This is a genomic window from Algibacter sp. YIN40 (genome assembly GCF_057219435.1).
In genome coordinates this window covers 403,698-519,040 of sequence record NZ_JBXVVC010000003.1, presented here as the reverse complement: position 1 = coordinate 519,040, position 115,343 = coordinate 403,698, and the positions used below count along the sequence as shown (strand labels likewise).

The 115,343-nt window shown below is 31.6% G+C and carries 109 protein-coding genes (1 of these 109 only partly in view); 55 read left to right on the top strand and 54 right to left on the bottom strand.

The features are described 5' to 3' along the window. Positions 1-228: 228 nt before the first annotated feature. Positions 229-1,371 carry a DUF7486 family protein gene (locus AC2D6V_RS13225; protein ID WP_484648730.1) on the top strand — a complete coding sequence of 381 codons (1,143 nt, stop codon included), beginning with the start codon at positions 229-231 and terminating at the stop codon, positions 1,369-1,371. A gap of 628 nt (positions 1,372-1,999) precedes the next feature. Here the strand turns inward: AC2D6V_RS13225 and AC2D6V_RS13220 are convergent. Next, on the bottom strand, positions 2,000-2,308 hold the full coding sequence (locus AC2D6V_RS13220; protein WP_484648725.1) for a toxin-antitoxin system YwqK family antitoxin: 309 nt from the start codon (positions 2,306-2,308) through the stop codon (positions 2,000-2,002). 148 nt (positions 2,309-2,456) lie between these two features. On the opposite strand from AC2D6V_RS13220, the gene AC2D6V_RS13215 reads away from it, so the two are divergent. Genes AC2D6V_RS13215 through AC2D6V_RS13205 form a run of 3 tightly spaced genes read left to right on the top strand, consistent with a single transcriptional unit; the run spans position 2,457 to position 3,773 of the window. Next, entirely contained in the window at positions 2,457-2,993 is a 537-nt protein-coding gene (locus AC2D6V_RS13215) for a CIA30 family protein (protein ID WP_484648721.1), read from the top strand. A gap of 37 nt (positions 2,994-3,030) precedes the next feature. Next, complete coding sequence (locus tag AC2D6V_RS13210) at positions 3,031-3,396, top strand: DoxX family protein (RefSeq protein WP_484648718.1); 366 nt, start codon at positions 3,031-3,033, stop codon at positions 3,394-3,396. Positions 3,397-3,434: 38 nt separating this feature from the next. Next, positions 3,435-3,773, top strand: coding sequence for a DoxX family protein (locus AC2D6V_RS13205; RefSeq protein WP_484648716.1), 339 nt, complete (start codon positions 3,435-3,437; stop codon positions 3,771-3,773). Positions 3,774-4,046: 273 nt separating this feature from the next. On the opposite strand, the gene AC2D6V_RS13200 is transcribed toward AC2D6V_RS13205, so the two are convergent. From AC2D6V_RS13200 to AC2D6V_RS13185, 4 genes are all read right to left on the bottom strand, one after another. Beyond that, entirely contained in the window at positions 4,047-4,223 is a 177-nt protein-coding gene (locus AC2D6V_RS13200) for a hypothetical protein (protein WP_484648714.1), read from the bottom strand. 278 nt (positions 4,224-4,501) lie between these two features. Continuing rightward, positions 4,502-4,906 carry a DUF2452 domain-containing protein gene (locus AC2D6V_RS13195; RefSeq protein ID WP_484648710.1) on the bottom strand — a complete coding sequence of 135 codons (405 nt, stop codon included), beginning with the start codon at positions 4,904-4,906 and terminating at the stop codon, positions 4,502-4,504. Between the two features lie 3 nt (positions 4,907-4,909). After that, positions 4,910-5,074: a Lacal_2735 family protein gene (locus AC2D6V_RS13190; protein ID WP_484648707.1), complete on the bottom strand. Its 165-nt coding sequence runs from the start codon at positions 5,072-5,074 to the stop codon at positions 4,910-4,912. A gap of 108 nt (positions 5,075-5,182) precedes the next feature. Then, on the bottom strand, positions 5,183-5,743 hold the full coding sequence (locus AC2D6V_RS13185; protein WP_484648703.1) for a fasciclin domain-containing protein: 561 nt from the start codon (positions 5,741-5,743) through the stop codon (positions 5,183-5,185). Between the two features lie 1,158 nt (positions 5,744-6,901). On the opposite strand from AC2D6V_RS13185, the gene AC2D6V_RS13180 reads away from it, so the two are divergent. From AC2D6V_RS13180 to AC2D6V_RS13085, 20 genes are all read left to right on the top strand, one after another. Next, positions 6,902-7,477 carry a TetR/AcrR family transcriptional regulator gene (locus AC2D6V_RS13180; protein ID WP_484648701.1) on the top strand — a complete coding sequence of 192 codons (576 nt, stop codon included), beginning with the start codon at positions 6,902-6,904 and terminating at the stop codon, positions 7,475-7,477. A gap of 66 nt (positions 7,478-7,543) precedes the next feature. Next, positions 7,544-8,266, top strand: coding sequence for an SDR family oxidoreductase (locus AC2D6V_RS13175; RefSeq protein ID WP_484648697.1), 723 nt, complete (start codon positions 7,544-7,546; stop codon positions 8,264-8,266). A gap of 49 nt (positions 8,267-8,315) precedes the next feature. Continuing rightward, complete coding sequence (locus AC2D6V_RS13170; protein WP_484648694.1) at positions 8,316-9,020, top strand: SDR family oxidoreductase; 705 nt, start codon at positions 8,316-8,318, stop codon at positions 9,018-9,020. Position 9,021: 1 nt separating this feature from the next. Continuing rightward, entirely contained in the window at positions 9,022-9,582 is a 561-nt protein-coding gene (locus AC2D6V_RS13165; protein WP_484648687.1) for a nucleoside deaminase, read from the top strand. 3 nt (positions 9,583-9,585) lie between these two features. Next, on the top strand, positions 9,586-10,041 hold the full coding sequence (locus AC2D6V_RS13160; protein ID WP_484648682.1) for a RidA family protein: 456 nt from the start codon (positions 9,586-9,588) through the stop codon (positions 10,039-10,041). A gap of 5 nt (positions 10,042-10,046) precedes the next feature. Beyond that, positions 10,047-10,643 (top strand): NAD(P)H-dependent oxidoreductase, encoded by a 597-nt coding sequence (locus tag AC2D6V_RS13155; protein ID WP_484648677.1) that lies wholly within the window; start codon positions 10,047-10,049, stop codon positions 10,641-10,643. 91 nt (positions 10,644-10,734) lie between these two features. After that, the gene (locus AC2D6V_RS13150) at positions 10,735-11,640 is read left to right on the top strand and encodes an alpha/beta fold hydrolase (RefSeq protein WP_484648672.1); all 906 of its coding nucleotides are present in this window, start codon (positions 10,735-10,737) and stop codon (positions 11,638-11,640) included. Next, a complete protein-coding gene (locus tag AC2D6V_RS13145) occupies positions 11,637-12,215 on the top strand; it encodes an NAD(P)H-dependent oxidoreductase (protein ID WP_484648670.1) in 579 nt (192 codons plus the stop codon). The genes AC2D6V_RS13150 and AC2D6V_RS13145 overlap by 4 nt, the downstream gene beginning before the upstream one ends. A 39-nt stretch (positions 12,216-12,254) precedes the next feature. Then, a complete protein-coding gene (locus AC2D6V_RS13140; protein WP_484648668.1) occupies positions 12,255-12,545 on the top strand; it encodes a hypothetical protein in 291 nt (96 codons plus the stop codon). A 1,063-nt stretch (positions 12,546-13,608) separates the two neighbouring features. Then, on the top strand, positions 13,609-16,731 hold the full coding sequence (locus AC2D6V_RS13135; protein ID WP_484648666.1) for a DUF2339 domain-containing protein: 3,123 nt from the start codon (positions 13,609-13,611) through the stop codon (positions 16,729-16,731). Between the two features lie 1,210 nt (positions 16,732-17,941). Then, complete coding sequence (locus AC2D6V_RS13130; RefSeq protein WP_484648664.1) at positions 17,942-18,949, top strand: sensor histidine kinase; 1,008 nt, start codon at positions 17,942-17,944, stop codon at positions 18,947-18,949. Positions 18,950-18,959: 10 nt separating this feature from the next. Then, a complete protein-coding gene (locus tag AC2D6V_RS13125) occupies positions 18,960-19,676 on the top strand; it encodes a LytR/AlgR family response regulator transcription factor (RefSeq protein WP_484648662.1) in 717 nt (238 codons plus the stop codon). Positions 19,677-19,963: 287 nt separating this feature from the next. Beyond that, on the top strand, positions 19,964-22,423 hold the full coding sequence (locus AC2D6V_RS13120) for a TonB-dependent receptor (RefSeq protein ID WP_484648659.1): 2,460 nt from the start codon (positions 19,964-19,966) through the stop codon (positions 22,421-22,423). 11 nt (positions 22,424-22,434) lie between these two features. After that, entirely contained in the window at positions 22,435-23,274 is an 840-nt protein-coding gene (locus AC2D6V_RS13115; RefSeq protein WP_484648657.1) for a DUF4249 domain-containing protein, read from the top strand. 17 nt (positions 23,275-23,291) lie between these two features. Continuing rightward, entirely contained in the window at positions 23,292-24,131 is an 840-nt protein-coding gene (locus AC2D6V_RS13110; protein WP_484648656.1) for a hypothetical protein, read from the top strand. A 101-nt stretch (positions 24,132-24,232) separates the two neighbouring features. Continuing rightward, the gene (locus AC2D6V_RS13105) at positions 24,233-25,084 is read left to right on the top strand and encodes a GLPGLI family protein (protein ID WP_484648655.1); all 852 of its coding nucleotides are present in this window, start codon (positions 24,233-24,235) and stop codon (positions 25,082-25,084) included. 12 nt (positions 25,085-25,096) lie between these two features. Next, positions 25,097-27,802, top strand: a complete 2,706-nt coding sequence (locus AC2D6V_RS13100) for a carboxypeptidase-like regulatory domain-containing protein (RefSeq protein WP_484648654.1) — start codon at positions 25,097-25,099, stop codon at positions 27,800-27,802. A gap of 90 nt (positions 27,803-27,892) precedes the next feature. Next, positions 27,893-28,456, top strand: coding sequence for a DUF6515 family protein (locus tag AC2D6V_RS13095; RefSeq protein ID WP_484648653.1), 564 nt, complete (start codon positions 27,893-27,895; stop codon positions 28,454-28,456). Between the two features lie 90 nt (positions 28,457-28,546). Then, a complete protein-coding gene (locus AC2D6V_RS13090; protein WP_484648652.1) occupies positions 28,547-28,924 on the top strand; it encodes a hypothetical protein in 378 nt (125 codons plus the stop codon). Positions 28,925-28,937: 13 nt separating this feature from the next. After that, positions 28,938-30,599 (top strand): cadherin repeat domain-containing protein, encoded by a 1,662-nt coding sequence (locus AC2D6V_RS13085; protein ID WP_484648651.1) that lies wholly within the window; start codon positions 28,938-28,940, stop codon positions 30,597-30,599. Between the two features lie 1,290 nt (positions 30,600-31,889). Here the strand turns inward: AC2D6V_RS13085 and AC2D6V_RS13080 are convergent. Together AC2D6V_RS13080 and AC2D6V_RS13075 are read right to left on the bottom strand one after the other, a co-directional pair. Next, positions 31,890-32,270 carry a hypothetical protein gene (locus AC2D6V_RS13080; RefSeq protein WP_484648650.1) on the bottom strand — a complete coding sequence of 127 codons (381 nt, stop codon included), beginning with the start codon at positions 32,268-32,270 and terminating at the stop codon, positions 31,890-31,892. 22 nt (positions 32,271-32,292) lie between these two features. Continuing rightward, positions 32,293-34,398 carry an elongation factor G gene (locus tag AC2D6V_RS13075; RefSeq protein WP_484648649.1) on the bottom strand — a complete coding sequence of 702 codons (2,106 nt, stop codon included), beginning with the start codon at positions 34,396-34,398 and terminating at the stop codon, positions 32,293-32,295. 200 nt (positions 34,399-34,598) lie between these two features. Here AC2D6V_RS13075 and AC2D6V_RS13070 point away from each other — a divergent pair, with 200 nt between their 5' ends. The 4 genes from AC2D6V_RS13070 (at position 34,599) to AC2D6V_RS13055 (ending at position 37,748) form a co-directional block, all read left to right on the top strand. Beyond that, positions 34,599-35,210 carry a YqaA family protein gene (locus AC2D6V_RS13070; protein WP_484648648.1) on the top strand — a complete coding sequence of 204 codons (612 nt, stop codon included), beginning with the start codon at positions 34,599-34,601 and terminating at the stop codon, positions 35,208-35,210. A gap of 64 nt (positions 35,211-35,274) precedes the next feature. Then, entirely contained in the window at positions 35,275-35,562 is a 288-nt protein-coding gene (locus AC2D6V_RS13065) for a DUF3817 domain-containing protein (RefSeq protein WP_484648647.1), read from the top strand. Between the two features lies 1 nt (position 35,563). After that, on the top strand, positions 35,564-36,814 hold the full coding sequence (locus AC2D6V_RS13060; RefSeq protein ID WP_484648645.1) for a mechanosensitive ion channel family protein: 1,251 nt from the start codon (positions 35,564-35,566) through the stop codon (positions 36,812-36,814). A 145-nt stretch (positions 36,815-36,959) separates the two neighbouring features. Further along, positions 36,960-37,748, top strand: coding sequence for a hypothetical protein (locus tag AC2D6V_RS13055; protein ID WP_484648644.1), 789 nt, complete (start codon positions 36,960-36,962; stop codon positions 37,746-37,748). 83 nt (positions 37,749-37,831) lie between these two features. On the opposite strand, the gene leuB is transcribed toward AC2D6V_RS13055, so the two are convergent. The 4 genes from leuB to leuC form a co-directional block, all read right to left on the bottom strand. Then, the gene (leuB, locus tag AC2D6V_RS13050) at positions 37,832-38,890 is read right to left on the bottom strand and encodes a 3-isopropylmalate dehydrogenase (RefSeq protein ID WP_484648643.1); all 1,059 of its coding nucleotides are present in this window, start codon (positions 38,888-38,890) and stop codon (positions 37,832-37,834) included. 17 nt (positions 38,891-38,907) lie between these two features. Next, a complete protein-coding gene (locus AC2D6V_RS13045; RefSeq protein WP_484648642.1) occupies positions 38,908-40,428 on the bottom strand; it encodes an alpha-isopropylmalate synthase regulatory domain-containing protein in 1,521 nt (506 codons plus the stop codon). Positions 40,429-40,524: 96 nt separating this feature from the next. Further along, positions 40,525-41,124, bottom strand: a complete 600-nt coding sequence (gene leuD, locus AC2D6V_RS13040; protein ID WP_484648641.1) for a 3-isopropylmalate dehydratase small subunit — start codon at positions 41,122-41,124, stop codon at positions 40,525-40,527. Between the two features lie 19 nt (positions 41,125-41,143). Continuing rightward, complete coding sequence (gene leuC, locus AC2D6V_RS13035) at positions 41,144-42,550, bottom strand: 3-isopropylmalate dehydratase large subunit (protein WP_484648640.1); 1,407 nt, start codon at positions 42,548-42,550, stop codon at positions 41,144-41,146. A gap of 436 nt (positions 42,551-42,986) precedes the next feature. Between leuC and AC2D6V_RS13030 the strand changes: the two genes are divergently transcribed. Continuing rightward, entirely contained in the window at positions 42,987-43,403 is a 417-nt protein-coding gene (locus AC2D6V_RS13030) for a glyoxalase (protein ID WP_484648639.1), read from the top strand. Between the two features lie 5 nt (positions 43,404-43,408). On the opposite strand, the gene AC2D6V_RS13025 is transcribed toward AC2D6V_RS13030, so the two are convergent. After that, positions 43,409-44,089 (bottom strand): DUF2461 domain-containing protein, encoded by a 681-nt coding sequence (locus AC2D6V_RS13025; RefSeq protein WP_484648638.1) that lies wholly within the window; start codon positions 44,087-44,089, stop codon positions 43,409-43,411. Between the two features lie 74 nt (positions 44,090-44,163). Beyond that, positions 44,164-44,940 (bottom strand): tRNA pseudouridine synthase A, encoded by a 777-nt coding sequence (locus tag AC2D6V_RS13020; RefSeq protein WP_484648637.1) that lies wholly within the window; start codon positions 44,938-44,940, stop codon positions 44,164-44,166. 95 nt (positions 44,941-45,035) lie between these two features. Between AC2D6V_RS13020 and AC2D6V_RS13015 the strand changes: the two genes are divergently transcribed. Further along, a complete protein-coding gene (locus tag AC2D6V_RS13015) occupies positions 45,036-45,455 on the top strand; it encodes a hypothetical protein (protein WP_484648636.1) in 420 nt (139 codons plus the stop codon). Between the two features lie 86 nt (positions 45,456-45,541). Here AC2D6V_RS13015 and hisIE read toward each other — a convergent pair whose 3' ends face one another. The 18 genes from hisIE to AC2D6V_RS12925 all read right to left on the bottom strand — a co-directional run bounded on the left by hisIE (position 45,542) and on the right by AC2D6V_RS12925 (position 64,170). Continuing rightward, positions 45,542-46,135, bottom strand: coding sequence for a bifunctional phosphoribosyl-AMP cyclohydrolase/phosphoribosyl-ATP diphosphatase HisIE (gene hisIE / locus AC2D6V_RS13010; RefSeq protein ID WP_484648635.1), 594 nt, complete (start codon positions 46,133-46,135; stop codon positions 45,542-45,544). A 42-nt stretch (positions 46,136-46,177) separates the two neighbouring features. Further along, positions 46,178-46,933: an imidazole glycerol phosphate synthase subunit HisF gene (hisF, locus tag AC2D6V_RS13005; RefSeq protein WP_484648634.1), complete on the bottom strand. Its 756-nt coding sequence runs from the start codon at positions 46,931-46,933 to the stop codon at positions 46,178-46,180. After that, positions 46,933-47,667, bottom strand: coding sequence for a 1-(5-phosphoribosyl)-5-[(5-phosphoribosylamino)methylideneamino]imidazole-4-carboxamide isomerase (gene hisA, locus AC2D6V_RS13000; RefSeq protein ID WP_484648633.1), 735 nt, complete (start codon positions 47,665-47,667; stop codon positions 46,933-46,935). Before hisA ends, hisF begins: the two co-directional genes overlap by 1 nt. A 62-nt stretch (positions 47,668-47,729) precedes the next feature. Then, positions 47,730-48,311: an imidazole glycerol phosphate synthase subunit HisH gene (gene hisH / locus AC2D6V_RS12995; protein WP_484648632.1), complete on the bottom strand. Its 582-nt coding sequence runs from the start codon at positions 48,309-48,311 to the stop codon at positions 47,730-47,732. 51 nt (positions 48,312-48,362) lie between these two features. After that, on the bottom strand, positions 48,363-49,499 hold the full coding sequence (gene hisB, locus AC2D6V_RS12990) for a bifunctional histidinol-phosphatase/imidazoleglycerol-phosphate dehydratase HisB (protein WP_484648631.1): 1,137 nt from the start codon (positions 49,497-49,499) through the stop codon (positions 48,363-48,365). 84 nt (positions 49,500-49,583) lie between these two features. After that, the gene (hisC, locus tag AC2D6V_RS12985) at positions 49,584-50,621 is read right to left on the bottom strand and encodes a histidinol-phosphate transaminase (RefSeq protein WP_484648630.1); all 1,038 of its coding nucleotides are present in this window, start codon (positions 50,619-50,621) and stop codon (positions 49,584-49,586) included. Between the two features lie 88 nt (positions 50,622-50,709). Further along, the gene (hisD, locus tag AC2D6V_RS12980) at positions 50,710-51,996 is read right to left on the bottom strand and encodes a histidinol dehydrogenase (protein ID WP_484648629.1); all 1,287 of its coding nucleotides are present in this window, start codon (positions 51,994-51,996) and stop codon (positions 50,710-50,712) included. Between the two features lie 64 nt (positions 51,997-52,060). Next, positions 52,061-52,918 carry an ATP phosphoribosyltransferase gene (gene hisG / locus AC2D6V_RS12975; protein ID WP_484648628.1) on the bottom strand — a complete coding sequence of 286 codons (858 nt, stop codon included), beginning with the start codon at positions 52,916-52,918 and terminating at the stop codon, positions 52,061-52,063. Positions 52,919-53,237: 319 nt separating this feature from the next. Continuing rightward, complete coding sequence (locus AC2D6V_RS12970; RefSeq protein WP_484648627.1) at positions 53,238-54,053, bottom strand: prohibitin family protein; 816 nt, start codon at positions 54,051-54,053, stop codon at positions 53,238-53,240. 13 nt (positions 54,054-54,066) lie between these two features. Beyond that, positions 54,067-56,100, bottom strand: coding sequence for a VWA domain-containing protein (locus AC2D6V_RS12965; protein WP_484648626.1), 2,034 nt, complete (start codon positions 56,098-56,100; stop codon positions 54,067-54,069). A gap of 57 nt (positions 56,101-56,157) precedes the next feature. After that, complete coding sequence (gene fabG, locus AC2D6V_RS12960) at positions 56,158-56,904, bottom strand: 3-oxoacyl-[acyl-carrier-protein] reductase (RefSeq protein WP_484648625.1); 747 nt, start codon at positions 56,902-56,904, stop codon at positions 56,158-56,160. A 120-nt stretch (positions 56,905-57,024) separates the two neighbouring features. Beyond that, the gene (gene sucD / locus AC2D6V_RS12955; protein WP_484648624.1) at positions 57,025-57,897 is read right to left on the bottom strand and encodes a succinate--CoA ligase subunit alpha; all 873 of its coding nucleotides are present in this window, start codon (positions 57,895-57,897) and stop codon (positions 57,025-57,027) included. A gap of 66 nt (positions 57,898-57,963) precedes the next feature. Continuing rightward, entirely contained in the window at positions 57,964-58,902 is a 939-nt protein-coding gene (locus AC2D6V_RS12950; RefSeq protein WP_484648623.1) for a UDP-3-O-(3-hydroxymyristoyl)glucosamine N-acyltransferase, read from the bottom strand. 3 nt (positions 58,903-58,905) lie between these two features. Further along, the gene (gene efp, locus AC2D6V_RS12945; protein WP_484648622.1) at positions 58,906-59,472 is read right to left on the bottom strand and encodes an elongation factor P; all 567 of its coding nucleotides are present in this window, start codon (positions 59,470-59,472) and stop codon (positions 58,906-58,908) included. A gap of 79 nt (positions 59,473-59,551) precedes the next feature. After that, complete coding sequence (gene lpxA / locus AC2D6V_RS12940) at positions 59,552-60,337, bottom strand: acyl-ACP--UDP-N-acetylglucosamine O-acyltransferase (protein WP_484648621.1); 786 nt, start codon at positions 60,335-60,337, stop codon at positions 59,552-59,554. A gap of 46 nt (positions 60,338-60,383) precedes the next feature. After that, positions 60,384-61,790 (bottom strand): bifunctional UDP-3-O-[3-hydroxymyristoyl] N-acetylglucosamine deacetylase/3-hydroxyacyl-ACP dehydratase, encoded by a 1,407-nt coding sequence (locus AC2D6V_RS12935; RefSeq protein ID WP_484648620.1) that lies wholly within the window; start codon positions 61,788-61,790, stop codon positions 60,384-60,386. Beyond that, positions 61,777-62,805: a UDP-3-O-(3-hydroxymyristoyl)glucosamine N-acyltransferase gene (gene lpxD, locus AC2D6V_RS12930; protein WP_484648619.1), complete on the bottom strand. Its 1,029-nt coding sequence runs from the start codon at positions 62,803-62,805 to the stop codon at positions 61,777-61,779. The genes AC2D6V_RS12935 and lpxD overlap by 14 nt, the downstream gene beginning before the upstream one ends. 144 nt (positions 62,806-62,949) lie before the next feature. Beyond that, positions 62,950-64,170 carry an HD domain-containing protein gene (locus AC2D6V_RS12925; protein WP_484648618.1) on the bottom strand — a complete coding sequence of 407 codons (1,221 nt, stop codon included), beginning with the start codon at positions 64,168-64,170 and terminating at the stop codon, positions 62,950-62,952. A 94-nt stretch (positions 64,171-64,264) separates the two neighbouring features. On the opposite strand from AC2D6V_RS12925, the gene porX reads away from it, so the two are divergent. The 3 genes from porX to AC2D6V_RS12910 all read left to right on the top strand — a co-directional run bounded on the left by porX (position 64,265) and on the right by AC2D6V_RS12910 (position 67,128). Next, positions 64,265-65,812 (top strand): T9SS response regulator signal transducer PorX, encoded by a 1,548-nt coding sequence (gene porX, locus AC2D6V_RS12920; RefSeq protein ID WP_484648617.1) that lies wholly within the window; start codon positions 64,265-64,267, stop codon positions 65,810-65,812. A gap of 89 nt (positions 65,813-65,901) precedes the next feature. Continuing rightward, complete coding sequence (gene tsaE, locus AC2D6V_RS12915) at positions 65,902-66,351, top strand: tRNA (adenosine(37)-N6)-threonylcarbamoyltransferase complex ATPase subunit type 1 TsaE (RefSeq protein WP_484648616.1); 450 nt, start codon at positions 65,902-65,904, stop codon at positions 66,349-66,351. Positions 66,352-66,591: 240 nt separating this feature from the next. Further along, a complete protein-coding gene (locus AC2D6V_RS12910) occupies positions 66,592-67,128 on the top strand; it encodes a hypothetical protein (RefSeq protein WP_484648615.1) in 537 nt (178 codons plus the stop codon). On the opposite strand, the gene AC2D6V_RS12905 is transcribed toward AC2D6V_RS12910, so the two are convergent. Next, complete coding sequence (locus tag AC2D6V_RS12905) at positions 67,129-69,561, bottom strand: outer membrane beta-barrel protein (protein WP_484648614.1); 2,433 nt, start codon at positions 69,559-69,561, stop codon at positions 67,129-67,131. Positions 69,562-69,761: 200 nt separating this feature from the next. Between AC2D6V_RS12905 and AC2D6V_RS12900 the strand changes: the two genes are divergently transcribed. Beyond that, a complete protein-coding gene (locus tag AC2D6V_RS12900) occupies positions 69,762-70,961 on the top strand; it encodes an alanine dehydrogenase (RefSeq protein WP_484648613.1) in 1,200 nt (399 codons plus the stop codon). A 38-nt stretch (positions 70,962-70,999) separates the two neighbouring features. Further along, a complete protein-coding gene (locus AC2D6V_RS12895; protein WP_484648612.1) occupies positions 71,000-71,350 on the top strand; it encodes a hypothetical protein in 351 nt (116 codons plus the stop codon). A gap of 7 nt (positions 71,351-71,357) precedes the next feature. On the opposite strand, the gene AC2D6V_RS12890 is transcribed toward AC2D6V_RS12895, so the two are convergent. After that, the gene (locus AC2D6V_RS12890; protein ID WP_484648611.1) at positions 71,358-72,539 is read right to left on the bottom strand and encodes a proline dehydrogenase family protein; all 1,182 of its coding nucleotides are present in this window, start codon (positions 72,537-72,539) and stop codon (positions 71,358-71,360) included. Between the two features lie 95 nt (positions 72,540-72,634). Here AC2D6V_RS12890 and aroB point away from each other — a divergent pair, with 95 nt between their 5' ends. Both aroB and AC2D6V_RS12880 read left to right on the top strand, forming a co-directional pair. Next, on the top strand, positions 72,635-73,702 hold the full coding sequence (gene aroB, locus AC2D6V_RS12885; protein WP_484648610.1) for a 3-dehydroquinate synthase: 1,068 nt from the start codon (positions 72,635-72,637) through the stop codon (positions 73,700-73,702). Positions 73,703-73,776: 74 nt separating this feature from the next. Next, positions 73,777-74,064, top strand: a complete 288-nt coding sequence (locus AC2D6V_RS12880; protein WP_484648609.1) for a hypothetical protein — start codon at positions 73,777-73,779, stop codon at positions 74,062-74,064. Between the two features lie 45 nt (positions 74,065-74,109). Here the strand turns inward: AC2D6V_RS12880 and AC2D6V_RS12875 are convergent, their stop codons facing one another. Together AC2D6V_RS12875 and AC2D6V_RS12870 are read right to left on the bottom strand one after the other, a co-directional pair. Further along, positions 74,110-74,592 carry an Lrp/AsnC family transcriptional regulator gene (locus tag AC2D6V_RS12875; RefSeq protein ID WP_139002602.1) on the bottom strand — a complete coding sequence of 161 codons (483 nt, stop codon included), beginning with the start codon at positions 74,590-74,592 and terminating at the stop codon, positions 74,110-74,112. A 70-nt stretch (positions 74,593-74,662) separates the two neighbouring features. Next, positions 74,663-75,814: a M14 family zinc carboxypeptidase gene (locus AC2D6V_RS12870; protein ID WP_484648608.1), complete on the bottom strand. Its 1,152-nt coding sequence runs from the start codon at positions 75,812-75,814 to the stop codon at positions 74,663-74,665. Positions 75,815-76,095: 281 nt separating this feature from the next. Between AC2D6V_RS12870 and AC2D6V_RS12865 the strand changes: the two genes are divergently transcribed. Together AC2D6V_RS12865 and AC2D6V_RS12860 are read left to right on the top strand one after the other, a co-directional pair. Next, on the top strand, positions 76,096-76,458 hold the full coding sequence (locus AC2D6V_RS12865; RefSeq protein WP_484648607.1) for a helix-turn-helix domain-containing protein: 363 nt from the start codon (positions 76,096-76,098) through the stop codon (positions 76,456-76,458). A gap of 38 nt (positions 76,459-76,496) precedes the next feature. Beyond that, complete coding sequence (locus tag AC2D6V_RS12860; protein ID WP_484648606.1) at positions 76,497-76,865, top strand: DNA topoisomerase IV; 369 nt, start codon at positions 76,497-76,499, stop codon at positions 76,863-76,865. Here AC2D6V_RS12860 and AC2D6V_RS12855 read toward each other — a convergent pair. Next, positions 76,862-77,362 carry a hydrolase gene (locus tag AC2D6V_RS12855; RefSeq protein ID WP_484648605.1) on the bottom strand — a complete coding sequence of 167 codons (501 nt, stop codon included), beginning with the start codon at positions 77,360-77,362 and terminating at the stop codon, positions 76,862-76,864. The genes AC2D6V_RS12860 and AC2D6V_RS12855 overlap by 4 nt on opposite strands. A gap of 10 nt (positions 77,363-77,372) precedes the next feature. After that, complete coding sequence (locus AC2D6V_RS12850) at positions 77,373-78,134, bottom strand: MBL fold metallo-hydrolase (RefSeq protein WP_484648604.1); 762 nt, start codon at positions 78,132-78,134, stop codon at positions 77,373-77,375. A gap of 95 nt (positions 78,135-78,229) precedes the next feature. Here AC2D6V_RS12850 and AC2D6V_RS12845 point away from each other — a divergent pair, with 95 nt between their 5' ends. Beyond that, positions 78,230-79,705 carry a TonB-dependent receptor gene (locus AC2D6V_RS12845; RefSeq protein WP_484648603.1) on the top strand — a complete coding sequence of 492 codons (1,476 nt, stop codon included), beginning with the start codon at positions 78,230-78,232 and terminating at the stop codon, positions 79,703-79,705. Between the two features lie 50 nt (positions 79,706-79,755). Here AC2D6V_RS12845 and bcp read toward each other — a convergent pair whose 3' ends face one another. Then, complete coding sequence (gene bcp, locus AC2D6V_RS12840) at positions 79,756-80,208, bottom strand: thioredoxin-dependent thiol peroxidase (RefSeq protein ID WP_484648602.1); 453 nt, start codon at positions 80,206-80,208, stop codon at positions 79,756-79,758. A gap of 36 nt (positions 80,209-80,244) precedes the next feature. Here bcp and AC2D6V_RS12835 point away from each other — a divergent pair, with 36 nt between their 5' ends. After that, positions 80,245-80,907: an endonuclease III domain-containing protein gene (locus tag AC2D6V_RS12835; RefSeq protein ID WP_484648601.1), complete on the top strand. Its 663-nt coding sequence runs from the start codon at positions 80,245-80,247 to the stop codon at positions 80,905-80,907. A 22-nt stretch (positions 80,908-80,929) separates the two neighbouring features. On the opposite strand, the gene AC2D6V_RS12830 is transcribed toward AC2D6V_RS12835, so the two are convergent. Together AC2D6V_RS12830 and AC2D6V_RS12825 are read right to left on the bottom strand one after the other, a co-directional pair. Further along, positions 80,930-81,079, bottom strand: a complete 150-nt coding sequence (locus tag AC2D6V_RS12830) for a hypothetical protein (protein ID WP_484648600.1) — start codon at positions 81,077-81,079, stop codon at positions 80,930-80,932. Positions 81,080-81,135: 56 nt separating this feature from the next. Next, complete coding sequence (locus tag AC2D6V_RS12825; protein WP_484648599.1) at positions 81,136-81,720, bottom strand: RNA polymerase sigma factor; 585 nt, start codon at positions 81,718-81,720, stop codon at positions 81,136-81,138. A gap of 238 nt (positions 81,721-81,958) precedes the next feature. Here AC2D6V_RS12825 and uvrA point away from each other — a divergent pair, with 238 nt between their 5' ends. After that, positions 81,959-84,742, top strand: coding sequence for an excinuclease ABC subunit UvrA (gene uvrA / locus AC2D6V_RS12820; RefSeq protein WP_484648598.1), 2,784 nt, complete (start codon positions 81,959-81,961; stop codon positions 84,740-84,742). A gap of 15 nt (positions 84,743-84,757) precedes the next feature. Here uvrA and AC2D6V_RS12815 read toward each other — a convergent pair whose 3' ends face one another. Then, the gene (locus AC2D6V_RS12815) at positions 84,758-85,834 is read right to left on the bottom strand and encodes a DUF3667 domain-containing protein (RefSeq protein ID WP_484648597.1); all 1,077 of its coding nucleotides are present in this window, start codon (positions 85,832-85,834) and stop codon (positions 84,758-84,760) included. Positions 85,835-86,173: 339 nt separating this feature from the next. Here AC2D6V_RS12815 and AC2D6V_RS12810 point away from each other — a divergent pair, with 339 nt between their 5' ends. Together AC2D6V_RS12810 and AC2D6V_RS12805 are read left to right on the top strand one after the other, a co-directional pair. Beyond that, on the top strand, positions 86,174-86,884 hold the full coding sequence (locus AC2D6V_RS12810; protein WP_484648596.1) for a hypothetical protein: 711 nt from the start codon (positions 86,174-86,176) through the stop codon (positions 86,882-86,884). Positions 86,885-87,268: 384 nt separating this feature from the next. Then, positions 87,269-88,567, top strand: coding sequence for a hypothetical protein (locus AC2D6V_RS12805; protein WP_484648595.1), 1,299 nt, complete (start codon positions 87,269-87,271; stop codon positions 88,565-88,567). An 80-nt stretch (positions 88,568-88,647) separates the two neighbouring features. On the opposite strand, the gene AC2D6V_RS12800 is transcribed toward AC2D6V_RS12805, so the two are convergent. The 4 genes from AC2D6V_RS12800 to AC2D6V_RS12785 all read right to left on the bottom strand — a co-directional run bounded on the left by AC2D6V_RS12800 (position 88,648) and on the right by AC2D6V_RS12785 (position 94,148). Next, complete coding sequence (locus AC2D6V_RS12800; protein ID WP_484648594.1) at positions 88,648-90,102, bottom strand: oligosaccharide flippase family protein; 1,455 nt, start codon at positions 90,100-90,102, stop codon at positions 88,648-88,650. 1 nt (position 90,103) lies between these two features. Further along, the gene (locus AC2D6V_RS12795; protein ID WP_484648593.1) at positions 90,104-91,381 is read right to left on the bottom strand and encodes a glycosyltransferase; all 1,278 of its coding nucleotides are present in this window, start codon (positions 91,379-91,381) and stop codon (positions 90,104-90,106) included. After that, positions 91,374-93,809, bottom strand: a complete 2,436-nt coding sequence (locus tag AC2D6V_RS12790; RefSeq protein WP_484648592.1) for a hypothetical protein — start codon at positions 93,807-93,809, stop codon at positions 91,374-91,376. The genes AC2D6V_RS12795 and AC2D6V_RS12790 overlap by 8 nt, the downstream gene beginning before the upstream one ends. A gap of 78 nt (positions 93,810-93,887) precedes the next feature. After that, positions 93,888-94,148: a DUF4834 family protein gene (locus AC2D6V_RS12785; protein WP_484648591.1), complete on the bottom strand. Its 261-nt coding sequence runs from the start codon at positions 94,146-94,148 to the stop codon at positions 93,888-93,890. Between the two features lie 169 nt (positions 94,149-94,317). Between AC2D6V_RS12785 and AC2D6V_RS12780 the strand changes: the two genes are divergently transcribed. After that, positions 94,318-95,337 (top strand): transporter, encoded by a 1,020-nt coding sequence (locus tag AC2D6V_RS12780; RefSeq protein ID WP_484648590.1) that lies wholly within the window; start codon positions 94,318-94,320, stop codon positions 95,335-95,337. 24 nt (positions 95,338-95,361) lie between these two features. Next, a complete protein-coding gene (locus AC2D6V_RS12775) occupies positions 95,362-96,483 on the top strand; it encodes a GTP cyclohydrolase (RefSeq protein ID WP_484648589.1) in 1,122 nt (373 codons plus the stop codon). Positions 96,484-96,540: 57 nt separating this feature from the next. On the opposite strand, the gene capB is transcribed toward AC2D6V_RS12775, so the two are convergent. The 3 genes from capB to AC2D6V_RS12760 all read right to left on the bottom strand — a co-directional run bounded on the left by capB (position 96,541) and on the right by AC2D6V_RS12760 (position 101,249). Further along, the gene (gene capB, locus AC2D6V_RS12770) at positions 96,541-97,800 is read right to left on the bottom strand and encodes a cysteate-C-fatty acyltransferase (protein ID WP_484648588.1); all 1,260 of its coding nucleotides are present in this window, start codon (positions 97,798-97,800) and stop codon (positions 96,541-96,543) included. A 260-nt stretch (positions 97,801-98,060) separates the two neighbouring features. After that, on the bottom strand, positions 98,061-99,101 hold the full coding sequence (capA, locus tag AC2D6V_RS12765; protein ID WP_484648587.1) for a cysteate synthase: 1,041 nt from the start codon (positions 99,099-99,101) through the stop codon (positions 98,061-98,063). 78 nt (positions 99,102-99,179) lie between these two features. After that, a complete protein-coding gene (locus AC2D6V_RS12760) occupies positions 99,180-101,249 on the bottom strand; it encodes a S9 family peptidase (RefSeq protein ID WP_484648586.1) in 2,070 nt (689 codons plus the stop codon). 144 nt (positions 101,250-101,393) lie between these two features. On the opposite strand from AC2D6V_RS12760, the gene AC2D6V_RS12755 reads away from it, so the two are divergent. Further along, positions 101,394-101,714 carry a YbaB/EbfC family nucleoid-associated protein gene (locus AC2D6V_RS12755; protein WP_484648585.1) on the top strand — a complete coding sequence of 107 codons (321 nt, stop codon included), beginning with the start codon at positions 101,394-101,396 and terminating at the stop codon, positions 101,712-101,714. Positions 101,715-101,718: 4 nt separating this feature from the next. On the opposite strand, the gene AC2D6V_RS12750 is transcribed toward AC2D6V_RS12755, so the two are convergent. Then, positions 101,719-102,735, bottom strand: a complete 1,017-nt coding sequence (locus AC2D6V_RS12750) for a threonine aldolase family protein (RefSeq protein ID WP_484648584.1) — start codon at positions 102,733-102,735, stop codon at positions 101,719-101,721. Between the two features lie 92 nt (positions 102,736-102,827). On the opposite strand from AC2D6V_RS12750, the gene prfB reads away from it, so the two are divergent. The 4 genes from prfB to AC2D6V_RS12730 all read left to right on the top strand — a co-directional run bounded on the left by prfB (position 102,828) and on the right by AC2D6V_RS12730 (position 107,515). After that, positions 102,828-103,938, top strand: a protein-coding gene (prfB, locus tag AC2D6V_RS12745; protein WP_484648583.1) for a peptide chain release factor 2 whose coding sequence is annotated in 2 segments (ribosomal slippage) — positions 102,828-102,890 and positions 102,892-103,938 — 1,110 coding nt in all. Because the reading frame shifts where the segments join, the coding sequence is not laid out codon by codon here. An 85-nt stretch (positions 103,939-104,023) separates the two neighbouring features. Further along, positions 104,024-104,641 carry an HAD family hydrolase gene (locus AC2D6V_RS12740; protein ID WP_484648582.1) on the top strand — a complete coding sequence of 206 codons (618 nt, stop codon included), beginning with the start codon at positions 104,024-104,026 and terminating at the stop codon, positions 104,639-104,641. After that, complete coding sequence (gene arsC / locus AC2D6V_RS12735; RefSeq protein ID WP_484648581.1) at positions 104,641-104,982, top strand: arsenate reductase (glutaredoxin); 342 nt, start codon at positions 104,641-104,643, stop codon at positions 104,980-104,982. The genes AC2D6V_RS12740 and arsC overlap by 1 nt, the downstream gene beginning before the upstream one ends. Positions 104,983-105,067: 85 nt before the next feature. Further along, positions 105,068-107,515: a TonB-dependent receptor gene (locus AC2D6V_RS12730; protein ID WP_484648580.1), complete on the top strand. Its 2,448-nt coding sequence runs from the start codon at positions 105,068-105,070 to the stop codon at positions 107,513-107,515. Between the two features lie 78 nt (positions 107,516-107,593). Here the strand turns inward: AC2D6V_RS12730 and AC2D6V_RS12725 are convergent, their stop codons facing one another. Then, positions 107,594-107,767 (bottom strand): hypothetical protein, encoded by a 174-nt coding sequence (locus AC2D6V_RS12725; RefSeq protein WP_298238337.1) that lies wholly within the window; start codon positions 107,765-107,767, stop codon positions 107,594-107,596. A 93-nt stretch (positions 107,768-107,860) separates the two neighbouring features. Further along, positions 107,861-108,502, bottom strand: coding sequence for a peroxiredoxin (locus AC2D6V_RS12720; RefSeq protein WP_484648579.1), 642 nt, complete (start codon positions 108,500-108,502; stop codon positions 107,861-107,863). Between the two features lie 187 nt (positions 108,503-108,689). Here AC2D6V_RS12720 and fumC point away from each other — a divergent pair, with 187 nt between their 5' ends. Next, positions 108,690-110,087 carry a class II fumarate hydratase gene (fumC, locus tag AC2D6V_RS12715; protein ID WP_484648578.1) on the top strand — a complete coding sequence of 466 codons (1,398 nt, stop codon included), beginning with the start codon at positions 108,690-108,692 and terminating at the stop codon, positions 110,085-110,087. A gap of 148 nt (positions 110,088-110,235) precedes the next feature. Here the strand turns inward: fumC and AC2D6V_RS12710 are convergent, their stop codons facing one another. Beyond that, a complete protein-coding gene (locus tag AC2D6V_RS12710) occupies positions 110,236-110,811 on the bottom strand; it encodes a Crp/Fnr family transcriptional regulator (protein WP_484648577.1) in 576 nt (191 codons plus the stop codon). A 4-nt stretch (positions 110,812-110,815) separates the two neighbouring features. After that, on the bottom strand, positions 110,816-111,508 hold the full coding sequence (locus tag AC2D6V_RS12705) for an aspartate/glutamate racemase family protein (RefSeq protein WP_484648576.1): 693 nt from the start codon (positions 111,506-111,508) through the stop codon (positions 110,816-110,818). 55 nt (positions 111,509-111,563) lie between these two features. Between AC2D6V_RS12705 and hutI the strand changes: the two genes are divergently transcribed. Then, positions 111,564-112,802, top strand: a complete 1,239-nt coding sequence (hutI, locus tag AC2D6V_RS12700) for an imidazolonepropionase (RefSeq protein ID WP_484648575.1) — start codon at positions 111,564-111,566, stop codon at positions 112,800-112,802. Positions 112,803-112,856: 54 nt separating this feature from the next. Here hutI and AC2D6V_RS12695 read toward each other — a convergent pair whose 3' ends face one another. Next, the gene (locus AC2D6V_RS12695; RefSeq protein ID WP_484648574.1) at positions 112,857-113,741 is read right to left on the bottom strand and encodes a chromosome partitioning protein ParA; all 885 of its coding nucleotides are present in this window, start codon (positions 113,739-113,741) and stop codon (positions 112,857-112,859) included. A 117-nt stretch (positions 113,742-113,858) separates the two neighbouring features. Between AC2D6V_RS12695 and AC2D6V_RS12690 the strand changes: the two genes are divergently transcribed. After that, on the top strand, positions 113,859-114,869 hold the full coding sequence (locus AC2D6V_RS12690) for a formimidoylglutamase (protein WP_484648573.1): 1,011 nt from the start codon (positions 113,859-113,861) through the stop codon (positions 114,867-114,869). A gap of 65 nt (positions 114,870-114,934) precedes the next feature. Then, a protein-coding gene (locus AC2D6V_RS12685) for a bifunctional helix-turn-helix transcriptional regulator/GNAT family N-acetyltransferase (protein WP_484648572.1) crosses the window boundary here: on the top strand, positions 114,935-115,343 show its 5' end (the start). It continues 542 nt past the right edge of the window; the window shows 409 of its 951 coding nt (coding positions 1-409); its start codon is at positions 114,935-114,937; its stop codon lies beyond the right edge, outside the window.

Below are 115,343 nucleotides of genomic sequence, written 5' to 3'. Positions count from 1 at the left end.
GTAAAAGCGAAAGTAATTATCACAGTTTCTTCAAAAAATATATTCTAAAAAGTTTTTTCAACAATCTTAATGATATGGAATTTATGAGGTTTACAAATCCTTGTTTATCAGACAAACAAGGCTTGAATTTAATGTGTTAAGAATCAATATCCATCTAAATTTTCATGATTTATATCATGAAAAATTCAATCATCATTTTTTAATTTTAGATAATCAAAATTTTTAATTATGAAAACTTCAAACCATTCATTCATTAGATTTATGGGAAACAAATTATTTATTCTTGGATTTTTGTTTTTAGTAATGGCCTGTAAAGAAAAAACGAATAAAGTAGAAACAGAGGAAATTGTAAAAGTAAACCATATCTATTGGAATGTTAAAGCCGTTTATCCAGATGGAAAGAGCTTAGATGTTAAAGCCTTTGATAGTGAAGGACAATCTTACGATATAATGGCAATTCAAGACTCCGATCAAGAGATTTTCTTAGATGTAAAAGCTACACTAGGCGATGAGAAATTACCAGTTAAGATGATAGTGAGTAATGAGCAATTTGCTCCAGTTGCAGCAATAACTAATGAAGGAAACACGTATGACCTTAAAGCAATAACTGCAGAAGGAGAAAAACTGGATGTAAAAGGCATTAGAAGATTTGGAAATATTGTTATTATGAAAGCCATTACAGAAAAGGGAAAATATCTTGGAGTGAAAGCTATTTCTCCAGATGGACAACAGAATGATATTAAAGGTATAAAAATCAATAGAGGAGAAAGAGAGATGACATTAAAAGGTGTAAGTATCCATGCCCATGTTAAAGCAATGCACCCAGCTGCTAATGAGGATAAACTTAAAATGTTTAAGAAATCGCAAACGAATAAGAAAAGAATTGATAAAACCAATTTCGAAAGAATTAGCTGGAATTTAAAAGCGATAACTGCTGATGGCAATAACTTAGATGTTAAGGCTATTGATGACAAAGGCAATCAGTTTGATGTTAGTGCCACTCAAGATTCTAAACAACATAGTTTTATGAATATTAAGGCATTTGTAGAAAATTACGAACTAGCCGTTAAAATAATGGATAGTCCAGACGACTATGCACCTATCAAAGCTATTGGAAAAGATGGTACTATATACGATATTAAAGCATTAACTGAAGATAATGTACAACTAGATGTTAAAGGGGTTAGTCGTTCAGGAAGAATTATTAATGTGAAAGCCATCAATGAAAAGGGTGATTTTTATGATGTTAAAGCAATCGCTCCAGACGGAAAATCTAATCAAGTAAAAGGTATTAAGATTTTTGATAGAAAAGTAGAGATGAAAGTGCAGGGACATCCAGTATATGCTCATTTAAAAGCTATTATCCAATAAACTGCTTATTAGCATGAGTCTATAAAAACTTAAGCTTCCATTGGAAGCTTCAGTTTTTATGAGTAATAATTAGCAAATTAGTTATTTAGAAGTGATGGAATTAACACGAACTTATTTTATCGATTCCTTTTTGCTATGAGGCAAAAGATATTTGAGTAGAAACACAATAATTTACCAATGATAACATTTGTACTATAATGTTCTGCGTTATGTAACTTGAGCTTTGGTAAAAGCAGGGCAGAGCGTTAAGAAAAGGTCTGGTAGACCTTTTAGGTGAATGGGCCAGCTGGCGCCTTGGCAAAATCTTCAAATAACAATTATGCTTATAGTTTCCATTTATTTTGATTATCAATCATCCACAGGATAATCAATATTCAAAAGTCTGCAATGTTAATGAAATCGAGCTATTTCGCGAGATTCATGAACTCCATTAAAAAACAATATAAACCTTGTGAATAAACACTCTTTTTACGAAACGACGATAGGAGAGAAGTGGAATGTTTGTGGAATGCATATAAATTGTTAAACTATCTCGTATAAGTCATTGTATGAACAAGATTTCCTTTCATATCAAAATATTTCCATTCTCCAATTGGTTTTTTCCAATGTAAGTACTGACCTCTGGATTTTACATTCCCATTTTCATAAAAAATGTAACAGGTCCTTCTACACGATTTTGCTTATAGGTTCCTTCACATTCTTTAATGCCTTCAGGACTAAAATCAATCCACTTTCCATTACCAACACCATCGACATATTCTTGCTTAGTTTGATAGTTTCCATTGGCATATTTACCATAGAGAATTCCTGTAAATGGAGTGTTTGTTCCTATTTTATAATAAATAGATCCAAGTTTATAGGCATTTTGATAGGTGTCACTCATAGGCACCATTTCTTTGTCATTAGTAACTGTTTGGGCAGATGCTATATTATGCATAAAAGCAATAATAATAAAAGTAAATAAAGTTTTCCTATACAATATTTTAGTTTAAATAATTATAGCCAAATTAGAGTTAATTATTGTATCTTCTGTTAATTGTTTGTTATATTTGTTTAACAAATATAAATTATAATTAAACAATAATATGAAAGCTTTAATCATCTTATTATCTCTAAGTGTTATGTTTCAAGACAGTACATCTACTATTTTCGATTTTAAAATTGCAAAAAACACCTCTAATTGGTTCGTTGTAAACGATGGTGTTATGGGAGGATTATCTCAAGGAACACTTACAATTAACAATGCAGGAAACGGACTTTTTAAAGGTTATGTAACTACAGAGAATAATGGAGGCTTTTCATCAATTAGACATGGATTCAATAAAAAAGATATTTCAAAATTCGAGCATATCATTATAAAGATAAAAGGTGATGGTAAAGACTATCAATTCAGGATAAAAGAAAAGTCATCACAGCGCTATTCATATATATCAACTTTTAAGACTACTGGCGAATGGCAAACAATCAAAATATCATTAAACTCATTTTACCCTAGTTTTAGAGGTTATAATTTGGACAAACCTAATTATTCAGGTGCAGTAATGGAAGAAATAGCAATTTTAGTTGGCAATAAGAAGAAAGAAAAATTTTCACTTGAAATTGAAAATATAGGATTGGAATAGTTTAGTAATCTATCAATTAACCGAAAAAAATAAAATTATGAATTATATTACAATAGCATTACAATGCATTGTCGCCTTTAGCATACTTAATGTATGGCTTCTACAAAAGAACAAAAGTACTCAATGGCGTGGAGGTAATGCCACGACCATCATCGAGGAATTTAAAGTTTATGGGCTTCCGGTTTGGATGTGCTATGTTGTTGGCACCCTAAAAGTATTATTGGCTATTGGTCTTTTAGCAGCTATTTGGTATCCTGAACTTAAACAACCTTCAGCATTAGGTCTTGCCTTCCTATTACTAATTTCCATTGTAATGCATTTAAAAATTAAAGATCCATTAAAGAAGTCCTTTCCTGCTTTTTTATTCTTATTGATGAGTTTGTATATAGCCTTCCCGCTTTAAACAAATCGTATTCTAATAATTTCAGCTATATAAAATTTATGAACCTACTCACTTTTTTGACATTTATATCTGGAATTTCATTCCTATTTTTTGGTGTAGCTAGTTTCGCTTCGTCCCAAATGAAATCTGAGTTTAGACGATATGGTCTCAAGAACTCAAGAAAGCTAGTAGGTGCCTTGCAGTTATTGGGAGCTCTGGGTTTGCTCTTTGGTTCATTGTATTCTCCGTTGCTTCAAGCTATATCAGCATTAGGTCTTTCTATTTTAATGATATTAGGTTTTTTAGTCCGTATAAGGATTCGAGATTCCTTAATTAAATCTGCGCCTTCTTTAAGTTATGCTTTGCTTAATGTAATCATATTAATAATGTTGTGTTAACGGTTTTGAAGAATAGTAATATTTACTTTTTAAAAATTAAAGCAATTTTGCATATCGACTTATTATGACAACAAAAAGTTTCATAATGTTCTGCTTTATTGTAACCAGAACTTTGGTTAAAAGCGTTCTTAGACGACTAATAAAAATAATTTAAAACACAACACGAGTATATAATTCATTTATTACTCTCGTACTTAATTAATTTCATATTCTTTCGCAAGAATTAAATAAATAGAACATTATAAAAATGAATTAAAAGGAAATATTTTAATATTATTCAGCCGATTTTTTGGGCGGTTCAACTGAAGGAAAATTTACATTTAAATTTTTCTTCAGATTTGGATAGTTCTCTTCTTTTTGTTTCTGGTTTGAGTAGAAAATATTCCAAAATGTTAATGCAATATATGTAGCGAATATTATGCCACCTACTATAAGAAATGATATATTCATGATGTTCTTCTTTGTCTAATTGCTATTGCAAACAATAATATTGTACCTGGCCAGTGTGCAGAATATTGCGCCTCATCTGTCATACCCATAATTCCGAGTCCTACAGAGTATAACAAGCAAAGGAATGCTAAAATAACAGGATACCATTTTAAAATTATTTTTTTCATTTTCATTTTTTTAAATTATTTATTAAATACACAAAGTGTTTAAATATTCATATTAACTGTTAAATAAAAAGTTCTAATGCCTTACTATAAAGTCGTTTTCTTATATGGAATCTAAACTACTTTTTCCCATATTTGATCTGCGTTTAAATAGAAACTTCCAAGTGAATTGAAACTACATTCGTTTGGTGCGATAATGGACAAAAAATTATCGCCATTCTCACGCACGTATAAATGATAATGTTGACCAATAATAGGCTCAAAAGTGAATTTTGCATCGTGTATCAGTCTATTATCCTCAAACTCATGCATTAGCTGCTCATATTGTTCTTTGATTTCTTTAAATCTAGATTGAACTTTATTGTTTAGTTTATTAACGCTTCTATTTTTCCAAGCAACTGTATCTGTAGTTGTAATAACAGGAGCACCAACATTTGTTGCATAAGGCTTTAAATATGCGTCATACTTTTGCGTATCTGTGTTAAAAACTACATTATCTGGTTTCTTCTCGTCTCTCATTTTTTACTTTAGCTTCTCAAGTTTTTTCATAATCTCTTCAGCTTCATAAACTTTTTGGTCACTTAGTTTTCTGTTAGTGGTTGACAGACCATGTGCTTCTTTTGTTAGCTTTTGATATTGCTCGTACAACTTGTCTTTTTCTGATTTCTTTTTGAATAATCCGAACATAATATTAAGTTTTAAATGGTATTTCTATTAATAAAAATTTAGTATAAAGATACATAATGTTTGACTCTTAATAAATATTGTTAAACAATAAATCATCAAGCTAGTAGTTTATGGCATAACTACTGTATCAATAGCGTGTATAACTCCATTAGAAGCATCTACATCTGCTAAGACTACTGTTGATTTATTTCCTTTAGTATCTGTAAGTATAACATTAGCACCACTTAATGACGCTGTTAAAATTCCTCCTTGAACTGTTGTGATTTTAAATTCTCCATTATTAGCATTTATAGCTTTTACAACATCTGTAGCCATAAATTTTCCGGATACCACGTGGTAAGTAAGAATAGAAGTTAATGTTTCTTTGTTTTCTGCTTTAAGCAAAGATGCAACCGTACCTTCTGGAAGTTTTGCAAACGCATCATTTACAGGAGCAAAAACAGTGAAAGGCCCTTTACTATTAAGAGTTTCTACTAATTCGGCAGCCTTTACAGCAGCTACTAAAGTTGTAAAGTTTTCATTACCAGCCGCAATAGCAACAATTGTTTTGTCACCATTTAATACTTCAGTATTAATTGAAGAATTCTCTGTAAATGAGTTTGTACTGGTAAATGCTGTAAATACAAAAGCAATTCCAGCGATAATCGAAAGTGTGATAAATTTTTTCATAATATTAAAGTTTTTTTCAAAGATACTTTAGATCTCTGTTGCAAACTAATTATTTTGTTTAATATTTTGTTAAAAAACATAAACAATATTATTTGCACTTAAATATTTAATGAATAATTATTTGTGAATCCATTTATATAAGAGGACCTCATAAAATTTTGGTAAAACAAGAGGTGAGTGGAGCGTACATATTTTAGGGGTTTAGTAATAAAATTTCTTAATAGTTCGATATAATCAATAACCTCAAGGCAATCTTAACGAGTCACAATGTTTCCTAAAATATAGTGTAACGAACCGTAATTGTTTCCAAAATTATATGCAGTCTTGAATTTTTGTTTCTTTTGTTTCATGACAAAAGATATTAAAGAAACCTTTAGAAGTTCAAAATCATCAATTTCTATTTTACATAATATTAATAGTTACAATAAAAAGATTAAATAGTAACTAGAATATAGTAAGTGCTTAGAATTTTATTTTTAAAAATTTTAAGCTCTTACGGAAAGCCACGAGAATCGCGTAAAATTTTCTATAACGTATATTTCATCGAATACGCGAATTACAAATCAGGACGAAAAGCAAAGCTTTTTTTTGGCGCTGGCAAGCGATGGATAATTGTGTTTAAAATAAATTGCCAGAGCAATTTGATTTTATAAAACAATCGAGCGTCCCGATAGCTATCGGGAGGCAGTGGCAATTTTACATAACGACTAATTATAGTACAGAAATGGAATTCTGAAGTTTCTTGATAAATCGCGTATTTGAAAAAACTTGAACCATTGTACAGAATATTCAATTTAAAAGAGAAGTAAAATACTAATGTTTCAAGACCCAAGTACAAACGTTTGTTATGAAAACAACACATACTGGGATATTTTACATAATATTGAATTATAGCTATCTAATTGTATTATATATAATTTGTACTATAATGTACTTGCGTTATGTACAACATGGGCTTTGGTTAAAAGCGCATGTTAGCACTCAGGTTTCTAGAAAAATTTAACCTAAAATTTCTTTACTCAGTTAATGGAACACTCTTTTTCTGAAAGGGTGGAGGAGCGGAGGAAAATGTGTGTGGAATGACTTTTATATTAAATTTATTTTGGTAATTGAATAAAAAGATTACCTTTGTAGCCGACTGGTCTAATATTTAAAGTTATGAAGACAAAAACAATAGATAACATTTTAGCAATAGGAACGGATTTAATTCTTAAGAATGGCTACAATAATGTGGGCTTAAATAAGATTTTGGAAACTGCTAATATTCCAAAAGGATCATTTTACTATTACTTTAAGAGTAAGGAAGATTTCGGCATACAGGTAATTAAATTTTATTCTGAAAATTCATTAATCTTTTTAAAAAGTTATTTAACAGATGCATCAAAAAATCCGAAAGAAAGGATTATTACCTTTTTTGAAGATATGCAAAATGTATATGCTGATAAACATTTTAAAGAAGGTTGTCTATTAGGTAATTGTAGTCTTGAGTTGTCAGATATGTCTGAAGCATTTAGTAATTCGGTTGCAAACGAATTAAATAAGTGGCAAGATTGTTTTGAGTTATGTATTAAAGAAGGGCAGGATTCCAACACCATTAAAAAAGAAGAATCAGCAAAAGACATGAGCGATTTTATTCTTACAACTTGGGAAGGTTCTTTATTACGTATGAAATCCTCTAAGAACACTGATTCAATTTCAACGTTTATTAAATTTTTAAAGAAATACATTCTCTAAAAAAAATTTAATTCATAACTAGTAGACTGGTCTAATTTAAAATAATTTAATATTTAAACAAAACACATGAAAACATTAGAAAACAAAACAGTAGTAATTATTGGTGGAAGCCAAGGAATTGGCTTAGAAACGGCAAAAGAAGCCATCGAGAAAGGAGCAAATGTAACCATTGCAAGTCGTTCATTAGAAAAGCTAGAGAAAGCAAAAAACTATTTGAATGGAAATGTTGCTACCTATCAGTTAGATGGAAGTAAAGAACAAGATGTGAAAACATTCTTTGACAAATTCGATAAAGTAGATCACTTAGTAGTGTCATCTTCTGGTGGCTATGGAGGTTCTATTAAAGAATTAGATATGGATGCAGCAAAAGCATTATTTGATTCTAAACTTTGGGTACAAATGAATGCTGTTAAGCACGCAAGCCCTAAGATGGGTAAGGGCGATTCAATAACGTTATTTTCTGGAATTGTAAGCAAAAAAGCTATCGCAGGACAAATGCCTTACACAGGCGTTGGAGGAGCCGTTGAATCTTTAGGCAAGATGTTAGCTTTGGAATTGGCACCAACACGTGTAAATGTAATTACACCAGGATTTATCCATACCACAGCTTGGGATGCCTACATGCCAGATGAACAACAAAAAGAATTCTTTAATGGTTTTGCCGAAACATTACCAGTAAAACAAATTGGTGTCGCAAAAGACGTTACAAAAGGTGTACTTTTCTTTATGGAAAGTGATTATGTTACAGGAGCAGTCCTAGATATAGATGGAGGACAAAAATTAGTTTAATTAAATAGGGCAGAAGCTATGCTTCTGCTCATTTATAAAAATAGTTACAATGAAAATTAAAAATTCAAACGTATTAATTACCGGAGGAAGTTCAGGTATTGGGAAAGAAACAGCAAAACAATTTATTGCAAAAGGAGCAACAGTTGTCATAACTGGTAGAGATGAAACTAAGCTAAAACAGATAGCAAAAGAAATAGGTGCCATTCCACTTCTTTTCGATATTAGTGATTTAAAATCCATTCCACAAAAAGCTAAAGAAGCAATGTTCCTTTTAGGAGGTAGAATGGATGTATTAGTTAACAATGCAGGTATTGGTGTATTTCCAATTCTAGGAGACATTACTGAAGCTGATTTATTAAATGTCTATAACACCAATGTATTTGGTTTGGCCTTATTGACTCAAGAACTATTGCCAATGTTCAAAACACAACAATCAGGAAACATTATCAATATTGGGTCTACTGCGAGTTTAAAAGGTTTTGCAAGAGGTTCTGTATATGCAGCATCAAAATTTGCTGTAAGAGGCATGACGCAATCTTGGCAAGCCGAATTGAGACCAGATAATATTAGAGTCTCATTAATAAATCCAAGTGAGGTGACAACCGCATTTGCCGATAAAACAAGAGAAGAACGTCATGAAGAATCTAACAAGCTAGGAGCTGAAGACATTGCGCAAACAATTCTTTCTGTAGTCGAACTGCGAGACAAAGGTTTCGTTCCTGAAGTTACAGTTTGGGCAACAAATCCCTTTTAAAATGAAATGCATAGCACTATTTACTTTTCTTATTGTAATAAGTTCCTGTACTTCTAGCACTCAAAAACCTGAAAGCAAAAACAGTAAAACAACGACATATATGAATCAAGATGAAAACTTTATAAGAGACGCTATTGAAATGGCCAAGACATCGAAAGTAAAAGGGAATTTACCGTATGGATGCATTCTTGTCAATAAGGAAGGTAAAGTCGTCCTAAAAGGAGAAAACACTATTAATACAGATCATGATATGTTAGCGCATGCAGAAATAAACCTGCTTAGCGAAGCAAGTAAAATCTATAGCCATTCTGATTTGAATTCATTCACTATTTATACAAGTGATGAGCCTTGCCCTATGTGCGCTTCAGCTATATACTGGACTGGAGTAGGAAAACTGGTTTATGGATTAAGTAAATCAGAATACTATAACATTGTAGGCAGAGAAAATCCAAATTGGGTCTTTGAAATGTCAGCTAAGGAAGTTTTATCAAAAGGCGGAAGAAACGTAGAAGTAGTAGGGCCATTATTAGAGGATGAAGTTGCAACATTACATAAACAATGAACTATGAGTATCTACGATAAATTAAAGGCGCATAACCTTGAGCTTCCAAAGGTTTCTGTACCTGGCGGTAACTATGTTTCAGTTAATATTCGAGGAAACATTGCTTATGTAGCGATTCAATTTCCTATTGAAGGTAACTCATATTTATATCAAGGTAGATTGGGCAAAAGAATTACAACTTCCGAAGGTTATGAAGCAATGAAGTTAAGTGCTCTAAACGTAATCGCTCAAATTGAAGCAAAAGTTGGTTTTGATAATGTTATTGGGCTTAATCATATAGATGCTTATTTCCAAGCTGGTAAAAATTGGGACGAATCACCAGAAGTCGTTAACGGAGCTTCAGATTTATTTGTCAACATTCTAGGAGACAAAGGAATCCACTCAAGAGCCATATTTGGAGTAGAAACTTTACCGAGAAATTTTAGTGTTGGCCTTACTGCCAGCTTCACAATCAAATAAAAAAAATGAAAAATATACTTATAATTAATGCCCATAAAAAATGGGAAGGCATGTCAGAAGGTAAGTTGAATGAACGATTTCAAAATGAAATAACAACTTATTTTATAGAAAAAGAATTTGTAATTAAAATCACGAAAATTGAAGATGGTTACGATATAAACGAAGAAATAATAAAACATGAATGGGCAGATTTGGTTATTACACAAACACCAGTATTTTGGTTTAATACACCATGGATTCATAAGAAATATATTGAAGAGGTTTTTACAGCTGCTTGGGCACAACAAAGATTATTAATAAACGATGGTAGGCAAGTAGATGACCCAAACAAACAATACGGAACAGGTGGTTCATCTCAGGGTAAAAAATATATGTTATCTGCAACTTGGAATGCTCCTGAAGAGGCGTTTAATAATAAAGAGCAGTTTTTATTAGAAGGGAATTCGGCAGATGATGCCCTAATTAATGTCTCCAACAACTATAAATTTTGTGGATTTGAAATTATAGATGGTTTCTATTCTTACGATGTTGTTAAAAACCCTCAAATTGAGAAAGATGTTGCACGATTGACTGTGCAACTTGATGCATTAGTTGAAAATTAATTAAATATTTAAAAATATAGAATACAATTTGACAGTAACAAAGTTTTACTAGGTATCGTCTAGTTCTTTTAATCTTTAATCAAAATAGATAATGAAACATATTATATTTAAAATTCAGCTAATAACAATATTAGTATTTTGCTTTTGCCAAGGCTTTTCTCAAACTAAGGATACTTTAATAGATGTTGGTAAATACAAACTCAACTTTTCAATTATTGAAGGAAGTGGCACACCAATTCTTTTTGAATCGGGTAGTGGTAATGATGCAACTATATGGAAAGATATCATCCAACCTATTGCAGACATTACAGGCACAACAATTATTACGTATGATAGAGCTGGATTGGGAAAAAGTGAAATAAAGTCAACTAATGATAATCCAGAAGGGAATAACATTCTTAATAATGTTATTGGTTTAGAAGAAGGACTTAAATTGTTAGGATACGATAAAGACATCATTTTAGTAGCACATTCGTTAGGAGGGTTTTACTCAACTTTATTTGCTTCTAGAAATGAGCATAAAGTTAAGAGTGTTGTATTTATTGATGCATCATTAGCTTCTTTCTATACAGAAGATTTTGTTAGTAAGCTAAACGTAGTCATTTCAGAAAAATTTTTAAACAAACTAAAAGATGAGAAAATTGGTCTGTACTATGAAATCAAGAATATTAAAAATTCTCTAAAATTATTATCGCAAACAAACTTCCCATCTTCAATACCTGTTATAGATTTAATAGCTAGTAATCCGTATAATCCATTCAAAAATGAAGATGACAAGAAAAGATGGGTTGAAGGGCATCAGGATTTTGTAGATGCTCAATCTAATAGAGAGTTATTAATAATCAACAATGCAAATCATTATGCCTTTAAAGACAATCCCAATTTGGTGATTTATCATATTATAAAAGCATATTCAAATGAAATGGCAGAATCTAAAAGCAAAGAAATATTGCTTCGTACTTTAGATTTTTCATCAAAAATAAGTAACCAAAAATGAAAAATATAGTAATAATAAATGGTCATCCAGATAAAGAAAGTTTTAACTATGCTTTATCTGAAGCTTATAAGAATGGTGCAAATAAAACTGATGCTACCGTTACAGAAATTAATATTTCAGAACTAGATTTTAATCCCAATCTTCAGTTTGGATTCCGTAAAAGAACCGAGCTTGAACCAGATTTACTAGATGCTTTAGAAAAAATAAAAGCAGCAGAGCATATAGTCTGGGTTTTCCCCTTATGGTGGGCGAGCTATCCAGCCATCATGAAAGGTTTTATTGATAGAACGTTTTTGCCAGGTATAACTTTTGAGCTAGAAGAAGGAAGTCATGAACCTATTGGTTTATTAAAAGGGAAATCGGCTAATGTCTTCATAACTTCTGACACACCTGAATCATATGATAAAGAAGTGATGCAACAACCAGCGCTTCACCAATTTAAAACAGGAACTCTTGAATACTGTGGCGTAAGTCCTGTAAATGTGACTTATATCTCTACAATTTCCGATTCAAGTGTACAATTCCGTAAAGAATGGCTAAATAAGATCTGTAAATTAGGTGAAACATTGGCGTAATTTTTATTGTGCTGACTCATAAAACAATATTAAAAACATATGAAAGACGATAACAAATTAAAATTACTTAAGACCAGTTGGGAATTACATGATGAAGTAGAAACTGCGTACTTAAGTTATCAAGTAAGACAAGGTGATAGTGAATGGTTAGAGAAACAAAGATTTCTTCTTGCTGACATGGCGTTGCACCTGCTACAAACATCTATTGAACCTGGTGAACTAAAACTGGAAAGACTGCGTGACAACCTTCATGCTATTCTTACAATTTCCGATCAATTTTTGCCAAAGTCAGAGCTTAAAAAATCAACTGAAAAATTGTATGAAGAATAGGTGATTTTATTATTATGTAAAATAGAATCTCAATTTTTAGCTCGGCCTCATAAAATTTTGGTTAAAACAATAGGAGAAAAGAGCGTACATATTTTAGGGAGTTAGTAGTACATAAAGTAAAGAAGTCTAACTATAAATGGGATTTCAAAGCAATCTTAATCTATTCAAAAGTTTCCTAAAATATAGTGAATGAGCCGTTAATTGTTTCCAAAATTATATGCAGCCTTGAATTTTTGTTTCTTTTGTTTCAAGACAAAAGATATTAAAAACTTAAAAAAAAGACTATTTGAAATTCTACATAGAACAAGTGCATAGAAATTTATCTTTCTTAAATTTTATGCTCTTGTGGCAATCCACGAGAATCGTCTAAAATTTTTTATCACGTACATTTTGTCGTTTACGCGATTTTTAATAGAAGTAAAAATCTAGCTTTTATTGTGCGGCTGGCAAGCGGCTGGAAATTGCATATAAAATAAATTACAATAGTAATTTGATTTTATCAACGCAATATGCGGTTGACAGCGGACATTTGACATAACGGCAAATTATAGGACATGTGCTTTTTTAACTCTGCGAAGCAAACCGTTTCTAGTTTAATGCCCAAGTTCTGCACATTGTAATGGAAATATAAAGCTTCTGGGATATTTTACATAATATCATTATAGTTGACTAATGGTACACTTTGACTAAATAACCAACAATAGCATTTGTCCTATAATGTACCGCGTTATGTAACTTGAGCTTTGGTTACGTCATAAAAATAGAAGCTCTTGTAGATCTTTTATTTTTTGAGCGAGTTGGGGCGGTGGCAAAGTTGTTACTACAATTTCTTGAAAATATTTATTCTCAAAAGTTTCTTCTGCGATGTTAATGGAACACTTTTTATGCGACGACGTAGGAGGGAAGCATAATGTGTGTGGAATCGGAATTGATATAATATTCAATATTATTATTGAAATTATTGCAAAATTCAATTAATAAAAATTTTTTATAATTCCTCCCGACTAATTAATGTGTATATTACTCATCTCGGTTTGAGACATCTAACTAATTAGCAAGTAATATGGAAATTTTTCTTTTAATTGTTGTTCTTATTTTTTTAATCGTACAAAACTCCACAAATAGTAATAAACTTAAAAGTTTATTTCATGAGATAGATATTCTAAACGGGAAAATAAGTCGTCTGCATAATCTTTTGACTTCCAAGCAAGCTCCAAAATCCGTTAGTAGAGAAAGTGTTAAGGATGTCATAAAAGAATCAATTGTAACACCTCCTGTAGATCATAGAAAGAAGTCTCCTGCAATTAAAGAAGAAGTTGAAAAGAATGATGATATAATAACCTATCCTAAGGTCTCCAAATTGACTGAAAAAGATGTTAGTATCATTAAAAAAACATTTGAAACTGTTAAAGCTTCTAAAGATAATTTGACTTTGGCTAAACTTCGCGATAAAATGGTTTCTTTCTTAGAGGTAAATGAGATCAAAGAAAAAACAGACATTGAATTTATTAGTACCATATTAATGGATTATGACTATTATTGGCAAAAGAAACTATTGGCTACATCACCACCAATTATAACAGAGACTAAAGTCGAAATATCTGCTAAACCACTTAAAATTGTTACATCTGCAAAGACCATCATGACAGCGGCACCGACTAAAAAAGTAGAGCAAAAACCTACGCTATCTATTTGGGAACAATTCAAGCAAAGAAACCCTGATCTTGAAAAATTTATAGGGGAAAACCTAATTAACAAAATTGGTATTCTCATTTTGGTTTTGGGAGTCAGTTATTTTGTGAAATATGCAATAGATAAGAATTGGATTAATGAAATTGCACGTGTTGGAATTGGTATTTTAACAGGTAGTTTAATACAATTTATAGCTCATAAATTACGTCAAAAATATGCTCCGTTTAGTTCTGTACTCGTTGCTGGAGCGATTTCCATATTTTATTTTACTATAGCCCTAGCGTTTCATGAATATAAACTTTTTGAACAGGAAATAGCCTTTGCAATTATGATAGCTATAACAGCTTTTAGCTGTTATATTTCCTTGTCCTATAACCGAATGGAACTTGCTATATTATCTTTGATAGGTGGATTTTTAGTACCATTTATGCTAGGCCTAGGTAATGAAGATTATATTACTTTGTTTACATATATAGCGATTTTGGATATTGGAATATTAGCGTTAGCTTATTTTAAAAAATGGCAATTATTGCATGTTCTTGCATTTGTATTTTCAATTCTGTTGTTTGGTTCTTGGGTAATTATGGATATGAAAAGTAATGATCCTCATTACCTCGAATCTTTAATTTTTGGATTTGCTTTTTACTTAATTTTTATAGCCATAAGCATTATTAGCAATTTGCGATTAAAGGAAAATTTCTCAAAACCACAAATGGCAATGCTTATTACCAATAATTTTGTTTTTTATGGTATTGGCATGCTTATTTTAGCAGCTTATAAACCCGAATTCAATGGGCTTTTTACTCTCTTTTTAGCCTTGCTTAATATTAGTTACTCACTGCTTTTATATAAGATATCTGGTTTACTTAATAAAGGTATTTATGTACTTATTGGTTTAAGTCTAACCTTTATAACGCTAACAATTCCTGTTCAATTTACAGGAAATAGCATTACAGTATTTTGGGCTGCAGAAGCTGTTTTATTAATGTGGATGGCTCAAAAAACACAAATAAAAAGTTATCGCTTTGTAACAGGTATCGTTCAATTTTTAATGCTAGGTAGTTTATTAAATGATTGGCCAAGTTATTTTAGTACCAATGAACTATTATCGTTAGTATTGAATCCAATTTTCATTACTGGTCTATTAGTCGTTGCCTCTTTTGTTGCCGTTAGTTATTTGTTACGTAACGAAACTGAGAAGTTGTCAAAATTCGAACTAGTATTTGATCCAAAGAGCTATAGAACCATAGCGAATATTCTTGCCGTTATCATTGGATATTTTGTTGGACTATTCGAAGTAATATATCAATCGACCGCATATTTCAAATTCGATACGCTTTTATCCATAGGAGCGCAATATCATTTGTTATTTACAGTAATTCTCTGTTTTTTCTTGTTCAAGAGTTTAAGCTCAAGAAATACTAAAATCATTAATGTATTAGCCGTTATAAATATCTTAGCACTCGTCTTTGTTTTCTGGCCGCGTTATTTCACAACCAATGAAGTATTTCCGTTAGTATTGAATCCAATTTTCAGTACTGGTCTATTCGTCGTTGCCTCTTTTATTGCCTTTAGTTATTTGTTACGTAGCAAAACTCAGAAATTGTCAATATTCGGACTAGTATTTGATTCAAAGAGCTATAGAACCATAGCTAACATTCTTGCTGTTATCATTGGATATTTTGTTGGACTATTCGAAGTATTATATCAATCTTCTGAATCTTTCAACATATATACGCTCTTATCCATAGGAGTTCAATATCATTTGTTATTTACAGCGATTCTCTGTTTCTTATTGTTCAAGAGCTTAAGCTCAAGACATGCTAAAATCATTAATGTATTAGCCGTTGTAAACATCATAGCACTTGCCTTTATTTTCTTCGTAATGCCCTTTTCAGAATTTCGAGATAATATTACTAATAGTATGAATGTGCATATAGTTTATTACTTACATATACTTTCATTTGTATTCATTGGGTATTTTTGCTATTTGATTTATCAAACAAATAAAACACAAAAAGTATTTTCAATTTTCGACCATAAAATGACACCATGGATAGCCGCTTTTGTACTAGTATTTGTTGCGAGTACGGAAGTCGTGCTACAAGGATTACACGTTATGAATTTTTCTTTAGACTCAGCCCAGCTAAACGCTGATTATGGCACGACATATGAAAGAATAACTTCAGCAAAATTTAAAATAATAAAAACAGGACTTCCAATTTTATGGGGAATCTTAGCATTTTCCATATTAATATTGGGTATAAAAAAACAAATCAAAGTGTTACGAATCATTGCGCTGGCTTTGTTGGGGTTAACTATTGTAAAATTATTTGTCTATGATATTAGCAATGTTTCCGAAACAGGAAAAATTATTGCATTTATACTATTAGGCGTGCTCATTTTAGTTATTTCTTTTATTTACCAAAAAATTAAAATTTTGGTAGTTGATGATGATAAAAATAATCAAGATATTAATAATAGCCTACAATGAGAAGCGTTTTTTATTATGTAAAATAGAATCTCAATGTAAAATTTGACCTCATAAAGCTTTGGTCAAAACAATAGGAGAGAGGAGCGTAATATTTTAGGCTATACAAATGCAATTATCCTGTGGATGATTGAATTTGGATACAACACTTTACTAAATGATTGTTTCAAATCGTATTTAGCTAAAAATGTACTTTGGGTACATTTTATTAACGATAAATAGTCTAAAATATAGCGTAACAAGCCGTAATTGTTTCCAAAATTATATGCAGTCATGATTTTTTTGTTTCTTTTTTTATCAAGAAAAAAAGATAAGAATCAAAACTTAAGTAGTTCAAATGTTTAATTTCTATTTTACATAATATTAGTAGTTACAATAAAAAAAGATTAAATAGTAACGAGAATAGAATAAGTGCTTAGAATTTTATTTTTCTTAAAATTTATACTCTTGTGGCAAACTTACGAGAATCGTCTAAAATTTTTTATTACGTACATTTTATCAAATACGCGATTTTTAATATGAGCAAAAAGGTTAGCTTTTATTTTGGCGTTGGCAAGCGATGGATAATTGTGTGTAAAATAAATTGCCAGAGCAATTTGATTTTATAAAACAATCGAGCGCTTGGTAGCGGCTATTTTACATAACGGCTAATTATAGATACAAATGTTTTTAAACGCTGCGAAGCAAACCGCTTAATAGTTTAATGACCCAAGTTCCAATTATTCTTATGAAAACAAATGCTTCTGGGATATTTTACATAATACTACATTATAGCTATCATTTTTTTTATAAATAGAATATGTAGTACTAAACATCATAATTTCTCCAACGCGCCATCTGTGTTATAAATAGCTTCATCCACCGGATAAACCTATTTATAAAATGTACTATAATGTTCTGCGTTATGTAACTTTGCTTTGGTAAAAGCGAAGTTCTTTAACCCAATTTTCTTGGATTTTTTTCTTTCTAAAAGTTTCTTTAAAAATGTAATGGAATACTCTTTTTGCAGAAAGGGCAGAGGAGTGGAGGCAAAATGTGTATGGAATGGCCATGTTTATCTATAATTATTCCTTTTTCATATAGTAATTGCACTTGTTCATCTATCTTATTTTAACAATACTCTGGCAACTTATATATTTGAAAGTTTTGTAAAACTAATTCAATACCTCGGATAAAATAATTATGTAGATTTACAAAATAACTAGTATCAAATTTGGGAGAATTAATAAAAAATAGAAGACAATTTTCGATTCACATGTTTATATGGGCAATACTTTATTCAGTTGTCCTGTTTTTTGTGTATTCAGAAGGTAAAGAAATTACGCTTAAAATTTGTTTGAGAATTGCGTTTGGAGCAGTAATTTTTTATACGAACTATAGTTTATTAGTGCCGCATTTATTACTTAAGAAGAAGAAAATACTTTATCTATTATCTATTATCATTCTTTTAATAGTAGCCTATTTGATTATTTCAAATGTATTCAATTTTGACTTTTATAAGAATCAAAACCTTCTAGATAAACGGCCTTCAAAATTTATAATAATTATATTTTTCAATGCTGTAATAATTATTATAGGAACCGTAATTAGAGTATACGAACAATGGATAGAAAATGATAAGATTAAAACGGAAATTGAAATTCAAAAAAATAAAACAGAATTAGAAGCCCTCAAAAATCAACTAAACCCTCATTTTTTGTTTAACTCTTTAAATAGTATTTATTCGTTAACCGTTAAAAAATCTAATGATGCCCCAGAAGCTGTTATTATGCTTTCTGAATTAATGCGATATATGTTATATAAAGCTAACGACAGTAAAGTATTACTTAAAGACGAAATTCAATATATTGAAAATTATATTAAGCTTCAACGTATAAGAATAGCAAAAAACGAAAATGTAAAAACAAACATAAAAGGCATTATAACCTCTCAAAAAATTAGCCCTTTACTTTTTATATCCTATATCGAAAACGCTTTTAAATATGGGACAGATTTTAAAGGAAATACTGAGGTCGAAATAACTATTAGTATAGCGGATAGTGAATTACACTTTAAGTGTAGTAATATCATAGGGAATAAAGCTAAAGACAAGGAGAGTTTTGGTATAGGAATGCAAAACACCAAAAACCGTTTGGAGCTATTGTATCCTAATAAACATTGGTTAACCACAGTGGAAAAGGACAATAAATTTTGGGTTGATTTAAAATTGAAATTAGATTAAAATACAACAGATGAAATGTGTAATTATAGATGATGAACCATTGGCAGTAGATGTTTTAGAAACCTATGTCAATAAAATAGGAGGGATGGAAATTGTTGCAAAATGCAATAATCCATTAGAGGCGATTACAATATTAAATAAGCATCAGGTAGATTTGGTGTTTTTGGATATCGAAATGCCTAATTTAACAGGATTAGATTTGGTGAAAACAGTGGAGAACATTCCGCAATTTATCTTTACAACGGCTTATCCACAACACGCTTTAGAAGGTTTTGAATTAAATGCAACCGATTATTTGGTAAAACCTATTCCGTTTAAACGTTTTTTAAAAGCAGTATCTCGGGCCAAAGAACAGTGTGAGTTACTAAAACAGTCTGTTGAGCCACAAGTCCATATTTCTTCTGAAGAAAATAATAACGACTTTATTTTCGTAAAATCAGAATATGAAAATATTAAGGTTAATGTTCAAGATATAGAATATATTGAAGGCTTGAAAGATTATATAAAAATTCATCTTAAAGACCAAGTAAAAACCTTGTTAACGTTATCAAGTTTTAAGGCCATTTTAGAAAAACTACCTTCCAATTTTATTAGAACACACCGTTCTTATATCATTAATATTGATTGCATTAGGGCTTTGCAAAAATCGAATGTTGTTATTAGAGACATTCGTATTCCTATTGGAGAAACCTATAAAGAAGTCGTTCTAAAACGACTCGGCGTGTAAAATCTCTTTTAAATTTTTAAAACCCAGATTTCAAGAAATTAGGGTTAAAAAAGTATCGATACATATTCCTTGTTTGTCGATACTTTTTTTTTGTAGGTATATCTTTTTTTTCTCTGTTTTATGTTGCTCATACATTTGATATTAAATATGAACACAAAAAAAAACATTCATATCAAGCATTATTACTAATCTTTTACTGATTTTCTGTGACAGTAGTAAACAAACTGCATATCCTGTAAAATCCTATAACGGAACTAAACAATCAATAAATCTCTAAATTCAAGAATATGGACAGAAAAGTTTTAACTATATTTTTTATTATGTTTCTGTATTGCTCTACAACCAAGAGTTATGCAATTTACCTCAAGAGTAATGTATCCTCACATCTTTTAGAAAACAAATCTCAAAAGAACCCGATCACCATTAGTGGTGTTGTAAAAGACAAGGAAAGTGGTGAGACATTACCTTTTGCTAATGTTTTTGTGAAAGACACAAATATTGGCACAACAACCAATGAAGATGGCTTCTTTACACTATTCAATGTGCCATCAGAAACTTCAACTATACAGGTACAATATTTAGGTTATCAAATCGAGACCCTAGTTCTCAAACCAGAAATGGCAAAAGATAAAATAACAATACTTCTGAGACCTGATGCCAACCAACTAGATGAGGTTGTCATAAGTGCCGATTCAAGACAGCAAATCGTCAAAATGAATAAAAATGTAAGTCAGATATCATTGTCGCCCAAAAAGTTGGCATCCATACCAAACTTAGGAGAAAAAGATATTTTTAGGGCCTTACAATTACTTCCGGGTGTAAGCGGTACAAACGAATCGTCTGCTGGCCTTTATGTTCGTGGTGGTACGCCAGATCAAAACTTAGTTCTTTTAGACGGTTTTACGGTATATCACGTTGATCATTTTTATGGTTTTTTCAGTGCTTTTAATAGTGATGCTATAAAGGATATTCAGTTATTTAAAGGTGGGTTTCCTGCCGAGTATGGTGGCAGAATTTCAAGTGTAATGGATTTAACTGGTAAAACGGGAAATAGCAATAAGCTAAGTTTTTCTGGAGGTTTAAGCTTATTGAGTGCAAATGCAACTGTTGAGATTCCAATCGGTGAGAAAGCAAATCTTTTGATATCTGGTAGAAGGTCTTATACCGATATTCTTAAAAGCGGATTATACAATAGCATTTTTGATTTGTATAATGACTCTGAACAAACTAATGGTAATAATCTACCTAATTTCAATGGGTTTCAACAAAACCAAACACAACCTTCATTCTACTTTTATGATTTAAATGCAAAATTCAGTTACAAACCTTCCGATAAAGACATTATTTCAGTTTCAATGTATAATGGTGAAGATAATCTAGATAGTTCTAGGGAAAACCAAAATACTTTTGGCTCGGGCACAGATGAAGAAAGAACTATAAATGCTGACATTGATGATTTATTGAATTGGGGAAACTGGGGTTCTAGTGTTCGATGGGCAAGACAATGGAATGACAAACTGTACACAAATGTTGTGGGTGCTTATTCCAATTACTTTAGTCAGAGAAATAGGGTAAACGATATAACCATACAATTAGCAGACTCAACCAACACTAACAAAATTGGCTTGGTAGAAGATAATAATCTAAAAGATTATACGGTTAGAATACACAATGAGTATAAAATCAACTCAAAACATAGCTTGGAATTTGGTGGACAATTAACAAAGAATGAAGTTGATTATAACTACAGTCTTAACGATTCAACAACCGTAATAGATCAAAAAAATAAAGGGGTATTAAGTACAGTTTATTTACAGGATAAATGGAGTCCAAGCGAAAAATTAAATATAGTTGGTGGTATTCGAGCTACTCATTTTGATGTAACGGATGAACTCTATTTTGAACCTCGCGTTTCGGCATCATACCAACTTAATGACCAAATCAAACTCAAAGGAGCTTGGGGAAGATATTATCAATTTGTCAATAGGATTGTTCGTGAAGACGTAACTCAAGGAAGTAGAGACTTTTGGCTTTTGGCTAATGAAGATAATAGTCCAATCAGTTTCGCAGAGCATTTAATTATTGGTGCAAGCTATGAAATTGATGATTGGTTATTTGATGTTGAATATTTTGAAAAAGATATGTCAGGACTTACGGAATTTTCACTTCGTTTTCAGTCTGCACTAGGGGCAGACCCTAACGATCAATTGTTTTTTGAGGGTACAGGAATATCAAGAGGTGTTGATTTCTTAATCCAAAAAAAGGTAGGCAAATATACAGGCTGGTTGGGCTATACATTGAGCGAAGTAGTTCACACATTCCCAGACTTAAACAACAATCCATTTTATTCTTTAAACGATCAGCGCCACGAATTTAAACTTGTTAATGTACTCAAGGCAGGTCGTTGGGATTTAGGGGCAACTTGGGTTTACGGGAGCGGTAAACCTTATACAGCACCTAATGGCATATATACTATTACTCTTTTGGATGGAACAGAAACCGAATATGTAAGCGTAGGAGAAAAGAATGGTCCTAGGCTTGAACCATATCACCGCCTAGATTTGAGTGCTACTTATAACTTCAATCTTGGATCTGGTAAAGGAAGTATGGGATTATCCTTATTCAACTTTTACAACAGAACCAATACTTGGTATAAAGAGTTTGAAGTAGTGGATAGTGAGGTAATAGAAACAAATGTAAATTATATAGGTTTTACACCTAGCTTATTTTTTAACGTATCATTTTAAAATAAATAATAATGAAAACTTTCAATAAAATTATAGCTGTATTATGTATCATCATTATTTCATCTTGTGAAGATGTTCCGGATTTTGACTCAGAGGAAAGCGAACCAGTTGTAGAAGCCTTTATTTATGAAGGAGAATCTGTTGATGATATTTATTTAAAAAAAACAGTACCATTTAATAGTGGAAGCGATATTGAGCCAGAACTTATAAGTCACGCAATTATAACTATTACTAGTAATGGTCAAAATTTTGTTCTTTCACCATTTACAGACCAACCAGGAAGATATTTTTATGATGGTAACGATTTGTCTGTAAATATTGGGGACAACTATCAACTAACTTTTGAATATGAAGATAGAATAATATCTTCAACAACAACTATACCTAGCGAACCAGAAGGAGTGGATATATCGCCTGAGTCAATCGAAATACCGGAAATAAATTCGTTACTAGATTTAAGGGGTTTTAGAGAATCTTTTCAGCAAACTATTGATGTCATTTGGAACAACACCGAAAGTAGTTACTATTATTTGGTGATTGAAAACATTGAAGATAATCCTCAGTCTATAGACCCAACGGATGTTCTTGGTGGTTTGGGCATCAATTTTGAATTTACAACTTCACCTACCCAACAGAACATTTTAGAATTAAGACCTTTGATACACTATACACAATATGGTATGCACAAGGTTACAATTTATCACGTCAATGAAGAATATGCTTTACTCTATGAAACATCAAGCCAAGATTCAAGAGATTTAAATGAACCTTATTCAAACATAAATAATGGTTTAGGTATTTTTTCAGGATTTGCAAGTCAGGAAGTTTACTTTGAAGTGATTAAGCAATAAATAATTTAATCAATAAAATGAAGAAAATAATTCTAATAATAGGTATAGCATTTTTATCAAGTTCATGTAGTAAGAAATTATATAATGTTGAAAAGGCTGTAACTGTTCCTGTAATTGATGGAGATCAGACAGAATGGCCGGTCAATACAATTCGGTCCAACAACAATATAAATTATGCAATACAACAGGATGAAGATAATTTGTATTTAATGGTAAGTTCATTTGATGAGCAGGTTATGAAAAAAATTATGCTTTTAGGTATGACCTATTGGATTAATACAGACGGAAAGCATAGTAAAGACCAAGGTATTTCTTTCCCGGAAGGGATTATAAATTCAGACGCAATAAAACAAAAATTCGCAAGCCTCAAAAGTAACGGTGGTGGTTTTAGAGGAAGAAGAGGTATGGGCTCAATGCCCAATATTGATAAAAATATATTGCCAGATCAGTCTAAGTTATTAGAGAATTTTAAAGGTCAATCGGAGAATATCGGCCTAATAAATTTTAGTAGTCATGACGATGGGCAAATAATAAATTTCAATCGTAATACTTTAGATTTTAAGAGTTTGGGTATTGTGTTTGATACAAAATTGATACCTGGCCAATCATTTACATTTGAAATTGCGATTCCTAAAAGGCTTCTCAAAAAAAGTACAAAGGTTAAAAAAGATACTTGGGGAATAGGTATAGCAACTAATGATCCAAATTTAGAGCTCAACCTACCTGACAGTTCTAGATTGGATAAGATGCCTGCAAGATTTAAAAATAAATTAGGTGTAAGTGGTAAACTTGAAAAAATTAATGAATTAAAAGCTTTATTAAAACCTATTCAATTCTGGGTAGATGTTTCTGCATAAAAAAAATAAATGAATTACCATCTTCTATTAAAAATATATCTAGTATTCATTTGGAATCCTATTGAATTAAAGTAATATTTTATTAATTAAAATTATTAAAAATGAACTATTTAAAAAATATAATAACACTATTTGTACTCATATTTTCAGCATCAGTTTCTGCACAAAACACTAATGGTAAAGCCTATTACGTTGTGAAAAATACGATAAAAATGGACTTAGGAAATCGTCAAATTCCTGAGGCTCAAAAGGCAATGATACAAGAACGTATCAATAGTATGTCAACTAATAATTTTGTACTCTCTTTTAATAAGAATTCTTCTATATATGTTGAAGAAGAAAAGCTAGAACAAGACCAAGGCAATGGAATAATAGCTCAACGAATGGGAATGCTAAAAATGATACTTAATCAAGGGAATAATGGCAAACTTTACAAGAATACTATCGACAATACGTACAAAAATCAAGTAGACCTTTATGGGAAACTATTCCTAATTCAAGATTCACTTAAAACGATAGATTGGAAAATTACTGATGATATAAAAACGATTGGAAAGCATACCTGCTTTAAGGCTATTGCTATCATAAAAAATAGAGGATTGCCAACAAACTTTCGTCCAGGAGAGCAACAAACAGATGACTCGAGAGAAGACAGAAAAATAGCCGATGAAATGATAATAGTAACGGCTTGGTTTACCCTTGATATTCCTGTTTCTCAAGGACCTGCAATGTATTATGGTTTACCAGGGTTAATTCTAGAAGTAAATGCGGGAAATACTACAATTCTTTGCTCAAAAATCGAATTAAATAAAGAAGGAAAAACAGTTAATCCGCCTAAAAAAGGAAAAAAAATAAACCAAGAAAAGTATGATGAGCTTGTAAAGAAAAAGGCAAAAGAGATTCGAGAAAATTTTCAAAGAGGTAGAGGAGCCCTTGGTAGAAGAGGTAATTAAAAATAAGTTCAAATGAAAAAAATCTTATATATACTTTGTGTACTATTTTCTTTAAACTCTTTTTCGCAGGAGATTAATGTTTCAGGATCTATAAAAGATAGTATTGGTTCTCCTTTAGAATCTGCTAATGTGGTGGCGATAAATAGTGAAACAAAGAAATTAGCTTCATATTCGGTTGCTAACAATAAGGGCAGGTATCAGCTTTCGCTTGAAAAGAATGCTAATTATACTTTAAAGGTTAGTTTTTTAGGGTACAAAACCATTTCTGAGACTTTAGAAATAACCGAGCAATCTATAGACTTTGAAAAAAACTTTACACTTTACGAAGATAATAGCCAATTAGATGAAGTTCTTTTAACTTATGAAATGCCCATTACAGTTAAAGGTGATACCATTGTCTATAATGCCGATTCTTTTAAGAATGGAACAGAAAAAAAATTAGGCGATGTGCTTAAAAAATTGCCAGGAGTAGAAATTAATGATGATGGAGAAATTGAGGTTGAAGGTAAACGTGTACAGAAGCTAATGGTAGAAGGGAAAGATTTTTTCGACGGAGATTCTAAACTGGCTGTAGAAAACATCCCATCTAGTGCTATAGAAAAAGTGCAAGTGCTTAAAAATTATAATGAAGTCTCACAATTGCAAAGCGTTACAAATAATGACGATAGTATAGCTATTAATATTAAACTTAAAGAAGGAAAGAAGAATTTTTGGTTTGGTGATGTTACAGCTGGTGGTGGACCAGATGAACGATATTTGGTTCACCCAAAGCTGTTTTATTATAGCCCAGAAAAGAGTATTAATATAATAACAGACATCAATAATATTGGTGAAATACCTTTTACTCGTAGAGATTATTTTAAGTTTACAGGAGGTTTTAAAAATTTGTCAGGAGGAGGAACTACCTTAAATTTAACTCAAGATAATTTAGGCTTTTCATTACTTCAAAACAATATGGCAAATGAAATAGAAATTCAATTTGGAGCAGCAAATTTTAGCTATGCGCCAAGTAAAAGCCTTGATTTAAGTGGTTTCTTTATTTACTCTGGAACAAAAACAGATATAGAAGAATTAACAACAAGAGATTATATTTTAGATGATCTCACAGAGGAAACTACTACGAGTTCTATTCAAGATAATAAGTTAGGTCTTGGTAAAATAAGTGCATCATATAAACCGCATAGCAATTTTCAATTAGATTATGATGTGTTTTTAAAACTATCTGAACAAGAAGAAAGTAGCAACGTTTCGTCTACAACAGCAACTGTAAATAATACCATAAATGAGCTGCGAGAGGATAACCCTTTTTCTATTAACCAAAATGCAAATCTGTATTATACATTAAACGATAAAAATATTTTTTCAGCCGAAATACAACATTTATGGTCTAAAGAAAACCCTTTTTACAATGCCACATTTTTAGGTTTGGGTGAGAATCCAAGTATAGCAGAATTACCATTTTCAACAGTATTTCCTTATGATACAACACAAGAAGATTATAGATTAAATCAAAACAAAACAATTAATACCAATAAGTTTGATGTTAAAGTGAATTATTACAATGTGCTTAATAACAAAAGCAATTTAAACTTTGTTATTGGTGGAACTCATAGTAAGCAGAATTTTGATTCCTCTATATTTCAAACCTTGGATGATGGAAGTGTAAATGACCTTGCTGAAGACGAGTTTAATAATGATGTGACTTCAAATTTTTCTGATATATATGCAGGCGCAACATATAAATTTGTTACTGGAAAATTGACATTTGCACCAGGAATAAACCTTCATAGCTATACGTATAATAATGAACAACTCGGAGAAAAATATGAAGATACTCAAACGAAACTATTACCAAATTTTTATGCTAATCTGCAATTTAAAAAATCTGAAAGCTTACGATTTAACTATTCTAAAACCGTAGAATACCCTGACGTTAATACTGTAGCGCAAGGATATGTGTTTAATAATTATAATTCACTATTTCAAGGGAATAATGAGATTAAAAATGGTCTGTACGATACTTTTAATCTGAACTACAGTAGCTTTAGTTTGTTTAATTATACTAATGTATTGGCATCATTAAGTTATACAAAAATGAATGACCCAATAAAAAATAATCTTATCTATCAAGGCATAAACTCGGTATCTACACCTATTAATTCAACCTTAACAGACGAAAGTCTTAACGGTATATTTCGTTGGGATAAAACCATTGGTAAGTATAAAGTAGGCTTAAGTGCTTATGTGTCTTGGCTTAATAATTTTAATATGGTAGATCATGAAATAACCGAATCAGAATCATTAACACAGCGTTATAAAGCAAGTGTTTTAACAAATTTTAAAAAAGGCCCAAATTTTGAAGTTGGTTACCAACGTGCTATAAATAATTTTACAAATTCAAGTACTAAAAACATCTTTTATACAGACATGCCTTTTGCCAAGTTAGAGATGGTATTTTTTAAAGATTTTTCGTTTACATCAGATTATAGCTTCTATAATTATTCTGATGATCAGCAGATGCTAAACTCTTATTCTTTTTTAAATGCAAATCTCTATTATAGAAAAAAAGACAGTAAATGGGAATATAGATTAGGTTTAAAAAACATTTTGAATACCCAATCCATAAATCAAAACAATTATAACGAAGCTTTTTCCACCACATCAGAGTATTACGTACAACCGCGTTATGGTTTTTTAACTGTTAAATATAATTTGTAGTACCATTTTCTCTTTCAATTTACTGTAATATAAATCAACATTAGTAGACACATTTATTTTTTTTATCTATACATTTTAAAAATAACAAAAATGAAGTCAATTAAAATAGTAACAATAATGAGTATTCTAGGAATGCTTTTTATAACACAAACATCAAATGCCCAGAGAAGAGTAGTAGTAAAAACACCAAATAGAACAGTTATAAGAACAACAAGTCCTAGAGTGGTTTATAAAAGAAAAGCACCTGTTGTAAGAGCAGTAAGAACACTACCCGCTACAGCAGTTGTTGTAAAACGGAATGGGGTTAGATATCACTATTACAAAGGGCGTTATTACAGGTATAACAGAGGAAGATATGTTGTAGTAACAGCACCAAGAGGTGTAAGGGTAAAAGTTTTACCTGTTGGTTATCGAAAAATTGTCATTGCAGGAAGACCTTACTTTTATTTTGGAGGAGTTTATTATGTATCTGTTAGCAATGGTTATAAAGTGGTAGAAGCACCAGATAATATCATAGTTTATGAATTACCAGAGGAAGCAGAACAAATAGAAATAGATGGAAAAACATTTTATGAATATGATGCTAAATTGTATAAAGTCGTTACCACTCCAGATGGCAAAGGGTTTAAAGTTGTGGGTGATTTAGAAGAGTAACTCATTCAAAATAAAGAGAAATAAACCTATGTTTAATCGTCCGAATTTTGAAAACCAACTAGAAAAGAATAGACAATAAAAAATAGAAAAATGAAAGTATTAAAAAGTAGTATCGTAGTAATCGTAATGTTCGTTAGCACAATGTCTTTTGCACAAGACAGAGAACTTACAGAAGAACAAAAAGAGCAAGTTAAAGAACAGTTAGAAAAGTATTTTGAAAAATTAGACTTATCAGAAGAGCAGAAACCAATATTTGAAGAAATTACAAAAAAGTATGCACTTCAAATGAAAATTTTAAAAACTAGTGATCAGGGTAGGTTTGCCAAGTACAAAGAATATAAATCCATAGTAGGTTCAAAAAACAAAGAAATGAAAACATTGCTTTCTGCTGAACAATACAAGATATATAAAAAGACCCAAAAGGAAATACAAAAGAAGATGAAGGAAAAACGTAAAAATAGAAATTAAAAAAGCAAACAAAATGATTAAAACGATAAAATACAATTTGAGAAAATTAATACTGGATATGTTAACAGCACTGAATTCGAAAATAATATTAATAATAGGAACATTAGTTCTTTTATTAAGTTGCTCTGATGATGACGATAATTCTATAAATAACACAGCGCCTTTAATCGAAAATCAAACATTTTCAATAACTAATGACGCAGCCATAGGCACTTCGGTAGGAAAAGTTTTAGCTACTGACGAAGATAACGATGTTTTAAGCTACAGCATTACTGCGAGAAATGATGATAACATCTTTGCAATAGATAGTACAACAGGAATCATTACCGTTTCAGGAGCACTAAATCCAACCACAACATATACGTTAACTGTGCAAGTTAGTGATGGAGAAAGTAATACTGATGCTACTATTACTATTATCATTAACTTGGTTGAAACAACAGTTACTTTCCCGCAAGGGCCTTTTTCACTTTTTTATGATGGAACTCTAATTGGAGCTGACTATTGGTCAGAAACCCCAGAAATTCTTTCAGCATCATATGGTTTTGGAGATATTATTGGATTGCCTGGCACAGAAATCACTCAACAACTGGTTGAACAAGCAGGAGGCGCTTGGCTGTCCGATGTTAATTGTGCTGACGATAATACAGCATCCTTAACTTCTTCAGTAACGCAACAGCAATTAGCTAATGGATATATATTAAAAACTCCTTATCAGCAGTTTTTAAAAGACGGTGCTTTGGGTTTAGATGGTATGCCTATTGTGTTCAGTTGGCCTGTGTTAACCAATACAATAGATATAAATGATGTTCAAGTTACATTGAACACGGGAGAAGTGATTTCGCCAATGGCTATTGGTATGCTACCTAATTTTGAAAATAATGAACGTAACTGTATCGTAGTTTTTGGTGAATTTGGTAACCGACTGCCTAGTACAGACCCAGATGCACGTTTTTCTGTAAGAGTAGAAATCGTAACAGGTGACACGCCGTTAATGTTGGCTGGGCCAAATAACCAAATGGTAAGCGCTGTGGGGCTATCTTGGGAAACCACTACAAGCCCATACGACCCAAATAATGGACCAAGATTGGTGGGCGCTAAACTGAACCACGTAGGAACACAAGCAATTGGTGAAGGTGTTAGCAATCCTATTGTGAATATGCAATTGCCACAAAACGACGAATTTGATTTATATGGTGGTGGCGATTTCCGACTTCGTGTACTAACCTCAGGTGGTTTTTCACCAGATGGAGTTCGTGGAGTGCTACCTACAGATTATGAACGTTTTTTTAGAATTCATGCTACAGGTACAGACGGTTCAACAGTTTTAATCGAAGATGTCGGTGTGGATTACCAAGTTGAAGGTGGTACCCTAAAAATATTGGGCTTATCAGATTTAGGAAACGTAGCAGGCTTTAATGGCACAGTATATGGAGATTGCTATATGGAAGATAGAGACAATTACATAGACATTATTATTGAAGGTGATGAGGGTGCGGCAAGAAACATTATATTCGTAGAAATTCCAAGTTTAGAAGGTGGTTATGATGCTTTTTATAACCCAGGCGGACCAGGAACAACACCATTTTCAAACGTAAACTACACACAGCCAGGCCCAAGGGATTTAGAACCTGTAATTATGGCATTAGATAATCCGATGCGTGTAACAAACTAAAAATATTATTAATAACTGCACCTAATACAGTGTATAAACAATAGCGGTTTGAGTGAAAACTTAAACCGCTATTGCGTTTATTTAAGTATATTGCTTATCGAAAAGTAGTTGCTTAAATCCGCTACTGTTCATACACAAAAGCGTTTATGGCGAAGTTGAATTAACATATCAATTTAATATTTGAATTTATAAATGCAATTAATTGAATTTCTTATCAATAATTCTTTTCTATCTATTGATTTTTGAAATAGAAAAAAAGTGCTAAGATTACAAAGTAAGATTTAAGATAATAAAAAGCATAATTCTATAATATTATGTAAAATAGAACTTGTGTTTTTTACCCAGATAGAGCGATGGCAAAACGGCCTCATAAAACTTTGGCTAAAACAATAGGTGAATGAGCGTGAATATTTTAGAGGGTTAGCAATACACATTTTTTAAATATTAATAAATTTTAAAACGAGTTCTAAGCAATCTTAAAACGTTCTAATGTTTTCTAAAATATAGCGATTGAGCCGTATATTGTTTCCAAAGTTTTGTGCAGCCTTGATTTTTTTGTTTCTTTTTTTATCAAGAAAAAAAGATAATAATAAACCATTAATAGTCACAATTTCAAATTTTCACTTCTAAAGGTTCTTAAATAGCTCAAACCCAAAAAAGTTAAATAATTGCAGAATTAGAGCAAGTGTATAGAAATTATCTCGCAGAGTAATTTTATACTCTTGCGGAACGCTTTACGAGAATGTCGTAGAAAAAAATATTGCAGGATTATTATCGAATACGCGAATTTTGAATCATTCTAAAAGGCTAGCTTTTTTATGGCGGTGGCTATGCGGTTGGAAATTGTGTTTAGAAATAAACGCCAGAAGCGTTTAATTTATAAAAAGCAATCGAGCGCATAGGCAGCGGCAATTTTACATAATGGCTAATTATAGCTACAAACAGCAGAATGTTTCTTATTTAGTACTAAACTCAAGAGCCTAAAGTTTAATGACCCAAGTACTACAGTTTATTGTGTGTTCAAGACTTTATGGGATATTTTACATAATATTACATTATAGCTATCAAATGGCATAACAGCTAGATATAATCGAAATATGATATTTGTACTATAATTTATATTATGTCAAATAGAATATTTTGCTACCTCTTACCTGCTAAATAAACAATAATAAACTTTTAAAACGATACACCTGTACAGAACAATTGGTGTATTGTAATAAATTTAAACTAAAAAAGCCACCCCAAGTAATTAAGCGTAACTCTTAAATTAAACTCATCACTACTTACTTATAACCATTCTAGGAAATAATTCATCATTTCTTCTTTTAACTCATAGTGCATTTTAATATAAGTCCGCATATCATCTCGTAATGTACTTTGTTCATTATGTAATCGGCCGTCAATATTTTCATTATAATTAGCATTATTAATATTCACCATTTTATTTCTACAACGATGCATTAATTTTGATATAGCATTTTTTTCAATCATTATTCTATTTTGAAAATTCTCCAATGGAATAGTAGCATTTTTACCAAATTCACGACTCGCTATTTCTTCAAGTTTTTCTTGAAATGTATCCATTTCATTAAAATGGAAACGTAACTCCCTTTTCCAGGTTTCTAAATTAAACCTGAGATCACTTAAATATGAAATTTTTGTTAACATAATATAATCGTTTTAATTAATTTTAATTCTTGCTTGTTATTTGATTTTGAACATTTTGAGGCACTACTTGGTAAGACGAAAAAATTGATTTAAAAGTAGCTCTGCCCTGAGTTAAAGACCTCAAATCGGTCGAAAAATTATAGAGTTCTGCAGCTGGTGCTATACATTTTAATATCTGGTAATTCCCGTTACTTTCTATACCTTGAATAATAGATCTTCTAGATTGTAAATTGGTCATTACATTTCCTACCATTTCTTCAGGTACTTTTACAGTTAATTCGTTAGCTGGTTCTAAAAGTTTTGGATTGGCATTTAAGAAAGCTTCTTTAAAAGCATGTGCTCCCGCAATTTTAAAAGATATATCATTAGAATCTACCGAGTGCATTTTACCATCATAAACCATTACTCTAATATCTCGAACATACGATTCTGTAAGTGGTCCGGTTTCCATAACCTCCAATATACCTTTCATCACAGAAGGCAAATAACGTTGATCTATAACCCCACCAACAATACAATTGTAAAACACAAGTTTTCCGCCCCATGGCAAATCCAACTCTTCTTTTCCCCTAATATTAAATCCTTGTGGTTCTTCTATGCCTTCGTACCAAGGTTCTATTTTCATATGAACTTCGCCAAATTGACCAGACCCTCCCGATTGTTTTTTATGTCTATAACTCGATGTTGACGATCTTTGAATGGTTTCACGATATTGAATTTTTGGTCTTTCGAATATTGGAATAACATGGTAAACATGTTCTAATAACCATTTTAATGTCGCTAAATGCAATTCACCTTGGCAACCTACCAACAGTTGTTTAGACTCATTTGAAAATTTTACTACTATGGTTGGATCTTGGCTATGTATTCTCTTTAAAGCATCACTAAGTTTCTCCTCCTCTTTTTTATTTTGAGCAAAAATGGCTTTTGTAATTCTTGAGGCTGGATATTGAATAGGTTTTACAGTTATTACCTCGTTACCGCTATACAATGTATCGTTGGTTTCTGTAAATTTTAATTTTAAAGTAGCGCCAATATCACCAACGGTTAGTTTATTAACTGGTTCTCTAGATTTTCCATCCATAATGAATAACTGATTGATTATTTCAGTCTCTTCATTTCTAGGGTTAAATAACTTGTCATTTACTTGAACCTCCCCAGATTTCACTTTAAAAAAGGTTATTTGTCCTAAATTTTGAAGATATAATGTCTTAAATATAAAAAGTACAGTGGGGTCATTTGTGCTAGCTATTATTTCATTTCCTTCCAAACTTTGAGTAGGTTTTAAATCTGCCGCTGCGGGTGCTACATTATCAATAAACCCCATAAGTCTTCCAGAGCCCATATCATTTATAGCCGATACACAAAATACAGGAAACAACTCATGATGCAACATACCTGCTTTTATCCCTTTACGCATTTCATCTTCGTTTAAGGTTCCTTTTTCAAAAAACAGCTCCATAAGTTCTTCGTCATTCTCAGCCGCTTTTTCTACTAACTCATTATGCAATTCATCAGCTATATTTTTATAATCTTGGGGTATTTCAAATTTTTCTGGCTTCCCTCCTTTTGGGCCAAATTTATACATCTTCATTTTAAGAACATCAATAATACATTGAGCGCCATCAATTACTACTGGAAACTGAATTTTAACAGCATTATTTCCAACTAATGATTTAATGCTCTTAAAATTATCTTCAAAATTAGTATCTGGATGATCAATTTGATTCACAACAAACAAACTAGGTTTATTATAACTGTTTATATAATTCCAAATTATTTCGGTTCCTATTTCAACACCTCTTCTTCCATTAATTACAGTAACTATAGTATCAGATACACGAATTGCAGGTATAATCTCTCCAATAAAATCATCTAATCCGGGTGTATCAATAATATTTATTTTATAATTACGCCATTCTGTATGCAATGGTGTTAGAAAAAGGGACGCTTCTCGTTTTTGCTCTAATTCGTGATAATCTGAAACTGTATTATGGTCTTCAATATTACCGCGCCTTTTAATAAGTCCAGCTTCAAACAACATGGTTTCAGATAATGTTGTTTTTCCGCTGTTATGTGCTCCAACAAAAACAACGTTTTTAATGTGCTTATCGTCAAATACTTTCATATAATTATATTATTTAAACAATAAAACTAATAACATTTTAACTCGAAAAATATGACTTATATCAACTTATTCAATAAATTTCTAGATTACACCAATGGATTCAACTCCAAAAAGAATGTTTCTTGAATAAAACAAACACTATTGTTGTAAAACCTTTAATTACAAAGTATATTTGCATCCCCTATATGTTTGTCTATTAAATGAAATTAAAACCTAAATCAAATAAATCTCGAATTAAGCTATTACATCAGTATTATAGCTATACTGGGTTTTATACATTCGTTTGGAATGCTATTAAAAAAGCTTTTCCATATATTATTGGTTTTGTTGCGCTGTTTTATGTTGTTGATCATTTTTTTGATATCAATGCAGCTCTGGTAAACCTTACCGAAATACTGCCTGTATTTGGTGTTTTAAGTTTCTTTTTTGTTTCCGAAACTTTATTAGGTCTTATTCCCCCTGAAATTTTTATCGCCTGGGCTGGTAAACTATTAAACCCATGGTTTTACCTTAGTGTTTTAGCTATTTTGTCTTTTGGAGGCGGTTTATTATCCTATTGGATGGGTAGATCTATTACTAAAATTCCTTCGTTTCATAATTACCTTGAAATTAAAATGGCAAAACAACTAAAAAACTCAAAAAAATGGGGCGGATTTTTAATTATAGTTGGTGCGTTATTACCACTGCCCTTTTCAATATCATGCATTGCTGCTGGCATTATTAAGTTCCCTTTTAAAAGTGTGATGCTGTTTGGTTCGTTAAGATTGCTGCGCTTTGCAATTTATGGGCTTGTTATTTTTAATGTATTATAAAAAATTCTTAAAAATCACTGTTTTTACTTTACTGTGTTCTACTTTTGCACTTTAAATAAATAACATGTTTTCTTTCTTAAAAATATTCCGAATTGTAGCTCTTTTAGAAGGCGTATCCTATATCTTATTATTATTTATTGCCACACCTATAAAATACTTATTGAACGACCCACAATATGTAAAGTTACTAGGTATGCCACATGGCATATTATTCATTGCTTATATAGCCATGGCTTTTGTAATTAAAAATGATTTAAACTGGAATATAAAACAGTTTGCAATAGTGCTTATTGCCTCTGTTATTCCTTTCGGAACGTTTTATATCGATAGAAAATATTTGAAAACAGCTTAATATGAAGGACTTAAAGCACCTATTATACGATTACTTAATGTATCATGGTTTATCTGAAAATGCGGCTAAGTATCTTAATATGTTTGCACTTCTCCTAGCATTGCTGTTTGTTGTTTTCCTAATTGATTTTCTTATAAGAAAATTACTTATTAGAACCTTCAATGAATTTGCAATGCGGTCTAAAACAAATTTTGATGATTTCTTAATTTCTAATAAAGTACCACGGAATATTGCACATATTATTCCGTTTATAATTGCATTAGAATTTGCTCCAGATATTTTTTCAGATTTTCCGCAGTTTGAAACTTATGTTGAAAAAGGTTTACAAGTATTCGCTATTCTATTAATCTTATGGGTTGTTAGAAGCTTATTAAACACTGTTAAAGAATACTTTAAAACATTACCTCGCTTAAAAGACAAACCCATCGATAGCTACATCCAAGTATTCATGATATTTGCTTGGTTAGCGGGATTTATGTCGGCAATAGCCATTATTACAGGTATTCCATTTTTTACTTTTTTAACAGGCCTTGGTGCGGCATCCGCAGTAATTATCCTAGTATTTAGAGACACAATTATGGGGTTTGTTGCTAGTATTCAAGTCTCTATAAACGATATGGTTCGTATTGGAGACTGGATTACTTTCGAGAAATATGGTGCAGATGGTGATGTTATAGAAATAAACTTGGCCACGGTAAAAGTTCAGAATTTCGATAAAACAATTACCACAATTCCTACTTACGCCCTAATATCAGACTCTTTTAAGAACTGGCGCGGCATGATGAATTCTGATGGAAGGCGTATTAAACGTGCCATTAATATCAAACTAAGTGGTATTTCATATTTAACAAACGACGAAGTTAGTAAGTTGAAAGATATTCAGCTTATAAAAGCATATTTAGAAACACGATCTACCGATATTGAGAAATACAACAATGAGGTTGGCGCTAATAAAAACTTAGCTATAAACGGAAGAAACCTGACTAATATTGGCGTTTTTAGGAAATATATTCAGACTTACATTGAAAAGCACTCGGCTATAAACAAAGACATGACTATTATGGTGCGTCAACTAGCGCCGACTTCTCAAGGTTTACCAATTGAAATATATGCTTTTAGTAACGATAAACGTTGGGTTAACTACGAATACATTATGGCAGATGTTTTCGATCATGCCCTCGCTGCCCTTCCCTATTTTAACTTAGAAGTTTTTGAATTCCCTAGTGGTTCAAATTTTACTCTAAATGATTAGATATAAGCTTGTTAACCACAAATAATACATTCCACTTGTCGAAATATTTTTAATTGTTTGCAAAAATAGCATATATTTGAACACTTCCCTCAAGTAAGTGTTTGTAATTACAACACTAAATTTTTACTATAAATAATATATTGTTATGAAATATTTATGTTTTATAGCTGCTTTAGTATCAGTATGCTTTCAATTAAATGCACAAAATGTTGGGTTCATTTTTAATAAAGATCTAAACAATTTAATCGCATTAAAAGAAGGAAAATCTCCTTATGTTTTTGAAATATTATCAGAAGAACAAACATCTGCGATAAATAAACCTTCTACAAAAAGAATATCTAAGTTTTACAAAAAAGCTTTAGCCTATGTTGATAAAACTAAGAAAGAAAGTGAAAAAATCACACAACTAAAAAGGAAAAAAAAGTTAACTCCACAAAAGGCAAAAGAACTTAATGCAGCCGATATACATAATCGCTTAAGAACTGCTGAAAGGGTTTTAAAGAATACAAAGAAATACGAAATAGTACCAAGTAAAATTATCATTCAAAAACACGAAGATTTAAAAATGAGAAGAAGTATTTTTAAGCCTCAAAACATAGTAGTAGGAAAATTTAAATATTTAGGAGAATATTATGTTACCAATAGTTTTGATGGTTATAAAGAAAGATATTTAATTTCAATCGCTGATGCCAAAAAAAACAAACTAACAAACGAGCATTTTTTTTTAGATAAAGTATTTAAGGTAATTCAAAATGTTAAAACAAATGTAATATATATGGTTTACCCTGATTTTTTAGAAAAATATCCTATTAATGAAATAGCATCTCAAAATAAATATAAAGGGAAGATTAGCTTATCTAATGTCTATACTAATGAGATAGAAAAAAAACTAGATGCTATAATTATAAATTATAATAGAAGCCTATTAAATTAATAATGAACCAATATAGAATTAAAAAGACCTATCAATTTTAATGATAGGTCTTTTTAAGTTATAGTTAGTTTGTATAATTTATTTTAGATGTTAGCAGCTAGCCAGTCTCCTACTTCTTTAGTTCCGTAAGACTTCCCGCCATCGGCTAAATCTTCAGTAACTATCCCTTTCGCTAAAGCTTCGTTTACAGCATCTCTAATAGCTTTTCCTTCTTCTGGTAAATTAAATGCTGTTTCAAACATCATAGCAGCCGATAATATAGTGGCCATAGGATTTGCAATATTTAACCCTGTTGCTTGTGGATACGATCCGTGAATTGGTTCAAATAATGCAATATCAGTTCCCATAGATGCCGATGGCATTAAGCCCATCGATCCAGAAATTACCGAAGCTTCATCTGTTAAAATATCACCAAATAAGTTTTCTGTAATTAGTACATCATAACTATTTGGCCATTGAACTAAACGCATTGCTACGGCATCAACAAACTCATACGAAACTTCTACCTCTGGATAATCTTTTTCCATAGCTTGAACGGTTTCTCTCCATAGCCTAGACGTTTCTAATACGTTCGCTTTATCTACACAACATAGTTTTTTAGATCGTGTCATCGCTAATTCAAAACCTTTTTTTGCTAATCGTTGTACTTCCGCTCTAGTATAAACACAATTATCATAGGCAGTTTCACCACCATCTCTTCTACCCTTTTCACCAAAATAAATACCTCCAGTTAATTCTCGCAGAAAAACCAAATCGGTACCTTCAATACGTTCTTTTTTTAATGGCGATTTATCCAATAATGATGGAAATGTGAATGTAGGACGAACGTTAGCAAATAACCCTAATTTTTTACGCATTTTTAATAGACCTTGTTCTGGTCTAACTTGAGCCGACGGATCGTTATCGTATTTAGGGTGTCCAATCGCTCCGAATAAAACAGCATCAGAAGCTGTACAAATATCATGTGTTTCATCTGGATAAGGCTCTCCAACAGCATCAATAGCTGCCGCCCCCGTTAATGCTGGTTTCCAAGAGATTTCATGACCAAATTTTTGGGCTACCGCATCACTAACCTTAACGGCCTGATCGATTACTTCAGGTCCAATACCGTCTCCGGCCAAAAGTGCTATGTTAAATTTCATATTTTAAAATTGTATTCTTAATTAATAATAATGTTTAGCATTTTCTCAGTTGCTTTAATCGCCGATACGGTTTGATCGGAATCTAAACCACGTGTTTTAAATTCTTTTTCAGTGTTTTTCCAAGTGATTATGGTTTCGCATAACGCATCAGAGTTACTCCCTGGCGGTATTCTTACTGCATAATCAATTAGATTAGGCAATACAACTTTCTTCTTTTTGAAAACATTTCTAGTAGCATTCATAAAAGCATCAAACTGACCATCTCCTTGCGCATTTTCTTGAAACGTGTCGTTTTCAATTGTAATAGAAACGGTAGTTGAAGGCTTTAATCCTTTAGAATGTGTTAACACATAAGAGTTCACCTTAACCTTTTCTTCATAAGTGCGATCTAGTACATCCGAAATGATATATGGTAAATCTTCTTTAGTAACGACTTGTTTCTTATCTCCTAATTCTATTATTCGCTGTGTAACTTTTTTTAAATCGTCATCATTAAGTTGAAGTCCTAATTCTTGCAAATTTTTCTGAATATTTGCTTTACCAGAAGCTTTACCTAAGGCGTATTTTCTAGTTCTTCCAAAACGTTCAGGCATCAAATCGCTGAAATAGAGGTTCTTTTTATTGTCTCCATCAGCATGAATCCCAGCAGTTTGAGTGAATACATTCGCACCTACAATTGGTTTATTTGCAGGAATCATAACACCTGAAAAGTTTTCTACTAACTTACTTACTGTATAAAGCACCTTTTCATTCACCCCCATTTCAATATTGGGCATAAAATCATTTATAACCGCAATGGTGCTAGACATTGGTGCATTTCCAGCGCGTTCACCCATACCATTAACCGTAAGATGTAATCCATCTGCTCCTGCTTTTAATCCTTCCATTGCGTTCGACACGCCTAAATCATAATCATTATGTGCATGAAAATCGAAATGAAGATTTGGATATGTATCCTTAATTTCTTTTATAAAATTGAATGACTCCGTTGGTGTTAATACCCCCAATGTATCCGGAAGCATTATTCGAGCAATATTTTGACCACTTAGAAATTCTAAAAACTCATATACATAAGCTTTAGAATTACGCATGCCGTTACTCCAATCTTCCAAATATACATTTGTAGAAATTCCTTTTGAAGATGCTAAATCTATAATTTTTTTTACTTCTTCAAAGTGTTGATTTGGAGTCTTTTTAAGTTGATGAGTTAAATGATTTAATGAACCTTTAGTTAATAAGTTTTGAACCTTTGCTCCTGCTTCAACCATCCAATCTATAGATACGCCATTATCAACAAACGTGAGTACTTCAACCTTATCTAAATAATTATGCTCCCTTGCCCAATCAGTAACATCTTTTACGGCTTGAAATTCCCCTTCTGATACTCGGGCCGAAGCAATTTCAATACGATCTACCTTCAATTCCTCAAGTAAAAGTTTAGCTATAGTTAATTTTTCTGAAGCAGAAAATGACACGCTCGAGGTTTGCTCACCATCTCGAAGTGTTGTATCCATTATTTCTATTCGTTTTTTACTCATTGAGGGTTTTATATATTCCGAAAAAAGCACTTCATAGTTAAATGGAATGCTTTTTCAAACTTGTATCTCTATATAATTTGCTTTCTAACCACCTATCTAAAAAGGTCTTGTTTCAGCGAATACTTCCACTTCATCTTTTATGTTCTGAAGATAATCAATATCATCAAAACCATTTAGCATATTTTCTTTCTTGTAGCCGTTAATATCAAATGATTCAGACTCGCCAGTAGATAACAAAGTTACTGTCTGATTTGGTAAATCAACTCTAATTTCAGCTTTTGGATCAGCTTCAATAGCATCAAACAATTTTTGTGCAAAATTCGTAGAAACCTGTACTGGCAAAACACCAATATTTAAACAGTTATTTCTAAAAATATCTGCAAAGAAAGATGAAATTACACAACGCAAGCCAAAATCGTAAACCGACCATGCCGCGTGTTCCCTTGAGGATCCTGAACCAAAGTTCTTCCCTCCTATTAAAATTTTAGAACCTGCATACTTTGCATCATTTAAAGGAAAATCTGCAATTGGATTTCCTTCAGAATCATATCTCCAATCACGGAAAAAATTATCACCAAATCCCTTACGCTCTGTTGCTTTTAAGAAACGAGCAGGAATTATTTGATCGGTATCCACGTTCTCAATTGGTAGTGGATACGCTGTACTTGTTAACTCTTCAAATTTATCGTAAGCCATATTTTTTACTTTTGGCCGCTTAGGCTGTTACTTTAATTAATGTTCTTGGGTCTGTAACTACACCTTCAACAGCCGTTGCAGCTGCTACTAAAGGAGAAGCTAATAATGTTCTCGATCCAGGACCTTGACGTCCTTCAAAATTACGATTTGATGTTGATACTGCTAATTTACCAGCAGGCACCTTATCGTCATTCATAGCTAAACAAGCAGAACATCCAGGTTCTCTCAATACGAATCCAGATTCCTCTAATACTTTGTCTAAACCTTCTTCTTTAATTTGGTCAACAACCTTATGTGATCCTGGTACTAACCAAGCTGTAATATTATCTGCTTTTTTGCGTCCTTCAACTATAGAACAAAATGCTCTAAAATCTTCAATACGTCCGTTTGTACATGATCCTAAGAAAACATAATCGACTTGCTTTCCAATCATATTATCTCCTTCATTAAACTTCATGTAGCCCAACGATTTCTTATAGGTTTCAACACCGCCTTCAACTTGTTCTGCTGTTGGAATTGATTGTGTTACACCAATTCCCATTCCTGGGTTGGTTCCGTAAGTAATCATTGGTTCTATATCGGCTGCATTATAATTAAACTCAACATCGAACACTGCATCGTCATCAGTTTTAAGCGTTTTCCAATATGCCATAGCCTTGTCCCAATCTGCTCCCTTTGGAGTATGTTTTCTTCCTTTGATGTATTCATATGCTTTTTCATCAGGAGCAATCATACCACCACGAGCACCCATTTCAATAGACAAGTTACAAACAGTCATACGGCCTTCCATACTCATATCTTCAAAAACATCACCAGCGTATTCAACAAAATAGCCCGTAGCGCCAGATGTGGTTTGTTGTGCAATAATATATAAGGCTACGTCTTTTGGTGTTACACCAAAACCTAGTTTCCCATTTACGTTAATGCGCATTTTCTTTGGCTTTGGTTGCATAATGCATTGTGTAGACAATACCATTTCAACTTCTGAAGTACCAATACCAAAAGCAATAGCACCAAACGCACCATGTGTAGAAGTATGAGAATCTCCACAAACAATGGTTGAACCTGGTAAGGTTATGCCATTTTCAGGGCCAACAATGTGCACGATTCCATTGTTTCTATGTCCAAGTCCCCAGTGTGAAATACCATATTCAGCGGCGTTATTAGCTAACGCATCTAACTGATTTGCCGATAAAGGGTCTGCAACGGGTAGATGCTGATTCCAAGTAGGGGTATTATGATCTGCAGTAGCAAAAGTACGTTCCGGATACATTACACCAATTCCTCTTTGCTTTAAACCAACAAAAGCAACAGGACTCGTTACTTCATGTATAAAATGACGGTCTATAAAAAACACGTCTGGTCCGTCTTCAATTTTTCTAACTACATGTGAATCCCAAACTTTGTCAAATAATGTCTTACTCATAACTAATTTAGATTTTTGTAGTGCTAAGCTTAAACATTGCATATTTTACAATGAAAGAAACAATAACACTATACAAATTTATATTTTATTGCAGTTATTCAAAAGTATAGGGCTTATTGTTATTGAATTTTTATAAAATTACCAATGCATACACTTTTATTTGAATTTTATGCAATAGAATAATAATATTGCTCACAATTTTTAAACTACAATTATAAAGAATTAAAATAGTGTTTGTTTATCGAATTCCTTGGTTTTATCAATAGCTCCAATCTTTTAGGTGCCTTCTTCTAATAAAGCAAAGTTTATCTTATGAGGATTTTTTAAGTTTAGTTTCAAATTAGAAAATTTATTTTGTTAATAACCTAGTTAATAATTATAAACGATAGAATAATTATAAGGTCTAATAATCTATATTTTTATTAAAACCTAAATGATGAACTCAAGAGAATTTAGTGTAAAAAGTATTCGTCCGGAAATTTCCCCCACCACAATTAATGATTATATGAGTAGCGATGAGCGGTTTCAAAATTTAGTTTTGAGACCAATAATAAAGCTACAAAACGACTTATTTATTGTGGTTTTTAGAAACTATATTGTGAAGCATAAATCTGTTTTTTATGATTTATCCTTAGAAAAAAGGATGGCTTACTTAGAAAATGCCATTCATAAGGACATGAAACTTCGTAACTCTATGAAAGGTATGATTATTGGTCATTTTACGGTTGAAGAATATCTCATTTATATTGAAAACTCTTCTGCATTAAACAAACGTATGATGAACATTGTGAAGGAACGTTTGTTAAGCCATATTCAACTTTTTGAGAAGCCTGAACTGTTAGCAGCAGTTTAGTTAACTTATATTAACGAAACTCCATTCAAATCTGTAGTCAACACATCACTCATATAGTCAAAAAATGGACGAATTGCTTTGAAGGAACTGTTTACTTCAGCTAAAAAATTAGCTTCAAGCACTTCTTTATCTGTATATTTCTTCGTAAAAATATATTGCTTCTTTTTAATTAAATCAATCGCTTTATGCTCCTTGCTAAAACCCTTAGGTGAGGTTTTTACTTCATCACCTACAAAAGAATCTCCCCATATCGAATTAAACTTTTTATTCGCTAGAATACCACGGATTTCAGAATCATCCATTTCAAATTCCTTACGAATTCTTAATAAATCTTCTTTAGCAGGTTCCCAAAAACCAGTAGCAATAAAACTTTCGTTATTAGGTTGAATATGCAGATAATAACCGCCTCTCAATTTAGGCTTTGTTCTATGAAACGACCCTCCAAAATGTGTTTTATAAGGCAGTTTATTTTTCGAGAATCGTACATCACGATAAATTCTGAATATTTTGAGTTTATCAATATCATCATGCGTATTTAAATTCTCAAAAATGGCATTGTAAAACAACTTCACTTCACCTTCCATAGCCTTAAAATCAGGTTTATGCTCGTTAAACCAATCACGGTTATTATTCTTTTCTAGTTTATTAAAGAATGTAAAAACATCTTTTGAAACAATTGCAGCCATGTTTTATATATTTTGATTATGAATGTATAAAATTAAGTCGAATCCTGAAAGTTCAAATTACAAAACCTACAGGTTTATTCAAATTCTATAGAATTTAAAATTAATCCTGAAGCTGGTGCAATATAGTCCATCTTTACTTTACTATTTGGAAGCAGACTTACACGAATATCTTCTAAAGATAATTTACCCTTTCCTAAATCAATGAGTGTTCCCATCATTAATCGAATTTGGTTTCGCATAAATCCTTTTCCTTTCACTCTCAAAATATATGACTTATCAGGAAAATAATTCGCTTTATAAATAGTGTTTTCAACCAATTCGCAAAGTAATATATTTCGATTATAAATCCCATTATCCGTAGGTTTATAGCAGTAGGTCCTTACGTAATGTTCTCCCTCAAAAAGCTTTGCTCCTTTCTTCATAAGATCAATATCTAAATCATCTAAAATAGTGGTCATAATAGGAGCACAAAATGGATGACATTTTTCACCATAGGTAAATAAATAGAGGTATTCTTTTATTTTTGAATTTTGAATGATATTGAATTTTTCGTCTACTTCTTCAATATTTAAGGCTCTAATGTCCTGAGGTAAATTATAATTGAACAGGTCTAAAAAATCATTTAGATCTTCAATGGGTTCAAATAAGAAAAGTTCAATCGCAGCACTTTCCGCAGATACCATAGCATCTGTTCTCCCAGAACTTAAACTTTTAAATCGTTTGCCTTCCAAAATAAAATTGAGTGTTCTGTCAACCATTAAATGTAATGTTTTGACCTCTGGTTGCTTTTGCCAACCATGGAATCTATATCCTAAATATTGAATTTTAATTAAATAGAAATACTTTTTCATCGTGATGTTAAAACAACGAAAAATACAGCCTTTTATTAATTATGACAAAAAATTTATACATTGTATTACTTTTTACTAACTAAAAACTAATTAATATGACAGAATCATCATCAAACAAACCTCCAATTTGGTTTTGGATTGTAAGCGTTATTGCACTAGTTTGGAATGGCATGGGCGTTAATGCTTATTTACAGCAAGCTTATAATACTGAAAGTTATCAAGCAATGTATACCGAGGAACAACTCGAAATTGCATTGAATATGCCTTCTTGGGTTACAGCTGCTTTTGCCATAGCTGTATTTGCAGGAGCACTAGCCGCCATTGGATTATTACTAAGAAAAAGTTGGTCTGTTAAATTATGGCTACTGTCTTTATTAGCGGTAATTATACAAATGGGCTATATCCTGATTAATGGTTATGCATCAAGCATTGGCATGACAATTATGATAATAATTTTCGCTCTTATTTTCGTTTGGTTTTCAAGGAAATCGGAAGCCAATGGTTGGTTATCTTAAAAAGACTAAAGTCAGTTTGAACGCAGTCGAAAACAATAAAAATCTAAATATCTAAGTATTTCGACGGCGTTCAATGTGACACTCTATTATTTATGCCTTCCTATGAGTTCTTTTTCAATATCTTTTAAAGTGAAGCCCTTTGCTTGTAAAAGCATAAGGTAATGAAACATTAAATCTGCTGATTCATAGAGAAACAATTCATCATTATTGTCCATAGCTTCAATAACTGTTTCAACTGCCTCTTCTCCTACTTTTTGAGCCACTTTATTGATTCCTTTTGAAAACAGACTTGCCACATAAGATTTTTTAGTGTCTTTATTTGCTATACGTTCCGCAATGACATCTTCTAATGTTGAAAAAAAACCATAAGACGAATTATTTTCTTCCTTCCAACAAGTATCAGTTCCTGTATGACATGTAGGCCCCATTGGATTAACCTGAATTAAAAGTGAATCATTGTCACAATCGTTTTTAATATCAACAAGATTTAGGAAATTACCACTTTCTTCTCCCTTGGTCCAAAGTCGCTGTTTACTTCTGCTAAAAAAAGTTACTTTTTTAGTTTCTAATGTTTTTTGATAAGCAACTTGATTCATATAGCCTAACATCAAAACCTTTTTTGTTGTTGCATCTTGAATTATTGCTGGGACTAAGCCCTTTGAGTCGTATTTAATTACCATAATCTTATTTTGTATGATGCTGAAACAAGCTCAGCACGATGACTAAAGTCGTACTTCTATATTATTTGCTTTTAATTCTTTTTTTAATTCTAGAATAGGAATTTCGCCAAAGTGAAAAACACTTGCAGCCAAAGCAGCATCTGCTTTTCCATCTTTAAAGGTGTCTACAAAATGTTGAACATTTCCAGCACCACCAGAAGCTATTATTGGAATATTTAATTCTTTCGATAATTTAGCTAAAGCCACATTTGCAAAACCATTTTTGGTGCCATCATGATTCATTGAAGTGAATAAAATTTCTCCTGCTCCTCGCTTTTCAACTTCTTTTGCCCATTCAAATAAATCGATATTGGTAGGAATACTCCCACCTGCTAAATGGACTTTCCATTGGCTATCTAATTGTTTTGCGTCAATAGCTACCACCACACACTGACTTCCAAATTTATCTGCTAGTTCATTTATCAATTCGGGTCTTTTTACTGCTGATGAATTAATCGACACTTTATCTGCTCCACATTGCAACAAAGCATCAACATGCTCCACACTAGAAATACCACCACCGACTGTAAAAGGAATATTCACTTGTTCTGCCACATGCAAAACCATGTCCAAAACAGTTGCTCTTCCTTCTAAGGTAGCCGATATATCTAAAAACACTAATTCATCTGCTCCATGGTCTGCGTATTGTTTGGCTAATACTACAGGGTCTCCTGCGTCACGTAAATCAACAAAATTGACACCTTTTACAGTACGTCCATTTTTAATGTCTAAACAAGGAATAATTCGTTTTGTTAGCATTACATAAATTTTTCTAATTGTTGAAGACTAATTCTATCTTCATAAATTGCTTTACCAATAATAACACCTTCGCACCCTAGTTCGATTAGTTTTGGCAACTCATCAATATGAGAAATACCGCCAGATGCTATTAATTTAATGGATTGATCGCTACTAGTATTAGTGCATTTTGATATAATTTCTTTGTATAAATCAAAAGAAGGTCCTTCTAACATACCGTCTTTTGAAATGTCTGTACAAATTACATATTGAATACGTTTTTTTTGGTATTCCTTAATAAAAGGTATTACATCTTCAGAACTATCTTCTTGCCAACCACTTATTGCAATCTTTCCATTATTACTGTCTGCTCCTAAAATAATTTTTTCACTTCCGTATTTATTAATCCAACCTTCAAAAGTCTGAGGGTCATTTACAGCAATACTACCTCCAGTAATTTGCCTAGCTCCTGAGTTAAAGGCTATATGTAAATCTTCATTAGCTTTTAAACCTCCTCCAAAATCAATCTTCAATTTAGTCTTAGTAGCAATTTGCTCTAGGACCTTATAATTCACTATATGTTTTGCTTTGGCGCCATCTAAATCTACTAAATGCAAATATTCAATACCTGAAGCCTCAAACATTTTAGCAACTTCTAACGGATTTTCATTATACACTTTTTTAGTCTCATAGTCTCCTTTAGTTAAGCGAACACATTTCCCGTCTATAATATCTATTGCTGGTATTATTCTCATTTCTTTAAGCTAATTGCTTTTGGCTTTTAGTTATTAGCAACATGCTGATAACTATAGGTTATTTATAAATTCAGAAAGTTCTCTAATATTTTTGCTCCTGCTAAACTACTTTTTTCTGGATGAAACTGAACACCATAAAAATTATTATGCTTTAATGCCGATGCATAGTTTAATCCATAATCTGTGGCGGCAATAGTTTCATCACAATGTTCGGCGTAATAGCTATGCACCAAATACATATATTCATTTTCATTAATACCCTCAAACAAATGAGATTTCAAGTTTTTAATAACATTCCAACCCATCTGAGGTACTTTTAAATCATTCGAAAAGCGTTTAACATCAGTTTGAAATATTCCAAGTCCTTCTGTATTGCCCTCGTTAGTATAGTTACACATAAGCTGCATACCTAAACAAATCCCTAAAACAGGTTGTTTAAGTGTAGGTATTAATTTGTCTAAACCACTTTCCTTTAGCATTTTCATTGCGCTACTTGCTTCTCCTACTCCAGGAAAAATGATTTTATCTGCTGCCTTTATTACCTTAGGATTATCAGATAAAATCGCATCTATACCTAACCTCTTAAAAGCAAATTGTATACTTTTAATGTTTCCTGCTCCGTAATTTATAATGACTAACTTCATTTGTTCTCGATACAATTTCTCACCCTTCGAAACCTTTCGAAGTGACAATTTCTACAACATTCCTTTTGTACTTGGTAAAAACATTTTATTCGCATCTCTTTTTACAGCCATTTTCATAGCTTTTGCAAATGCTTTGAATATGCCTTCTATTTTGTGATGTTCGTTAACGCCTTCAGCCTTTATATTTAAATTACATTTAGCACCATCTGTAAACGATTTGAATAAGTGGTAAAACATTTCGGTAGGCATATCCCCTATTTTTTCGCGTTTAAACTCAGCATCCCATTCTAACCAATTTCGTCCTCCAAAATCAACTGCTACTTGTGCTAAACAATCATCCATAGGCAAACAGAATCCGTAGCGTTCAATACCTAATTTATTGCCAAGAGCCTTATTAAATAATTCTCCCAACGCAATCATAGAATCTTCGATTGTATGGTGCTCATCGACTTCTAAATCGCCATCTACTTTAATCGTTAAATCCATAGCGCCATGACGCCCTATTTGGTCCAACATATGATCGAAAAAAGATAAACCCGTGTCAATGTTATTAATACCTGAACCATCTAAATTTAATTTTATATATATCTGAGTTTCATTAGTGTTTCGGGTAATTTCTTCAACACGATCTTTAAGTTTTAAAAACTCATATATTTCTGTCCAATTTGTGCTTTTTAAAGCAATACAATCTAAAATTTCTTGTTTAGAGCTTTCAATTTCATCTGCCCCTAATTCTACATCTTCAGACAAAAATACACCTTTAGCTCCCAAATTCTTAGCTAATTCCATATCCGTAATTCTATCACCTAAAACAAAGGAATTTGATAAATCATATCCTTCTGAGAAGTATTTCGTCAATAAACCTGTTCTTGGTTTTCGTGTTTCGGCATTTTCGTGAGGAAATGTTTTATCAATATGAACTGCAGAAAATACCACACCTTCTTTAGCAAAAGCATCAATTATTTTATTTTGAGCAGGCCAAAATGTATCCTCTGGAAAAGAATCTGTGCCTAATCCATCTTGATTAGTTACCATCACTAATTCATAATCCAATTCACTAGCTATTTTAGCCATGTATTGAAATACCTTTGGATAGAACTCTAACTTCTCTAAACTATCTAATTGATAATCTACTGGTGGCTCTAATACTAATGTGCCGTCTCTGTCTATAAAAAGTACTTTCTTCATTTTTCTGTCATTCCTGCAAAGGCAGGAATCTATTTTAAATTATGTAATCCATTTTGGATTCCGCAACAAGTGCGGAATGACAAATTATTCTAATTCTTTCAAAGCTTTAATTAAAACTTTGTTTTCAGATTCAGTTCCAATTGTAAAACGCAAACAATTTTCGCATCCAGGTTGTGTTGTTCTATTTCTAATTACTATGCCTTTTTCAATCAATTGATTGTAGCGCATTGTAGCATCATCAACTTTGGCTAACACAAAATTAGCATCAGAGGGATATATTTTTGATATAAAATTAATCTTATTTAGTTTTTCCGTCAAAATATCTCGTTCTTTCAGGATAACTTCTACTTGTTTATGTGTTAACTCATTCATCTCTAATTGTGAAATCGCTTTTTGCTGCGTTAACTCATTCACATTATATGGAGGTTTTATACGATTTAAAACCGAAATAATTTCTTCTGACGCATAACAAATTCCTAAACGAATACCTGCCATGCCGTAGGCTTTTGAAAGCGTTTGCGTAACAATTAAATTAGGTAATTCGCCAAATCTACTAACCCAACTTTCTTCATTTGAAAAATCAATATAAGCTTCGTCAATAACAACAATACCTTCAAACTCTTTGATCAACCGTTCTATAGATTTAGTTTGAAAACTATTTCCTGTTGGGTTGTTTGGTGAACACAAAAACAATAATTTTGAATTAGTATCGGCAATTTCTAGAATCTCATCAACTTTAGGCTGAAAATCAGCATCTAATTGTACACTTTTAATTGAGATGGCATTGATATTAGCCAACACACTATACATCCCATATGTAGGTGGTAATGTGATGATATTATCCTGATTTGGTTCACAAAAAGCACGATAAATTAAATCTAAAACTTCATCACTTCCATTGCCTAAAAGGATATTCTGCTGTGGAATAGCTTTAATTTTGGAAAGTAAAGATTTTACAGTCCGTTGCTGTGGATCTGGATAGCGGTTAACGCCATTTTCAAACGGATTTTCATTTGCATCCAAAAACACCATTGCATCACTATTACCTTGATATTCATCTCTTGCAGATGAATATGGTTTTAGGGCTTTTACTGTTGGCCTTATTAAATCTTGAATGTTCATTTTTTTTTTCGTCACACTGAACTTGTTTCAGTATCTCATTTAATTGTTATTTGTGCCATACTGAAACGAGTTCAGCTTGACGACGCTTTTACTTTTTCAAATCTTTTAATCTAATTGAGACTGCATTTTTATGCGCTTGTAAGCCTTCTGCTTCTGCCATTAATTCAATGGTCTCTCCAATATTCAAAAGACCTTCTTTAGATATTTTTTGAAAAGTCATACTTTTTGTAAAACTATCTAAATTAACTCCAGAATAGGCTTTTGAAAACCCATTTGTTGGTAAGGTGTGATTGGTTCCTGAAGCATAATCGCCAGCACTCTCTGGGGTGTAATCGCCAATAAATACTGACCCTGCATTACAGATGCCATTCACATATAAATCTTCATTTTTAGAACAAATAATAAAATGTTCTGGCCCGTATTCATCAATTAATTCTAATGCTAAAACATCATTTTCAACATAAATTAACTTTGAGTTAGCCATAGCTTTTTCCGCGATTGCTTTACGTGGAAGCACTTCTAATTGCTTTGTTATTTGCTCTGAAATTTCATTAATTAAACGCTCTGAAGTAGAAACTAAAATCACTTGACTATCAGTACCGTGCTCTGCTTGACTTAACAAATCTGATGCTACATATGATGCATTTGCAGTTTCATCAGCAACTACAAGCAACTCACTTGGTCCGGCAGGCATGTCTATAGCTACACCGTACTTGGTTGAAAGCTGTTTTGCCACCGTTACAAATTGGTTACCAGGACCAAAAATTTTATACACTTTTGGAATTGTTTCAGTGCCAAAGGTAAATCCCGCAATAGCTTGAATCCCTCCTACTTTTATAATTTTTGTAACTCCACAAATATTAGCAGCAAACAATATTTCTGGCGCTAATTTTCCTTCTTTATTTGGAGGAGAACATAAAACAATTTCCTTACATCCAGCTATTTGAGCTGGTACAGCTAACATTAAAACTGTTGAAAATAATGGTGCGGTTCCTCCAGGTATATATAAACCAACTTTTTGAATTGGTCTTTTTTCCTGCCAACACTGCACACCAGGTGTTGTTTCAATATCTATTTTAGGTGTTTTTTGTGCAACGTGAAATGCTTTAATATTTTCTTTTGCCTGTATAATTGCACTTTTAAGCTTTTCGGGGATTTGTTCAATTGCAATTTCAATTTCTTCTGAAGTTACCCTATTAGATTCCAAAGAAATCCCATCAAACTTATTAGTGTACTTTTTAATTGCGTCATCACCCTCATTAGATACTTCAAGGAATATTTCATTGACAATACCCTCAATATCATCCACAGTTTGTGTTGGACGCTTTAAAATAGACGCCCATTCACTTTTTTTAGGATTATTAATTACTCGCATTCTTATTTAACTTTGAGTTAAAATCATGAGATTCCTGCCTTCGCAGGAATGACAAAAATCTAGTTTAGAGTACCATCTTTTCAATTGGGCAGACTAAAATACCCTGAGCACCTTTAGCCTTAAGTTCATCAATCACGTCCCAAAATTCATTCTTACTTATTACAGAATGTACAGAACTCCAGCCTTCTTCGGCAAGAGGTAAAACCGTTGGGCTTTTCATTCCTGGCAATACATTTATTATATCCTCAATTTTTTCATTGGGAGCATTAAGCAATATATACTTTGATTGCCTTCCTTTTAAAACAGATTTAATTCTGAATTGTATTTTATCTAATATAGTTTGTTTTTCTTTACTTAAAATAGGCGAAACAGCTAGTACTGCTTCCGATTTTAATATAGTTTCAACCTCTTTTAAATTGTTTTTAAACAAGGTGCTTCCACTAGAAACAATATCACAAATAGCATCTGCTAATCCAATATTAGGTGCAATTTCCACTGATCCATTAATAATATGAAGATTAGCATTTACATTGTTTTCTTCTAAAAACAATTGAACGGTATTTGGATATGATGTTGCAATACGCTTCCCTTCTAAATCTTTTATATTACTATAGCTAGCAGATTTTGGTACCGCAATACAAACACGACATGTTGAAAAACCTAGTTTTTCAACAACGTTAATATCGTTCCCTTTTTCTATTAAAACATTCTCACCAATAATAGCTGCATCTACCACACCATCTTTTAAATACTGCGGAATATCTCCATTTCGCAGATAGAAAACTTCAACGGGGAAATTTCTTGCCGAGGCTTTTAATTGATCTTTCCCATTATCGATGGAAATACCAATATCTTTTAAAATACGCATCGAGTCTTCATTTAATCGACCTGATTTTTGAACTGCAATTCTTAATTTACTCATTGTTAATTTTGTTATGAGTTTGAAACAATCTAGCTAAAATTAAAAAATAAAAACCCGCTTGATTGTCTCAAACGGGTTTAAAATATGTTGATTCTATTCAATACATTTTCATTTCGCTTGAGAGCAAATATGAAAATGATGATGTAATTGAATAAAAGTCATGTCTTTTGGTTACTATACAAATATGCAAAATATTAGTTTAAAAATCCAAACTATGGAAACGAAATTTATAAATATTAAATATTCTGTATTTTTCGTTAACTAAAATTATATATAATTCAAAAATAATTAATACTTAGCTGAAATTTTTAATTTGACATTATTGATTCCCCAATATAATTGGCATACCACTATCTCCAGAACCAATAACAATTACTTTACTATTTTGAGATTCTGAAAGCTTAACTGTAGCTTCTATACCTTTATCTTGAAGAATCTTATCTGTTAATGATGCACTTAAAATTCTGTTTGATTCAGCTTTACCTTTTGCTTCAATAATTACTTTCTCAGCTTCTTTTCTTGCGCTTTCAAGTCTAAATTCATATTCTAAAGATTCTTGCTCTTGCTTTAATTTACGCTCAATAGCTTCCTTAATTGTTGGTGGTAAAGTTACATCTCTTACTAACACCTCATTTAATTGAACATATTGTTTATCAAGTATTTTCCTAGTTTCTTCAAAAATTTCAACTTGAATGGCGTCACGTTTAGTTGAATACAAATCGTCTGGGGTATAACGTCCAATAACACTTCTTGCTGCACTGCGAATAGCTGGTTGAATAACACGCTGTAAATAACCTTGCCCAAGAGACTGGTGCAAATTACCTAATTCATTGTAAACAGGCTCATACCAAGCCGAAGCATCAATTTGAATTTCTAATCCGTTTGATGATAATACTTTCATTTTTTCAAAAAGTTCTTGTTGTCTTACTTCATATACATATACCTTATTCCAAGGTGCAACAATATGAAACCCTTCTCCCATTGGTGGCTCATCAGTAACAACACCATCTCCAAAGGTTTTAAATAAAACTCCAGCTTCACCAGAATCTATGGTTACTGCAGATTTAGCTAATAATACAACAAGTACAATGGCTACAATTATTACTGGTAGCGCTACTTTTGGTAATTTTTCCATGCTTTATTTTACTTTAAATTAATCCGTTATATTTTCTTAAAAACCATTCTAAACTTAAGCATAATGCTATAATAATTAGTAGGTATTTCCAATCTATCAAAGGTATGGTTTTTTTGACGCTTTTTTGGATTGGAAGGAAGCGATTATCATTTAATAATTCATCAATAATTCTTTCAGCATCATTAATAAAAAGACTTGTACCTGAACTGTTAGTAGCCATTTGTTGCAACTTTGTTACATTAGCATTCATAAATTGTTGTTCAACGTTATATTCCAATATTTCGAAATTTCCAGACTTGGACACGTTTTCACCGGTAACACTAACGATAAAACTATAATTGGATGCTGGCAAACTACTTAAATTTACTTGGTAATTACTGTTTTTTAAAATGAAAGGAAAGGTCTTCTTTTGGTTAGAATTTAAATCGGTGACTACAATTTTTAAATTTTGTCTTGCATCAAAAATATAATTCTTATCAAAGAACTGCCCTTTAATAATAATGCTACTGCTCGCATTATAAAACGACTCATAATCGACATCTAGTCTACTTCTTCGCTTATTAGATGATAAATATTGAACTAACTTACCTATGAAATTATCAAATTCATTAAAAGATTGATTATTCATAAAACTCTGAGCGCGCCATTGCCAAATGTTTTCTCCAAACAATATCGCTTCTCTTCTACCACCAGTTTCGAAAGTTGCTAATAAAGGTTCTTCGAGCCTAACACTATTTAAAGATTTAAATAAAATAGTTTGAGATGGTAAAGAAAAAGATATGGATCCGTAGTTAGATTTTAAAGGGGGAAAGTCTTCAAAATTCATATCACCAATATAAAAAGGTGTGTAATTAACATTTAAATTTCCTTGATAATCTTCTACTTGATAAGTAACTTCATGCTTGAAATTTTCATAATTGTTATTTACAAAGTTTAAATCTGTTTTAGTACCTACAATTATAAAGCTATTTTTGTTTTCACTTTTTAACTTATCAATCATGTTTTTAAAACTATTATTAGGTTGATAAATCACAATTAATTGAAAATCATTTATTTGACTAGTAATTTCATTAGGCCTTAAAAACTTGACTGTACGTTGTTCATTGCTTTCGATACTCTTTTTAAGAGCACCTAAATCGGGATGTGAAAAATCGCTTACTATAGCAATATTTGTCTTTTGATCAATAACTTCTAGGGCAAAATTCTTTGTATTGTTTACTATGTTTTTTTCGGTTTTTAAAGGAACAACTTGCGCTTTAAAAGCATTAACCCCTACTCTTGAAGAAGGTATGGTGAAATTTATAACTTTCGAATTATTCTCTTCTGTGAACCGCACAGGCTCAGAATAAACTGTTTTACTCCCTGAGGTTACCACAAATCTGGTATCAATACTTTTATTGCCGTTATAAGCAATTATAGTTTCAACTGGAAAACTATTCTTTAAATAGGCATATTTATTAACGTTTAATTGAGTGATTTTTACATCTGTATATTTAATTGTGTCACCAACAATAATAGGATAAATTGGTTGCTCAAATTCTTTGGTTATAAACTCATAATCTGCACCATATGTTTGGTTTCCATCAGTTATTATTACCGTTGGAGAAATAGTTTCCTTATAGATTTGGTGTAACTGATTAAATACTTGGCTAATATTTGTTTGATTTTCAGTAAACCCAATCGAATCTGATAATGTAATATCGCTCCCGAACGTATAAGCTTCAAGGCTAAATTTCTCTTTGATTGATTGATTACTTTTTAGAAATTTCACAAAGCTTCTAACTTTATTATCATAATTCAAATACCTTATCGAACTTGAATTATCTACGGCAACTACCAAATTTGGCTTTTCAGTGAATAATTGTTGGCTTTCAAATTTTGGATTTATAAGCAATAACAATATTAAAAAGATGGTAATAAACCGAAGAATCGTAACAATTAGTATAAATTTGGATTTGTTTTTTGCTCTATATTTATATTGAAAAAGCGCTATAAATAGCGCTAATATTCCCGCAAATATGATGTATAATAGAGTTTCTGAACTCATTAAAAGATTCTATATATTTTGATGAGATTCCCTCCTTCGAGGGAATGACAAATAAGCTTAAGTTAACATTCCACCATCTACATTTAATGTTTGCCCTGTAACATAAGCACTCATATCACTGGCTAAAAACACACAAACGTTGGCTATATCTTCAGGAGTACCACCGCGTTTTAAAGGAATTCCAGCACGCCATCCTTTTACAACTTCTTCGTCTAATTTCGCTGTCATTTCAGTTTCAATAAATCCAGGAGCAACTACGTTGCTTCTTATATTTCTCGAACCCAGTTCAAGTGCTACAGATTTAGAGAACCCTATAATTCCAGCCTTTGAAGCAGCATAATTAGTTTGTCCCGCATTTCCTTTTACACCAACAACAGAACTCATATTGATAATAGAGCCTTTGCGTTGTTTAAGCATAGTACGCTGTACAGCTTTCGTCATATTAAAAACTGACTTTAGGTTTACTTCAATGACCTTATCAAAATCTTCTTCAGTAATACGCATTAATAAGTTGTCTTTTGTAATTCCTGCATTATTTACTAAAATATCAATACTGCCAAATTCTGATACAACATCTTCAGCTAATTTTTGTGCTTCATCAAAACTAGCTGCATTACTTTTATAACCTTTAGCTCTAACGCCTAGTGCATTTAGCTCTTTTTCTAATTTATTTGCCGCATCTACAGAAGAACTATATGTAAATGCAACATTCGCACCTTGTTCAGCAAAAACTTCTGCTATTCCTTTTCCTATACCTCGACTTGCTCCAGTGACAATTGCTGTTTTTCCTTCTAGTAATTTCATAAATAAGTTAGGTTAATTGTAATTTATTCTAGTTGTATTCAAATATAACAAATACAAATTGTTTGAAATAAAAAAACCTCACAAGATTTTGTGAGGTTTTGAAAATTGATTTTTTATTTTTTAAGCTAAAACTTCAGCTATTTTTTTTCCAATTTCAGCAGGAGAATCAACAACATGAATACCACAAGCTCTCATAATTTTCTTTTTGGCTTGTGCAGTATCATCACTACCTCCAACAATGGCACCAGCATGACCCATAGTTCTTCCAGCAGGAGCAGTTTCTCCAGCAATAAATCCAACTACTGGTTTTTTACTTCCACTTGATTTATACCAATTAGCGGCATCCGCTTCCAATTGACCGCCAATTTCACCGATCATTACAACCGCTTCGGTTTCTGGATCATTAATTAATAACTCAACAGCTTCCTTAGTTGTTGTTCCAATTATTGGATCTCCACCAATACCAATAGCAGTAGTAATTCCTAATCCCTGTTTTACAACTTGATCTGCCGCTTCATAAGTTAAAGTTCCTGATTTAGAAACAATACCTACTTTACCTTGTTTAAAAACAAAACCTGGCATAATACCAACCTTAGCTTCACCTGGTGTAATAACACCTGGGCAATTAGGTCCAATTAATCTACAATCTTTATTTTTTATATAACTTGAAGCCGTTATCATATCAGCAACAGGAATCCCTTCAGTTATAGTAATTATTACTTTAATACCAGCATCTGCAGCTTCCATTATAGCATCGGCAGCGAAAGCTGGTGGCACAAAAATTATAGTAGTATCCGCATCAACCCCATTAACCGCTTCGAGAACTGTATTAAATACAGGTTTATCCAAATGTGTTTGACCACCTTTTCCTGGTGTAACACCTCCCACTACATTGGTTCCATACTCTATCATTTGGCTAGCGTGAAATGTTCCTTCACTACCTGTAAACCCTTGAACTATTATTTTTGAATCTTTATTTACTAAAACACTCATTTTTTATTTTTTTAATTTTGAAAAGCTATGCAAAAATACTTTTTTGAAGCTAGAATTAAGTCTAAATTATTTTATTTTTTTAATCGTCGATAAAATCTCAGGGATTCTTTTAATTGAAGCCATTTCTTTTAAAACAAGACGTGCCTCTTGTGCTGGGACACCCCAATATGTTTTACCTCCTTCCAAGGATTTACTAATTCCTGCCTGAGCATGTACTACTGCCTTTTTACCAATAGTAATACCACTAGTACATCCAACTTGACCCCAGATGGTTACTTCATCTTCAATAACTACACAACCAGCTATACCTGCATGAGAAGCTATTAAACATTTCTTTCCAACAACTGTGTCGTGACCAATTTGTATTTGGTTATCTAATTTAGACCCTTCTCCAATAATAGTATCTCCCGTAACACCTCTATCTATAGTGCACCCAGCTCCTATATCTACATTGTCCTTAATAACCACACGTCCACAAGATTTTAATCTATCATAGCCTTCAGGTCTATTTTTGTAATAAAATGCATTTGCACCTAAAACTGTTCCAGAATGAATTGTAACATCATTTCCTATAACAGCATCGTCATAAATACTCACGTTAGAATGGATGATGCAATTATCGCCAATAACAACATTATGTCCTACAAAGCAATTGGGTTGAATAGTGGAGTTTTTTCCAATATTTGCAGTGTCTGCTATACCTCTATTCGAAGATTTAAATGGTTTAAAATAATCCGTAAGTTTATTGAAATCTCTAAATGGGTCATCACTTACTAATAAAGCTTTTCCTTCAGGACATTCAACTTCCTTATTAATTAGGATAATTGTTGCTGCAGAATTCAGTGCCTTATCGTAATATTTAGGATGATCAACAAATACAATATCTCCTGGTTCTACAACATGAATCTCATTCATGCCTAAAACTTGAAAATTATCATCCCCTACAAAATCAGAATCAATTAATTCTGCTATTTGCCTTAAAGTATGTGGTTTAGGAAACTTCAAAAGTTATTCTTTAATACGTTCTTTATAGGTTCCTTTTTCAGTTTCAACTTTTATTTTGTCACCCTCATTAATAAATAATGGAACATTGACCTCTGCTCCAGTTTCAACTGTTGCCGGCTTTGTAGCATTGGTTGCTGTATTACCCTTTACCCCAGGTTCCGTATGCGTAACTTCCAAAATAACACTGGCAGGCATTTCAACAGATAATGGTAAATTATCTTCCGTATTAATTAAAACTGTTACAACTTCTCCTTCTTTCATTAAGTCTGGTCTATCTAAAGCTGCTTCTAATAACCGAATTTGAGTATAATCTGCTTCATTCATAAAATGATAAAATTCACCATCACTATACAAGTACTGAAATTTATGCGTTTCTACTCGAACATCTTCAATTTTATGACCTGCTGAAAATGTATTATCAATAACCTTTCCAGTGGTGACACTCTTTAATTTAGTTCTAACAAAAGCAGGACCTTTACCTGGTTTTACATGCAGAAATTCAATAATTTTAAAAATATCATGATTATATTTTATACATAATCCGTTTCTAATATCACTTGTACTTGCCATTCTTAATTGTTGCGTTATTTATTTGTTATTTGTTGAGCTGCTAACTCTTGCTATATTTTCTATTATCCTATAAATAAATTTAGTTTGATTTGAAGTACCCCTTCATAATTCCACGATGAGAATTCTTGATAAATTGAAGAATTTCATCGCGCTCAGGAGTAGCTTCCATTTCCGCCTCAATTATTTCTGAAGCCTGGGTGTTGTTATAATTTTTTTGATATAGAATTCTATATATATTTTGAACTTCCCTAATTTTTTCAGTTGAAAACCCACGTCTTCTCAAACCAACTGAATTAATCCCTACATAAGATAGAGGTTCACGAGCGGCTTTAACATAAGGTGGAACATCTTTTCTCACTAGAGAACCACCAGTTACAAATGCATGGTTTCCTATGGAAACAAATTGATGCACGGCGGTCATACCTGCCAGTACTACATTATCTCCTACATTAATATGACCTGCTAAAGTACTATTATTAGAAAAAATACAATTGTTACCAACAATACAATCATGTGCAATATGACAATATGCCATTATTAAACAATTGTCACCAATAACGGTTTTCATCCTATCTGTAGTACCTCTATTGATAGTTACACACTCTCTAATTGTTACATTATTTCCTATTTCTACTGTAGTATCTTCATCATTATATTTTAAATCTTGAGGTACGGCAGAGATAACAGAACCAGGGAAAATGTTACAATTTTTACCAATTCTCGCACCTTCCATGATAGTAACATTACTACCTATCCATGTGCCATCTCCAATTTTAACATTGTTATGTATTGTTGTAAACGGTTCAATAACAACATTTTTTGCGATTTTCGCTCCTGGATGAACGTATGCTAAAGGTTGATTCATTTATTAGTTTTATTTTTGATCAATAAGAAAAATATTTTCGCTCGGTTTATTTTACTTTGGATATTTGAGCCATTAGTTCTGCTTCTGCGCATAATTTCCCATTTGCATAGGCATAACCTTGCATATGGCAAATCCCTCTTCTAATAGGCGTAATTAAAGAACATTTGAAAATTAAAGTATCTCCTGGAACTACTTTCTGTTTGAATTTTACCTTATCCATTTTCATGAAAAAAGTTAAATAGTTCTCAGGATCTGGCACTGTATTTAACACAAGTATTCCTCCTGTCTGCGCCATAGCTTCAACTATTAAAACTCCTGGCATTACTGGCGCACCTGGAAAATGCCCTTTAAAAAACTCTTCGTTCATAGTTACATTTTTCATTCCTACAACATGACTATCTGTAAGTTCAAATACTTTGTCTAGTAACAAAAATGGTTGTCTATGGGGTAACATTGCCATAATTTGATTAACATCCATTAAAGGTTGTTGATTCAAATCTATATTTGGCACATTATTACGACGTTCGTTTTTTATTATTTTAGATAATTTCTTAGCAAATTGTGTGTTTACAAAATGACCAGGTTTATTAGCAATAACTTTTCCTCTTATCCGAGTTCCTACCAACGCTAAATCTCCTAATACATCAAGCAATTTATGTCTTGCAGCCTCATTAGGGTGGTGCAAGGTTAGATTATCTAAAATACCATTTGGCTTTACAGCTATAGAATCTTTTTTAAATGCTACTTTTAGTCTTTCCATAGTCTCTGAAGATAATGCCTTATCCACATAAACAATAGCATTATTTAAATCGCCTCCTTTTATTAAACCATTCTCTAAAAGCATTTCTATTTCATGCAAAAAACTAAATGTACGCGCATTAGAAATATCTTTTTTGAAATCTGAAACTTTATTTAAAGTTGCATTTTGTGTTCCTAATACCTTGGTGCCAAAATCTACCATCGTAGTAATTTGGTATTCTTTAGCTGGCATCACAAGAATTTCACTCCCACTTTCCTCATCAACATATGAAACTATATCTGAAACCACAAACTCTTCTCTAAAAGCATCCAATTCTTCTACTCCTGCTTTTTCAATTGCTTCAACAAAAAACTTTGAAGACCCATCCATTATTGGAGGTTCAGATTCATTAAGTTCAATGATTGCGTTATCTATATCTAATCCAATAAGTGCTGCTAAAACATGTTCTGATGTTTGAATTGTTACACCATTTTTTTCTAAGCAAGTTCCTCTTTGCGTGTTGGTAACATAATTTGCATCGGCTTCGATTACAGGCGCACCTTCTAAATCAACACGTTTAAAGGCTAAACCTGAATTAGATGCAGCAGGCTTAAAAGTAAGTGTTACTTCTTTTCCAGTATGTAAACCTACTCCAGTTAAAGAAATCTCTTTCTTTATTGTTTTCTGTTTTATTTCAGTATTAACTATTGCCATTTACTTTTTTTTCTAAATCATTAAAGTTTTTTATAATTTTAGGTAGATTCTTAAAATGAACATAAGACTTATTATAATCTCCATAAGATAATGCTGGAGAACCTTGAAGTACTTCGTTATCTTTTATATTTCTACCTATTCCCGATTGGGCTTGTATTTTTACGTTATTTCCTATAGTAATGTGTCCAACAATACCTACTTGCCCTCCTATTTGGCAGTTTTCTCCAATTTTAGTCGAACCCGCAATCCCAGTTTGAGCTGCTATAACAGTGTTTTTGCCAATTTCTACGTTATGAGCAATTTGTATTTGATTATCCAATTTAGCACCCCTACGAATAACTGTTGAACCTAGGGTTGCTCTGTCAATTGTTGTCGCCGCACCTATATCTACAAAATCTTCTAAGATAACGTTTCCAGTTTGTGGAACCTTTGAATATTCCCCTTTCTCATTAGGTGTAAAACCAAAACCATCCGCACCTATTATCGCTCCAGAATTAATGACACAATTATTGCCAATAACACAATCAGAATAAATTTTGGCACCTGCAAAAACTATAGTATTATCACCCAAACTTACATTATCACCTATATAAACATTTGGAAATATTTTAACATTATCACTAATAGCTACATTATCGCCTATATAAGAAAAAGCACCTATATAAACATTCTCTCCATAAGTCGACGATTCAGAAATGAATGAAGGTTGCTCAACCCCACTTTTATTTAATTTTACTAAATTATAATACTCTAAAACCTTAGAAAATGCTGCATAAGCATCCTCAACTTTTATTAGAGTAGCGGCTATATTATTTTCAGGTTCGAATGTTTTGTTAACTATTGCTATTGAAGCTTGAGTAGTATATATAAATGGTGTATACTTTGGATTAGCGAGAAAAGTCAGAGATCCTTTCTCACCCTCTTCAATTTTTGAAAGTTTAGAAACTTCTACCTCAGCATCCCCAACGACATCACCTTCTAATATCTCTGCTATTTGTAGTGCTGTAAATTTCATCTATTAAAAAGCTGTTTTGTTAGCAAACCTGATATCATTAACACATTAAAAAGGAGGTTAACTATTGATGTTTTAGTTATACTCATTTCTTCCAAATAGGCTTGATTAGTATTCGTTAGTTTCCGCAAAAATAGGAAAAATGTGCTAAAGTTCTCCTTTGGGATAACATATATAATATTTGGTGATTGGTTTTGATAAAGGTTTCAAATTAAGTTGATCTGAGGACTTAACGATATCCTCAATTTTACCAGATTTATGCAATATATTAATATTCTTGTTTTTAATTCCGTAAGCCTGATTAGAAATATCACCTGTGAACACAAAGTACTTCGCTTCTTCTTTAGTTATATTATAATTTTCAATCAGGTTTACTAAATATTTTTCAAGGCTTGAGGATTTAATGAATTTACTTTTAATTTTCACTTTTAACAAATTCCTATTTATAATCATTTGGCACAAATGACTTAAAATAAAATCTTCATGAAATTGCCACTCTTTCATGGCACTAATAACATCATAATCATCAAGTTGTGAAAACATATCGAGTGTAGAATCACTGAAATTAGAACCTGAAATTTCATTATATAAAAAATAACTTAAAGCTTTACTTGAATTCAACTTTACGTCATTATTAACTAATTCTTTGGCCCGTTTTAAAACTCTAATTAAAAGTTGTTCTGCTACTAACCCTGTTTTATGTAAATATACTTGCCAATACATAAACCTTCTTGCCACAAGAAATTTCTCAACACTGTATATCCCTTTTTCTTCAACAACTAATGCATCATCAACCACATTTAGCATTGTTATTAATCGTTCACTATTTACATTGCCTTCAGCAACCCCTGTGTAAAAACTGTCTCGCCTTAAATAATCAAGTCTATCAATATCTAATTGGCTAGAAATTAATTGGCACATGAATTTCCTAGAATACTCTCCCTTGAAAATTTGAATGGCAAGCGTTAAACTTGAGTTAAATTCTTCATTCAATTTTTCCATAAAAAGCAACGAAACCTCTTCATGTGACACATTATTAACTATACTATGCTCCATCGCATGCGAAAAAGGACCATGACCAATATCATGCAATAATATAGCAACATACAGAGCATCTTCTTCTTCATTAGAAATTGTAACTCCCTTAAAACGAAGTATGTTAATAGCTTTTTGCATCAAATGCACACATCCAATAGCATGATGAAATCTTGTATGATGCGCTCCTGGATATACTAAATAGGACATGCCCATTTGCGTAATTCTCCGCAAGCGCTGAAAATATTTATGCTGGATTAAGTCGAAAATTAAGGAATTTGGAATAGTAATAAATCCGTAAATTGGGTCGTTTAAGATTTTAAGTTTATTCAAACTTTAATTTTTAGCATTTAATATTACAAATATAACTATATGAAGTCCATAATGGGCAACTGATAATAAAAACGCACTTAATATTAGAATAACTATGATAAATATACTTTGGGTTGATGATGAAATAGATTTATTAAAACCACATATTTTATTTCTTGAGCAAAAGAACTATAATGTTACAACTTGCAATAGCGGTACAGAAGCTATTGAAATTTTAGACGATAACAATTTCGATATTGTTTTTTTAGATGAAAATATGCCAGGTTTAACGGGTCTTGAAACTCTAAACGAAATTAAAGAGAAGCAGGATAACCTACCAGTAGTAATGATAACCAAAAGTGAAGAAGAATATATAATGGAAGAAGCTATTGGTAACAAAATAGCCGATTACCTTATAAAACCTGTAAATCCGAATCAGATTTTACTTAGTTTAAAGAAAAACTTGGATCATTCTAGATTAGTTTCTGAAAAAACGACTTCAAATTATCAGCAAGAATTCAGAAAAATAGCCATGGATTTAGCTATGGTAAACTCTTATGAAGAATGGGTTAACCTCTATCAAAAACTAATCTATTGGGAAATTCAACTAGAAGATATTGAAGACGCAGGTATGTTTGAGATTCTTGAATCACAGAAAAATGAAGCGAATATTCAATTTGGAAAATTTATTGATAAAAATTATGCAGATTGGTTTAAACCTAATACGGATGCTCCAATTATGTCACATACACTTTTTAAAGAAAAAGTGGTGCCAGAAATAAGCAAAGAACAGCCTACTATGCTTGTTGTTATTGATAATTTGAGGTATGACCAATGGAAAGTTTTTGAGCCTATTATAAATAATTATTATAAGAAAGAAAGCGAAGAAGCCTTTTTTAGTATACTACCAACTGCCACTCAATATGCAAGAAATGCTATATTTTCTGGGTTGATGCCTAGTGATATGGAAAAATTATTTCCGAACTACTGGAAAAATGATACGGATGAAGGCGGCAAAAATTTATTTGAAGCAGAGTTTTTACAGGCTCAAATGAAACGTTTAAGTCTTAACCATTTGAAGAGTGAATACTATAAAATTACAAATCTTAAATCTGGAAAAAAGTTAGTGTCTAATTTTAAATCACTAAAAAACAATGACTTAACAGTAATTGTCTATAATTTTGTTGATATGCTCTCTCATGCTAAAACCGAAATGGAAGTTGTAAAAGAATTAGCATCAAACGATAAGGCATACAGATCTCTAGCTCTTAGTTGGTTTAAAAACTCTCCACTTTTCGAAATGATTCAACAAGCACAACAACTTGGATTTAAATTAATACTTACTACAGATCATGGAACTATTAATGTAAAGAATCCTTCAAAAGTAATTGGTGATAGAGACACGAGTTTAAATTTACGCTATAAAACTGGCAGAAGTCTAACATACGATACTAAAGATGTACTCGTTGCAGAAAGACCAAAAGATATACATTTGCCATCTATTAATATGAGTAGCTCCTATATTTTCGCAAAGAGTGATTTATTCTTTGCCTACCCTAACAATTATAATCACTATGTTAGTTATTTTAGAAACACCTACCAACATGGTGGGGTTTCTTTAGAAGAAATGATTATTCCTTTTGCTGTTTTTACTCCTAAATAAATCTATGTAATGCAAAAATCATCGACGAAATACACTTTTTTCTAGGTTTTATCAATTTTAATTACTAATATTGCATAAAAATAAGATAATTGAAGATTGTTTATAATTTAGAAGATGTAGAAAGTGTTGCACAAGAACTAATTAATAGTGTCACTTCAAAAAGGGTATTGCTTTATGGCGATATGGGCGTTGGTAAAACAACACTTGTTAAAGCCATTGTGGCATCATTAAATAGTGATGACGAAGTTAGCAGCCCTACTTTTTCAATTGTTAATGAATATGAAATTAAAGATGGTCTTTTGTATCATTTCGATTTTTACAGAATTAAAGATTTAGAAGAAGCTTATAATTTTGGAATTGAAGATTATATATTTTCTGATGAATGGTGTATCATGGAATGGCCAGAAAAAGTAAAAAGTATTATCCCAGAACCTTATGATGTAATTCATTTAGAGTTAAATTCTGATGGTTCTAGAACAATAAAATTGAATAAAAAAGATAATATTAACCATAAAACCCTGCTTAGCAAACAAAGATAAACACTATTAAATGCCTCGAATTTTGAAGATTTACGGAAAACCCGTAGCCGAAAAATGAAAAAATCTTGTTTTTAACATAATTTTAACATTTAAGCGATTTCTTCAGATTACTCTTTAGTTACTTTTGGATTATTAATTAATTAATCCCTTATATTATGAAAACTAAAAAGTATTTAATTGCAATCGCAATTTTCGGGGGTATGTTGTTCTTAGCGCAAGCTGCTAATACATATAACGTAGATGCACAACAAACCGCAAAAATTAAAAAAGGAAAGAGACCAATCCACGCTGCCTAAGTCAACGTTGATTGGAAGCATAGTAGCTACACTTATAGCTATTACGCCTTATTTATTTTACTTATATGAAAGTGTTCCTGATAGTCAAGTCTGGGACACTTTTTTATTTACATATGATAGTGGAGTATGGGAAAGTGCTAATTATGCCATGTGGGTTTTAACAGGTAAGCTTATTCCTTTATTTTTACTTTTCGTATGGTTTTTTACCTGTAGACATTGGTGGTATCATACGCTTTTAGTTCCAATTGCAATGTATGCATATCAAATAGTTGATGTTTTCAACGTTAGCGTAAAATTTATTGATGAACTTCAATTAATTTATATGATTCCTATAATGGCAATTGTAATACCTTCTATTTATTTAATTAGAGCTCAGATATTTAACAAAGTTAATATAGCAAATAAAAGCATGCAAGAGCTAGAAGATGAATTTAAAATATCACCAAAGACTTTTTGGGATAAACTGAAAAATTATTTTTAGCTAGTTTAATCTATCTCGTTCTTCTAAATCTATACTCTTTTGATTTGTTTTTAGTTTGTAATTACCAAACTTGTAATTAAATCCAAAAGTAAAAAGTCTGTTTTCTCGATTACTTCTTATAAATATATCTTGATTTAGATATTTTGTAGTAGCACTAAAATTTTGTGTATTAAATAGATCAGAGATACCAACACTTAGTGAAGCCCTATTACTCCAAAGACTTTTCCTTAAACTAATATTTAGTCCAGAACTAGTACTTGTGTCTGTCGGCCCATCGTTTGTTGCCGATTGATATATATATTTAATATTAGCTGTCATGCTCTTATCTTTAAGAAAAGATAAGTTATTAACAATTTCGGCGTATACAGACCACTTATCACCTGTAAAAGAAGAATTATTATCAGTTATTAAATAAAAATTATTTTTATAATAAAACACTGAAGACAAAACATAGAGACTCCAATTATTTAAAACATTCTTGTAAGTTGTGAAATCTAATCCATAAGAAACAGAAACATCTGTATTTGTGTTTTTATATATTAATAAATTCTCTATATTATCTTGAAATATAAATTGAAGTGTTGGATCTTTTTCATAACGATAATACAACTCAAATGTATAGTCACTCTTAAAGGTATAGCCAAATATAAAAGTATCATCTATTTGTGGTTTTAAATTTGGGTCACCCACAACGTAAGCATTATCATTTATAAAATATTTAAAAGGATTTAACTGATTATATCTCGGTCTATGGATACGCTTATTATACTTAAAATAAATTTCATTATTATCGTTTAGGATATTTTGTATAGTAAATGACGGGAAAAACTTTACATAGCTTGTATTGTTTATTTGTTTAGTAGCTATCGAGTTTCCTTTAATATCTGTGTGTTCTATTCTAACACCCAATTTCAAACTCCAAACACTCCAATCTTTAGAATAATTAAAATATCCAGCATAATTTGTTTCATTATATAAAAACTCATCTGAGTTTTTTAAATCTTCTATTTTCATACCATTTTCAAAAGTATGCTGGTTTAAAATGTTCTTAGAATTAATATTTGAAACCTTAACTCCAGTATCTAACTGAGCAGAATCACTAATTGGCAATTCATAGTCTAATTGTCCTGCATATAATTTTATTAATTGACTAGAAAATGTTTGAAATCTGTTCTCAAGAAATGGATCGTCAATATTTGGTAAAAAATAATCAGTATCAACATTTTGAAAACTAGAAAAATCATAATTGGTGTGATGCATATTTAAAGAAATATTTTCTCCTTCTTTATTTAATTTATGCATATAATCAAAATTAAAAGCAAAATTAAAGGTTTCATCAACCTTACGATTAACAGTGTTAAACAAAGAGTTTAAAACTATCTCAGGATTAAAAATTTCAGTCATAGAGTTAGAAAAAGACTTCGTATTAGCCCTAGGAGCTATCAGCATCATAGAGGAAAAACCTACGCTATTTTTATGATCTAATTCATAATCAATATTAGCATTGATATTATGGTTTGTCGACTTACTTGATCTTTTAAAATCTGTATTCCAAATTGACGTAGTAAGATAATCATCATTCACATCCTCCTTAAAATTAATAAATTCGGTTGTTTTAAAATAATCTTTTCTTGGGCTAAGACTATAATTAAAATAAGTACTTAGTTTTTTAGTTTTAAAAAAATGACTTGTGCCAAATGAATACTTAGGAAATTGAGAACCTTGTTTGAAATCTCCAAAAACACTTCCATTATACCCAACTATTAAGTTTTTAGAAGTGATAATGTTTAACACTGAATTGCCTTCGGCATCATATTTTGCTGGTGGATTATCAATAACTTCAATAGACTTTATATTAGTAGCAGATGTACCTTCTAAAAGTTGTTGAATTTCACTTGAAGACAAGTACACTCTCTTATCATTAATATAAATAATTGGAGGCGATTGCTTTATTAGAATTATACCATTATTTAATACGACTCCTGGAGTATTTTTTAAAACATCCAACACATTACTATTAGACAAAGTTGAGTTTTCAACATTAAATACTAATCTATCAACTAATCTTTTAACCGTTGGCCTTTTAGCTATGACAGTTACTCCTTCTAGTTCTTGCGATTCTTCAACTAGCACTACAGTACCAATATCGCTATTATTAGAGAAATTTAATTTAATCGATTTTTTAGAATACCCTATAAAGCTTACTTCTAAAATATACTTGCCTGTTTTTATATCTTCAAGTTGAAAATATCCAACTTCGTCAGTTGATGTTCCAGCTACAAATGTAGAATCTGCAGCCAATTTCATTACGACATTTGCATATGCTATTGGCTGTTTGTTTTGATCATTAACTTTTCCTTCTATAATAGAATCTTGAGTATAACCAAATACACAAAAAAAAAGAAGAAAAAATGAAATTAACTTTTGAAGCATAAAATTACTTATCTATACAAACATAAAATAATTAATCCGAAAAGTTATGCGGTAAAGCCATAATAGTTTTTGTTGAAATTCCTACAGAATATTAAATATCAAAATACTATTTCCACGGTGATTTAAGCAATAATTTTAAATCATATGTAGTGTTTAAGAATTTTATTCGTAATTTCATTTTTCTATAACTAACCAGTATTATGTCTAAATCGTTATCCCCTTTTACGAAACAACAATTACTCCCACAGGAAGAGAAATTAGAAATATTTAAGAACAAAGGAGAGCTTTTTATTGGAATTCCGAAAGAAACAGATTATCAAGAAAGACGTGTTTGTTTGACTCCAGATGCTGTTTCAGATCTTGTAAATAATGGACATAGGGTTTTATTAGAATCTGGTGCTGGGGAAAGGGCAAGTTTTAGTGACAAAGACTACAGTGAAGCTGGCGCTGAAATATCGAAAGACACCTCAAAAGTATTTGCCTGCCCCATGATTCTTAAAGTTGAACCTCCTAGCTTAGAACAAATTAAACTTATAAACCCCCAAGCAATCCTTATTTCTGCCTTACAGTTAAAAACACAGAGTAAAAAATACTTCGAAGCTTTGGCTTCAAAAAGAATAACGGCATTAGCCTTTGAATTTATTAGAGATGAGGACGGTACTTACCCTGCGGTACGTTCATTAAGTGAAATTGCGGGTACAGCCTCTGTGTTAATTGCATCAGAACTTTTATCTGATGATAAACACGGAAACGGCCTAATGTTTGGAAACATTAGCGGTGTTCCTCCATTAGAAGTAGTGATATTAGGAGCAGGTACGGTAGGTCAATTTGCTGCAAGAAGTAGTATGGGACTTGGTGCTAATATTAAAGTGTTTGATAATTCAGTTACCAAACTAAGGCGCATTCAAAAAAATCTAGGTCGTCCTTTATTCACTTCTACCCTTCAACCAAAAAATCTAACTAAAGCACTAAAACGTTGTGATGTTGTGATTGGTGCTTTAAGAGGAACAAACCGTTCTCCTATTGTAGTTTCGGAAGGTATGGTTGAACAAATGAAAAAAAGAGCAGTTATCATTGACGTGAGTATTGATATGGGGGGGTGCTTCGAAACAAGTGAAGTCACAACACACAAACAGCCTACTTTTATAAAACATGGTGTTATACATTATTGCGTCCCTAATATTCCTGCTAGATACCCTCGTACAGCATCTGTATCTATAAGTAATATTTTTACGCCATATTTGTTAAAAATTGCAGAAGATGGTGGTATAGAAAATTCACTGCGTTTTGATAGAGGATTAAAAAATGGATTGTATTTTTACCACGGAATATTAACTAGTAAATCTGTTGGTGAATGGTTCGATTTAAAATATAGTGATGTCAATCTTCTAATATTTTAATTTAAAAAGACCCCTCTCTTTTACTGCATATCTATTAAATGAAATTAATACAACGCATTGGCTACTATTTGGGTGGTTTTTCAATTGGTCTAGTAATATTAGCCTTCTTTCTTAATGGTAAAAAAACATCTTGTAGTTATGGCCCTGAGTCAAGAGTTATGAAAAACATTAATTTAAAAAATATTGTCTATGATATTTCAATTGAAAACTCAGACTCGACTTTAATAAACCATATACTTAAAACTGGGAATATCAATTTCTCAAAAAGCAATACAAGACAAGAACCCTGTGGTGTTTATTTACTAGAAGGTAATTATAACGATCAAGAAGTTATGATGACGGTTGAAAATTGTGATAGTATTGCCACCATTAAAATCTTAAGTAAATAGCTAGATGTTAGTTGTCTGCTAATTTTCTGCGCTTCCTTTCTTTACTTATCAAACTAAGTTCTCTGCCCGTTTGTCCTGCAACCGAGGTGTTTTCTTCTGCTCGTCTTATTAAATATGGCATCACATCTTTAACTGGTCCAAAAGGAATATATTTCGCTACATTATAACCTTTACTTGCCAAATTAAAACTAATATGATCACTCATACCGTATAATTGACCAAACCAAACACGCTCATCACCATTACTAATCCCTTTCTCGTCCATTTGTCTCATTATTAAATATGAGCTATCCTCATTATGAGTTCCTGCAAACATAGCCATGTCTTCTATATTATTCAGCATATAAGTAGTTGCAGAATCAAAATTAATGTCTGTAGCCGTTTTATGTATACAAATAGGTGATTTATAATTTTTTTCTTTGGCTCTTTCATTTTCTTTTTCCATATAAGCGCCTCTCACTAATTTATAACCTAAATAATAACCATCTCTTTTAGCCAAAATATGCTGCTCTTTTAAAAATTCTAGCCTATCATGCCTATACATTTGCAAAGTATTATAAACTATTGGTTTTTCGGTGTTATACCGCTTCATCATCTTGGTAACCAATGCGTCTGCGGCATCTTGCATCCAGCTTTCTTCAGCATCAATTAAAACAGCTACATCATAGTCTTTGGCTTTTTTGCATACAGTATCAAATCTTTTTACTACGCTATTCCATTCAGCAGTTTCTTTTTCATTGAGAGCTTCTCCTCTACCAACTTTTTCATACAAAGAAAAACGTCCGAATCCTGTAGGTTTAAATACCGCAATTGGAATAGCATCTCGTTCTTTAGCAAATTCAATAATTTTAAGAATCATTTGCATCGCCGAATCGAATTCTTCTTCACTTTCTTTACCTTCTACTGAATAATCTAAAACAGAACTAACTCCTTTTACATGCATTTTTTCAATTACTGGAATACAATCTTCTTCATTAATTCCACCACAAAAATGATCGAAAACGGTTGATCTAATTAAACCTTCTATAGGTAAATTAGCCTTTATTGCAAAGTTTGTCGCTGCTGTTCCAATTCTAACCAAAGGCTGAATTGAAATCATTTTAAACAAGAAATAAGCTCTCTCAAGTTCAGAATCGTTTTTTAAAGCAAAAGCGATTTCCGTATTATCAAAAATTGGATTAGTAACCATTCAATAAAATATTTAAACAAATATAATTATCGCATAACTATATTTTTATATAAAAACTCCTTAATTTCACAGCCTTAAAAAAAGGCATTTATTTTATGGATTCTATAGTAGCAAATAACTCTACAATTCATTTTAACCAGCAATCTTATTCTGCTTTGAATAAGTATGTTGCGGCAGGAAATTTTTCTAAAATATTCGTTTTAGTTGACAATAACACACATGAATACTGCCTCCCTCGTTTTCTTAGTAAACTTGAAGCGAAAGTTGCTATTGAGATTATAGAAATCGAAGCAGGAGAAACCCATAAAACTATTGATACATGCGTTGGGGTATGGAATACTCTTTCCGATTTAGATGCAGACAGAAAAAGCTTAATGATAAATGTGGGTGGTGGTGTTGTTACGGATTTAGGTGGTTTTGTCGCCTGCACATTTAAAAGAGGTATTTCTTATATCAATATTCCAACAACATTACTATCCATGGTTGACGCATCTGTTGGAGGTAAAACAGGAGTAGATTTAGGGCATTTAAAAAACCAAATAGGTGTTATTAGTTCTCCAGATATTATTATTGTTGACACAAAATATTTAGATACTTTACCTCAAAATCAAATGCGTTCTGGTTTAGCCGAAATGCTTAAACATGGCTTAATTAATGGTGAAAATTATTGGAATAAGTTTAAAAATTTAAGTGACTTGAATCTAGAAGATTTAGATCAGTTAATTTATGAATCTGTTTTGATTAAAAAACATGTTGTTGATACAGATCCATTTGAGGAAAACGTAAGAAAAACACTAAATTATGGCCATACTCTTGGTCACGCAATCGAGTCCTATTATTTGAGTAATCCTCATAAAATTGATTTATTACATGGTGAAGCTATAGCCATAGGAATGGTTCTTGCTTCATACATATCAACTATACTTACAGGGTTATCTGAATCTGTGAACAATGAGATTAAGACTGTTTTTAAAAGCTTCTATGGGCACGTCGATATAGCCGAAAGTGAACATGCGGCTATTATTGAATTACTAAAGTATGACAAGAAAAATGAGCATGGAAATATTAATTTTGTGCTTTTAGAAGCTATTGGCAAACCTAAAATTAATTGCTTAGTAGCCGATCATATAATAATAGATGCCTTTAAATTTTACAATTCTTAGAAGCTATTAATTTTTTTTGTAACTTTATGATGCTTGTATATTGAGCTTATTTATATCAATTAAAATATTTTGATATGAAAAGAATTATAGTTGATTACAAAAAACTCACGCCTAATCTATTAAAAAGGCTGACTGAAAAATTTCCTGATGGCTATGGAGATGATGATATTATTACTTTCGACGATCATCACAATCGAACCATAGAAGCTGTAGAGATAAAAACAGATGATGCCATTTATTTAGTTAAAGTACATAGCAAACTCCACTATACCATGACTAATTTTGATATCGACAATTTTGCCGTCAATAATCTAGGTAATGTTATAGTGGAAATGGACAGTGCAGAAAATAAGGATAAATAAAAAAGGCTCCTTTATTGGAGCCTTTTTTATTATCTAGCATTTGTCTTAATTCATTTCATTAAAAATAGAATGCATCAAACGTTTTTTGTCGTTAATACTTTCTTCTAAAGATATCATTGTTTCTGTTCTATATACCCCTTCAATATCATCTAACCTGAATATCACTTCTTTCGCATGCTCCGTACTTCTAGCTCGAATTTTACAGAAAATATTAAATTTTCCAGTAGTAATATGTGCCACAGTAACAAATGCAATTTCATTAATACGTTCAAGCACAAATTTAGTTTGTGATGTATTGTTAAGATAGACACCAACATATGCAATGAATGAATATCCTAATTTTTTATAATCCAAGGTTAAAGAAGAACCTCTAATAATTCCGGCTTCTTCCATTTTTTTCACACGAACGTGAACGGTACCTGCAGAAATAAGTAATTTTTTGGCAATATCTGTAAAAGGAATTCTTGTGTTGTCTATCAACATGTCAAGAATTTGGTGATCAATTTCGTCTAGTTTAATTTTCCCCATAATTAATTATTCTTAAATAAAAATCAAAATTAATACATTTTTACTAATAATTATGCATTATAGGTGCATTTTATTTTGGAAATAATGCGATTTTATCATTATTTACTATTACGAAAACGTTTTCGTTATTAACTTCTAAAGGTTTGCAATTTTCATTGAGAACTAAATTTTGTTTAGCATCGTACTCTATATGACCAAAGAATGAAGATAAATCTGCAATCTTTTCAACCTTAGGATGAAATTCTAACTTTTCATCCACTAACTTTTCCTGATACATAATACCGATATCATTTAAACCCTCTGGTTTCCCATTTTTTGTATTCCTTATGATAATATCATAGAATAGCTTTTCATTTTGTGGAATATCTAAATACGATTCATATTTCGAGCCATCAATATCATTTTCAGCTATATAATCCAAAGAACTAAGAAGTGCATAGTATATATAAGCTCTTGTTTCTTCCCGTGGATAGTCATTAACATAATGTCCAGACTCGAATAAAATAGTCGGTATATTTTTGCTTTGAAATGTATCGCCAACACAATTTAAATTAAAAGCATCGTCGTAAACACCTACTTGTTCTGGTATTTCTTTTTGCAAAACCTCGTTCATAGTTGCAATTATTTCCATTGCTATTTTTCTGTTATCAGTTAAAGTGCATGCTTCGTCTTGCGCTGGAGCTAAAAATGATACTGTAGCAGGCTTATTTTTAGCTCCAGCACTAAAAATAGTTCGTTGACCATGCAGGTTGTAACAAAAATGCGGTTGAAAATCATTAAACACGTCAAGCAAAATCTTGCTTTCAGGCTGAGATAACACCTGAGCGTCTCTATTTAAATCAATTTGGTTTGCATTTACTCTGGTATAAGCTTTTGCACCATCCGGATTTAATATAGGAATGATATATATGCAGCAAGACTCTAAAATGTGCTTAGTATTCTCTTTAGAATGTAAAAAAGTATTTATAACATCGAAAACAGCTTTGGTTGTAGTTGATTCGTTTCCGTGCATTTGGGACCACATCAAAATTCGTTTTGAGCCAGTTCCAATTTTTAAACCATAAATTGGTTCTCCCAATACAGACGTTCCAATAATTTCAACTTGCACGTCATTTGCAATTTTTTTTAAAATTGGTGCAATATGATTATTGGTAATATACCTATGAAATAAGCCAATTTCTTTGTGCTCATTATAGAGCTTTTTAATCTCTTCAATTTCCATTCAAAATAAATATGTGACAAAAGTAAACATTTAACAATTTACATTTGTAAACAACAAAACCAATCTATTTGTTTACAATCATAACCAAGTTAGTGCTTTAAAAGATTGTGAAAATATTGTAATTTTAAAATTATTTTTAACTATTTTATTATCAGTAATATATAGTTAATTATATAAAGTTATATTTGAATATATATAAGAAGAATGTGTTATTTATAGCAATAATTAATCATATATATTGTTACATTTGTATATCGAAACTAGATTAGCTGTAATTCACAATGATAAACAACGAAGCGTTCGCGAAAAGACTACAAAAAGTTATAGATTATTATGGCGAATCTGCCTCTTCTTTCGCTACAAAAATTGGTGTGCAACGATCAAGTATTTCACATATTTTATCTGGCAGAAACAAACCCAGTTTAGAATTCGTTTTGAAAGTCCTCTCCTATTTTCCTGAAGTCGAACTTTATTGGCTTTTAAATGGTAAAGGTAAATTCCCGAGTGGCATCGATAATTCTCCTAAAGAAACTTTTAAGAAAGAAATAAAAGAAATTAAGCCAGTGAAAATGGGTTCTGATAAGTCTATTGAACGTATTGTTATTTTTTATTCTGACGGAAGTTTTAAAAGCTATCAGAATTAATAACAATCTTCGTTAACTTTGCTTAATAAATGAATACCATGCGATTTTTAATATTAATTCTTGTAATAAGTCTAGCAAGTTGCTATCAGATTGAAAGAAACTGTAAAGATTACAGAACAGGTGTGTTTTGCAGTGAAGTGACTATTGATCAAAAGGTTTATAAGTCTAAGTTTAAACGCACTGAATCAATTCAAGTTGAGTCCTATAATAACCATATAGATTCCTCTGAGGTTAGGTGGATAAACGATTGTGAAGTAGTTTTTAAAACTATTAATCCTAAGAATATGGCTGAAAGGAAAGATATACATTTAAAAATATTAACTACAACAGACTCTTCATACACTTTCGAATATTCTTATGTTGGAGAAACAAAAAAACAAAAAGGAATTGCTTTTAGTACAAATTAGTAAAACGGATATAAAAACGATTCAACTAAATTAAACTTAACTTCATTATCCTTAGATATTTCATAAGTTAAAAAGATTTCCCCCCAATATTCACCATCTGAAAAATCGGCAATAATCCATTTGTGATTAAGTATTTTAACAGTATTAATCATCATTTTCCTGCCTTCACTTGCAGCATACGGAACAATTGGATGATCGCCTATTACTTCGTTTAATTTATATAATTCATCCTTAATAATAGGCATTAACTCATCAACTTTATAACCATCACTTTCAAAATAGGACAGGGCATCTTCATTTCTTTCTAAATTGAAATGGGATAAATCAGATATTTTATTGTTTAGAGATGCTATAGAATCTTGTTGTGTACCAGATTTTACAGTTAATTTATCCATTTTACTGTTTAAATCTTCAAATACACGCTTCGCATTTATATATTGAAATAAGGCTAATAATGCAGCAAAAATAAATAGATATAGAAATATGCGTTGTTTCATTTATTAAAGTTTAGATTTTTAGTTCTAGTCCATCATAAGCTAGATAAACGTTTTTGGGTAATTCTTTTTGTACTTCTTTATGAAAACCCAAAAGGTGGCTTATATGTGTAATATAAGCTTTTTCAGGAGAAACTCTAGTTATAAATTCTAAGGCCTCTTCAAGATTAAAATGAGATTCATGCGGTGTAATTCGTAATGCATTCACTACTAAAACCTTTACTTTTTTGATTTTTTCTACCTCTCTATCCGAAACTGTTTTCATGTCGGTTAAGTAAGCAAAATCATTAAATTTAAATCCGAAAACCTGCAAGCCATTATGCAAGCCATTAACTGGAAGTACTTCGAGATTTTGTAATTTAAATGGTTTATTCTTTATTCTATTAGTAATTAACGTTGGAGCTCCTGGATATTTATTCTTAGTTGCAAAAATATAGTCAAATCTCTTTTTTAAGGCTTTTAAAACACGTTTATGCCCATAAATTGAAATATCGCCCTGTCTAAAATAAAATGGTCTAATATCATCTAATCCAAGAACATGGTCGGAATGCTCGTGCGTAAACAAAACACCATCAATTTTATTACAATTAGCTCTTAGCATTTGATATCGAAAATCTGGACCACAGTCTATAACATAAGTATAACTGTCCCACTCAACGAGAACAGAAACCCGTAATCTTTTGTCCTTAGAATCTTTGCTTAAACAAACTGGATGTGTACTTCCAATAATAGGAATACCTTGGGATGTACCGGTACCGAGAAAGGTAATTTTCAATTATATTAAGTTTTACACAAAAATAAGTTTATTTTTTTGTTTGCTGTACTTATTTGATACCTTTGTAAATACAAGATATAACCTATTATATATATATGGAAATTACCATAAAAGGCGATAAAGAATTTGATGATATTCCATCATTAAAATCAAAAGCTCTTCGAATTAATTTAAACGAAAATATTTACGGAACATTTGCTGAAATTGGCGCAGGACAAGAAACTTGTCGTCATTTTTTTAGAGCTGGTGGTGCCTCGGGAACCATCGCAAAAGCAATGTCTGCCTACGATAAAGATTTTAGTGATGCCATTTATGGAGCCGAACAAGACGGCCGTTATGTTACAGAGGCGCGCCTGCGTAAAATGCTTTCTCATGAGATGGATCTTATGGAAAATAGACTTACACGTGAAAGGAATCCAAATAAAATATTTTTCACTTATGCCAATACTGTTGCTACAATAGATTTTGCAAAGCAATTTAAAGGTCATGGCTGGGTAGGAATAAAGTATCAAATAGAAGCGGGTCAAGACTACAATGAAATTATTATTCATGTACGTTTTAAAGAAACTGATGCCAGATTACAACAAGAAACACTAGGTGTACTTGGTACAAATTTAATTTATGGCGCTTTTTACAAATATAATGAGCCTAAAAAACTACTCCGTTATTTATACGATCATTTAGATAATGATCAATTAGAAATTGATACAATTAATTTTTCTGGACCAGTTTTTAAAGATGTTGATAACCGTTTAATGAGTTTACAGCTTGTTAAAAATGGAATGACAGATGCCGTAATGTTTGGCCCTGATGGTAACAATGAGCTTCCTGCAAGAGTTTTTTACAAAAAGAATATTTTAGCTTTAAGAGGTAGTTTTAGACCAGTGACTAAAGTGAACATGGCTATGTATGAGAAGTCATATGAGATGTTTATCAAAGAAAACAAAGTTGACGTCAACAAAACAGTAGTTGTTTTTGAAATAACGCTTTCTAACTTGAGGGCTGAAGGTGAAATTGACGAACAAGATTTTATGGATAGAGCAGATTTATTATGCTCTCTGGGGCAATCCGTAATGATATCCAATTTCCAAGAATATTACAAAGTAGTTGAATATTTCTCTAAATACACAAAAGCTAGAATGGGACTAGCGATGGGGGTTAGCAATCTTGTAGATATTTTTGATGAAAAATATTATCGCCATTTAAGTGGTGGTATTTTAGAGGCTTTCGGAAAACTATTCTTTAAAGACTTAAAAGTATATTTATACCCAATGCTAGATCCAGAAACGGGAGAACTCATAAATAGTAGCAACCTAAAAGTTTACCCTAGAATGAAAGAATTGTATAAATTCTTTAAGTACAATGGTAAAGTAATAGATATAGAAAACTATGATAAAAGCATTATGAGTATCTTTTCAAGAGAGATCTTAGAAATGATTGATGCAGGAGAACGTGGTTGGGAAAATATGGTTCCCGAAGGAACAGCCGATTTAATTAAAGATTACCGCCTATTTGGATATACTAGAAAACCACTTAGCCCGGTTCGAATTAAAAAGCGAGTAAAAAAGTAGAATTGTTCTTAAATAAAAAAAGCGATTAATTTAAAAAATAATCGCTTTTTTTACGCTAAAATTTGCGCTGCGTGATCTTTAGTCTTAACCTTATCAATAACACGCTCTACAACACCATTTTCATCAATTAAGAACGTTTTTCTATGAATACCATCATATTCTCTACCCATAAACTTTTTAAGCCCCCAAACACCAAATGTATTAATCACTGTCTTATCCTCATCGGCTAAAAGCGGAAACGGAAATTTAAACTTATTTTTAAAATTAGATTGTTTTTTTTCAGAATCAGCACTCACTCCTAAAAGCTCGTAACCAGCATCCCTTAGCACTTTATAATTATCTCTCAAATTACATGCCTCTAGTGTACACCCAGGTGTATTAGCCTTAGGATAGAAAAACACAACCAGCTTTTTTCCTTTATAATCACTTAATGAGACTTTATTTCCTTGTTCGTCTTTTGAAGTGAAATTCGGTACAACATCACCTTGTTTTAGTGTATTCATAGTCTTAACTTTGATTTTTAACAAAAATACAATTTAATGACTAAAGAAGATAAAGTTAATTTCGTTATAAATACGTTAAAAGAACTCTATCCAACAATTCCAATCCCTTTAGATCATAAAGACCCATACACCCTTCTTATTGCGGTATTAATGTCTGCACAAAGTACTGACGTTAGAGTGAACCAAATAACACCGCTCCTATTTGAAAAAGCAGATAATCCGTATGACATGATAAAACTTTCTATAGAAGACATAAGAGCTATTATAAAGCCTGTTGGTTTATCTCCTATGAAAAGTAAAGGTATATACGGTTTGTCTCATATTTTAATTGATAAGCATAATGGCAAAGTCCCTAAAACTTATCAGGAATTGGAAGCTCTGCCTGCTGTTGGTCATAAAACTGCAGCTGTTGTTTTATCTCAAGCGTTTGGAATTTCTGCATTTCCAGTAGATACTCATATCCATAGACTTATGTATCGTTGGAATTTAAGCAATGGAAAAAATGTGAAACAAACAGAAAAAGATGCTAAGCGTTTATTTCCAAAAGAATTATGGAACGACTTACATCTTCAAATTATATGGTATGGTAGACAGTATTCCCCCGCAAGAGGTTGGAATTTAGAAAAAGATATTATCACCAAAACTATTGGTAGACAATCGGTAATTCATGAGTATAATAAAACAAAAAAGTCCCGATGACTAAATCAGGACTTTTGAAAACTTAGTTTAGAAGCGCTTCAAACTTCATTTTATTACAATTTATAACACTTAAAGCCTTAGAATAATTAAGAAGAAAGTTAACCGTTTCCTCGCTCGGTTCAAGTTCGTTTAATGTTTTAACAGATTTTTTTTCAGAGTAAAGTTTTGCCATTTTATTAATTAAAGGGTTATTTGGTTAAATAACGCAGCAAAATTTACTTTATTGTATCAATTCGTTAAAACGATATTATGCTTATCGATTATCTTTCTTAAGTTAATAAGAGCATAGCGCATACGGCCTAATGCTGTATTAATACTAACCCCTGTTCTTTCTGATATTTCTTTAAAACTCATGTCCTTATAAATACGCATTAAGAGCACTTCTTTTTGGTCTTCTGGTAATTCATCAACTAAACGTCTCACATCATTCTCTACTTGTTCTTTTATAATTCGCTTTTCAGCATTCAAATCATTATCACTTAATACCGAGAAAATGCTAAAATCACCACTATTATCAAATTTTGGCATCCTATTATTTTTTCTAAAAAAATCAATAACTAGATTGTGTGATATTCTCATTACCCACGGTAAAAACTTACCTTCTTCATTATAAGCTCGACGTTTTAAAGTGCGTATTACTTTAATAAAAGTATCTTGAAAAATGTCTTCAGCGACATCTCTATCATAAACTTTCGAATAAATAAAACTATAAATTTTTTGCTTGTGTCTTGTGATAAGAATTTCTAAAGCGCCTTCATTACCATCAATATAGTTACTAACTAACGTAGCATCTGAAATAATTTCGTGTTGCATAATCTATTACTTTTAACGCATAGAAGAGAGCTTCTTTGCTTGGGGTTTAACAGTTTAAAAGTAATACTATGCTATAGGCAAGTGTAATTTAAGTGATTAATAGTGAATCAAATATAACAACAATCATTCCTAAAAAACAAAATTTAACACTTTTTTTTATTGTTTTTTAGAATTAAACTTCGTTTTATCAGATGAAATACTTGTAGTATCTTTGCAAAATTATTTCCTTTAAACTCTTATGAATACTAATATTTCCCAAGTAGATCCAAAGCAAAATATCATCATAAAAGGTGCAAAATTGCACAATCTTAAAAATATTGATGTGGTGATACCAAGGAATAAGTTGGTAGTTATAACTGGATTATCTGGTTCTGGGAAATCTAGTTTGGCCTTCGATACGCTTTATGCAGAAGGGCAAAGACGCTATGTTGAAAGCCTTTCCAGTTATGCTCGTCAATTCTTAGGAAGGCTAAATAAACCTAAGGTTGATTATATAAAAGGTATTGCGCCTGCAATTGCAATAGAGCAAAAAGTAAATTCTACAAATCCTCGTTCTACTGTTGGCACAACTACAGAAATTTATGATTATCTAAAACTACTATTTGCTAGAATAGGAAAGACCTACTCACCTGCTTCTGGACTTGAAGTGAAAAAAGATACTGTCACAGATGTTTTAAACTATTTAAAAACATTTCCAGAAAGAGAAAAACTACTCCTTCTTGCTCCTATTCATATAGAAGAAGGTCGTAGCATAGAAGATAAACTAAAGGCATTACAGCAACAAGGATATGCTAGAATAAAAGTAAATGACACCGTTTTGAGACTTGATGAGGCCGAAACAATATCTAAAAAAGATGATCTTCTGCTAGTCGTCGATCGAATTATTACAAAAAAAGATGAGGATTTTTTAAACCGCTTAGCAGATGCTATTCAAACAGCGTTTTTCGAAGGCAAAGGATCGTGCATTATAGAAACACTAAGCGATAATAATCAACGCCTTTTTAGCAATAAATTTGAACTAGATGGCATTACTTTTTTAGAACCCAATATTCATTTATTTAGTTTTAATAACCCTTATGGTGCCTGTCCTAAATGTGAAGGCTATGGCGATATCATTGGAATTGATGAAGATTTAGTTATTCCAAACACTGGACTATCCGTTTATGAAAGTGCTATTTTTCCTTGGCGTGGTGAAAGCATGAGTTGGTATAAAGACCAATTAGTTAATAATTCGCATAAGTTCGATTTTCCAATTCACAAACCTTATTTCGAATTATCAAATTCTCAAAAACAGCTTATTTGGGACGGAAATCAATATTTTGAAGGTCTTAACTCATTTTTCGCGGAACTAGAATCGAAGGCTTATAAAATTCAAAATCGGGTCATGTTATCTCGCTATCGTGGAAAAACCAAATGCAAAACTTGTAATGGGAAACGCTTAAGAGTTGAATCAAATTATGTAAAAGTTGGCAATACCACATTAACAGAATTGGTTGAAATGCCACTTGATAAGTTATCAAACTTCTTTAATAAGTTAGAATTGAATGATTATGATACTACGATTTCTAAACGCCTAGTAAAGGAAATTAACAACAGATTATCTTTTCTTGCCAATGTAGGTTTAAACTATTTGACTTTAAACAGAAAATCTAATACATTATCTGGTGGCGAAAGCCAGCGCATCAATTTGGCAACATCTCTAGGGAGTAGTTTGGTAGGCTCTATGTATATTTTAGACGAACCCAGTATTGGCCTACACCCAAAAGATACTGAACGCCTAATTTCCGTATTAAAATCTTTACGAGATTTAGGCAATACGGTTATTGTTGTTGAACATGATGAAGACATTATGAAAGCCGCCAATAACATTATTGATATTGGGCCAGAAGCAGGAACTTTAGGCGGGCATGTGGTTGCATCTGGAACTTATGATGATATTTTAGCTTCAAATTCATTGACAGCACAATATTTAAACGAAACTCTCTCTATAGAAATCCCCGAGACACGTAGAGAATCTAAATACTTTGTTGATATAAAAGGTGCTAGAGAAAACAATTTAAAAAATATCGATGTCCATTTTCCTTTGGGGATGCTTACAGTAGTAACAGGGGTTTCTGGTAGTGGAAAAAGTACGCTTGTAAAAAAAATTCTATATCCCGCATTACAAAAAAAGTTAACTGATTTTGGTGATAAACCAGGACAATTCACGGCTCTTGAAGGCGATTTTTCTAATATAAAACATATAGAATTTGTAGATCAGAATCCTATAGGGCGCTCTTCAAGGTCTAATCCTGTAACCTATATAAAAGCCTATGATGATATTCGAGCCTTATACGCTAAGCAGAAGTTAAGCAATCTAAGAAATTATCAAGCGAAGCACTTTTCTTTTAATGTAGATGGAGGTCGTTGTGAGACTTGTAAAGGTGAAGGTGAAGTAACCATTGAAATGCAATTTATGGCAGATGTGCATTTAGAATGTGAAACATGTAAAGGTAAACGCTTTAAAAAAGAAGTTCTGGAAGTGAAATTTGCTAAAAAAAGTATTGATGATATCTTAAACCTTACTATCGATGATGCTATCACTTTTTTTGAGGCAAACGACCAGACAAAAATTAAAAACAAGTTACAACCTTTGCAAGATGTAGGACTAGGCTATGTTACATTGGGGCAAAGCTCTTCTACACTTTCAGGCGGAGAAGCACAGCGCATTAAATTGGCTTCCTTTTTAGGCAAAGGCAATAATAAAGATAAGGCTCTGTTTATTTTTGATGAACCTACTACTGGATTACATTTTCATGATATTAAGAAACTTTTAAAATCATTTAATGCTTTAATTAATAAAGGTCATTCTATAATTGTTGTGGAGCATAATATCGATCTTATTAAATGTGCTGATTATATTATAGACCTTGGCCCTTCTGGAGGTGAATATGGCGGCAACCTAGTAGCTTCAGGAACTCCTGAAGATATAATTAAAGTTAAAGCTTCAGAAACAGGAAAGTATTTAAAAGAAAAACTTTAAGCAATAATTTTACTGTTAATAAAACAAAAACCCTATCAAAAATATCAAACCCAAAGCTATTGGTATAACAAAACTAAAATACACAAAAGTAGCTAAGCTGGTCTTAAAAAAGCTCACAAACCAACCTTGTTTATAAAACCTCTTTACTCCAATAAACAAGTAAAAAAAGGTTGATAATACTAGCAACAAATCAATCCAATATGGAATATCAAAAAAGTAGTTCATAATAAGTATAATACTAAAAACAGTAAATAAAAATGAATAAAAATAAAAACTGAACACTAAATGATAAGCATAAGAACCTCGTTTAAAAAATAATAACTTTAAAATTAAAGCAAAGATGGGTAGTAAAATAAACAAAGAAATAGGAATAGTATCATAAGCTGCTTGAATTACTTGTCCACCATCTCGCTGTTTATAAAATTTAAGACCTTGCTCATAAAATTTTCTAGTAAAATACCTTGCATCTTTCTCCATTCCCATAGCCATATATATCTCATTATCAGGTGTTTTTATTGCAATTAACGAATCTACCTTTTTTGTATTAAAATCAAACGTAGGTTTTATGTTTTTACTTTTTACCGTGTTGCGCTTCACTAAAGAATCTAACTGCTTTAATTCTTCAACATTTATTCCAGGTATTCCCTTTTCTTGCAATGGAGCTAAAACGCTATCTAGTTTAATTGAATCTAGTACTTTTTCTAAATTCACTTCTGAGCTGTCAGATACAATAGGCTTATCAAGTGATTTCTTTAAAGCCGAGTCTATAGTTTTAACCTGATCTCTAACAACAAGTGTCGTTAACAAAAAGAAAAAAATAACGGATATAAAAAGATATAATTGAGCTGGGTGTAAATACAATAACCGTTTTCCTTGAATAAACTTGTTTGGCAAAAAGCCAGGTCTAAACAACAACGGGAAAAAACTCTTAAAAAACTTAGCATCAAATGAAAAGTAATTACTTATTGTGTTATAAAATAAGACACTAACGGTTAGGTCTTCTTTTGCTTGTTGTCCACAATATGGGCAGAAATTAAATTTTTTTTCAAATTGCTGTTCACAATTTTTGCAAGTTTCTAAATTTTTAGACATTAGATGGTTGGTTTCTATAAAAGTAATAATTTTAGTTGAAACATATTGAAAATTAATAGCTACTAACTTCAAAAAAAATTATGGTTCAGTGAGAGTCTTGGTTAACTCTAGCTAAAAGCTAAAAAAATAGATTAAAAAATTGATTCAATCATAAAAAACTGTAAATCAGTTTTTTAAATATACTCATTGCGTTAATATTACGTTAACTCAGCTTGTAGAATATTTTTTTGGCACGCATATTGAAATTCTCTTGTCATATGGCGAAAACCGAAAAGCTAAATATCTCGATAATCAAAGGGAGACAAAAAATTCGATATTAATAATTTAAATCCTAGAACTATGAAGAAAAGATTACTTTTATTTACAATGCTGTTAATGGGATTAACAGTTGTATCAGCAACAAACCACAAGAATCATGATGCAGATCATCATAAAAAAAACAAAAATTTTGATCGCTTTGCACAACCTATAATTTTTATGGAGCGTGGTGTTGAGTTTCTAATTTTTCCAGATGGAAGTTTCGATTTTAACACCAATAATTATGACCCATATTATAATGATGGTACATACTACAAATCTAATAGATCCAAGCGAAAAAATGTGAATGTTAGTTATAGAGGACCAAATACCAATGTTGGCTACACAAATCACAGAAACAACGGCGTGTATATTTCTAGAGATAGATCTGGACAGGTTAGACGTATTGGAAACGTGTTTTTAAATTATGACAGACGCGGAAAAATAACTAGAGTTGGTTCTGTATTTATAGACTATGGGCGTGGTAGAAATGGTACTTTGAGACAAGTTGGTGGTTTACGTGTAAACTACAACCATTGGGGTGAAATTGTAAACCTTAAAGGACAAGTTAACCGTTACCAAGATGATTTTTGCAATGTTTGTGGCATAAGCTCTTGCAATATGACTCATGATTTTGGAAACCATAGAGATAGACAATATGATAACGATAGATATGATAACCACCGTGATGACAACTATTACTACTACAAGAAAAATGGTAAAGTGAAAAAGCACAAGAAAAATAAACGTTAATTTATTTTGACTCATTTATAAATAAAAAAATCTCGAAGACAAAAACTTCGAGATTTTTTTATATCAGTCATTTTATTAAACTTTAATAATCATAAAATTCAAGTATTAATTAGAAGTTTGATCTATAAATTCATCCACACCTTTTTTAAATTTTATCATTGAAGGTTTATGCGTATACATCATAAGCCCAGCTTCATAATTTTTCTTACTACTATTTATATTTTAAATAGTATAAGCATAACTCCTTATGCTCTTAACAACATTTTTCATAAAAACTTATAAACTATTTTTTTTATTGATTTTCAGCAGATTAGATAGGTCTCTCGTTTTTTGGCACGCTGTTTGTAATTAGTAAATCGTATTCACACATTAAATTTTACAAACATGAAAAAAATAGCCTTTTTATTAGCTGGTTTACTCCTTACAGGATTTACCGTTAATGCAGACACAGATAACAGTTATGTTAATTCAACATCTATAACATTTGGTGGTTATAACAATTCATACATATTTGTAGAAGGTGGTATTGAATTTTCGATTTTCCGAGATGGGCAATTCGATTTTAATATTCAGCGCTATACTAATTCTAATGTAAATGTTTCAATAGGTTCGCCTAACGTAAGCATTAGTTTTAATTCGGGATACGATTATAACGGGTATGTGCAATACGATGAGTTTGGTGCAGTTATTCAAATAGAAAACACACCTATTTTTTACGATTATTACGGGCGTATTTCTCAAGCTGGAAATGTGAATATACATTATAACAACTTTGGCTATGTATCGCGTGTTGGTGGATTATATTTACACTATAACAGTTATAACAGATTTTCACACTATACTGGTTTTATAAATATTTATAACAGACATTATGTTTACAGACCATGGCATGCTTACTATAGCATTCCTGCTTTCAACTACTGTGTTGTTTACAATAGACCTTACAGACAATACTACAGCCCTGTGCGCTATGTTTACAACAGACCTTTTTATAATAACTATAGACCAAGAACATCGGTTGCTAGTAGACGTGGGCATTCTATCGCTAGAAATTCTCGTTATGCTACTGTAAATAGAAGTACTAGAAACAGAACTCAGGTTAATAGACAAGCATCTTCGAGAAGAAGTTACGCGAGTACTAATACAAGTTCTAGACGTGATAATACATCTATAAATAGAACAACGAGTCGTAATAATACATCTGTGGCTAGTAGAACTTCAAGAAATACAAATTCTCAAATTGCGAGTCGTGATTCAAGAAGAAATAGTAATACTGTTAATCGTAATACTACTAAAAATAATAGCTCTAATAGAAATGTTGTAACTCGAAATTCAAGACCTAGTAATAGTAGCGTTAACCGAAACGCAACAAGAAGTAATACGCCTACTAATAATACTAAAAGAGTTAGAGAAAGCGTTAATAATACAAGAACGAGAAACAATACAGTAACAAAATCTAGAAATAATTCTGTTACTCAAAAACCAAAGAGCAATAATACGCGTACATATAATAGAAACAGCACTACTAGAAGAACAGCTCAAGTAGCTAATAGAAGTTCGCAAAGTAAGCCTAGAACGACTCAAAGATCAGTTTCTAGATCTTCGCAAAATAAATCTAGAGCGACACAAAGTAGAAGTTCTTCTAATAACAATACAAGATCTGCTTCAAGAAGAAGATCATAACCGTTTTGGTTGGTTAGTTGGAAAGCCCCGCGATAAGTTTGCCTCAAAGCAAATTCGTGGGGTTTTCTCTTTTTAAAAATTTAGCGTCTTAGAATCTTTTTAATTAACATAGATACATCTTCGGAAAGTCTCAAATGGTGCACTATAAAACCATAAAAAATTGAAATTAAGATTGACTTCAATATAATATTAACCACTGGATTAAACGGAAAGTTCCAATAGTAGAAAATTGCAAAACACACAACTATAAGTACCAATGTTTTAAATGTACTACTTGTAAAAGGCATTATTTTAAATAGAAAATTTACAAATAATATCTTAGTAATATTATAGATTATCACAGCAATGAAAGTTGCATAAGCGGCTCCAACAACACCATATTTAGGAATAAACACAATATTCAAGGCAATGGTTAAAATTACCAAGCCAAATCCTAACAGAAGTACCATTTTATAATAATCACTATTAAAAAGGATGGCGTTATTATTGCCTAATAAATTATCAGATAATTTCGCAATACCAATTAAAAACACCACCACAATACCACCTCTAAATTTTTCAGGAATTAAATGATATAATTCTGAAATATTTAAAACAATAAGCAGAAAAATTAAACCACTTATTATAAATAAACTCAGTGAACTTTTTTGGTATAATATTTTTAATTCTTCTTTGTCATTATCATTAAGAAGCTTTGCTGTTATAGGGCTTGTTATTTGATGCATCGCCCGAGAAGGCACGCCTATAACACTAGCAATATAAATTGCGACAGCATAGTAGGCAACGTTTTCAATTTGGATATAATGTCCAATCATGAACTTATCAATTTCCAAAATAACATTGGCAACCGAACCCGCAATGATTATTAATGCTGAATATTTTAAAATATCATGAATATTAGCAATTCTATTAAATCTTAAAATTGGCACCTTTAAACTGAAGGCATACAAAGCCATAATTACCATACGAAGCCCGTAAACACCAACAAGACTATAAATAAGTTGGTTTACATTAATAAATTCCAAATACAGGCAAAACAATAATATTGTTGTACATATTCTATGAAATATTTCTTTCATAAAGTTCCCAAACACGCTGTGCATCTGTACCTTACTCCATGCATAGAAAACTTCGAAATAGGCAAATAAAAGAGCAGACAAAAAGATTAACCAAATATAATTTTGAATAATGTCATTTTCTTGAGTAAGCCAGAAGCTTATAGACTCATAGGATAAATATCCAAGAAATCCAACAGGGAGAGCAATACACAAAGGTAATATAAGCATAAGTGTTAAAAAGCTATTCTGTAATTGTCGTGTTTTAAATGAAGAATAAAATTTGATAATAGTGTTATGAACACCAAAGGCCATAAGTGGCATCATTATAGCCGCTGTAGAGAATATGTACTGTATAAGTCCAAAATAGTCATCACTTACAAAATTTGTAAACAGAAATAATACATTAATCCCGCCAATAACAAAGCCCACATACGTTGTAAATGTATTTTTTATAGACTGTGATAGAACAATACCCATATTAAATTAACTCTGCTAACAATTTTGTTAATTCCTTTCTACTATATTTTTGTAATCCAATGGGATGTGATTGTAATTGCCCCATTTTAAAAGCTTTATAATGCTTTAATATAGTGTTTTTTAAAACGTCGAAATCATCATATAAAAAGTAATTGCCCGTATTGGTTTCTTTAATGATTTTTTCCACATCAGAACCTTCTGGTCCCAATGAAATTATAGGACGATTGGAGACCATATATTCAAAGAGTTTTCCCGGAATAATACACTTTGTTTCTTCAGAATTAATTTCAATAAGCAATAGAACTTGTGATTTTTTTTGATATGCAATAGCCTCTATATGTGAAACATATCCTATTTTATCAAAATATTTACTTAATCCGAAATATTGAATGGTATTTATAACTTCATCACTTACCAAACCAATTAGGTTTAACTGAAAATCTTTAGCGAAATCATCATTTTCTTTTATTAATTCAGACAATGCTTTCCATAAATTCAAAGGATTTCTTTGTGACAATAAAGACCCAATATGTGCTAGTGTAAATTTCGAATCCATTTCCAAATCAGTAACACTTTCCTTATCATATCCATTTGTTATAACGGTAATTGGGGTTTTAGTTATTTTTTTAAATTCTTTACTAGTTGTAAAACTTGTGGTAATCACATGATCTGCATTATTTAAAACTTTACTTTCTAATACTTTATGTTTTTTACGAGACCTTTTAGTAAGTTTTAGTTCTTTATGATAGCCTATGGTAGTCCAAGGATCTCTAAAATCTGCCAACCATTTCAGTCCTAACCTTTCCTTGAGTTCTAAACCTATAAGATGCAAACTATGTGGTGGCCCTGTTGTAACAATAGTTTCAATATTATTATCAGCGATGTATTTCGTTAAATAAGCTATAGATGGCTTTATCCAATTTTTCCTAGCATCTGGAATAAAAAAGTTACCACGTATATATAGCATAAATTGTTCAAGAAAGCTTTGTTTTTTACCTTCAGGAATAATCCCTTTACTAATGGCTTTTGTTGATTTTTTAGAAAATAAGTTTGCTAATTTATAAGGCTCTTTTATTGGTCGCTTAATAATTTGAAGATCATCTGAAACTTCTTCCAACAAACTTGAATCGACAATAGAATAATTAGGGTTTTCTGGTATATAAACAATTGGCTCAATATTAAAATCTGGTAAATACTTCACAAACTTTAACCAACGCTGTACACCTGGACCTCCAGCAGGAGGCCAATAATATGTTATTATGAGTGCTTTTTTACGCACTTTCGTTTCTTTTTTTAAACTCGTAATACAAGCCACCTAATAGTAAAAACCCAAATAAAATGGAACTGGCTAATGCTATTTTACTACCGGTTTTAACAACATCTGGATCAAATTTAAACTCAATAGTATGATTTCCAGCAGGAACTTCCATACCACGCAATGTATAATTAACTCGCATATGATCTACTACCTTACCATCAATAAAAGATTTCCAACCATTGCCATAATACACTTCAGAGAATACACCAACTCCATCATTCAAATTACTTGATTCATATTTTAAATAATTTGGAGCAACCTCCTTGAGGTTAATAGTTGCTAATGAATCTACAATAAACTTATTACTATATTCTCGTTGCTTTGTCAGGATTGGAGCTGTATAAACAGCCTTATTCTTATTATCTAAACTATCTAGTGCTTTAATTTCTTCGTTTGCAGAAGCAACTCTTTCTAATTCTCTTATAAACCACGCATTACCATTTGCTTCTTCATTTGAATAAGCCATAGGTTGCCCTTTTTCATCTTGTACAATAATATACTTGGTGTTAAGCATATTGAGCACATTAATGTTGTTTTTTGCTACATAAAAATCGAACACATCCTCATAACGTCTCAATTTAGCCGCGTGATAACCATTTAAAGAATTATGGAAATAAGAAGCCCGCGCTCCAGATGAAACGATATCGAATACTCTAAAATGCGATGTATCCTTTTTTATATCACTATCTGCTATATTAGGTGAATATGGTTTACTTACTTGAATCGCTGAAACAAAATCATCATTATTGACATAACGTCTATCTACACCTACTAAATCAAACAAAATCAATACGCCTAAAACAAGTATTAACCATTTCTCTTTTAGCTTTGCTTTTAAAAACATATAGATAGCAGCAGCAGCAGCCAAAACTAAAACTAAAGTCCTAATAGTGTCTGAAGTGAAAACTGATTTTCTATCTGCCTTAATAGCGTCCATAAAAGCTTGACCATAGTTTTGACGGTAAAAACCATCATTAATACCCACAAAATCGAATGAAGACTTAAAAAGAAGTAAAAGAAGTGCCAACCCACCCGTTATAATAGCTGAATATTTTAAAGCTTTTAACTTTTCATCTTGCTTCTCAAAATCATTAAATAATCTTACCAATCCAAATATGGCTAAAACAGGAATACATAGTTCTAAAATAACTTGTATTGATGTTATGGCTCTAAACTTATTATATAGCGGAAAATAATCTATAAATACATCAGTTAAAAAAGCAAAAGGTTCGTTTTTACCAAAGGATAATAATAACGATAACACTGTACCACCTACTAACCACCATTTTAAACGTCCTTTTACTAAAAACAACCCAAAAACAAATAAAAACAAGACTACGGCACCGACATAAGCAGGTGCTTCAACAATTGGCTGGTTTCCCCAATACAATGGTGCTCTTTTCGATTCCTGTAAAGCTTGACTTGGGGTAGCCCCCAGTTTTCTAAATGCTTCATATGTATTAGAGTCTTTTCCAACATTTTCACCATTACCACCTCCCATAAATCTTGGAATAAAAAGATTTATCGACTCTAAAATTCCGTAGCTATATTGTGTTATATATTCTTTATCTAAACCAGAAGTAATTTCTTTTGAAGATCCATCAGGATTAATTGCTAATTCACTTTTACCACGCGAACTTTCTTTAGCATATTCCTGTGTTGCCATAATACCAGTAGCATTTAAAGCTATAGCTAAAATTACGGCAACAGATAAAATACCAACCGTTTTAAAATAATGCCTCAGTAACTTCTTTCTGTAAGCATCAATCAAATAAGCAACACCTAATATAATTACCAGTAACATCAAATAATAAGTCATTTGAAAATGGTTAGCAACCAATTCAAGTCCCATAGCTACGACAGTTAGTGAAAATCCTAAAATATACTTTCTTTGAAATGTCAATAAAATACCGCTTAAAACCAAAGGCATATATGCTATAGCATGCGCTTTACTGTTATGCCCTACTCCAAGAATAATGATTAAATAGGTAGAAAAACCAAACGCCAGAGCCCCAAGAGTTGCTAGTTTAAAATCCACTTTTAATACTAACAATAGAATATAAAAACCAATTAAGTATAAAAACAGATAATCTGCTGGTCTTGGTAAGAAGCGCAGCGTTAAATCAAGCTTTTTTATATAATTATGTGGATATTTTGCTCCTAATTGATACGTTGGCATACCTCCAAAAGCACTGTTTGTCCAATAAGTTTCTTCTCCATTAGCAGCTTTAAAATCGGTTTGCTGTTTAGACATCCCAATATATTGCATAATATCACTCTGGAAAATCTTCTTTCCTTTTAAAACAGGACTGAAATAAGCGAGAGAGATTATTATAAATCCTAGTATAACTAAGACGTGAGGTAGGATTCTTTTAATTGAAAACTGCATGAAAAGGTATTAAAACAATGATTGTGAAAAATAGTTATAATTTTCAAGAATTACATAAATTGAAAGTATAAATTATAACTACTCAATTTCTTCGTAATCCACATAATCGCCAACATCTTTATTTGAAGTTTTAGCGTTTGGCATTTTATCAATGGTTACTTCTCCTGGTTTTTTTGAAGTTTCTTGTTGTTGCTTTTGAAATTGACCAAATTGATCTCCGAATCGCTGTTCCGCTTTTTTTGCAGCAAACTTTATTAAAAATGGTGCAAATATTCTACCCAACACTTTGAATAAATACCAAACAACAACAATTATAAATATGGTTCTTAATAAACCCATAATTAAATTTTAATTTATAATTAATCACAAAAATACAATTCTATAGATTTAAAAAACGTTCATAAATGATAAAAAAACTATAAAATATCTATATTTGAGAACCCTTAATCGAAACCAGTTAACAAAATACGCTAAAAATCAAATTGAGATTCTATCTAAATTCCTAACTATGAAGCCTATCAAATCTACTTGCATACTTTTTTTTAGTTTAATATCAGCCCTTTCTTTTAGTCAATACACCGACGTTATAAACTCAAATAGACCGGGTGTTTCACGTAGTGCTTTTTCTGTTGGCACAAATGTTTTACAATTTGAAGTTGGACCGTATATAATTAATGAAGAACGTACGCCAGCATTAAGAAACGAGGTATCTGGATATGGTGTTGATTTTTCAGCACGATACGGATTATTTTTTGAAGAATTAGAATTAAACATTGAAGGCACCTACCAAAATGACACAAAAACTTTCTTCTCAAGTATTCCATTTGAAGAAGATCGTGCTAATTTTAAATTTTTAACAGTTGGTGCTAAATACTTGGTTTTTGATCCTTATAAGAATTCTGAAGAAGACAAGCCTAATTTATACAGTTATCATGCAAACCACAGGTTTAAATGGAAATCTTTAATTCCAGCGGTGTCCGTTTTTGTTGGTGCTAATTTTGATACTAAGAACAACCCGTATACAGCACCAGCAATAGAAGGCTTTAGTCCAAAAGTAATGATTGCTTCTCAAAATAATTTTGCAGGAGGATGGGTATTGGTACTCAATTTAATAAAAGATAGAATTGGAACAGATCAATCCGATTTTCAATATATTATAACATTGACACATTCATTTAATCCAAAATGGGTGATATTTGGAGAGACTCAAGGTATTAAAAGCGATTTTTACGCCGATAATCTATTGCGATTTGGTGGTGCTTATTTATGGGGTAAAGATTTTCAACTAGACACCGCTTTAACTTTTAATACCAAGGATACACCGTCTGTTTTTAGTGTGAATTTTGGGGCTTCATATAGATTCGATTTTCATAAAGACAAAGAAAATGAAGATATAGATAATGGTGGCTCTGCTAAAGAGGAAGGCAAACGCCAAGCAAGACGCAATAAAAACAAAAAGAAAAAGAATTCTGATTCAGATTCGAAAAAGAAACAACAAAGAAAAGACACAGATTTTGACGATAACTAAAAAATCAAAATCTATCATTTTTATATGATAACACTAAAAGAAGTACATACAAAAAAAGACTTAAAAACATTCGTAAAGTTTCCTTTTAGACTATATAAAGATTCTAAATATTGGGTCCCTCCTATTATTAATCAGGAAATAAAAACATTTAGCAAAAAAGAAAACCCCGTTTTTAATGATGCCGAAGCTAGATTATTCCTAGCTTTTAAAGGAAAGGAAGTAGTTGGGAGAATTGCTGCTATTATTAATTGGCTAGAAGTTAAAGACCAAAAACAACTAAAAATGCGTTTTGGGTGGTTTGATGTTATTGATGATATTGAAGTATCCAAAACCCTTCTCAGCAAAGTTTTAGAGATAGGAAAAAAGAATAACCTTGAGTATATAGAAGGTCCCGTTGGCTTTTCTAATTTAGACAAAGTTGGTATTTTGACCTATGGTTTTAACCATATTGGAACCATGATTACTTGGTACAACCATCCTTATTATGTATCACATTTCAATAAACTAGGATATACCGTAGAAAAAGAATATTTAGAACATAAACACGCTTTTACCGATATAAAGAGAGAGAGTTTTGCTAGAATTCAAGAAATAATTAAAAAGCGTTATAAGCTAAAAGCTCTTTACTTTAAAAAAACAAAAGAAGTCATGCCCTACGCCGATAGAATGTTTGACTTGTTTAATGAAAGTTATTCATCTTTATCATCATTTGTTGCTATTACTGATATACAAAAAGAATATTTTAAAAAGAAATTTTTAGGGTTTATTAACCCAGAATATATAAAGTTTGTTGTAGATGAGCATGACGAATTAGTGGCATTTGGTATAGTAATGCCATCTTATGCTGAAGCCTTACAAAAAATGAAGGGAAAACTTTTCCCTTTTGGCATTAAGCATTTATTACACTCAAAAAAGCATAGTAAAAAAGTAACTTTTTATTTAATTGGTGTACACCCAGAATATCAGCAAAAAGGTGTACACGCAATAATTTTTAACGAATTCCATAATACTTTTAGTGAAAAAGGAATTGTTGAGTGTATTCGTACACCGGAATTAGCAGACAATGTTGCTATAAATAAAATCTGGAAGAATTTCAATCCTGTAATTCTTAAAAAGCGATGCACTTTTAGGAAAGATATTGCATAAAAAAATCCAATTCTTTAAGAATTGGATTTTTTTATGCAATATCAAGTTTTATAACTTCTACTCACCCATTGCTGCTAAAACAGCAGCAGATAAACGCTTGTATGTACCATTTTGTAAGCGTTCTCTAATAGCATCAAAAGCATCTAAGGTCTCTTCAACATCTTTTAATGTATGCGTTGCAGTTGGAATCATTCTTAGTAAAATTAATCCTTTAGGTATTACAGGGTAAACAACTATAGAACAGAATATTCCGTAATTCTCACGTAAGTCTCTAACCAAAGCCATGGCTTCAGGAATACTACCTTTTAAATATACTGGTGTAACACAACTTTGTGTAGTACCAATATCAAAACCACGCGATTTTAATCCTGATTGTAATGCATCAACTATAGTCCAAAGGTTTTGCTTTAATTCTGGCATTGTTTTCAACATTTCCAAACGTTTTAATGCACCAACTACTAGTTGCATTTGTAACGATTTAGCAAACATCTGAGAACGCAAATTATATTTTAAATAATCTATAATTTCTTGATCCGCAGCAATAAATGCACCAGTACTTGCCATAGATTTTGCGAATGTTGCAAAGTACACATCAATATCATCTTGTACCCCTTGCTCTTCTCCTGCACCTGCTCCAGTTGCACCTAAGGTTCCAAATCCATGAGCATCATCAACAAATAACCTGAATTTAAATTTCTTTTTAAGTTCAACTATTTCTTTTAAGCGACCTTGCTCTCCTCGCATTCCAAAGACACCTTCAGAAATTACTAAAATCCCACCGCCTGTTTGCTCTGCCATTTTAGTAGCGCGCTCTAAATTCTTCTCTAAGCTTTCAACATTATTGTGCTTATAGGTAAAGCGTTTTCCCATATGTAAACGAACACCATCGATAATACATGCATGCGCATCAACGTCGTATACTATAATATCATCTTTAGAAACTAAGGCATCAATAGTAGACACCATGCCTTGATAACCAAAATTCAATAAATAGGAAGCTTCTTTATTAACAAAAGCCGCTAATTCATTCTGAAGTTTTTCATGTAAATCTGTATGGCCAGACATCATTCTTGCTCCCATTGGATAAGCCGAACCATATTGAGCTGCAGCTTCAGCATCTACCTTACGAACTTCAGGATGATTTGCTAAACCTAAGTAATCATTTATACTCCATGTAATAACATCTTTTCCTTGAAACTTCATACGATTAGAAATTTCTCCTTCTAATTTTGGAAAAACAAAATATCCTTCAGCCTGAGATGCCCATTTCCCTAATGGTCCTTTGTCTTTATAAATTTTATCAAATAAATCTTTCATTTATTATAAATCTTATCGCTATTAAATTTATGATATAACCACCAATTTCTAAACGCTTCAAAATATCATAAAAAAACACCAAAGTTCGTTTTTGAAATTTCAATAAAGCTATTAGTTAATGCTTAGTTAGTTGTGCAAAATTAAATATTTATATTGTTTGAGCATAATTTTTTAATACCCAATTAGTAATTAAATAAAAAAAGAGATGACTTTTTGCTAAAACAACAAAACTCATCTCTTTTTTAAGTAGATATTATTTATTATTTAATGTATTGTATCTTTTCTGCAGCTTCTTCATGAACACTATCAAAGAATCCTTGTTCGTTCATCCATTTATCACTGTAAACTTTGCTCATGTATCTAGAACCGTGATCTGGAAATATAACAACAATATTATCTCCTTTTTTAAATTCACCTTGCTCATTTAGCTGCTTAACAGCTTGCATTACAGCCCCTGATGTATATCCTACGAACAATCCTTCATTTTTAACTATCTCACGTGCCGAATGTGCACTTTCTTCATCTGTAACTTTGATAAATTTATCAATAAGGTCGAAATCGGTTGCAGATGGGATAAGGTTTTTACCCAAGCCTTCAATTCGGTATGGATAAATCTCCTTTTCATCAAATTCTCTAGTCTCGTGATATTTTTTGATTACAGAACCAAAAGCATCTACTCCTATAACTTTGATATCTGGGTTTTGCTCTTTTAAATATTTAGCTGTGCCAGAAATAGTTCCTCCAGTACCACTACACGCAATAAGATGTGTTATACTACCTTCAGTTTGATTCCATATTTCAGGACCTGTACTGTGGTAATGTGCATCAATATTAAGTTGATTAAAATATTGGTTGATATAAATAGATCCTTTTGTTTCCTCATGCAAGCGCTTTGCTACCTGGTAATAAGATCTCGGATCGTCTGCACTAACATGGGCAGGACAAACATAAACCTTGGCTCCCATGGTTTTAAGCATATCTATTTTATCTGCTGATGATTTTGAGCTTACAGCCAAAATACAGTCATAACCCTTGATAATACTTACCATTGCTATACTAAACCCCGTGTTTCCAGAGGTAGTCTCAATAATAGTATCGCCAGGTTTTAAAATACCTTGCTTTTCAGCTTGCTCAATAATGTAAAGTGCTATTCTGTCTTTTGACGAATTACCTGGGTTAAAAGATTCCACTTTTGCTAGGTAATCTCCTTTATAATCTGCGGTTAGTCTATTAAGTCGAATAAGAGGTGTTTGACCCACTAATTCTAAGACATTATCAAATACTTGATTTTTGTGCTTCATATGTGCTTTTTAAAGACTGGCTCAATTTCAAAATTAAATACAGCCTAAAACCTTGCAAAAATAATACATTTTTTTTTATTAGTGATTAATTCCTTCTAAATCTAATAAAAAGGCATATTCTAAAGCTACTTCCTTAAGACTTTCAAAGCGTCCAGACGCACCTCCATGACCAGAATCCATATCTGTATGTAGTAATAATTTGTTATTATCTGTCTTATAATCTCTAAGTATTGCAACCCATTTTGCTGGTTCCCAATACTGCACTTGTGAATCATGCAACCCTGTAGTTACCAACATATTTGGGTAATCTTTTGACTTAACGTTGTCATATGGCGAATAAGATTTCATATACTCATAATATTCCTTATTGTTTGGATTTCCCCATTCATCATATTCTCCAGTGGTTAAAGGAATAGTATCGTCAAGCATGGTTGTAACTACATCAACAAAAGGTACTGCTGCTAAAACACCGTTATATAATTCAGGATTCATGTTTATAACTGCTCCCATAAGCAAACCTCCTGCGGAACCACCATAAGCATATAAATGATTGTTTGAAGTATATTTATTTTCAATAAGGTGTTTAGAACAATCTACAAAATCTGTAAACGTATTTTTCTTAGTTAAAAGCTTTCCATTTTCATACCAATCTCTGCCTAAATATTCTCCTCCTCTTATATGGGCAATAGCATAGATAAACCCTCTATCTAGCAAACTTAGGCGGATAGTAGAAAAAGACGGATCAATAGTTGAACCATATGAACCATAAGCATACTGCAGTAAGGGATTAGTTCCGTCTAATTTGATTCCTTTTTTATAAACAAGTGAAATGGGTACTTTTACGCCATCTCTAGCCGTTGCCCAAATACGTTCTTCTGCATAATTTTCTTTTTTGAAATTACCGCCAAGTACTTCTTGCTCTTTCTTTATTTCTGATTGCCGTGTCTTTAAATTATAATCAATTACAGAGCTTGGAGAAATTAATGAATTGAAGCCATAACGCATCGTATCACTATCAAAATCAGGATTATTTCCAATGTATGCTGTGTATGTTTCAGAATCAAATGGTAGATTATAATCCTCTTCCCCGTTCCAACTCATAATTCTTAAATTATTAAGTCCGTTTTCACGTTCGTTAATCACCAAATAATCTTTAAAAATTTCAATATCTTCAATCAATACGTCTTTTCTATGTGCAATTACTTCTTCCCAATGCTCTAACTCTGTAGTATTTTCACTTGTTTTTAGAAGTTTGAAATTTGTTGCATTATCTTTATTTGTGATTATGTAAAAATGTTCATTAAAATGCGAAATACTATAGTCTAACTCGCGAATTCGTTTTTGAAACACTTTAAATTCATCATCTGGTGTGCTGGCATCTAAATAGCGATATTCCGTTGTCAGTGTGCTTGATGAACCAATAATGATATACTTTTTCGACTTAGATTTATAAACAAAGGTGTTAAAGGTATCATCGGCTTCATAATACACTTCTAAATCTTCACTAGAGGTGGCATGTAATTTATGCTTAAATATTTTATGAGATCTCAGGGTGACGGCATCTTTCATTGAATAAAACAAAGTTTTATTGTCGTTTGCCCATGTAGCACTACCAGTTGTGTTCTCAATCTTATCAGTATAGATATCACCCGTAATAAGGTTCTTAATTTGAATTGTGTATTGTCTTCTACTAACAACATCTATTGAAAAAGCAGCCATAGTATTATCCGGGCTAACTGAAATACCTCCTAATTTAAAATAAGCATGACCTTCAGCCATTTCATTACAATCAAATAAAATTTCTTCTGGAGCCTTTAAAGATGCTTTCTTTCTTGTATAAATAGGGTAATCTTTCCCAGTTTCATAACGTGTTAAATACCAATAACCATTTAATTTAAAAGGCACCGTTGTATCGTTCTCCTTAATTCTGCTTTTCATTTCTTCAAAAAGTTCTTTTTGAAAAACTTTGGTATGCTTCATTACACTTTCTGTATAAGCATTTTCGGCATTTAAATAATCTAAAACTTCAGAGTCTTCCCTATCATTTAACCAATAATAATTATCTAATCTAACATCATCATGAATACGTAACTTATATGGAATTTTTTTGGCTATTGGTGGACTTATTTTAGTCGTACTTTTTATCATTTTTGGTTCTTTTTTACAAGAATGAGCAAAAATAAAGTTTATGACTATAATAATACTGAGATTCTTCATTTTTAATAAACAAAGAAATAAAATTACTCTATTTATTTTGATAGTTTTGTACCTACATACTAAAATTCAGAAATTATGTTTGGAGATATGATGAAAATGATGGGCAAACTTAAAGAAACCCAAAAGAAAGTAGAAGAAACTAAAAAACGCCTTGATACCGTTTTAATCGATGAGTCAAGTAATGATGGCAAACTTAAAGTTACCCTAACAGCAAATAGAACTATAAAATCTATCAACGTAAGTGACGAACTTCTTGAAGATAAAGAACAACTTGAAGATTATTTAATTTTAACTATAAATAGAGCAATAGAAAAAGCAACGAGTGTTAATGAGGCCGAACTTGGTGCTGTAGCCAAAGAAGGTATGCCTAATATTCCTGGAATGGATATGTTATAACAACTCACAAAGATTTAAGGGCGCTAATTAATATATCATGCATATCGTCATTATAATCTAGGTGGGTTACCATTCTTAGCTTACCACCGCCCATACTAATAATATGAATATTTTTGTTGGCTAAGTTTTGTACAAACTTTTTTTCGTTAATGTCTTTATTTAATTCAAAAATAACAATGTTAGTTTCTATAGACTCCACGGTCTTGATAATTGATAGTCTAGTTAACTCCTCACCTATTTCTTTTGCTTTTTTATGATCTTGAGCTAAGCGTTCAATATTATTATCTAAAGCATATAATCCCGCGGCAGCTAAATAGCCAGATTGTCTCATATTTCCACCAAAAATTTTACGTATTCTAATGGCATTTTTCATGATTTCTGAATCTCCCACTAAAATTGATCCAACAGGACATCCTAACCCTTTGCTCAAACAAACAGAAATAGTGTCGAATACACTGCCATATTGTTCTGTAGTTTCATTTTTAGCAACTATAGCATTCCATAAACGCGCGCCATCTAAATGAAAACCCAAATCATTATTATCACAAACCTTTCTAATTTTTTTCAACTCATCAAAATCCCAACAAGCACCACCTCCTTTATTTGTAGTATTTTCAATTTCAACCAAACTAGCTGGAGCATACCAATAATCACCTGGATTAATAACTTCTTCAACCTGTTTAGCTGTAAACATACCTCTATTGCCATTTATTAGCTTACATGACACGCCGCTATTAAAAGAGGCGCCTCCAGACTCATAATTATAAATATGGGCATATTTATCACAAATAATCTGATCTCCAGGGTTTGTATGCAGTTTTAAAGCTGTTTGATTAGCCATAGTACCAGATGGAAAGAATAAGGCATCACTTTTACCAAACATACTCGCTATTCGTCTCTCTAGAATCACAACCGTTGGGTCTTCTCTAAACACATCATCACCAACGTTTGCTTGCATCATCGTGTTCAACATATCTTTTGTTGGTTTGGTAACTGTATCGCTTCTTAGGTCTATTATCATCTGAAAAATTAAAAGGTAAAGCTATAAAATTATATTAAGATTTGTTTTCTGATGGATGTTTAAATACTATTTTTGTTCAAAATAAAATAACTATGATTACTTCAGATCAAATTAAAGATCTCAATACCCGCCTTGATAAACTTAGGCACTATCTTTGACATTGATGCCAAACTTATAGAAATACAAAACGAGGAAGAACAAACCTTCGATCCAAATTTCTGGAATGACCCTAAAGCCGCTGAAACGATTATGAAATCCTTGCGCGTAAAGAAAAAATGGGTGCAAGACTTTAAAGATTTAAAAACTCTTATTGAAGATTTAGAAGTTATTTATGAATTCTTTAAAGAAGGCGAATCTACATTAGAAGATGTTGAAAACCGGTTTAATAAGGCTTCCGTTTTAATGGAAGATGTAGAGTTTAGAAATATGCTTTCTGAAGAAGGTGATAGCCTAAGTGCTGTATTACAAATTACAGCTGGAGCTGGTGGTACGGAAAGTTGTGACTGGGCAAATATGCTAATGCGCATGTACTTAATGTATGCCGAAAAAAGTGGGTTTAAAGTACGAGAATTGAATTTTCAAGAAGGTGATGTTACCGGTATTAAAACGGTGACTTTAGAACTTGAAGGCGATTTCGCTTTTGGTTGGTTAAAAGGTGAAAATGGTGTCCATAGATTGGTTCGTATTTCTCCTTTTGATAGTAATGCCAAACGACATACCAGTTTTGCCTCAGTATATGTATATCCCTTAGTTGATGATTCTATTGAAATAGACATTAATCCCGCCGACATTGATATAACAACCGCGCGATCAAGTGGTGCAGGTGGACAAAATGTAAACAAGGTTGAGACTAAAGTGCAACTTACCCATAAGCCTACAGGAATACAAATTTCTTGCTCAGAAACACGGTCGCAGCATGATAACCGCTCAAGAGCTATGCAAATGTTAAAATCACAATTGTATGAAATTGAACTTCAAAAACAATTAGCACAGCGCGAAGATATTGAAGCTGGAAAAATGAAAATTGAATGGGGTAGTCAAATTCGAAACTATGTGATGCATCCATATAAATTAGTGAAAGACGTTAGAACAGGTCATGAAACTGGTAACGTGGATGCCGTTATGGATGGAAATATTGATAGTTTCTTAAAAGCTTATTTAATGATGATGGGACAAAAAGTAGAAGACAAGAATCAATTATGAAATATTCATAGCTGAAAACATAAAACCTCGATAACAATTATGACATGGTTATTACATTTGTCAATTTAAAAATAGAAACTAACACATGAAAAAAATAGACACAATAATATTCGACCTGGGAGGTGTATTAATCGATTGGAACCCTGAATATGTTTTTCTAGATGTATTTAATGGCAATAGAGAAAAAATGAAATGGTTTTTTGACAACATTTGTACAAGTGACTGGAACGAAAATCAGGATGCTGGGTATCCAATGGCAAAAGCAACAGAAGAACTTGTCTTAATTTTTCCAGAATATGAAACTGAAATTAGAATGTTTTATGGAAGATGGGTCGAAATGCTTGGTGATGCTATAAGCGGTACAGTTGATATTCTTAAATATTTTATTGATTCTAGTGATTATAAAGTTGTGGCACTAACCAATTGGAGTGCTGAAACTTTTCCTATTGCGTTAGAGCGTTTTGAATTTTTGCACTGGTTTGAAGGTATAATAGTATCAGGTGAAGAAAATACTAGAAAACCTTTTGATAAAATTTATAATTTAACACTTGAAAGGTTTAATATAAAACCTGAAAATGCAATTTTTATTGATGATAACTTGAGAAACATCGAAGCTGCTAACAATTTAAGAATTAACGGAATTCAATTTAAATCACCTAAGCAACTTATTCAAGACTTAAAAACATTCAATATCGATATATAATGATAAAAATATACCATAATAACCGTTGCAGGAAGTCTCGCTGCGGACTTGAAATTCTTGAAAATTCAGGAAAAGAATTTAAAATTGTAAAGTACTTAGAGAACATCCCATCTCTAAAAGAATTAAAAAAAATTATTAAACTATTAGGCTTAACGCCTATTGACTTGGTTAGAAAGAATGAAGCCATTTGGAAAAGTGAATACAAAAATAAAAACTTAAGTGATTCTGAGATTATTACCGCCATGGTCGAAAACCCAAAACTTATTGAAAGGCCTATTATTATTAATGGTAAAAAAGCAGTTATTGGCAGGCCACCCGAACTAATTTTAGATATTATTTAACTTAATTATAAAGCCATTAACACAATTTTAACCAAATGGCTTTATGTGGTAAGTTACCTTTGTCCCAAATGCAACTTATAGCAGAATGTTCAAAAACACACTTACCTACTTATCCTTTATTCTATTTTTTTCATTTGGATATAGTCAACCCAAAAACAGTGATAAAATAATTTCTACTCCAGTATTTGAAAAAGACATAATTATTTCTGGAAAAGTATTTGATAGGGAAACGAATGAACCCCTAGAATATGCCACCATATCTTTTTTTAGTCAAATTGAAAATAAAATCATAACTGGTGGTATAACAGATATAAAAGGAGCATTCAAAATTACTGTGCCAGCAGGTGTGTATGATATTTCTATAGAGTATATTTCATTTAAAACTCAAACTCTAAAAAACAGAAAAATAATTTCGAATGAAAATATTGGAGATTTTTACTTAGAACTTGACTTAGAAACTCTAGACGCCATTGAAGTGATTGCCGAAAAAACAACTGTTGAAATTCGATTAGACAAAAAAATATACAATGTCGGAAAAGATTTAACGGTTAGTGGAGGAACTGTAAGTGATGTTTTAGACAATGTCCCATCCGTTTCTGTTGATGGCGAAGGTAATGTAGCATTAAGAGGAAATAACAATGTTAGAATTTTAATTAACGGAAAACCATCAGGCTTAGTTGGGTTAGATTCTACTGAAGCTCTTCGACAATTACCTGCGGAAGCCATAGAAAAAGTAGAAGTAATTACATCTCCATCTGCAAGATATGAAGCTGAAGGAACTGCTGGTATTTTAAATATCATTTTACGTAGAAGTAAATTTTTAGGATTAAATGGGGTTATTACTGCGAATGCAGGATATCCGAAATCTGCTGGAGTTTCTGGAAATATTAATTATAGAACTGGGAATGTTAATATTTTCAACACTCTTTCATATAGATACGGAGAAAGCCCTGGTTACTGGTATAACTACACTACTTTCAAATCTACAGGCAACGTGCTTGACGAAAAACGTGATTGGGAAGACACTAGAAAAGGATTAACTAATAATTTTGGTGTAGAATGGTATATAAATGATTCAGCTTCTATTACTTCATCTATGGTAGTAAATGATGGTAATAATAATAACAATTCTACAAATAACCTTATTCAATTTGATTCAAACGGAACTTTAATTAGTGAAAGTTTAAGATATGATCCCAGACAAGGAACAAACAAGACAATTCAATATTCATTTAACTTCACAAAAAACTTTAATAAAAGTGGGCATAAATTGACATTCGATTTTCAACTTGAAGATACTGATCGTGATGAATTATCCTTAATTAATGTAGATGGGCTTAACACTGACATCCTAACGCAAATAAGAGATCAATCCAGAATTCTACTAAGAACAGATTATGTTCTGCCTATTGGAGAAAATAGTCAAATAGAAATGGGATATAGAGGTGATTTTAATAATAATGCCACCGATTATAAGGTAGAACTTCTTAACCTTGATACGAACGAATTTGAAATTGACAAAAATTTAACCAATCTATTTAATTTTAAAAATTATATTCTTGCCGCTTATGCTCAATACGGCAGTAAGATTAATAAATTCTCTTATTTGTTAGGTTTGCGTATGGAAAACACACAGTTAACACTTGATCAAACTACCTCGGGCGACTTTGAAAAAAGAAATTTTACTGGTTTATTTCCAACCGTTAATTTAAGTTATGAGTTTAGTGAAACCGAAAATATGACTTTAGGCTATAATAGACGTTTGCAAAGACCAAATTCTTTTTACCTAAATCCTTTCCCTTCTAGATCTAGTTTAACGAATATTTTTCAAGGTGACCCAGGCCTTAACCCGACATATTCTGGAAAATTTGACCTTGGTTATTTAAATCGAATGGGCAAATTTATTATAAACTCTTCTATATACTATCAGCATTCTACTAATCTTATAAATTGGGTAAGTATAGAAACGGGGGATGTTGCTTTTATAGATGGTGAAGAAATACCCATTGTGCAACGTGGACCAGCTAACGTAGGAATGGAAGACAGATACGGTTTCGATTTTAACATAACCTATACCCCATCCAAAAAATGGCGCATGAATACGGATTTTAATTTATTCAATTCCACAATCGAAGGAGAATTAGATGAAGATAATTTTGATTCTAAGAATGTAAGCTGGAACTTACGCTTTAGCAATAAATATTCACTTCCAGGAGATATTGACTGGCAAACAAACATGAATTATAGAGGTCCAAGTAAAGATGCTCAAAATGATAGGCAAGGTACTTTCACTACCAATTTTGCTTTTAGCAAAGATTTATTTAAAGAAAGGGCTTCAATTGCATTTAATATTAGAGATGTTTTTAATAGCGGCGTGTATTTATCGACTATAGAAACCGATTCTTTTATTAATGAACGAGAAATTAGATTTCGAGGTGTACGCTCATATAACTTATCTTTTACTTATAGATTTAATCAGAAAAAGAAACCTGAACGATTTGGTCAATTTAATGGTGGTGGTGCACAGATATAGTTTCAAGAAAAATATTATAAATAAAAAAGGAAGCTAATTTAGCTTCCTTTTTTATTTATTTAATATAGTTTTTATCCTTTAAGCATTACGCTTCGCTTTCTTTTCTTCTCTAATTTCTTTCAATCTTTCAATTAAAGAACCTCCAATCCAATAAGGAATCACAAAGGTTAACAAAAATATCATTAACCAAAATCCTATTGTTAATATGGTTAAGAATGCTAAAAAGCCTAAATATTGATCAAAATCAAACATAATTGTATGTGTCTTTTATAAATCTTTGGCAAAGATAATGCAAAGGGCTTTCTTATACAATATCAAATTAAAAATTGTTAACAGTCTTTTTAACTAATTTAAATTTGGCTGAGGTGTCATCCTTAAATATGGTTTCACTTCCTTGTAACCCTTTGGGAAGATATCCCTTATATCTGCAGTTGCAACAGATGGGACTACAACACAGTCATCCCCATTATTCCAGTTTGCGGGAGTAGCTACTTTATGATAAGCTGTCAATTGCAAGGAATCTATCACGCGTAATAGCTCATCAAAGTTTCTACCTGTTGAAGCAGGATAGGTAATGGTTAATTTTACTTTTTTATCAGATCCGATAACAAACACAGAACGCACTGTTAATTTACTATCAGCATTTGGATGAATCATATCATATAATTCTGAAACTTTTCTATCCTCATCAGCAATAATTGGAAAATTAACTGTAGTCCCCTGCGTTTCATTAATATCATTTATCCAACCGTTATGCGAGTTAATGCCGTCTACACTTAGTGCAACAACTTTCACATTACGTTTATCAAATTCAGGTTTATACTTAGCTACGGTTCCTAATTCTGTAGTACAGACAGGTGTATAATCTGCTGGGTGCGAAAATAATATACCCCAGCTATCCCCTAGCCAATCATGAAATTTTATAGTTCCTTCTGTTGATTCTGCTGTAAAGTTTGGAGCTTCATCTCCTAATCTAATTGCTGCCATGGTTTCAAAATTTATTGGTTACTAAAATAATTTAAACGGTCTACTAAGTTACTCATTTTAAAGAATAAGGACTAAACAATAATAGATTATAATTATGTTAAAAAACTTTCAAAAAACTAACATCTATCATAATTAAAACAGCCCTAAAAGAATTAACTTTGCAACTTAAAATTAAATTCATAATGCCATGAGTTACAGAATTGAAAAAGACACAATGGGTGAGGTAAAAGTACCTGCAGATAAACTTTGGGGTGCACAAACTGAGCGATCTAGAAATAATTTTAAAATAGGTCCTGCCGCTTCTATGCCATTAGAGATTGTATATGGATTCGCATACTTAAAAAAAGCGGCAGCATATACAAACTGTGAACTAGGTGTTTTAGCTGAAGAAAAACGTAATTTAATTGCTCAAGTATGTGAAGAAATTCTCGAAGGAAAACATGATAATCAATTTCCTCTGGTAATCTGGCAAACAGGTTCTGGTACTCAAAGTAATATGAATGTGAATGAAGTAATTGCAAACAGAGCACATCAGATTGCAGGAAAAAATATTGGAGAGGGAGAAAAAACTATTCAGCCAAATGATGATGTAAATAAATCGCAATCTTCTAACGATACCTTCCCTACAGGCATGCATATTGCAGCTTATAAAAAGGTAGTAGAGACTACTATTCCTGGTGTAAAACAATTACGAGACACCTTGCATAAAAAATCTGAAGCTTTTAAGAATGTGGTGAAAATTGGCCGTACACATTTAATGGATGCTACACCTCTAACCTTAGGCCAAGAGCTTTCTGGTTATGTAGCACAACTTGACCATGGAATTAAAGCCTTAGAAAACACTCTATCACATTTAAGTGAATTAGCACTTGGAGGAACAGCAGTTGGAACTGGCTTAAATACTCCTAGAGGCTATAGCAAAAAAGTTGCAGAATATATCGCTGAGTTTACAGGGTTACCTTTTGTAACAGCTCCTAATAAGTTTGAAGCCTTAGCAGCTCATGATGCATTGGTCGAAACTCATGGCGCATTAAAACAACTAGCTGTTTCTTTAAATAAAATAGCCAATGATATTAGAATGATGGCGTCTGGACCAAGAAGTGGTATTGGAGAAATTATTATTCCAGCTAACGAACCAGGAAGTTCTATTATGCCTGGTAAAGTAAACCCAACCCAATGTGAAGCGCTTACTATGGTATGTGCACAGGTAATGGGTAATGATGTTGCTGTTTCTGTTGGTGGACTACAAGGTCATTATGAACTAAATGTTTTTAAACCAGTAATGGCGGCTAATGTTTTACAGTCAGCGCAATTAATTGGAGATGCTTGTGTAAGTTTCGATTTAAACTGTGCGTTAGGAATTGAACCTAATAATGAAGTTATCACAAAATTATTGAATAATTCATTGATGCTCGTAACCGCTTTAAATACCAAAATCGGCTATTATAAGGCTGCTGAAATAGCTAATACAGCTCACAAAAATGGTACAACTTTAAAAGAAGAAGCTATTAATTTAGGTTATGTTACTGCTGAAGATTACGATGCCTGGGTAAAACCTGAAGATATGGTAGGAAGTTTGAAATAATATACATCATAATAAAAGACATAAAAAAACAGGTATTGAATTCAATACCTGTTTTTTTTGGTTGGTTAGCTATCAATCCTTTTGTATAGTTGCAAAAAGAAATCGCTGTAAATTTATAATTTGCCAATCACAATTTTGTTAACAAATGTTAATGAGTTTCCATTTTTTTTCTAATTCTACTTAATTGAACTGCTGTAATACCGAGATATGACGCGATATGATACTGTGGAATAAGTTCATCTACATTTGGGATTTGCTTGCGTAACTCTAAGTAACGCTGCTTTGCATCTAAAGAAATTAATTCCACCAAGCGCTTTTCATATTTTATATATAAAGATTCTAAGACTTTATTATAAAGGTTTTTTAGATTGACATTATCCTCGCAAAGATTCATAAGTTTATAGAAATCAATTTCGTACAACTTGCAGTCTGTTAAAGTCTCAAAAACAAACATCGATGGTTTCTTTTTCAACAGTGCCGTCAAAGAAGCTACAAAACCAACAGGAAGATAAAAGCTTTTATTAAACTCCTTTCCATCTTCAGTATTCAAATAACATCTTACAATACCACTAACAAGCATATAAACTTTAGAAGTATTCTCTCCATGCTTTACTATTTGAACACCTGCATCAACTCGCTTAAATTCTGATATTGCTTTAATATTTTCAAAAGTTTCCTCAGAAATATCAGTAATAGAATTTAAAAAGGAGAAGTTTCTATTCATTAAATTATAATGTTGTTGCTAAGCTAAACGCCTTTGCTGCGTGAATTGCAGTAGTGTCAAATACTGGCACACTAACATCTTCTTGCTTTATCAATAATGGTATTTCGGTACAACCCAAAATGATTCCCTCTGCACCATCTAAAATTAATGAATTTATTATTTTTAAATACAATTCTTTACTTTCTTTTTTTAAAATCCCTTTGGCTAGCTCTTTATAAATAACATCATTAACTATCAATCTATCTTCTTCGTTAGGTATAATAACCTCAATATCAAATGATTTCAATACATCTTTGTAAAAGTCCATTTCCATAGTGTATTTTGTGCCTAATAAAGCCACCTTTTTTAATTGTTGCTTTTTAATCGCAACTGATGTTGCTTCTGCTATATGAATAACTGGTACTTTCACAGCATTTCTTACAGCATCAATAGTTAAATGCATTGTATTTGCACAAATTAGAATGCTTTTTGCTCCAGCTTGCTCTAAGCTAATAGCCGTATCAGACATGATTTTGTCCAACTTATCCCATCGATTTTCTTTCTGTAATTGACCTATTTCTGCAAAATTGACCGAATTAATTATAACTTTACACGAATTAAATTCTCCATATTTCTTTTCCGCTAAGTCATTTAGGACTTGGTAATACATAATTGTTGATTGAGGTGTTATACCTCCAATTAATCCAATTGTTTGCATAGGTTCTAATATATTGTTGTTAAATTTAAGCCTTAATATTCTATATACTTATTTAATGAGATTATTAATTATCAATATAAAAGAACTTTTACAAATTCGGGATATAACGACCTTAAAAGTTTCTGGTAAGGAAATGAAAGAACTCCCAACCATTAAAAATGCTTATCTGTTAGTTAAAAATGATATTATTATTGATTATGGTAATATGAAAGACTGCCCTAATATTAATGCAGAAAGCACAATTGATGCCACAGGTAAATTAGTACTCCCTACATGGTGCGATTCGCATACCCATATTGTTTATGCAGGAAATAGAGAACAAGAATTTGTAGATAGAATAAATGGTTTAAGCTATGAAGAAATTGCAAATCGAGGCGGAGGTATATTAAATTCTGCTGAAAAACTTCAGAATACAAGCGAAGATGAACTTTATAAGCAATCTTTAGAACGAGTACAAAACGTCATTAAATTAGGTACTGGAGCTTTAGAAATTAAATCGGGCTATGGTCTAACCGTGGAGTCTGAATTAAAGATGCTTCGCGTAATAAAACGTCTTAAAGAAAATACTGCTATTAAAATTAAAGCAACATTTTTGGGTGCGCATGCTATTCCAAAAAAATTTAAAGGTAATGCCGAGGGCTATATAGATTTAATTATTAATGATATGTTACCCAGTATTGCGAAGGAAAACTTAGCCGAATACATTGATGTGTTTTGTGAAAAAGGCTATTTCTCTTTAGAAAACACAGAACGTATAATGGCTGCCGGTAAAGAGTATGGATTGATTCCTAAAATACATGTGAACCAATTTAATGCTTTTGGCGGTGTTGAACTCGCTGTGAGATATGGTGCATTATCTGTTGACCATTTAGAGGAATTATCAGAAAACGATTTGAAAGCAGTAAAAGAAAGTGATACCATGCCCGTAGCGCTTCCCACCTGTTCTTATTTTTTAAGCATTCCATACACTCCAGCAAGAAAACTAATAGATGTTGGATTACCTTTAGCCTTGGCAACCGATTATAATCCTGGTTCTACCCCTAGTGGTAATATGAATTTTGTTGTAAGCACTGCTTGTATTAAAATGAAAATGACACCAGAGGAAGCCATTAATGCAGCAACTTTAAACGGTGCCTATGCTATGGGAATTTCTGAAAATTATGGAAGTGTTACCAAAGGAAAAAAAGCCAATATCATAATAACTAAAGAAGTTCCTAGCTATAATTATTTACCGTATGCTTTTGGTGATAATCATATAGACAAAGTTATAATTAACGGAAAGCTTGTTGAATAAAAAAAGCCTCAAACTTTACGTTTGAGGCTTAGGCTCTTAAGTGTTATATTTTGTTTACTTCAAAGTAAACTCAGAGCTTGATACTAAATCTTTTTGATTAAAAACGTTTACAACGTAACGCCCTTTTGCAAAATTATCTTCGCCTTTAGAAACAACGAACTCGCAAATGTTAAGGTTACTATTTTCATAGTTAAACTTGCTAATTATACTGTAGTTAAGCGTTTTTTCTCCAAACTGTACTTGATCATTTAATCCTAAAGTATTACTATTCGGATCTATAACTTGAACATATAATTCTTGATCTCCAGATTGAACTAATGCATTTTTTGCAACTGTAAAACATACTCGAATTTTATCAACACGACTCGCTCTTTCAGTTGGGATTAACTTCCCTGAAGACCTTTCTATAACTCCAAATCCTTTTAATCCAACTGTAGATAATACCGCAGCATTCTCAACAACTTCAGCTAAAGCAGTATTTTGTACCAATAAAGAATCTGTGAATACAGTACGTTCTTCTAAACGAACACGCGTACTATCTAAAGAAGTCGCTAAATATGAATTTTCAACTCTTAACGAATCATTTTGAGCTAAAAGAACATCCATTTCTTTTTGTAGCGATTGATACTTACTTTTATATCTCCATAAGCTTTTTACATTAGTTTCAGAAATTTTTAAAGAGTCAATCAATCCTTGAATTCTACCTCTAGCTTCTACTAAGTTAGCATTGGCAACGTCATTTTCGCTTATAGCTTCATCGTATTGTTTAGCCATCGCATTCAAGTCGTTCATAACTAATTGCTTCTCTTCTGTTAACTGTTTCTTAGTATCGTTACTTTCTTTGTAAAGATTCATCGTGTAAAACCCAGTTCCTAAAAATAATACTAGTGCAATTCCTAAAGCTACTTTAAGGCCCATACTGCTTTTGTTGTTTTCCATAATTACTTGTTTTTAATTTTTGTTAAGGTCAAAATGATTTTTAAATTTTTTACTTCGTTTTTTCAATGCTAAAAATAAATAATGGTGTATTTTTATTATTCAAAATTACTTACTTTAATGGATAAACTTGTTTTATTTAACAATACTACTCGAAATAAATTATTAAACAAACGCTCTGGTGAATCCAAGTTTGGCCAACATGTTCAATTATTAACCAGCATTTCAAATATATACGAACAACTTAAAAATTTGGATGTCAAGTATGTGATTTTAGGTTTGCCTGAAGATGTTGGTGTGTTCGCAAACCATGGAAAGACTGGAACGTCAAAGGCTTGGGAGGTTTCACTTAAATATTTGTTAAATATTCAAAGTAACGAATATACTAAGGCTAAGGAAGTTTTAATTCTGGGTCATCTAGATTTTAGTCGCGAGATATTAGAAGTCTCAAAATTAAATTCAACAAGAAAAAAAGACGTTTTAAAAGCAAGAAAGTTAGTTGAAGCAATTGATTCTTATGTATCTCAAGCAATATATCAAATTGTATTGGCCGGAAAAAAACCAATTATTATAGGCGGAGGACATAACAACGCTTATGGAAACATTAAAGGTGCTAGTTTGGCGGTAGGGAAACCAATAAATGTTATCAATTTAGATGCCCATTCAGATTTTAGAGTAGAGGAAGGTCGCCATAGTGGTAATGGTTTTAGGTATGCTTCTTCAGAAGGATTTTTAGGTAACTATTTTATTTTCGGACTACACGAAAATTATACACCTAACAATATTTTTAAAATATTAGATAAGTCTAAAACTATTAAATATAATATTTTTGAAGCTTTAGAAATAAGGAACGAGTTAAAATTTAAACAGGAACTGAATAGAGCGTCAAAACATGTTACTGAAACGCCTTTTGGTATTGAAATAGATTGTGATGCTATTGCTAATGTTCCAAGTAGTGCAAAAACTCCTAGTGGATTTTGTGTTAATAAAACACGTCGATTTTTAAACTACTTTGCAAAAAAAGAGAATGCCGTTTATTTACATATATGCGAAGCTGCACCAACAAAAAAATCTGCTTCAACAATTGGCAAGCTTATCTCCTACTTAATTACAGATTTTATAAAAGCATAGAGTTATTATTAAATATTATTAATTTTCTATATATTTACATAAGTACTTATATAAACACAAATATTATGGATGCTTTAAGAGGTTATGGTGAATTAGGCTTAGGCTCTCGATTAAAAAGAGTAAGTGAGTATATTATGAAAGAGACACAACTGGTTTACAATCATTTTAATGTAAATTTTGACCCTTACTTATTTCCTATTTTTAAAATTATTGTGAATAAAAATGGGGTTACAAATTCTGAAATACAGCACTCTCTACAATTCACACAACCAGCTATAACACAGTCTGTTAATAAGCTTAATGAAAAAGGGTTAATTTATTATAAAGCAGATGATTCCGATAAACGTAAAAAACTAATTTATCTATCTCAAGAAGGAAAAAATACACTGGAAAAATTAAAACCAATATGGCTAAGCGTAGATGAAATTATTAAAGAATATACCTTAGAAAGGTCTTCTTCGCTAATAGAACATT

Excerpts from the sequence above, each read along its gene's own strand:
- AC2D6V_RS13225 (WP_484648730.1), top strand. The coding sequence starts at position 229 with ATGAAAACTTCAAACCATTCATTCATTAGATTTATGGGAAACAAATTA.
- AC2D6V_RS13220 (WP_484648725.1), bottom strand. The coding sequence starts at position 2,308 with ATGCATAATATAGCATCTGCCCAAACAGTTACTAATGACAAAGAAATG.
- AC2D6V_RS13215 (WP_484648721.1), top strand. The coding sequence starts at position 2,457 with ATGAAAGCTTTAATCATCTTATTATCTCTAAGTGTTATGTTTCAAGAC.
- AC2D6V_RS13210 (WP_484648718.1), top strand. The coding sequence starts at position 3,031 with ATGAATTATATTACAATAGCATTACAATGCATTGTCGCCTTTAGCATA.
- AC2D6V_RS13205 (WP_484648716.1), top strand. The coding sequence starts at position 3,435 with ATGAACCTACTCACTTTTTTGACATTTATATCTGGAATTTCATTCCTA.
- AC2D6V_RS13200 (WP_484648714.1), bottom strand. The coding sequence starts at position 4,223 with ATGAATATATCATTTCTTATAGTAGGTGGCATAATATTCGCTACATAT.
- AC2D6V_RS13195 (WP_484648710.1), bottom strand. The coding sequence starts at position 4,906 with ATGAGAGACGAGAAGAAACCAGATAATGTAGTTTTTAACACAGATACG.
- AC2D6V_RS13190 (WP_484648707.1), bottom strand. The coding sequence starts at position 5,074 with ATGTTCGGATTATTCAAAAAGAAATCAGAAAAAGACAAGTTGTACGAG.
- AC2D6V_RS13185 (WP_484648703.1), bottom strand. The coding sequence starts at position 5,743 with ATGAAAAAATTTATCACACTTTCGATTATCGCTGGAATTGCTTTTGTA.
- AC2D6V_RS13180 (WP_484648701.1), top strand. The coding sequence starts at position 6,902 with ATGAAGACAAAAACAATAGATAACATTTTAGCAATAGGAACGGATTTA.
- AC2D6V_RS13175 (WP_484648697.1), top strand. The coding sequence starts at position 7,544 with ATGAAAACATTAGAAAACAAAACAGTAGTAATTATTGGTGGAAGCCAA.
- AC2D6V_RS13170 (WP_484648694.1), top strand. The coding sequence starts at position 8,316 with ATGAAAATTAAAAATTCAAACGTATTAATTACCGGAGGAAGTTCAGGT.
- AC2D6V_RS13165 (WP_484648687.1), top strand. The coding sequence starts at position 9,022 with ATGAAATGCATAGCACTATTTACTTTTCTTATTGTAATAAGTTCCTGT.
- AC2D6V_RS13160 (WP_484648682.1), top strand. The coding sequence starts at position 9,586 with ATGAGTATCTACGATAAATTAAAGGCGCATAACCTTGAGCTTCCAAAG.
- AC2D6V_RS13155 (WP_484648677.1), top strand. The coding sequence starts at position 10,047 with ATGAAAAATATACTTATAATTAATGCCCATAAAAAATGGGAAGGCATG.
- AC2D6V_RS13150 (WP_484648672.1), top strand. The coding sequence starts at position 10,735 with ATGAAACATATTATATTTAAAATTCAGCTAATAACAATATTAGTATTT.
- AC2D6V_RS13145 (WP_484648670.1), top strand. The coding sequence starts at position 11,637 with ATGAAAAATATAGTAATAATAAATGGTCATCCAGATAAAGAAAGTTTT.
- AC2D6V_RS13140 (WP_484648668.1), top strand. The coding sequence starts at position 12,255 with ATGAAAGACGATAACAAATTAAAATTACTTAAGACCAGTTGGGAATTA.
- AC2D6V_RS13135 (WP_484648666.1), top strand. The coding sequence starts at position 13,609 with ATGGAAATTTTTCTTTTAATTGTTGTTCTTATTTTTTTAATCGTACAA.
- AC2D6V_RS13125 (WP_484648662.1), top strand. The coding sequence starts at position 18,960 with ATGAAATGTGTAATTATAGATGATGAACCATTGGCAGTAGATGTTTTA.
- AC2D6V_RS13120 (WP_484648659.1), top strand. The coding sequence starts at position 19,964 with ATGGACAGAAAAGTTTTAACTATATTTTTTATTATGTTTCTGTATTGC.
- AC2D6V_RS13115 (WP_484648657.1), top strand. The coding sequence starts at position 22,435 with ATGAAAACTTTCAATAAAATTATAGCTGTATTATGTATCATCATTATT.
- AC2D6V_RS13110 (WP_484648656.1), top strand. The coding sequence starts at position 23,292 with ATGAAGAAAATAATTCTAATAATAGGTATAGCATTTTTATCAAGTTCA.
- AC2D6V_RS13105 (WP_484648655.1), top strand. The coding sequence starts at position 24,233 with ATGAACTATTTAAAAAATATAATAACACTATTTGTACTCATATTTTCA.
- AC2D6V_RS13100 (WP_484648654.1), top strand. The coding sequence starts at position 25,097 with ATGAAAAAAATCTTATATATACTTTGTGTACTATTTTCTTTAAACTCT.
- AC2D6V_RS13095 (WP_484648653.1), top strand. The coding sequence starts at position 27,893 with ATGAAGTCAATTAAAATAGTAACAATAATGAGTATTCTAGGAATGCTT.
- AC2D6V_RS13090 (WP_484648652.1), top strand. The coding sequence starts at position 28,547 with ATGAAAGTATTAAAAAGTAGTATCGTAGTAATCGTAATGTTCGTTAGC.
- AC2D6V_RS13085 (WP_484648651.1), top strand. The coding sequence starts at position 28,938 with ATGATTAAAACGATAAAATACAATTTGAGAAAATTAATACTGGATATG.
- AC2D6V_RS13080 (WP_484648650.1), bottom strand. The coding sequence starts at position 32,270 with ATGTTAACAAAAATTTCATATTTAAGTGATCTCAGGTTTAATTTAGAA.
- AC2D6V_RS13075 (WP_484648649.1), bottom strand. The coding sequence starts at position 34,398 with ATGAAAGTATTTGACGATAAGCACATTAAAAACGTTGTTTTTGTTGGA.
- AC2D6V_RS13070 (WP_484648648.1), top strand. The coding sequence starts at position 34,599 with ATGAAATTAAAACCTAAATCAAATAAATCTCGAATTAAGCTATTACAT.
- AC2D6V_RS13065 (WP_484648647.1), top strand. The coding sequence starts at position 35,275 with ATGTTTTCTTTCTTAAAAATATTCCGAATTGTAGCTCTTTTAGAAGGC.
- AC2D6V_RS13060 (WP_484648645.1), top strand. The coding sequence starts at position 35,564 with ATGAAGGACTTAAAGCACCTATTATACGATTACTTAATGTATCATGGT.
- AC2D6V_RS13055 (WP_484648644.1), top strand. The coding sequence starts at position 36,960 with ATGAAATATTTATGTTTTATAGCTGCTTTAGTATCAGTATGCTTTCAA.
- leuB (WP_484648643.1), bottom strand. The coding sequence starts at position 38,890 with ATGAAATTTAACATAGCACTTTTGGCCGGAGACGGTATTGGACCTGAA.
- AC2D6V_RS13045 (WP_484648642.1), bottom strand. The coding sequence starts at position 40,428 with ATGAGTAAAAAACGAATAGAAATAATGGATACAACACTTCGAGATGGT.
- leuD (WP_484648641.1), bottom strand. The coding sequence starts at position 41,124 with ATGGCTTACGATAAATTTGAAGAGTTAACAAGTACAGCGTATCCACTA.
- leuC (WP_484648640.1), bottom strand. The coding sequence starts at position 42,550 with ATGAGTAAGACATTATTTGACAAAGTTTGGGATTCACATGTAGTTAGA.
- AC2D6V_RS13030 (WP_484648639.1), top strand. The coding sequence starts at position 42,987 with ATGAACTCAAGAGAATTTAGTGTAAAAAGTATTCGTCCGGAAATTTCC.
- AC2D6V_RS13025 (WP_484648638.1), bottom strand. The coding sequence starts at position 44,089 with ATGGCTGCAATTGTTTCAAAAGATGTTTTTACATTCTTTAATAAACTA.
- AC2D6V_RS13020 (WP_484648637.1), bottom strand. The coding sequence starts at position 44,940 with ATGAAAAAGTATTTCTATTTAATTAAAATTCAATATTTAGGATATAGA.
- AC2D6V_RS13015 (WP_484648636.1), top strand. The coding sequence starts at position 45,036 with ATGACAGAATCATCATCAAACAAACCTCCAATTTGGTTTTGGATTGTA.
- hisIE (WP_484648635.1), bottom strand. The coding sequence starts at position 46,135 with ATGGTAATTAAATACGACTCAAAGGGCTTAGTCCCAGCAATAATTCAA.
- hisF (WP_484648634.1), bottom strand. The coding sequence starts at position 46,933 with ATGCTAACAAAACGAATTATTCCTTGTTTAGACATTAAAAATGGACGT.
- hisA (WP_484648633.1), bottom strand. The coding sequence starts at position 47,667 with ATGAGAATAATACCAGCAATAGATATTATAGACGGGAAATGTGTTCGC.
- hisH (WP_484648632.1), bottom strand. The coding sequence starts at position 48,311 with ATGAAGTTAGTCATTATAAATTACGGAGCAGGAAACATTAAAAGTATA.
- hisB (WP_484648631.1), bottom strand. The coding sequence starts at position 49,499 with ATGAAGAAAGTACTTTTTATAGACAGAGACGGCACATTAGTATTAGAG.
- hisC (WP_484648630.1), bottom strand. The coding sequence starts at position 50,621 with ATGAACATTCAAGATTTAATAAGGCCAACAGTAAAAGCCCTAAAACCA.
- hisD (WP_484648629.1), bottom strand. The coding sequence starts at position 51,996 with ATGCGAGTAATTAATAATCCTAAAAAAAGTGAATGGGCGTCTATTTTA.
- hisG (WP_484648628.1), bottom strand. The coding sequence starts at position 52,918 with ATGAGTAAATTAAGAATTGCAGTTCAAAAATCAGGTCGATTAAATGAA.
- AC2D6V_RS12970 (WP_484648627.1), bottom strand. The coding sequence starts at position 54,053 with ATGGAAAAATTACCAAAAGTAGCGCTACCAGTAATAATTGTAGCCATT.
- AC2D6V_RS12965 (WP_484648626.1), bottom strand. The coding sequence starts at position 56,100 with ATGAGTTCAGAAACTCTATTATACATCATATTTGCGGGAATATTAGCG.
- fabG (WP_484648625.1), bottom strand. The coding sequence starts at position 56,904 with ATGAAATTACTAGAAGGAAAAACAGCAATTGTCACTGGAGCAAGTCGA.
- sucD (WP_484648624.1), bottom strand. The coding sequence starts at position 57,897 with ATGAGTGTTTTAGTAAATAAAGATTCAAAAATAATAGTTCAAGGGTTT.
- efp (WP_484648622.1), bottom strand. The coding sequence starts at position 59,472 with ATGGCAAGTACAAGTGATATTAGAAACGGATTATGTATAAAATATAAT.
- lpxA (WP_484648621.1), bottom strand. The coding sequence starts at position 60,337 with ATGAATCAACCTTTAGCATACGTTCATCCAGGAGCGAAAATCGCAAAA.
- AC2D6V_RS12935 (WP_484648620.1), bottom strand. The coding sequence starts at position 61,790 with ATGGCAATAGTTAATACTGAAATAAAACAGAAAACAATAAAGAAAGAG.
- lpxD (WP_484648619.1), bottom strand. The coding sequence starts at position 62,805 with ATGAAATTTACAGCACTACAAATAGCAGAGATATTAGAAGGTGATGTC.
- porX (WP_484648617.1), top strand. The coding sequence starts at position 64,265 with ATGATAAATATACTTTGGGTTGATGATGAAATAGATTTATTAAAACCA.
- AC2D6V_RS12910 (WP_484648615.1), top strand. The coding sequence starts at position 66,592 with ATGCACAACAAACCGCAAAAATTAAAAAAGGAAAGAGACCAATCCACG.
- AC2D6V_RS12905 (WP_484648614.1), bottom strand. The coding sequence starts at position 69,561 with ATGCTTCAAAAGTTAATTTCATTTTTTCTTCTTTTTTTTTGTGTATTT.
- AC2D6V_RS12900 (WP_484648613.1), top strand. The coding sequence starts at position 69,762 with ATGTCTAAATCGTTATCCCCTTTTACGAAACAACAATTACTCCCACAG.
- AC2D6V_RS12895 (WP_484648612.1), top strand. The coding sequence starts at position 71,000 with ATGAAATTAATACAACGCATTGGCTACTATTTGGGTGGTTTTTCAATT.
- AC2D6V_RS12890 (WP_484648611.1), bottom strand. The coding sequence starts at position 72,539 with ATGGTTACTAATCCAATTTTTGATAATACGGAAATCGCTTTTGCTTTA.
- aroB (WP_484648610.1), top strand. The coding sequence starts at position 72,635 with ATGGATTCTATAGTAGCAAATAACTCTACAATTCATTTTAACCAGCAA.
- AC2D6V_RS12880 (WP_484648609.1), top strand. The coding sequence starts at position 73,777 with ATGAAAAGAATTATAGTTGATTACAAAAAACTCACGCCTAATCTATTA.
- AC2D6V_RS12875 (WP_139002602.1), bottom strand. The coding sequence starts at position 74,592 with ATGGGGAAAATTAAACTAGACGAAATTGATCACCAAATTCTTGACATG.
- AC2D6V_RS12870 (WP_484648608.1), bottom strand. The coding sequence starts at position 75,814 with ATGGAAATTGAAGAGATTAAAAAGCTCTATAATGAGCACAAAGAAATT.
- AC2D6V_RS12865 (WP_484648607.1), top strand. The coding sequence starts at position 76,096 with ATGATAAACAACGAAGCGTTCGCGAAAAGACTACAAAAAGTTATAGAT.
- AC2D6V_RS12860 (WP_484648606.1), top strand. The coding sequence starts at position 76,497 with ATGCGATTTTTAATATTAATTCTTGTAATAAGTCTAGCAAGTTGCTAT.
- AC2D6V_RS12855 (WP_484648605.1), bottom strand. The coding sequence starts at position 77,362 with ATGAAACAACGCATATTTCTATATCTATTTATTTTTGCTGCATTATTA.
- AC2D6V_RS12845 (WP_484648603.1), top strand. The coding sequence starts at position 78,230 with ATGGAAATTACCATAAAAGGCGATAAAGAATTTGATGATATTCCATCA.
- bcp (WP_484648602.1), bottom strand. The coding sequence starts at position 80,208 with ATGAATACACTAAAACAAGGTGATGTTGTACCGAATTTCACTTCAAAA.
- AC2D6V_RS12835 (WP_484648601.1), top strand. The coding sequence starts at position 80,245 with ATGACTAAAGAAGATAAAGTTAATTTCGTTATAAATACGTTAAAAGAA.
- AC2D6V_RS12830 (WP_484648600.1), bottom strand. The coding sequence starts at position 81,079 with ATGGCAAAACTTTACTCTGAAAAAAAATCTGTTAAAACATTAAACGAA.
- AC2D6V_RS12825 (WP_484648599.1), bottom strand. The coding sequence starts at position 81,720 with ATGCAACACGAAATTATTTCAGATGCTACGTTAGTTAGTAACTATATT.
- uvrA (WP_484648598.1), top strand. The coding sequence starts at position 81,959 with ATGAATACTAATATTTCCCAAGTAGATCCAAAGCAAAATATCATCATA.
- AC2D6V_RS12815 (WP_484648597.1), bottom strand. The coding sequence starts at position 85,834 with ATGTCTAAAAATTTAGAAACTTGCAAAAATTGTGAACAGCAATTTGAA.
- AC2D6V_RS12810 (WP_484648596.1), top strand. The coding sequence starts at position 86,174 with ATGAAGAAAAGATTACTTTTATTTACAATGCTGTTAATGGGATTAACA.
- AC2D6V_RS12805 (WP_484648595.1), top strand. The coding sequence starts at position 87,269 with ATGAAAAAAATAGCCTTTTTATTAGCTGGTTTACTCCTTACAGGATTT.
- AC2D6V_RS12800 (WP_484648594.1), bottom strand. The coding sequence starts at position 90,102 with ATGGGTATTGTTCTATCACAGTCTATAAAAAATACATTTACAACGTAT.
- AC2D6V_RS12790 (WP_484648592.1), bottom strand. The coding sequence starts at position 93,809 with ATGCAGTTTTCAATTAAAAGAATCCTACCTCACGTCTTAGTTATACTA.
- AC2D6V_RS12785 (WP_484648591.1), bottom strand. The coding sequence starts at position 94,148 with ATGGGTTTATTAAGAACCATATTTATAATTGTTGTTGTTTGGTATTTA.
- AC2D6V_RS12780 (WP_484648590.1), top strand. The coding sequence starts at position 94,318 with ATGAAGCCTATCAAATCTACTTGCATACTTTTTTTTAGTTTAATATCA.
- AC2D6V_RS12775 (WP_484648589.1), top strand. The coding sequence starts at position 95,362 with ATGATAACACTAAAAGAAGTACATACAAAAAAAGACTTAAAAACATTC.
- capB (WP_484648588.1), bottom strand. The coding sequence starts at position 97,800 with ATGAAAGATTTATTTGATAAAATTTATAAAGACAAAGGACCATTAGGG.
- capA (WP_484648587.1), bottom strand. The coding sequence starts at position 99,101 with ATGAAGCACAAAAATCAAGTATTTGATAATGTCTTAGAATTAGTGGGT.
- AC2D6V_RS12760 (WP_484648586.1), bottom strand. The coding sequence starts at position 101,249 with ATGATAAAAAGTACGACTAAAATAAGTCCACCAATAGCCAAAAAAATT.
- AC2D6V_RS12755 (WP_484648585.1), top strand. The coding sequence starts at position 101,394 with ATGTTTGGAGATATGATGAAAATGATGGGCAAACTTAAAGAAACCCAA.
- AC2D6V_RS12750 (WP_484648584.1), bottom strand. The coding sequence starts at position 102,735 with ATGATAATAGACCTAAGAAGCGATACAGTTACCAAACCAACAAAAGAT.
- AC2D6V_RS12740 (WP_484648582.1), top strand. The coding sequence starts at position 104,024 with ATGAAAAAAATAGACACAATAATATTCGACCTGGGAGGTGTATTAATC.
- arsC (WP_484648581.1), top strand. The coding sequence starts at position 104,641 with ATGATAAAAATATACCATAATAACCGTTGCAGGAAGTCTCGCTGCGGA.
- AC2D6V_RS12730 (WP_484648580.1), top strand. The coding sequence starts at position 105,068 with ATGTTCAAAAACACACTTACCTACTTATCCTTTATTCTATTTTTTTCA.
- AC2D6V_RS12725 (WP_298238337.1), bottom strand. The coding sequence starts at position 107,767 with ATGTTTGATTTTGATCAATATTTAGGCTTTTTAGCATTCTTAACCATA.
- AC2D6V_RS12720 (WP_484648579.1), bottom strand. The coding sequence starts at position 108,502 with ATGGCAGCAATTAGATTAGGAGATGAAGCTCCAAACTTTACAGCAGAA.
- fumC (WP_484648578.1), top strand. The coding sequence starts at position 108,690 with ATGAGTTACAGAATTGAAAAAGACACAATGGGTGAGGTAAAAGTACCT.
- AC2D6V_RS12710 (WP_484648577.1), bottom strand. The coding sequence starts at position 110,811 with ATGAATAGAAACTTCTCCTTTTTAAATTCTATTACTGATATTTCTGAG.
- AC2D6V_RS12705 (WP_484648576.1), bottom strand. The coding sequence starts at position 111,508 with ATGCAAACAATTGGATTAATTGGAGGTATAACACCTCAATCAACAATT.
- hutI (WP_484648575.1), top strand. The coding sequence starts at position 111,564 with ATGAGATTATTAATTATCAATATAAAAGAACTTTTACAAATTCGGGAT.
- AC2D6V_RS12695 (WP_484648574.1), bottom strand. The coding sequence starts at position 113,741 with ATGGAAAACAACAAAAGCAGTATGGGCCTTAAAGTAGCTTTAGGAATT.
- AC2D6V_RS12690 (WP_484648573.1), top strand. The coding sequence starts at position 113,859 with ATGGATAAACTTGTTTTATTTAACAATACTACTCGAAATAAATTATTA.